The 112638-nt window shown below is 64.3% G+C and carries 111 protein-coding genes, 1 tRNA gene, 3 pseudogenes and 1 riboswitch (2 of these 116 running past the window's edge); of the genes and pseudogenes, 57 read left to right on the top strand and 58 right to left on the bottom strand.

Annotated elements, in window-relative coordinates:
• Positions 1-131 carry the beginning of a hypothetical protein gene (locus H6935_12260; GenBank protein MCP5279118.1) on the bottom strand. The gene continues 139 nt to the left of window position 1, outside the view, so only the first 131 of its 270 coding nucleotides appear in the window; the start codon lies at positions 129-131; its stop codon lies beyond the left edge, outside the window.
• Between the two features lie 132 nt (positions 132-263).
• Between H6935_12260 and H6935_12255 the strand changes: the two genes are divergently transcribed.
• Positions 264-707: a hypothetical protein gene (locus H6935_12255; GenBank protein MCP5279117.1), complete on the top strand. Its 444-nt coding sequence runs from the start codon at positions 264-266 to the stop codon at positions 705-707.
• A 59-nt stretch (positions 708-766) separates the two neighbouring features.
• Here the strand turns inward: H6935_12255 and H6935_12250 are convergent, their stop codons facing one another.
• Positions 767-1462 (bottom strand): PEP-CTERM sorting domain-containing protein, encoded by a 696-nt coding sequence (locus H6935_12250; GenBank protein ID MCP5279116.1) that lies wholly within the window; start codon positions 1460-1462, stop codon positions 767-769.
• Positions 1463-1653: 191 nt separating this feature from the next.
• Here H6935_12250 and H6935_12245 point away from each other — a divergent pair, with 191 nt between their 5' ends.
• The 3 genes from H6935_12245 to H6935_12235 all read left to right on the top strand — a co-directional run bounded on the left by H6935_12245 (position 1654) and on the right by H6935_12235 (position 4485).
• A complete protein-coding gene (locus tag H6935_12245) occupies positions 1654-2190 on the top strand; it encodes a DOMON-like domain-containing protein (protein MCP5279115.1) in 537 nt (178 codons plus the stop codon).
• The gene (locus tag H6935_12240) at positions 2187-3392 is read left to right on the top strand and encodes a DUF1343 domain-containing protein (GenBank protein MCP5279114.1); all 1206 of its coding nucleotides are present in this window, start codon (positions 2187-2189) and stop codon (positions 3390-3392) included. Before H6935_12245 ends, H6935_12240 begins: the two co-directional genes overlap by 4 nt.
• A 118-nt stretch (positions 3393-3510) precedes the next feature.
• Positions 3511-4485, top strand: coding sequence for a hypothetical protein (locus tag H6935_12235; GenBank protein MCP5279113.1), 975 nt, complete (start codon positions 3511-3513; stop codon positions 4483-4485).
• A gap of 37 nt (positions 4486-4522) precedes the next feature.
• On the opposite strand, the gene H6935_12230 is transcribed toward H6935_12235, so the two are convergent.
• Positions 4523-5584, bottom strand: coding sequence for an SDR family oxidoreductase (locus tag H6935_12230; GenBank protein MCP5279112.1), 1062 nt, complete (start codon positions 5582-5584; stop codon positions 4523-4525).
• Here H6935_12230 and H6935_12225 point away from each other — a divergent pair.
• Positions 5552-6433, top strand: coding sequence for a CDP-6-deoxy-delta-3,4-glucoseen reductase (locus H6935_12225; GenBank protein ID MCP5279111.1), 882 nt, complete (start codon positions 5552-5554; stop codon positions 6431-6433). The two genes, H6935_12230 and H6935_12225, sit on opposite strands and share 33 nt — an antisense overlap.
• Before the next feature lie 33 nt (positions 6434-6466).
• On the opposite strand, the gene H6935_12220 is transcribed toward H6935_12225, so the two are convergent.
• From H6935_12220 to hemC, 4 genes are read right to left on the bottom strand one after another with little or no spacing between them, the layout of a single operon-like run.
• The gene (locus tag H6935_12220) at positions 6467-6910 is read right to left on the bottom strand and encodes a heme biosynthesis protein HemY (GenBank protein MCP5279110.1); all 444 of its coding nucleotides are present in this window, start codon (positions 6908-6910) and stop codon (positions 6467-6469) included.
• Positions 6907-7947: a uroporphyrinogen-III C-methyltransferase gene (locus H6935_12215; protein MCP5279109.1), complete on the bottom strand. Its 1041-nt coding sequence runs from the start codon at positions 7945-7947 to the stop codon at positions 6907-6909. The genes H6935_12220 and H6935_12215 overlap by 4 nt, the downstream gene beginning before the upstream one ends.
• The gene (locus H6935_12210) at positions 7940-8791 is read right to left on the bottom strand and encodes a uroporphyrinogen-III synthase (protein ID MCP5279108.1); all 852 of its coding nucleotides are present in this window, start codon (positions 8789-8791) and stop codon (positions 7940-7942) included. Before H6935_12210 ends, H6935_12215 begins: the two co-directional genes overlap by 8 nt.
• Positions 8788-9720, bottom strand: a complete 933-nt coding sequence (hemC, locus tag H6935_12205) for a hydroxymethylbilane synthase (protein MCP5279107.1) — start codon at positions 9718-9720, stop codon at positions 8788-8790. Before hemC ends, H6935_12210 begins: the two co-directional genes overlap by 4 nt.
• 79 nt (positions 9721-9799) lie before the next feature.
• On the opposite strand from hemC, the gene H6935_12200 reads away from it, so the two are divergent.
• A complete protein-coding gene (locus H6935_12200; protein MCP5279106.1) occupies positions 9800-10300 on the top strand; it encodes a thioredoxin fold domain-containing protein in 501 nt (166 codons plus the stop codon).
• Here H6935_12200 and H6935_12195 read toward each other — a convergent pair.
• Positions 10297-11022 (bottom strand): response regulator transcription factor, encoded by a 726-nt coding sequence (locus tag H6935_12195; protein MCP5279105.1) that lies wholly within the window; start codon positions 11020-11022, stop codon positions 10297-10299. The genes H6935_12200 and H6935_12195 overlap by 4 nt on opposite strands.
• 94 nt (positions 11023-11116) lie before the next feature.
• Between H6935_12195 and argH the strand changes: the two genes are divergently transcribed.
• Positions 11117-12511 (top strand): argininosuccinate lyase, encoded by a 1395-nt coding sequence (argH, locus tag H6935_12190; protein ID MCP5279104.1) that lies wholly within the window; start codon positions 11117-11119, stop codon positions 12509-12511.
• Here the strand turns inward: argH and cyaY are convergent.
• Complete coding sequence (cyaY, locus tag H6935_12185; protein MCP5279103.1) at positions 12500-12820, bottom strand: iron donor protein CyaY; 321 nt, start codon at positions 12818-12820, stop codon at positions 12500-12502. The genes argH and cyaY overlap by 12 nt on opposite strands.
• 259 nt (positions 12821-13079) lie before the next feature.
• Here cyaY and lysA point away from each other — a divergent pair, with 259 nt between their 5' ends.
• The 3 genes and pseudogenes from lysA (at position 13080) to H6935_12170 (ending at position 15604) form a co-directional block, all read left to right on the top strand.
• Positions 13080-14324: a diaminopimelate decarboxylase gene (gene lysA / locus H6935_12180; GenBank protein ID MCP5279102.1), complete on the top strand. Its 1245-nt coding sequence runs from the start codon at positions 13080-13082 to the stop codon at positions 14322-14324.
• Positions 14325-14479: 155 nt separating this feature from the next.
• The gene (locus tag H6935_12175) at positions 14480-15055 is read left to right on the top strand and encodes a hypothetical protein (protein ID MCP5279101.1); all 576 of its coding nucleotides are present in this window, start codon (positions 14480-14482) and stop codon (positions 15053-15055) included.
• Positions 15056-15262: 207 nt separating this feature from the next.
• Positions 15263-15604, top strand: a pseudogene (locus H6935_12170) (transposase).
• Between the two features lie 506 nt (positions 15605-16110).
• On the opposite strand, the gene H6935_12165 reads toward H6935_12170, so the two are convergent.
• Positions 16111-17529, bottom strand: coding sequence for a deoxyribodipyrimidine photo-lyase (locus H6935_12165; GenBank protein MCP5279100.1), 1419 nt, complete (start codon positions 17527-17529; stop codon positions 16111-16113).
• A 60-nt stretch (positions 17530-17589) separates the two neighbouring features.
• On the opposite strand from H6935_12165, the gene H6935_12160 reads away from it, so the two are divergent.
• The 8 genes from H6935_12160 to H6935_12125 all read left to right on the top strand — a co-directional run bounded on the left by H6935_12160 (position 17590) and on the right by H6935_12125 (position 23915).
• The gene (locus H6935_12160) at positions 17590-18150 is read left to right on the top strand and encodes a YqgE/AlgH family protein (GenBank protein ID MCP5279099.1); all 561 of its coding nucleotides are present in this window, start codon (positions 17590-17592) and stop codon (positions 18148-18150) included.
• Positions 18151-18152: 2 nt separating this feature from the next.
• A complete protein-coding gene (ruvX, locus tag H6935_12155) occupies positions 18153-18668 on the top strand; it encodes a Holliday junction resolvase RuvX (protein MCP5279098.1) in 516 nt (171 codons plus the stop codon).
• The gene (gene pyrR / locus H6935_12150; protein MCP5279097.1) at positions 18665-19180 is read left to right on the top strand and encodes a bifunctional pyr operon transcriptional regulator/uracil phosphoribosyltransferase PyrR; all 516 of its coding nucleotides are present in this window, start codon (positions 18665-18667) and stop codon (positions 19178-19180) included. Before ruvX ends, pyrR begins: the two co-directional genes overlap by 4 nt.
• Positions 19177-20133, top strand: a complete 957-nt coding sequence (locus tag H6935_12145; GenBank protein ID MCP5279096.1) for an aspartate carbamoyltransferase catalytic subunit — start codon at positions 19177-19179, stop codon at positions 20131-20133. Before pyrR ends, H6935_12145 begins: the two co-directional genes overlap by 4 nt.
• Positions 20130-21416: a dihydroorotase gene (locus H6935_12140; GenBank protein ID MCP5279095.1), complete on the top strand. Its 1287-nt coding sequence runs from the start codon at positions 20130-20132 to the stop codon at positions 21414-21416. Before H6935_12145 ends, H6935_12140 begins: the two co-directional genes overlap by 4 nt.
• 94 nt (positions 21417-21510) lie before the next feature.
• Positions 21511-22365, top strand: coding sequence for a co-chaperone YbbN (locus H6935_12135; protein ID MCP5279094.1), 855 nt, complete (start codon positions 21511-21513; stop codon positions 22363-22365).
• A gap of 71 nt (positions 22366-22436) precedes the next feature.
• Positions 22437-23198: a GAF domain-containing protein gene (locus tag H6935_12130; GenBank protein MCP5279093.1), complete on the top strand. Its 762-nt coding sequence runs from the start codon at positions 22437-22439 to the stop codon at positions 23196-23198.
• Between the two features lie 15 nt (positions 23199-23213).
• Entirely contained in the window at positions 23214-23915 is a 702-nt protein-coding gene (locus H6935_12125) for a hypothetical protein (protein MCP5279092.1), read from the top strand.
• Here H6935_12125 and H6935_12120 read toward each other — a convergent pair.
• A complete protein-coding gene (locus H6935_12120) occupies positions 23912-24445 on the bottom strand; it encodes a gamma carbonic anhydrase family protein (GenBank protein ID MCP5279091.1) in 534 nt (177 codons plus the stop codon). The two genes, H6935_12125 and H6935_12120, sit on opposite strands and share 4 nt — an antisense overlap.
• Before the next feature lie 71 nt (positions 24446-24516).
• On the opposite strand from H6935_12120, the gene H6935_12115 reads away from it, so the two are divergent.
• The 3 genes from H6935_12115 (at position 24517) to H6935_12105 (ending at position 28922) form a co-directional block, all read left to right on the top strand.
• Positions 24517-26547: a M3 family metallopeptidase gene (locus H6935_12115; protein ID MCP5279090.1), complete on the top strand. Its 2031-nt coding sequence runs from the start codon at positions 24517-24519 to the stop codon at positions 26545-26547.
• Between the two features lie 91 nt (positions 26548-26638).
• Positions 26639-27118, top strand: coding sequence for a glutaredoxin family protein (locus H6935_12110; protein MCP5279089.1), 480 nt, complete (start codon positions 26639-26641; stop codon positions 27116-27118).
• 13 nt (positions 27119-27131) lie between these two features.
• Positions 27132-28922 carry an asparagine synthase gene (locus tag H6935_12105; protein ID MCP5279088.1) on the top strand — a complete coding sequence of 597 codons (1791 nt, stop codon included), beginning with the start codon at positions 27132-27134 and terminating at the stop codon, positions 28920-28922.
• An 84-nt stretch (positions 28923-29006) separates the two neighbouring features.
• Here the strand turns inward: H6935_12105 and H6935_12100 are convergent, their stop codons facing one another.
• The 10 genes from H6935_12100 to H6935_12055 all read right to left on the bottom strand — a co-directional run bounded on the left by H6935_12100 (position 29007) and on the right by H6935_12055 (position 38666).
• Entirely contained in the window at positions 29007-30200 is a 1194-nt protein-coding gene (locus tag H6935_12100; GenBank protein ID MCP5279087.1) for a TIGR03087 family PEP-CTERM/XrtA system glycosyltransferase, read from the bottom strand.
• Between the two features lie 8 nt (positions 30201-30208).
• The gene (locus tag H6935_12095) at positions 30209-31243 is read right to left on the bottom strand and encodes a FemAB family PEP-CTERM system-associated protein (GenBank protein ID MCP5279086.1); all 1035 of its coding nucleotides are present in this window, start codon (positions 31241-31243) and stop codon (positions 30209-30211) included.
• Entirely contained in the window at positions 31240-32094 is an 855-nt protein-coding gene (locus H6935_12090) for a DUF3473 domain-containing protein (protein ID MCP5279085.1), read from the bottom strand. The genes H6935_12095 and H6935_12090 overlap by 4 nt, the downstream gene beginning before the upstream one ends.
• A gap of 34 nt (positions 32095-32128) precedes the next feature.
• Positions 32129-33133, bottom strand: a complete 1005-nt coding sequence (locus tag H6935_12085) for an AAA family ATPase (protein MCP5279084.1) — start codon at positions 33131-33133, stop codon at positions 32129-32131.
• 2 nt (positions 33134-33135) lie between these two features.
• Positions 33136-34653 carry a TIGR03016 family PEP-CTERM system-associated outer membrane protein gene (locus tag H6935_12080; protein MCP5279083.1) on the bottom strand — a complete coding sequence of 506 codons (1518 nt, stop codon included), beginning with the start codon at positions 34651-34653 and terminating at the stop codon, positions 33136-33138.
• A 28-nt stretch (positions 34654-34681) separates the two neighbouring features.
• Complete coding sequence (locus H6935_12075; protein MCP5279082.1) at positions 34682-35671, bottom strand: tyrosine-protein kinase family protein; 990 nt, start codon at positions 35669-35671, stop codon at positions 34682-34684.
• Between the two features lie 12 nt (positions 35672-35683).
• The gene (locus H6935_12070; protein ID MCP5279081.1) at positions 35684-37225 is read right to left on the bottom strand and encodes a chain length-determining protein; all 1542 of its coding nucleotides are present in this window, start codon (positions 37223-37225) and stop codon (positions 35684-35686) included.
• 38 nt (positions 37226-37263) lie between these two features.
• A complete protein-coding gene (locus tag H6935_12065; GenBank protein ID MCP5279080.1) occupies positions 37264-37872 on the bottom strand; it encodes a polysaccharide biosynthesis/export family protein in 609 nt (202 codons plus the stop codon).
• A gap of 244 nt (positions 37873-38116) precedes the next feature.
• The gene (locus tag H6935_12060) at positions 38117-38368 is read right to left on the bottom strand and encodes a hypothetical protein (protein ID MCP5279079.1); all 252 of its coding nucleotides are present in this window, start codon (positions 38366-38368) and stop codon (positions 38117-38119) included.
• A 13-nt stretch (positions 38369-38381) separates the two neighbouring features.
• Entirely contained in the window at positions 38382-38666 is a 285-nt protein-coding gene (locus H6935_12055; GenBank protein ID MCP5279078.1) for a hypothetical protein, read from the bottom strand.
• Positions 38667-38865: 199 nt separating this feature from the next.
• Between H6935_12055 and H6935_12050 the strand changes: the two genes are divergently transcribed.
• The 10 genes from H6935_12050 (at position 38866) to H6935_12005 (ending at position 49754) form a co-directional block, all read left to right on the top strand.
• The gene (locus tag H6935_12050) at positions 38866-39561 is read left to right on the top strand and encodes a VacJ family lipoprotein (protein MCP5279077.1); all 696 of its coding nucleotides are present in this window, start codon (positions 38866-38868) and stop codon (positions 39559-39561) included.
• Complete coding sequence (gene greB, locus H6935_12045; GenBank protein MCP5279076.1) at positions 39561-40118, top strand: transcription elongation factor GreB; 558 nt, start codon at positions 39561-39563, stop codon at positions 40116-40118. Before H6935_12050 ends, greB begins: the two co-directional genes overlap by 1 nt.
• A gap of 60 nt (positions 40119-40178) precedes the next feature.
• The gene (locus H6935_12040) at positions 40179-40811 is read left to right on the top strand and encodes a response regulator transcription factor (protein ID MCP5279075.1); all 633 of its coding nucleotides are present in this window, start codon (positions 40179-40181) and stop codon (positions 40809-40811) included.
• A gap of 11 nt (positions 40812-40822) precedes the next feature.
• Positions 40823-41146, top strand: coding sequence for a hypothetical protein (locus H6935_12035; protein MCP5279074.1), 324 nt, complete (start codon positions 40823-40825; stop codon positions 41144-41146).
• Positions 41147-41206: 60 nt separating this feature from the next.
• Entirely contained in the window at positions 41207-42457 is a 1251-nt protein-coding gene (locus H6935_12030; GenBank protein ID MCP5279073.1) for a TolC family protein, read from the top strand.
• Positions 42458-42467: 10 nt separating this feature from the next.
• Positions 42468-44012, top strand: coding sequence for an efflux RND transporter periplasmic adaptor subunit (locus H6935_12025; protein MCP5279072.1), 1545 nt, complete (start codon positions 42468-42470; stop codon positions 44010-44012).
• A 10-nt stretch (positions 44013-44022) separates the two neighbouring features.
• The gene (locus H6935_12020; protein ID MCP5279071.1) at positions 44023-47157 is read left to right on the top strand and encodes an efflux RND transporter permease subunit; all 3135 of its coding nucleotides are present in this window, start codon (positions 44023-44025) and stop codon (positions 47155-47157) included.
• Positions 47158-47263: 106 nt separating this feature from the next.
• Positions 47264-48598: a Fic family protein gene (locus H6935_12015; GenBank protein ID MCP5279070.1), complete on the top strand. Its 1335-nt coding sequence runs from the start codon at positions 47264-47266 to the stop codon at positions 48596-48598.
• A gap of 4 nt (positions 48599-48602) precedes the next feature.
• Entirely contained in the window at positions 48603-48872 is a 270-nt protein-coding gene (locus H6935_12010; protein MCP5279069.1) for a YkgJ family cysteine cluster protein, read from the top strand.
• Between the two features lie 60 nt (positions 48873-48932).
• Complete coding sequence (locus H6935_12005; protein ID MCP5279068.1) at positions 48933-49754, top strand: undecaprenyl-diphosphate phosphatase; 822 nt, start codon at positions 48933-48935, stop codon at positions 49752-49754.
• 13 nt (positions 49755-49767) lie between these two features.
• On the opposite strand, the gene H6935_12000 is transcribed toward H6935_12005, so the two are convergent.
• From H6935_12000 to H6935_11970, 7 genes are all read right to left on the bottom strand, one after another.
• On the bottom strand, positions 49768-56007 hold the full coding sequence (locus tag H6935_12000; GenBank protein MCP5279067.1) for an Hpt domain-containing protein: 6240 nt from the start codon (positions 56005-56007) through the stop codon (positions 49768-49770).
• Between the two features lie 37 nt (positions 56008-56044).
• Positions 56045-58066, bottom strand: coding sequence for a type IV pili methyl-accepting chemotaxis transducer N-terminal domain-containing protein (locus H6935_11995; GenBank protein ID MCP5279066.1), 2022 nt, complete (start codon positions 58064-58066; stop codon positions 56045-56047).
• Between the two features lie 154 nt (positions 58067-58220).
• Positions 58221-58739, bottom strand: a complete 519-nt coding sequence (locus H6935_11990; GenBank protein MCP5279065.1) for a chemotaxis protein CheW — start codon at positions 58737-58739, stop codon at positions 58221-58223.
• A gap of 7 nt (positions 58740-58746) precedes the next feature.
• The gene (locus H6935_11985; protein MCP5279064.1) at positions 58747-59106 is read right to left on the bottom strand and encodes a response regulator; all 360 of its coding nucleotides are present in this window, start codon (positions 59104-59106) and stop codon (positions 58747-58749) included.
• A gap of 34 nt (positions 59107-59140) precedes the next feature.
• Positions 59141-59536 carry a response regulator gene (locus H6935_11980; GenBank protein ID MCP5279063.1) on the bottom strand — a complete coding sequence of 132 codons (396 nt, stop codon included), beginning with the start codon at positions 59534-59536 and terminating at the stop codon, positions 59141-59143.
• Between the two features lie 35 nt (positions 59537-59571).
• Complete coding sequence (locus tag H6935_11975; protein ID MCP5279062.1) at positions 59572-60759, bottom strand: PhnD/SsuA/transferrin family substrate-binding protein; 1188 nt, start codon at positions 60757-60759, stop codon at positions 59572-59574.
• Between the two features lie 95 nt (positions 60760-60854).
• Positions 60855-61025: a rubredoxin gene (locus H6935_11970; GenBank protein MCP5279061.1), complete on the bottom strand. Its 171-nt coding sequence runs from the start codon at positions 61023-61025 to the stop codon at positions 60855-60857.
• Positions 61026-61159: 134 nt separating this feature from the next.
• Here H6935_11970 and thiD point away from each other — a divergent pair, with 134 nt between their 5' ends.
• The 4 genes from thiD (at position 61160) to H6935_11950 (ending at position 65122) form a co-directional block, all read left to right on the top strand.
• Entirely contained in the window at positions 61160-62017 is an 858-nt protein-coding gene (gene thiD / locus H6935_11965; GenBank protein MCP5279060.1) for a bifunctional hydroxymethylpyrimidine kinase/phosphomethylpyrimidine kinase, read from the top strand.
• Positions 62010-62648, top strand: coding sequence for a thiamine phosphate synthase (locus tag H6935_11960; GenBank protein ID MCP5279059.1), 639 nt, complete (start codon positions 62010-62012; stop codon positions 62646-62648). Before thiD ends, H6935_11960 begins: the two co-directional genes overlap by 8 nt.
• A gap of 77 nt (positions 62649-62725) precedes the next feature.
• On the top strand, positions 62726-64012 hold the full coding sequence (gene hemL, locus H6935_11955; protein MCP5279058.1) for a glutamate-1-semialdehyde 2,1-aminomutase: 1287 nt from the start codon (positions 62726-62728) through the stop codon (positions 64010-64012).
• Positions 64013-64021: 9 nt separating this feature from the next.
• A complete protein-coding gene (locus tag H6935_11950) occupies positions 64022-65122 on the top strand; it encodes a hypothetical protein (protein ID MCP5279057.1) in 1101 nt (366 codons plus the stop codon).
• 6 nt (positions 65123-65128) lie between these two features.
• Here H6935_11950 and H6935_11945 read toward each other — a convergent pair whose 3' ends face one another.
• The 8 genes and pseudogenes from H6935_11945 to H6935_11910 all read right to left on the bottom strand — a co-directional run bounded on the left by H6935_11945 (position 65129) and on the right by H6935_11910 (position 70223).
• Positions 65129-66016 (bottom strand): hypothetical protein, encoded by an 888-nt coding sequence (locus H6935_11945; protein MCP5279056.1) that lies wholly within the window; start codon positions 66014-66016, stop codon positions 65129-65131.
• A gap of 85 nt (positions 66017-66101) precedes the next feature.
• The gene (locus H6935_11940; GenBank protein ID MCP5279055.1) at positions 66102-66677 is read right to left on the bottom strand and encodes a DUF302 domain-containing protein; all 576 of its coding nucleotides are present in this window, start codon (positions 66675-66677) and stop codon (positions 66102-66104) included.
• 163 nt (positions 66678-66840) lie between these two features.
• Positions 66841-67494 (bottom strand): rhodanese-like domain-containing protein, encoded by a 654-nt coding sequence (locus H6935_11935; GenBank protein MCP5279054.1) that lies wholly within the window; start codon positions 67492-67494, stop codon positions 66841-66843.
• Between the two features lie 75 nt (positions 67495-67569).
• Positions 67570-68154, bottom strand: a complete 585-nt coding sequence (locus tag H6935_11930; protein ID MCP5279053.1) for a BON domain-containing protein — start codon at positions 68152-68154, stop codon at positions 67570-67572.
• Between the two features lies 1 nt (position 68155).
• Positions 68156-68734 (bottom strand): SIS domain-containing protein, encoded by a 579-nt coding sequence (locus H6935_11925; protein ID MCP5279052.1) that lies wholly within the window; start codon positions 68732-68734, stop codon positions 68156-68158.
• A 36-nt stretch (positions 68735-68770) separates the two neighbouring features.
• The gene (locus H6935_11920; protein ID MCP5279051.1) at positions 68771-69118 is read right to left on the bottom strand and encodes a YraN family protein; all 348 of its coding nucleotides are present in this window, start codon (positions 69116-69118) and stop codon (positions 68771-68773) included.
• Positions 69111-69221: pseudogene (locus H6935_11915) on the bottom strand (tyrosine-type recombinase/integrase). The gene H6935_11920 and the pseudogene H6935_11915 overlap by 8 nt, the downstream one beginning before the upstream one ends.
• Positions 69222-69344: 123 nt before the next feature.
• Positions 69345-70223 (bottom strand): annotated as a pseudogene (locus tag H6935_11910) (integron integrase).
• A gap of 114 nt (positions 70224-70337) precedes the next feature.
• Between H6935_11910 and H6935_11905 the strand changes: the two are divergent.
• The 16 genes from H6935_11905 to H6935_11830 all read left to right on the top strand — a co-directional run bounded on the left by H6935_11905 (position 70338) and on the right by H6935_11830 (position 82170).
• Positions 70338-70709 (top strand): hypothetical protein, encoded by a 372-nt coding sequence (locus H6935_11905; GenBank protein ID MCP5279050.1) that lies wholly within the window; start codon positions 70338-70340, stop codon positions 70707-70709.
• A gap of 93 nt (positions 70710-70802) precedes the next feature.
• Positions 70803-71315: a hypothetical protein gene (locus H6935_11900; protein ID MCP5279049.1), complete on the top strand. Its 513-nt coding sequence runs from the start codon at positions 70803-70805 to the stop codon at positions 71313-71315.
• 146 nt (positions 71316-71461) lie between these two features.
• Positions 71462-71749: a BrnT family toxin gene (locus H6935_11895; protein MCP5279048.1), complete on the top strand. Its 288-nt coding sequence runs from the start codon at positions 71462-71464 to the stop codon at positions 71747-71749.
• A gap of 30 nt (positions 71750-71779) precedes the next feature.
• Positions 71780-72067 carry a BrnT family toxin gene (locus tag H6935_11890; protein MCP5279047.1) on the top strand — a complete coding sequence of 96 codons (288 nt, stop codon included), beginning with the start codon at positions 71780-71782 and terminating at the stop codon, positions 72065-72067.
• Positions 72064-72288 carry a BrnA antitoxin family protein gene (locus H6935_11885; GenBank protein ID MCP5279046.1) on the top strand — a complete coding sequence of 75 codons (225 nt, stop codon included), beginning with the start codon at positions 72064-72066 and terminating at the stop codon, positions 72286-72288. Before H6935_11890 ends, H6935_11885 begins: the two co-directional genes overlap by 4 nt.
• A 119-nt stretch (positions 72289-72407) precedes the next feature.
• The gene (locus H6935_11880) at positions 72408-72698 is read left to right on the top strand and encodes a BrnT family toxin (GenBank protein MCP5279045.1); all 291 of its coding nucleotides are present in this window, start codon (positions 72408-72410) and stop codon (positions 72696-72698) included.
• Positions 72670-72951 carry a hypothetical protein gene (locus H6935_11875; protein MCP5279044.1) on the top strand — a complete coding sequence of 94 codons (282 nt, stop codon included), beginning with the start codon at positions 72670-72672 and terminating at the stop codon, positions 72949-72951. Before H6935_11880 ends, H6935_11875 begins: the two co-directional genes overlap by 29 nt.
• A gap of 35 nt (positions 72952-72986) precedes the next feature.
• Positions 72987-73457, top strand: coding sequence for a CYTH domain-containing protein (locus H6935_11870; GenBank protein MCP5279043.1), 471 nt, complete (start codon positions 72987-72989; stop codon positions 73455-73457).
• A 221-nt stretch (positions 73458-73678) separates the two neighbouring features.
• Entirely contained in the window at positions 73679-74152 is a 474-nt protein-coding gene (locus H6935_11865) for a hypothetical protein (GenBank protein ID MCP5279042.1), read from the top strand.
• 110 nt (positions 74153-74262) lie between these two features.
• Positions 74263-74589, top strand: coding sequence for a hypothetical protein (locus H6935_11860; GenBank protein ID MCP5279041.1), 327 nt, complete (start codon positions 74263-74265; stop codon positions 74587-74589).
• Positions 74586-75137, top strand: a complete 552-nt coding sequence (locus tag H6935_11855; protein MCP5279040.1) for an N-acetyltransferase — start codon at positions 74586-74588, stop codon at positions 75135-75137. The genes H6935_11860 and H6935_11855 overlap by 4 nt, the downstream gene beginning before the upstream one ends.
• A gap of 180 nt (positions 75138-75317) precedes the next feature.
• Positions 75318-76322: a sodium:calcium antiporter gene (locus H6935_11850; GenBank protein MCP5279039.1), complete on the top strand. Its 1005-nt coding sequence runs from the start codon at positions 75318-75320 to the stop codon at positions 76320-76322.
• 3 nt (positions 76323-76325) lie between these two features.
• Positions 76326-78911 carry a cation-translocating P-type ATPase gene (locus H6935_11845; GenBank protein MCP5279038.1) on the top strand — a complete coding sequence of 862 codons (2586 nt, stop codon included), beginning with the start codon at positions 76326-76328 and terminating at the stop codon, positions 78909-78911.
• A 193-nt stretch (positions 78912-79104) separates the two neighbouring features.
• Entirely contained in the window at positions 79105-79971 is an 867-nt protein-coding gene (gene rsmI / locus H6935_11840) for a 16S rRNA (cytidine(1402)-2'-O)-methyltransferase (protein ID MCP5279037.1), read from the top strand.
• The gene (pyrC, locus tag H6935_11835) at positions 79968-80987 is read left to right on the top strand and encodes a dihydroorotase (protein MCP5279036.1); all 1020 of its coding nucleotides are present in this window, start codon (positions 79968-79970) and stop codon (positions 80985-80987) included. Before rsmI ends, pyrC begins: the two co-directional genes overlap by 4 nt.
• 79 nt (positions 80988-81066) lie before the next feature.
• Positions 81067-82170 (top strand): PilT/PilU family type 4a pilus ATPase, encoded by a 1104-nt coding sequence (locus H6935_11830; protein MCP5279035.1) that lies wholly within the window; start codon positions 81067-81069, stop codon positions 82168-82170.
• 91 nt (positions 82171-82261) lie between these two features.
• Here the strand turns inward: H6935_11830 and H6935_11825 are convergent, their stop codons facing one another.
• The 6 genes from H6935_11825 to H6935_11800 all read right to left on the bottom strand — a co-directional run bounded on the left by H6935_11825 (position 82262) and on the right by H6935_11800 (position 89820).
• Positions 82262-83542, bottom strand: coding sequence for a hypothetical protein (locus H6935_11825; protein ID MCP5279034.1), 1281 nt, complete (start codon positions 83540-83542; stop codon positions 82262-82264).
• Positions 83543-83550: 8 nt separating this feature from the next.
• On the bottom strand, positions 83551-85470 hold the full coding sequence (locus H6935_11820; protein MCP5279033.1) for a diguanylate cyclase: 1920 nt from the start codon (positions 85468-85470) through the stop codon (positions 83551-83553).
• 151 nt (positions 85471-85621) lie between these two features.
• Complete coding sequence (gene dksA, locus H6935_11815) at positions 85622-86728, bottom strand: RNA polymerase-binding protein DksA (protein MCP5279032.1); 1107 nt, start codon at positions 86726-86728, stop codon at positions 85622-85624.
• Positions 86729-86799: 71 nt separating this feature from the next.
• Positions 86800-87876 carry a homoserine O-succinyltransferase gene (locus H6935_11810; protein MCP5279031.1) on the bottom strand — a complete coding sequence of 359 codons (1077 nt, stop codon included), beginning with the start codon at positions 87874-87876 and terminating at the stop codon, positions 86800-86802.
• 4 nt (positions 87877-87880) lie between these two features.
• Positions 87881-88735, bottom strand: coding sequence for an ATPase (locus H6935_11805; protein MCP5279030.1), 855 nt, complete (start codon positions 88733-88735; stop codon positions 87881-87883).
• Positions 88732-89820 (bottom strand): GTP-binding protein, encoded by a 1089-nt coding sequence (locus H6935_11800; GenBank protein ID MCP5279029.1) that lies wholly within the window; start codon positions 89818-89820, stop codon positions 88732-88734. Before H6935_11800 ends, H6935_11805 begins: the two co-directional genes overlap by 4 nt.
• Before the next feature lie 87 nt (positions 89821-89907).
• Between H6935_11800 and H6935_11795 the strand changes: the two genes are divergently transcribed.
• Positions 89908-90408, top strand: coding sequence for a CZB domain-containing protein (locus tag H6935_11795; protein MCP5279028.1), 501 nt, complete (start codon positions 89908-89910; stop codon positions 90406-90408).
• A 26-nt stretch (positions 90409-90434) separates the two neighbouring features.
• Positions 90435-91373, top strand: coding sequence for a lipoyl synthase (gene lipA, locus H6935_11790; GenBank protein MCP5279027.1), 939 nt, complete (start codon positions 90435-90437; stop codon positions 91371-91373).
• Here lipA and H6935_11785 read toward each other — a convergent pair.
• On the bottom strand, positions 91370-91507 hold the full coding sequence (locus H6935_11785; GenBank protein ID MCP5279026.1) for a hypothetical protein: 138 nt from the start codon (positions 91505-91507) through the stop codon (positions 91370-91372). The two genes, lipA and H6935_11785, sit on opposite strands and share 4 nt — an antisense overlap.
• 201 nt (positions 91508-91708) lie before the next feature.
• Positions 91709-93673, bottom strand: coding sequence for a cytochrome C (locus H6935_11780; GenBank protein ID MCP5279025.1), 1965 nt, complete (start codon positions 93671-93673; stop codon positions 91709-91711).
• 341 nt (positions 93674-94014) lie between these two features.
• On the opposite strand from H6935_11780, the gene H6935_11775 reads away from it, so the two are divergent.
• Positions 94015-94587 carry a c-type cytochrome gene (locus H6935_11775; GenBank protein MCP5279024.1) on the top strand — a complete coding sequence of 191 codons (573 nt, stop codon included), beginning with the start codon at positions 94015-94017 and terminating at the stop codon, positions 94585-94587.
• A 13-nt stretch (positions 94588-94600) separates the two neighbouring features.
• Positions 94601-95950 (top strand): FAD-dependent oxidoreductase, encoded by a 1350-nt coding sequence (locus H6935_11770; protein MCP5279023.1) that lies wholly within the window; start codon positions 94601-94603, stop codon positions 95948-95950.
• 54 nt (positions 95951-96004) lie between these two features.
• On the opposite strand, the gene H6935_11765 is transcribed toward H6935_11770, so the two are convergent.
• Positions 96005-96081: transfer RNA gene (locus H6935_11765), tRNA-Met, on the bottom strand.
• A 218-nt stretch (positions 96082-96299) separates the two neighbouring features.
• Between H6935_11765 and H6935_11760 the strand changes: the two genes are divergently transcribed.
• A complete protein-coding gene (locus H6935_11760; GenBank protein ID MCP5279022.1) occupies positions 96300-96755 on the top strand; it encodes a ligand-binding protein SH3 in 456 nt (151 codons plus the stop codon).
• Positions 96756-96762: 7 nt separating this feature from the next.
• Here the strand turns inward: H6935_11760 and H6935_11755 are convergent, their stop codons facing one another.
• The 4 genes from H6935_11755 to H6935_11740 form a co-directional block, all read right to left on the bottom strand.
• On the bottom strand, positions 96763-97509 hold the full coding sequence (locus H6935_11755; GenBank protein ID MCP5279021.1) for an efflux RND transporter periplasmic adaptor subunit: 747 nt from the start codon (positions 97507-97509) through the stop codon (positions 96763-96765).
• Entirely contained in the window at positions 97506-98801 is a 1296-nt protein-coding gene (locus tag H6935_11750) for a TolC family protein (GenBank protein MCP5279020.1), read from the bottom strand. The genes H6935_11755 and H6935_11750 overlap by 4 nt, the downstream gene beginning before the upstream one ends.
• Positions 98798-99313: a thioredoxin fold domain-containing protein gene (locus H6935_11745; GenBank protein ID MCP5279019.1), complete on the bottom strand. Its 516-nt coding sequence runs from the start codon at positions 99311-99313 to the stop codon at positions 98798-98800. The genes H6935_11750 and H6935_11745 overlap by 4 nt, the downstream gene beginning before the upstream one ends.
• 72 nt (positions 99314-99385) lie before the next feature.
• Complete coding sequence (locus H6935_11740) at positions 99386-99835, bottom strand: TlpA family protein disulfide reductase (protein ID MCP5279018.1); 450 nt, start codon at positions 99833-99835, stop codon at positions 99386-99388.
• 393 nt (positions 99836-100228) lie between these two features.
• On the opposite strand from H6935_11740, the gene H6935_11735 reads away from it, so the two are divergent.
• A complete protein-coding gene (locus H6935_11735) occupies positions 100229-101800 on the top strand; it encodes a hypothetical protein (protein ID MCP5279017.1) in 1572 nt (523 codons plus the stop codon).
• On the opposite strand, the gene motD is transcribed toward H6935_11735, so the two are convergent.
• The 9 genes from motD to H6935_11690 all read right to left on the bottom strand — a co-directional run.
• On the bottom strand, positions 101797-102630 hold the full coding sequence (gene motD / locus H6935_11730; protein ID MCP5279016.1) for a flagellar motor protein MotD: 834 nt from the start codon (positions 102628-102630) through the stop codon (positions 101797-101799). The genes H6935_11735 and motD overlap by 4 nt on opposite strands.
• 177 nt (positions 102631-102807) lie before the next feature.
• Complete coding sequence (locus tag H6935_11725) at positions 102808-103548, bottom strand: flagellar motor protein (GenBank protein MCP5279015.1); 741 nt, start codon at positions 103546-103548, stop codon at positions 102808-102810.
• A 12-nt stretch (positions 103549-103560) separates the two neighbouring features.
• The gene (locus H6935_11720; GenBank protein MCP5279014.1) at positions 103561-104280 is read right to left on the bottom strand and encodes an RNA polymerase sigma factor FliA; all 720 of its coding nucleotides are present in this window, start codon (positions 104278-104280) and stop codon (positions 103561-103563) included.
• The gene (locus H6935_11715; protein ID MCP5279013.1) at positions 104258-105088 is read right to left on the bottom strand and encodes a hypothetical protein; all 831 of its coding nucleotides are present in this window, start codon (positions 105086-105088) and stop codon (positions 104258-104260) included. The genes H6935_11720 and H6935_11715 overlap by 23 nt, the downstream gene beginning before the upstream one ends.
• 4 nt (positions 105089-105092) lie before the next feature.
• Positions 105093-106550, bottom strand: coding sequence for a flagellar biosynthesis protein FlhF (gene flhF / locus H6935_11710; GenBank protein MCP5279012.1), 1458 nt, complete (start codon positions 106548-106550; stop codon positions 105093-105095).
• An 83-nt stretch (positions 106551-106633) separates the two neighbouring features.
• Positions 106634-108718, bottom strand: a complete 2085-nt coding sequence (gene flhA, locus H6935_11705; GenBank protein MCP5279011.1) for a flagellar biosynthesis protein FlhA — start codon at positions 108716-108718, stop codon at positions 106634-106636.
• Positions 108718-109872, bottom strand: coding sequence for a flagellar type III secretion system protein FlhB (flhB, locus tag H6935_11700; protein MCP5279010.1), 1155 nt, complete (start codon positions 109870-109872; stop codon positions 108718-108720). Before flhB ends, flhA begins: the two co-directional genes overlap by 1 nt.
• A gap of 228 nt (positions 109873-110100) precedes the next feature.
• Complete coding sequence (locus H6935_11695) at positions 110101-111501, bottom strand: adenosylhomocysteinase (GenBank protein MCP5279009.1); 1401 nt, start codon at positions 111499-111501, stop codon at positions 110101-110103.
• A gap of 12 nt (positions 111502-111513) precedes the next feature.
• A riboswitch (S-adenosyl-L-homocysteine riboswitch) is annotated at positions 111514-111591 on the bottom strand.
• A 366-nt stretch (positions 111592-111957) separates the two neighbouring features.
• Positions 111958-112638, bottom strand: the 3' portion of a protein-coding gene (locus H6935_11690; GenBank protein ID MCP5279008.1) for a methionine adenosyltransferase. It continues 501 nt past the right edge of the window; the window shows 681 of its 1182 coding nt (coding positions 502-1182); the start codon falls outside the window, past its right edge; the stop codon is at positions 111958-111960.

Below are 112638 nucleotides of genomic sequence, written 5' to 3'. Positions count from 1 at the left end.
AGAAAGTGGAAGGTGGTAATTGCATGGAGGACTGAAGATTGCCAGGCAAAGGCGATGTCCCGCCGGTTAATGAAATAACCCGCGCAACGAATTGGATGCCGGGTGAGCAGCCACTGAAGCAGGCGCTCCATGAAGCCTGGCGCCGCCAGGCGTACTCGGGAACTTATCCGGAGGAATGGCCCTGCGACGGGCACCCATGATCACAGGCCAGTGCGAGGCATGGTGTGAGGCCCCGCACCGGCTACCCCATCGTGGACGCAGCCATGCGCCAACTCAACCAGACGGGCTACATGCACAACCGCCTGCGCATGATCGCCGCCAGCTTCCTGGTGAAGGACCTGCATGTGGACTGGCGCTGGGGCGAGCGCTACTTCGCAGACAAATTATTGGACTACGACTTGGCGGCCAACGTGGGGGCGTGGCAGTGGAGTGCCGGGGTGGGCACGGATGCCCAGCCCTGGTTTCGCATCTTCAATCCGGTGACCCAGTCGGAGCGGTTCGATGCGGAGGGGCGGTTCATTCGGCGGTATGTGCCGGAGTTGGCGGGGGTGTCGGATCGGTTTTTGCATGCGCCCTGGAAGATGTCGGTGGCGGAGCAGGTGGGGTTTGGGGTGGTGATGGGGCGGGATTACCCGTTACCCATCGTGGACCATGCGCGGGCGCGGGAGGTGACCTTGGCGTTGTTCAAGGACATGCCCGCGGGCTGAGTCTGTCTCCTCCCTTTTTCACAAGGGGTCAGCGGGGCTCAACGTGGGTTCAGGCCAACCTACGCTTGCCTCTTGAAAAGGCGTCCTAGGAGGGCCAGCCCTAGCCCCATCATTATCCAGGTTCTCGGTTCCGGGACCGGAGCTGACAGCACGACATTGTCAAGGGCAATGGCTTCCATTTCGGGTGTGTAATGCTCGGCGTTGATCCACAGGGCATCCAGGTCGGAAAGCACGGCAAGCAACTGGGCGTTGGAGGCAGGGGCCCCCGAGAATATGTCGCCGACCCGCCAACCACCGCCGGAAAGGGTGATTTCGATGTGGCTCCAGCTGATGGGTGTGGTGTAAAGCAGACTGGATGTGGCGTCATAGACCAGCGTCATGCCTGCGCCCTTGAGAACCACCTCCGCTTCGTTGGCATAGCCGGTGCCAGGTGTGAATACGGAATAATCGAAAGACAGGGTGCCACCAAAAGCGGACGATTTGTCCCCCAGGAATGTTGCCGGAGCACTGAAATAAGTCCAATGGTTGTCGGGATCTATCAGCACGATCGAGCCGGAGAAGTCGGGGTTACCGTCCATGTCTGGCAATGGACCGACCGATGCCACGACGGACCAGTCGGGCGAGCCTGTGGTGGTCAGCCCGCCCCAGCCCTCCGCATCGGTTGCGAATGTGCTGCTGGCGAGGGGGATGCCGGCCAAGGCTGGCATGGAGAAGCCCCCGACGATGAGGGCGATGGCAACGGATTTGGTATGCATGGCACTCCCTGTCTGGATGGTTTTTATTTGATCGGAACCGTGCTCGATTTACACGTGAACCACGGCATTGATGTTACCGCGTCGAATGTTATGGACACCAGACCACCTTTGGGTGCGCCCAACGGAGGTTTCCAGGCTGAATTGCTGTACTGCGTGCATGTTCCCCGGGCAACCCTCTATCATCCCGGACCATGGATGCACACAAACTCATCCCCCACCCCGACACCCCCTGCGATGCCGTCCGTGGCATCGAGGTGAACGTGCACCTCGCCCCATCCGGAGACCTCATTCTTACCTACACCCTCAAGGCAGACCTGGCGGCCCTTCGCATCCCACCGGCCATGACTCCCGCCCGGGGGAAGGACCTGTGGAAACGTACCTGCCTCGAGGCCTTCCTCCAGGGCGAGGACGCCCCCGCCTACCGGGAATTCAACTTCTCCCCCTCCGGCCAATGGCAGGCCTATGCCTTCACCGACTACCGCCAGGGCGGCCCGCTGGCGCTGGCCCCCGCTCCAACTATGGGGCGCATCGACAAAGACGGCCGGATCACGCTGAAATGCAAGCTTCCCGCCGAGGCCCTGCCCAAGGGCACGCTGCTACGCTTGGGTATCACCGCCGTCATCGAGGACGTCGACGGCGGCTTGTCCTTCTGGTCCCCGCGGCATCCGCCGGGCGAGCCGGATTTCCACCATACCGACAACTTCGCCCTGACTTTCTCGCGTCCATGAAATTCGGCCTCGACCGCCTGCTGCGGGAACCTGAACTGCGTGCCCCCCTGAAGGGCAAACGCATGGCCCTGCTGGCCCACCCCGCCTCCGTCACGGAAGACCTGACCCATGCCCTGGATGCCCTGGCGGCCCTGCCGGAGATCAGGCTCACCGCCGCCTTCGGTCCCCAGCACGGCCTGCGGGGCGACAAGCAGGACAACATGATGGAGTCGCCGGATTTCCAGGACCCGGTGCACGGTATCCCCGTGTTCAGCCTGTACGGCACAGTGCGCCGGCCCACGGACGCCATGATGGACACCTTCGACGTGCTGCTGGTGGACCTCCAGGACCTGGGCTGCCGCATCTACACCTTCATCACCACCCTGCGCTACGTGCTGGAAGCCGCCGCGCAGCATGGCAAGAGCGTGTGGGTGCTGGACCGGCCCAACCCCGCCGGTCGTCCCGTGGAGGGCCTGACCCTGCGGGCCGGCTGGGAGAGTTTCGTCGGTGCCGGGCCCATGCCCATGCGCCACGGCCTGACCCTGGGGGAACTGGGCCATTGGTTCATCAATGAACTGAAGCTGGACGTGGACTACCGCGTCATAGAGATGCAGGGCTGGCAGCCGGACGCGGCACCGGGCTACGGCTGGCCCCTGGTTGAGAGGGAGTGGATCAACCCCAGTCCCAACGCACCCAACCTGTCCATGGCGCGCTGCTATGCGGGCACGGTGATGCTGGAAGGCGCCACCCTGTCGGAAGGGCGGGGCACCACCCGGCCCCTGGAGCTATTCGGCGCACCGGACATGGATGCCCGTGCCGTGATTGCCAGGATGCACGACCTGGCGCCCCAGTGGCTGCAGGGCTGCCGCCTTCGGGAATGCTGGTTCGAGCCCACCTTCCACAAGCACGCGGGCCGGTTGTGTTCTGGCGTGCAGATCCATGTGGAGGCGGGGCATTACAACCATGCCGCCTTCCGCCCCTGGCGGCTCCAGGCCCTGGCCTTCAAGGCACTGCGGTTGTTGCGGCCAGAATATCCCCTCTGGCGGGACTTCCACTACGAGTACGAGCACGACCGCCTGGCCATCGACCTCATCAACGGCAGCGAGTTGCTGCGCCGGTGGGTCGATGATCCATCGGCGCAACCCGTTGATCTGGATGCCTTGACTAAGAAAGATGAGGTTGCTTGGTTAAATATGCGGGAAGCAGTGCTTTTGTATAGCTGAGTGTGGACCCCAAGCGGACGTTGGTGTTGTAGAGCTAATACATTCCTACATTGACTTAAATGCCAAAGAGAATCAGGGAGCAAAAATGGCAATTTATCGATGCAACAAGTGTGGACACGTGGCTGAACTTGCCCAAGACAGCGTGGGTATGACAGTGGATTGCCGCCAATGCGGACAACCCAGCACTGTCCACGACACGGTGTTCTTTGTGCGCAAGGTTTTGGAAAAATACTTTTCGATGCAGGCCTCTCTTAAGCGGGCTGAGGCAGTGACGGATGCGGTGGAAGATAGAACCAAGGAGGAACCCCAGGAACAAGGTCGCTCTACCGCTCTGGAGGGTATCAACGTCTACAACACAGACCTGATCAGCTCTGATCTGCAGCACGGTCCGATCCATGACTGGTTCACGACCAAGAGCATCAAGATCCAGCCAAATCACAGAGCCGTCGACACCACAGGTTTTTTTGATGAGGTGGCTGTCGAGATCGGGAGGAATTACGAGTTGTTCAAGATGGTGGTGGACCAGATTCGATATGCCCAGACCAAGAACCACACCAGCGTAAATTTCAACTTGTCTAAGCGCGCCCAGAAGGAGGCCCAATCCATCGCGGCCTTTTGTCGACAGCTTTACGACTACTCCTTTGCCTCAAAATATTTTTATCAGAAGCCCGAAAAAATTGTCCGTCTGGGCGTGCAGGTGTCACCGCAGATCCAGAGTTTCTTTGCCGGAGAATGGTTGGAATGGTTTGCGTTGATGCAGGTGCTGGAACTGAGCCAGGAGTCACGTGCTCGTCTTTCCTGTACGCGAAATCTAACGCTTACGTTTTCCAATGAAGACGCCCATGAACTGGATGTGTTCTGCATCCTGAATGAAAAGATGCCGGTATGCATCGAATGCAAGTCAGGTGAATTCAGACCGCTCATCGACAAGTATGTCGGTCTGCGAAAAAGGTTGGGGCTTAACAAAGCCCAATTTGTTATCTGTGTTGCGGGTTTGCCTGACGATCAGGCTGCTGGTCTAGGCAGCATGTATGACCTTACCTTCGTAAATGAACAGGGGCTGAGAGCCCATCTGCAAAGCTTGGTGCGGTAGCATTTCCAAAGCTGGATGTCGCGCTGCTCAGCCCGACTTACCCCTGGTGTTTGAGCCCTTCCCGCACCGTGGGGTAGCGTAGTTGGAAGCTCAATTCTTTCTTGATGCGCCGGTTCGAGAGCTGGCGGGACTCTGTCAAAAACGTGCGCATGGCCGGGGTGACGGCGGCGATGACCTCCGCCCGGCTCAGGCGGGGTGGCCTTGGCAGGTCCAGGTGGTCCGCCACCACGTCGAACCAGTCGCCCATCTTCAGGCCGCTGTCGTCCACGGCGTTGTAGAGCCGGTTGGGACGGCCCCGGAACAGGGCGGTGACGGCCAGGCGCGCCAGGTCATCCGCGTGGATGTGGTTGGTGTACACATCGTCCTTGGCAAGGATGGCGGGGAGCCCTTTCTTGACCCGCTCTGCAGGCATGCGGTCCTGAGCGTAGATGCCGGGTGCCCGCAGGATGCTGACCCTGGGACCGCCACTGCCGAAACGGCGCAGGCGGGCCTCCGCGTCGGCCCGGCGTTTGGCGCGGGTGTTGTTGGGGCGGGAAGGCCAGGTCTCCGGCACCACCGCGCCGCTGCAGTCGCCGTAGACGCCGCTGGTGCTGATGTAGACCAACGACACTGATAAACTGGCTCGCCCCAGGGCAGCCAGCAGACGTTTGGTCCGAGGGTCGGTCTCGCCTTCTGTGGGGGGCGGCGCGAAGTGCAGGACCCGGTCCGCCAGGGCGGCGATGCGGGCCAGGCTCTTGCGGTCATCCAGGTCGCCCCCAATTGGAGTGACGCCAGCGGCGCGCAGTTCGTCATGGCGTTCCCTGGACCGGGCCAGGGCATACAGGCGGGCATGGCCCCGGAGTAGCCGGGCTGCCCTCAGGCCCACGTCGCCGCAGCCGACGATGAGAATTCGCATATGCAGTGTGTTCGAGAGGATTGTTTGATGTCTTACCAGGTCACGATACAGCCCAGCGGCCATCAGTTTACCGTCAACGAGGGCGAGACTCTGCTGGGCGCCGCCCTCAACGCCGGCTTTGCCCTGCCCTACGGTTGCCGCAACGGCGCCTGCGGGGCCTGCAAGGGCAAGGTGCTTTCCGGGGCGGTGGACTACGGCGTGCATCAGGAAGGCGCCCTGACGGCGGAGGACAAGGCCAAGGGCCTGGCCCTGTTCTGCTGTGCCCAGGCCCAGTCCGACCTGACCATCGAGGTGAAGGAAGTGGGGGCTGTGAAGGACATTCCCGTAAAGACCCTGCCCTGCCGCGTGGAGCGCATGGAGAATCTTGCGCCGGACGTGATGGCCCTATGGCTCAAGCTGCCCTCCAACGAGCGGCTCCAGTTCCTGCCAGGCCAGTACATCGATTTTCTGCTCAAGGACGGCACCAGGCGCAGTTTCTCCCTGGCCAACACGCCGGAGGCGGATGCCCTGCTGGAACTCCACATCCGCCATGTGCCCGGCGGCAAGTTCACGGACCACGTGTTCAACACCATGAAGGTGAAGGACATCATGCGCATCTCCGGTCCCCACGGCAGTTTCTTCCTGCGGGAGCCGGCGGACGGCCTGGCCAAGCCCGTTCTCTTCCTGGCAGGCGGCACGGGTTTCGCTCCCATCAAGAGCATCCTGGCCCATGCCTTCCACCATGAGGTGGATCGGGAGATGGTGCTTTACTGGGGCGCCAAGGCCCTGGTGGACCTGTATGAGCCTCAGGTGCCTGCCGGCTGGCAACAGGCCCACAAGAACTTCAGCTTCATCCCCGTGCTGTCCGCCCCGGCGGCGAGCGACAACTGGTCGGGCCGCACGGGCTACGTGCATGAGGCCGTGCTGGCGGATTTCGAGGATTTGTCGGGCTATGAAGCCTATGTGTGCGGTGCGCCGGCCATGGTGGATGCGGCCCGAAAGTCGTTCTCAGCCAGGGGGTTGCCCGAGGACGCCTTCTTTTCCGATTCCTTCGATTTCCAGCCGTCCACCTGAGGCCCGGCCCCCCATGCCGCGGGGCGGCCTGCGTCAACCGGGCGGGGGTGTAATGCCTTGCCCCGGGATTTCAGCGGTCTTGGGCTTGTCCTCGATGGACTGTGGGAGCTGGAGTTTCTCCAGCAGGTCCTGGGCGTGGCAGTCCCGGGCCTTCTTCAAGGCCTTGCGCAGCTTGCGCTCGTCGCCGGCGAAGTGGGCTCGAAGGGCATCCAGCAGGGCATGATCGGCGGCGGTCTGGTGGCGGTTCTGGCGCCAGGCGCGCAGGTCTTCCGGTAGACGCAGGGCGGTACGTGCAAGATGCAGCAGAAAACTCGCCAACACGAAGCCGCCCGCCAGCAAGGCCACCGTCAGCAGGAAAGACATCTCCAGGCGCCAGGGTGGAAACACGACGATGACATAGCCCTGGTCCAGCCGGGCAATGAGGGTGATGGCCACCGCGAGGGCGAACAGGGTCAGGATCCAGAAGGCCGTCCTCATTCCTTGCCTCCGCGCACCGCCTGCACGGCCTTCAGGCTGGCCTTGATCTGAGCGTCCTTCAGGGCCACGGGGGCCTGGAGCAGGTCGCCCACGCTGGCCAGGAAGGCCTGGGTAGCCGGGTCGTGGCGGCTGAAGTGCCGCTCCACCCAGGCGCGGGCTTGGCCAAGGTCGCCGCGGAAGGTGGCCTCATCCCGCTGGATCATGGCCAGGCGGGCGGAGAGCAGGCGCATCTTCAGGTTCTGGTGCAGGAAATAACTCTGCGCCGGGGTCAGCAAGGGCAGTTCCGGATGGTCCAGGCGGCGTATGCGCAACATGCCCTTGATCTCGTTCCAGGCGTCCCGGCTGAAGGCGCCCAGGGTGTCCAGGGTACCGCTTCGAGGGGGCGCGGCGGCGGGCGGCGCGGGCTCGCTGTCCGCCTCGGTCTTCAGGTTGTCCACGGCCTGCATGAGGGCCTCCAGGCGCGCGCTCACACCGTCTATGTCCGCTGCAGGCAACAGTTTCAGCCGTTCCATGTCCTGCAGGATGGTTTGGCGCAGGGGAGCGAACTGGGGCTTGGCCAGTTTCACCAGACGGTCGTTGGCCGCTTCCAGGCCGATCAGGGCGGCCTTGACGTTGCCGGCCATCTGCAACTGCTGCTGGGCCAACAGCAGGGTCTGCTCGATGTCTGCCACCACCCGCTCGTCGGCGCTGTCGGCCAGCTCCTGGTACATGGCGTTCAGGGCCACCTGCTGGTTCTGGGTTTCCTGGGCCAGGTTCTCCAAGGTCATGAGACGGTTCTGCAGGTCAGCCAGGGCCTCGTTGGCGGCCTTGGCCGCGGCCCGGGCGTCCCGGCTGGCGGTATCGAACTCGCCGATGCGCCGGGCCAGCTGCACCTCCAGGGAGCGCATCTGGGTGTAACCCTGCCAGCCCACCGCCACGGCGCCCGCCACGGCCACCAGGGCCAGCACCAAAGCGGTGGGGGCGATCCAGCCGTGACGGCTGGCGGGCTTTCCAGTGGGGGAAGTGGGCGGTGAGGTGAGGATGGGTTCTTCAGTCATGGGTGAAGTATTCCACAAGGCTGGCTGTGAGTTCTGCCCCGGGGGGCAGGGGGGCGATCGCCGTCAGAACTCCAAGCGCCTTGGCGTGGCTCGCGATGCGCGGATGAGGAACGAACAAGGGCGTCTTCATCAGGAAAGGCCGGCCGGCGTCGCCGAGGAGTTGCCACAGATTGTCCAGGGTCTCGCTGCTGTAGGCGGTGACTGCCTGTATATCGCCGGTCCTGAAGGACTCCAGGATGGAGGATGTGTTCGCCATTTCCGGCATACCCCTGCGGTAGCACTCGGCGTAGGCTACCTGGGCACCCCGCGCCCGCAGGGCCTCGGCCAGGGTCTCCCGGCCGCCCTCGCCGCGAAAGATGACGACATGCCGGCTGGATACCTGCTGCAACTCTGGCAGGGACAGCAGATGCTCGCTGTCGGCGCCGTCATCCGGTTCCAGGATTTGAGTGAAACCCAGGGCGCCCAGGGCCTGGGCCGTACCTTGCCCTATGGCGGCCATGGCCAGTCCCTTAGGCCAGGAGCAGCAAGTCTTGACAGCCGCCAAGCCCCGCTGGGCGGCAGTGGGGCTGATGAAGATGGCCAGGTCGAAGCGGTCCAGGCGGGCGAGGAGTTCCTGCAGCGGGGCCGGATCGCTGGGGGGCAGGATCGCCAGGGCGGGGAAGAGTATCGGGCGGGCCCCCAGTTGCTCAAGTCTTCGTACCAGGCCGGCAGCCTGTTCCCGGGGTCGTGTGACCAGGACGCCGAGACCCGCCAGAGGAACTTCGGAAGGGTCTGTCCCCGGGCCACCCCCCGTGGAGGCCAAGTCGTTCTTGGGGCGGCCCGGTGAACGACTCGAGGGGGTCATGGGTTGCGGTGGATGATTTCCGCCAGCAGGGTATCCGCGCCTTGGCTGATCAGGTCCTGAGCCGCGGCCAGGCCCACCGCCTCGGGGTCGTCCATGGCGCCCGAGGTTTCGCTGCGGTAGAAGCGGATGCCCTCCAGGTCGGCGACGAAGGATCGCAGATGAATCCGTCCATCCCTTATTTGCGCGAAGCCGCCGATGGGGGCCTGGCAGCCGCCCTGGAGCCGGCGGCTCATGGCGCGCTCGGCCCGCACGCAGGCTGCGGTCTCGGGGTCATTCAAGGGAGCCAGCAGGGCGGCGATATCCGGTCGGCCGCTGCGGATCTCAATGCCCAGGGCGCCCTGGCCCACCGCCGGCAGGCTTTCCTCTGGCGGGATCTCTGCACGGATGCGGTCCTGGAAGCCAAGGCGCTTGAGGCCTGCGGCGGCCAGGATGATGGCATCGTACTGGCCCTCGTCCAGCTTGCGCAGGCGGGTGTTCACGTTGCCCCGCAAGGTGTCGATCACCAGGTGGGGGAAGTGGGCGCGAAGCTGGGCCTGGCGACGCAGGCTGGAGGTGCCCACCCTGGCGCCGTCGGGCAGGTCGGCCAGGCGGGCGTAGGCGTTGGAGACAAAGGCGTCCCGTGGATCTTCCCGCTGGGAGATGGCGGTAAGCTCGAAGCCCTCTGGCAGGTCCATGGGCACGTCCTTGATGGAGTGCACGGCCAGGTCGGCACGGCCTTCCGCCATGGCTACTTCCAGTTCCTTCACGAACAGCCCCTTGCCGCCGATGCGGGACAGGGGGGAGTCCAGGATCTGGTCCCCCTGGGTGGTCATGCCCAGCAGTTCCACCTCCAGGCCGGGGTGCAGGGCCATGAGGCGGGCTTTGACGTGTTCCGCTTGCCAGAGGGCGAGTTGGCTCTCCCGGGTGGCGATGACGATCTTATTGTTCATATATGTGACCTAGGGCAGACGAACTATTGGGCTTGTACGAAAGCCTGACTAGAATGTTTATGAATCTTGGAAAACGGCGATGAAACAAAGACTTGTATTTCTGTCGGCGATTGTAGCATGGGCCTTGGCCACCCCCTTCCAGCCCGCATGGGCTGAGGAAGGCGTGCCCTATGCGCGCAACCTGCAGAAGGACGGCAGGCTGGCGGACAGGAAGAACGGCGTCGTGCTGGTGATGTTCTCCGGCGAATACTGCGGCTACTGCGAGCAGGTGCTGAACGAGTTCCTCATCCCCATGAGCCGCAACCCGGACTACCAGAACAAGCTGGTGATGCGCCGGGTGGACAACACGGGCTTCACCACGGTGAAGGACTTTGACGGTACGGTGGACGACCACCGCAAGTTCAGCAGCGAGCAGGGCATCCGCATGGTGCCCACCGTGGTGCTGTTCGACAAGAACGGCAGGCAGTTGGGCAAGCCCCTGGTGGGGCTTACCACCGTGGATTACTACGGCTACTACCTGGACCAGGCCATCGACGCCGCCCTGGCCAAGGTCAGGGGCGGCAGCACCACCTTGCGCTAACCCGGGTCGAAGTCCTTGACCACGTGGGCCTGGCGCCGGGAGACGGGCAGTTGTTCAGGCCAGTCCCGCAGCAGAGTGACCCAGTGCCCCCCTTCGGCATCATGGATGCGCTTGAAGCCCAGCACGTGCTGGCGGGCCACAAGGCAGTTACGGTGGATGCGCAGGAAGGCCTCGGAAAACTCTTCTTCCAGCTTGACCAGGGACTCGTCCAGCAGGTATTCCCGCTCCCGAGTGCGGGCCGTGACGTAGCGCTGCTCGGCCCGCAGATAGAGCACGTCCGCCACTGGGATCTGCCACACGCGGCCCCGTTCCTGGGCAGTCATGTGGCTGCGGCTGGCTGCGGGGGCACGGCGTGGCACCCGGGATAGCGCCTCCTTCAGACGATTCAGCCGCACGGGCTTCAACAGATAGTCCACCGCCCGCAGATCAAAAGCCCGCAGGGCGTGTTCCTCATGGGCCGTGACGAAGATGACGGCGGGAGGATGGGGCAGGGCGGCTATGTGCCGGGCCGCGTCCAGGCCGGTGATGCCTGGCATGTTGATGTCCATCAGGATGACATCGGCCAGCACCGTGGCGCACTTGGCCAGGGCGGCTTCCCCGGTGGCGGCTTCTGCCACCACCTCCACGGGAAGTTCACCCGCCAGGTCCGCCAGCAGGGCCTTGAGGCGCTCCCGGGCAACGGGCTCGTCATCCGCCAGGATGAGGCGCAGGGGATCACTCACGCCCGGACCCCGGGGGTGAAATCAGAACGAAGGCGGAAGTCTCCTTTGTCATAATCCATCCCTGTCATGATTTTCCGGCGAACGCTACCACCCCATGAGCCAAAACGAAAAGCAGCACGATGCGAAAACCTGGTCCGGACGCTTCACCGAGCCGGTGTCGGAACGGGTGAAGCGCTATACCGCGTCCATCCCCTTCGACTGGCGCCTGGCCCCCTTCGACATCCAGGGCTCCCTGGCCCACGCGGCCATGCTGCACAAGGCGGGAGTGCTGACGGGCCAGGACCTGGAAGACATCCGCCGGGGCCTGGGCGAGATTCTGGCAGCCTTCGAGGCGGGCGACTTTCCCTGGACCCTGGACGACGAGGATGTGCACTTCACCATCGAGCGGGCCCTGACCCGCAAGGTGGGGGATGCGGGCAAGCGCCTGCATACGGGGCGTTCCCGCAACGACCAGGTGGCCACGGACATCCGCCTGTGGCTGAGGGACGCCATCGACCGCATCCTGACCTTGCTGAGGAATGCGCGCACGGCCCTGCTGGATCAGGCGGAGCAGCATGCGGACACGGTGATGCCCGGTTTCACCCACCTCCAGGCCGCCCAGCCGGTGACCTTCGGCCACCACCTCATGGCCTGGCACGAGATGCTGGTGCGGGACAGCGAACGCCTCGCGGATTGCCGTCGCCGCGTTAACCGCCTGCCCTTGGGTGCCGCTGCCTTGGCGGGCACCAGCTTTCCCATTGACCGGGGGTTCGTGGCGCATCAACTGGGTTTCGAGGCGGTGTGCGAGAACTCCCTGGACGCTGTGTCGGACCGGGATTTCGCCATCGAATTCCTTGCCGCGGCCGCCCTCGTCATGACCCATCTGTCGCGCATGTCCGAGGAACTGGTGCTGTGGATGACGCCCCGCTTCGGCTTCATCGACCTGCCAGACCGCTTCTGCACCGGTTCATCCATCATGCCCCAGAAAAAGAACCCGGACGTGCCCGAGCTCATGCGCGGCAAGACGGGGCGCATGAACGGTCACCTGGTGGCCCTGCTGACTTTGATGAAGGGCCAGCCCCTGGCCTACAACAAGGACAACCAGGAGGACAAGGAGCCCCTGTTCGACGCCGTGGACACCCTGGTGGATTCCCTGGCCATATTCGCCGAGATGGTGCCGGGCATCCGCGTGAAGGCGGAGGCCATGCGGCGCGCCGCCATTGAAGGCTTCGCCACCGCCACGGACCTGGCGGACTATCTGGTGAAGAAGGGGCTGCCCTTCCGCGAGGCCCACGAGGCCGTGGCCCGGGCCGTGCGGGCGGCGGAGGAACGGGGCTGCGACCTGGCGGATCTGCCCCTGTCCGAGTTGCAGTCTTTTTCGCCCCTGGTGGGTGAGGACGTGTACGGCGTGTTGACCCTGGAGGGATCGCTGGCGGCGCGAGACCACATCGGCGGTACCGCCCCCAACCAGGTCAGGGCCGCCGTGGTCCGCGCCCGCTCACGCCTGTAGCTGGATGTCCCTGCCCGCCTGTGCAGAGGCGAAGGCAGACAGGGCGGCGAACAGTTCCTCTCCGCTGCGCGTATCCCGCCAGGCGCTGCCGTCCCAGCGGTAGTGGTAGCCGCCGCTCTTGGCGGCCACCCAGATTTCCTGGGTGGCAGACTGCTTGTTGATGATGATCTTGCTGCCATTTTCGAACTCCACCTCCAGGATGCCGCCGGGAGCCAGTTCGAAATCCAGGTCGTCATCCACCGCCTCCAGGGCGTGTTCGACCCCGCGCAGGGTATTGTCGGCCAAGCGGGTGTATTCACTCTCGGTCATAGGTGCTCACAAGTAATTCGCCGGGCCGCCCCGGTTCTTTCCTGGCCCCCACGGGGGGCGGCTACGACCATGGGGGCGGAGCCGGGGCCATTCACAACATGCTAGACTCTGGGCCGGATTTTAACGGTGCCGCCATGCGCTTTCCGAGCCGATATCTCATCTTGTCGTGCGTTCTACTCGCCCTTGCCGCCTGCGGCAAAAAGGGCGATCTCTACCTGCCCGACACTCCCGCCAAACCCCAGCAAACCCAAGCCGCGAAATGAATCACCTCACCCGTCGGAGCGGCCTGCTCCACGTGGAGGATGTGCCTCTGGATGCCATCGCCAGCCAGTTCGGCACGCCCTGCTACGTCTATTCCCGCGCAGCCCTGGAAGAGGCCTACCGGGCCTACGACCAAGCCCTGACGGCCCATCCCCACCTCATCTGCTACGCAGTGAAGGCCAACTCCAGCCTGGCGATCCTGAACGTGTTCGCCCGCCTGGGGGCAGGCTTCGACATCGTCTCCGGCGGTGAACTCGCCCGGGTGCTGGCGGCGGGAGGCGACGCCGGCAAGGTGGTGTTCTCCGGCGTGGGCAAGAAGGAGGAGGAGATGCGTGTCGCCCTGGAGGCGGGCATCCACTGCTTTAACGTGGAATCGGAAAGCGAACTGGCACGGCTCAACCGCGTGGCGGGAGAGATGGGACGAGTCGCTCCCATCAGCCTGCGCGTGAATCCCAACGTGGACGCCAAGACCCATCCCTACATCTCCACCGGCCTCAAGGAGAACAAGTTCGGCATTGCCCACGAACAGGCTCAGCGGGTCTACCAGGAAGCCGCGGCCATGGCCCACCTGAGCCTGGTCGGCATCGACTGCCACATCGGTTCTCAACTGGTGGACGTGTCGCCCTTCGGCGAAGCCCTGGACAAGGTGCTGGAACTGGTGGCCGCGCTGAGCGCGAAGGGCATCCGGCTGGAGCACATCGACATCGGCGGTGGTGTAGGCATCCGCTATCGGGATGAGTCACCCATCGCCAGGGATGCCTACGCTGAGGTGTTGCTGTCGCGCATGGCGGGACGCAACGAAACACTCGTCATCGAACCAGGTCGCTCGCTGGTGGGCAACGCGGGATGGCTGCTGACCAAGGTGGAATATCTCAAACACGGCGAGGCCAGGGACTTCGCCATCGTCGATGCCGCGATGAATGATCTCATGCGGCCCTCCCTGTATGACGCGTGGCATGACATCGTGCCCGTGCAGGAGCGGCAGGGCACCCCGCGCAACTACAGCATCGTCGGGCCAGTGTGCGAGAGCGGTGATTTTCTCGGCCATGATCGCGACATGATCCTCGCGGAAGGAGACCTGCTCGCTGTCTGCTCCGCGGGGGCTTATGGCATGACCATGAGCTCCAACTACAACACTAGGCCACGTGCCGCGGAAGTCATGGTGTTGGGCTGCAAGGCGCATGAAATCAGGGCTCGCGAAAAGGTGACAGATTTATTCGAACAGGAACGTGTGGTGCCCTAGTGCATGCCGGCAACAAATATATTTACAAAAGCGCGTAGCCCCTTGCGGAGCGCGCTTTTTTTTGTTCTACAATCGAAGCGCGCCTCATAAACTTGTGGAAATGCTTGAGGCACAAGGCTTTCCGGCCGATTACCTTTCTAACAGAGGAGTCACATATGCCTGCTGCTAAGTCTGCTAAGAGCACCACGACAGCGAAGAGCACCACCAAGAAATCCACTGCTACTGCGGCCGCGAAAGCGGCCGCACCTGTAAAGAAAGCCGCCGCGCCCAAGGCTGCTGCCGCCAAGCCCGCTGCCAAGAAAGCCGTAGCGCCCAAGGCTGCTGCCGCCAAGCCCGCTGCCAAGAAAGCCGCCGCGCCCAAGGCTGCTGCCGCCAAGCCCGCTGCCAAGAAAGCCGCCGCGCCCAAGGCTGCTGCCGCCAAGCCCGCTGCCAAGAAAGCCGCCGCGCCCAAGGCTGCTGCCGCCAAGCCCGCTGCCAAGAAAGCCGCCGCCCCCAAGGCTGCTGCCGCCAAGCCCGCTGCCAAGAAAGCCGCCGCCCCCAAGGCTGCTGCCGCCAAGCCCGCTGCCAAGAAAGCCGCCGCGCCCAAGGCTGCTGCCGCCAAGCCCGCTGCCAAGAAGGCCACCGCCCCCAAGGCTGCTGCCGCCAAGCCCGCTGCCAAGAAAGCCGCCGCGCCCAAGGCTGCTGCCGCCAAGCCCGCTGCCAAGAAGGCCACCGCCCCCAAGGCTGCCTGAGTTTTTCATTCGTACTCAAAAGGCGGGCTTGTCCCGCCTTTTTCTTTTGGCTCAATTCGCGTTAATTAGTGACGGGCTCATCTCCTGAGCCCCTGGTTTGCCAGACTGGCCCCATCGGCACGGTGAACAGGAGGGCGAAATGAAGCCAAGGGAACTGAAGAAGCTCAAGGAGCTGTTGGCCAGACTGACCTACGGGCAGCGCCAAGAGCTGATGAAAGAATGGGCGAATTCGAGGCCAAGTGGGATGACGCCTACTTGCCGATTGGCCAGTCCTGGCGCCGGAATTGGTCACGGATCGTCCCGTTCTTCGACTACCCGCCGGAGATCAGGAAGGTGATCTACACGACCAACGCCATCGAGTCGGTGAACATGAGCCTGCGCAAGATCACCAAGAACCGCGGCTCGTTCCCGAGCGACGAGGCCTTGCTGAAACTGTTCTACCTGGTGCTGCGCAATATCAGCCAGAAATGGACCATCCCCATCCGAGATTGGAAAGCCGCATTGACCCGCTTTACCATCCAATTCGAGGACCGGATGACCAACCTCTAACCAAAACCCCGTTTACACAAAATTCGGGACACCCTCACATGGCCAGAATCAACCAAGGCACATAACTCCTTCAACATTCTCCCCCTCTACCCACTTTTTGCGTTTGTCTGGAAAAGCGATTATTAGATACACCACATGTGTCCCATGCATCCTATCCCAGCCTAAGCGTTGGCCCCCATTCCCCTCTGAGCCGCCTCGCCAGGGCGGAAAACTCGGGGGTTTTCGGCGAGTATGTTTGAGCCCCAAAGGGGCGAGTTACGCAGCCGCCCGAGTTTTTTGTTCTGGCGAGGGGACCCGAAGGGCGGCGAAGCGGGGCGGCCTTCTTCTGGTTACACTTCTGGTTACTCTTCTTGGCCGCTCAAGAAGAGTAACGCGCTGCCGGGCGCCCCCGGCCAAACACCCTGGCCTTACGTGGTGCCGGCAGAGCAACGCACTCATCAACGCTCCCGCAAACGCAACCGACGCTGGAATCCCCCCTCCCCCCCTTTGGGAAAGGGGGGAAAGACTCAGCCTGCGGGCATGTCCTTGAACAACGCCAACGTCACCTCCCGCGCCCGGGCGTGATCGACGATGGGCAGCGGGTAATCCCGCCCCACAACCACCCCACACCCCACCTGCTCCGCCGCCGGCATCTTCCAGGGCGCATGCACATACTTGTCCGGCACGCCAGCCAGCTCCGGCACATACCGCCGAATGAACCGCCCCTCCGCATCGAACCGTTCCGACTGGGTCACCGGATTGAAGATGCGGAACCAGGGCTGGGCATCCGTCCCCACCCCCGCGCTCCACTGCCACCCCCCCACGTTGGCCGCCAGGTCGTAGTCCAATAATTTGTCTGCGAAGTAGCGCTCGCCCCAGCGCCAGTCCACATGCAGGTCCTTCACCAGGAAGCTGGCGGCGATCATGCGCAGGCGGTTGTGCATGTAGCCCGTCTGGTTGAGTTGGCGCATGGCTGCGTCCACGATGGGGTAGCCGGTGCGGGCCTCACACCATGCCCCGAAGTGTCCGGGCGGGTTGGGCCAGGGCAGGGCGTCGAACTTGGCCTGGAACGCGTGTGCCGTGGTCTCCGGGTAGTGCCACAGCAACATCTGGTAGAACTCCCGCCAGACGAGTTCCGAAAGCCAGGTATCAGCGCCCTCCCCGCCTTGCTCCAGGACGAAACGGGCCAGATCACGGACTGAAATGGTGCCAAAGCGCAGGTGCACGGAAAGGTAGGACGGCCCCTTGACGGCGGGGTGGTCCCGGGTCTCCCGGTAGCTGTCCATGCGGCCCTGGAAGTCCTGCCAGCGGGCCTGGGCGCCGGACTCGCCAGGGACAATGCCAAGGTCATTCAAATTGGTGGCCTCAAAGCCCAGCTCAGCCAAGCTGGGCATGGCCTCACCACCACCCGGCGCCAGCTTGTGCAGCCACTCCTCCACCGGATGAGGCGCCAGGGCGGCGGCATCCAGCCGCCCCAGCCAGGCCCGTTTGTAAGGGGTAAAGACGTGGAAGGGCTTGCCGGCGGCGGTGAGGATGTCGTCGGTATCGAGGACCACCTGATCCTTCACCAGATGGAGATCGCGGCCGTCCGCCGCCAGGCTTCGGGCCACGGCCGCGTCACGTTCCCGGGCAAAAGGCTCGTAGTCCCGTGCGGCGAACACGGCCTCCACCCCCAGGCGGGCGGCCAGACCCGGGATGGCCTGGCGGGCGGACCCGTGCAGCACATGGAGTACGCCGCCCCGGGCCTCCAAAGCCGCCTTCAGGGCGGCCACGCTGGCGTGGATGAACTCCACCCGCCGATCGGCCCGGTCCGGCAGGGCATCCAGGATGTCCGCATCGAACACGAAGACGCAGTGCACCCGGCCGGCCGCTTGGAGGGCGGCGCTGAGGGCGGCATTGTCGTTGAGGCGCAGGTCGCGCCGGAACCAGATGAGGGCGGAATGCATCGGTGCATTTTGAGGTCGCGAAGGGAGGGTTACAATGAATCATCCTTTGTGGAACCCACCATGGAAAACGCCAACTTCACCGACCACTTCCTCATCGCCATGCCCAACATGCTGGACCCCAATTTCGCCGGCACGTTGACCTATGTGTGCGACCACGGGGAACAGGGAGCTCTGGGTGTGGTGGTGAACCGACCCATCGAACTGGACATGGAAACCCTGTTCACCCAGATCGGCCTGGACCTGACGGATGATCTTCTCAAGAAAGCCACGGTCTACTACGGCGGCCCGGTGCAGGTGGAGCGGGGCTTCGTGCTGCACCGGCCCGTGGGGGACTGGGGATCCACCCTGTCGGTGAACGACAAGGTAGGGCTCACCACCTCCAAGGACATCCTGGAGGCCACGGCCCGCCAGGAAGGGCCCAAGGAGATCATGGTGACACTGGGCTACGCTGGCTGGGGCCCCGGCCAACTGGAGGACGAGATCAAGCAGAACGCCTGGCTCACGGTTCAGGCGGACCCGGAGGTGATCTTCGCCCTGCCGCCGGAGGAACGCTTCTCCGCCGCCATGCACCTGCTGGGCATCGACCTGTCCATGCTCTCCGAGGAAGCCGGCCACGCATGACCATGACCACCCCCGGCTCCCCTGAGTCATCGGAGCCGCCCCCCCAGGGGGCCAGGAAACACTTGGGACGGCCCGACGTGTTCCCTGAGAAGGGAGCATTGCTGGCCTTCGACTTCGGCCTCCGCCGCATCGGCCTTGCCGTCGGCGACTGGGAAAGCCGCCTGGCCCACCCCCTGGAGGTCATCGACGCGGAAGACAACGAAACCCGTTTCGGTCGCATTGCCGCCCTCATCGCGGAATGGCGTCCCTCGGACCTGGTGGTGGGCCTGCCCCTTTCCATGGACGGGGGGGAGCATGAACTCACCCGCCGGGCCCGTCGCTTCGCCAACCAGCTCCACGGCCGCTTCGGCCTGCCCGTGATCCTTGTGGACGAGCGCCTGACCTCCTTCGACGCAGACCTGCGGCTGCGGGAGGCCGGTGTAAAGGGCAGGGCACGCAAGGGCCTGGACGATACCCTGGCGGCCCAGCAAATCCTGCAAGACCTATTGGACCAACCCCCGGGATCAAGCCGACAATGAACCTGCCCACTCCTGAACAACTCATCGATAAGCTCGTCGAGCAAATCTCGCCCGCCATTGGCCCGGAGGGTTGGCAAGACCAGGCCCTGGTGGGCATGCACACCGGCGGCGTCTGGGTCATGGAGGCCCTCATGGAACGACTGGGCCTCCAGGAAGTGGCCACCGGCACCCTGGACACCTCCTTCTACCGGGATGACTACACCCGTCGGGGCCTCCACGATGACGTGAAGCCGTCCCGCATCCCCTTCGACGTGGAGGGTCGGCGCATCCTGCTCATCGACGACGTGCTCAACACGGGCCGCAGTGTACGGGCCGCCATGAACCTGCTGTTCGACTACGGCCGCCCTGCCAGCATCCGCCTGGCCGTGCTGGTGGACCGGGGCGGCCGGGAACTGCCCGTCTGCGCGGACTACATCGGCCTGCGCCTGGACCTGCCCTCAAATTCTCACGTCAACCTGGCCCGCGACGAAGGAGGCCAGCTCTCCCTGGTTGTTTCCGAAAGGACGCCATGAGCCCTAACCTGCAGCTGACCGAAGACGGACGCCTGCGCCACCTGCTCACCCTGGATGGCCTGCCCGCCCGCATCCTGACCCAGATCCTGGACACCGCCGAATCCTTCATCTCCGTGGGGGACCGGGAAGTGAAGAAGGTGCCCCTGCTGCGGGGCAAGGCCATCTTCAACATCTTCTTCGAGAACTCCACCCGGACCCGCACCACCTTCGAGATCGCGGCCAAGCGCCTCTCTGCCGATGTGGTGAACCTGAACATCGGCGCCTCTTCCCAGAGTAAGGGCGAGACACTGCTGGATACGGTGGCCAACCTCTCCGCCATGCAGGCGGACATGTTCGTGGTGCGCCACTCCGCCGCCGGTGCCGCCCACCTCATCGCCCGCCACGTGGCGCCCCACATTTCCGTGGTCAACGCCGGCGACGGCCGCGCCGCCCACCCCACCCAGGGCCTGCTGGACATGTACACCCTGCGCCACTTCAAGGGCCCGTTCCACAACCTGCGGGTGGCCATCGTCGGCGACATCCTCCATTCCCGAGTGGCCCGCTCCCAGATCCATGCGCTCACCACCCTGGGCTGCCCCGAGGTGCGGGTAGTGGCCCCCCGCACCCTGCTGCCCCGGGACGTGGAAAGCATGGGGGTGCACGTATACGAGCGCATCGAGGAAGGCATCAGGGACGTGGACGCGGTGCTCATGTTGCGCCTGCAGAACGAACGCATGCAGGGCGCCCGCCTGCCCAGTTCCGGAGAGTTCTACAAGCGCTGGGGCCTGACGCCGGAGAAGCTCAAGTACGCGAAACCCGATGCCATCGTCATGCATCCGGGCCCCATGAACCGGGGGGTGGAGATCGACTCTGACGTGGCCGACGGCAAGCAGGCGGTGATCCTGCCCCAGGTCACCTTCGGCATCGCGGTCCGCATGGCGGTCATGAGTCTGCTGGGGGGAGGCCAGGCATGAAAGTTCATATCAGGAATGGTCGCGTCATCGACCCGGCCAGCGGCCTGGACCAGGTTCAGGACGTGTTCGTGGCGGCGGGCCACATCGTGGGCATGGGAAACGGTCCCGATGCAGGCCCAGCAGATTTCCACCCCAACCAGGTCATCGACGCCAGCGGCCTGGTGGTGTGCCCCGGCCTGGTGGACCTGGCGGTGCGCCTGCGGGAGCCCGGGGGCGAACACATGGCCACCCTGGAGTCCGAGATGCATGCCGCCGCCGCCGGGGGCATCACCTCCCTGGCCTGCCCGCCGGACACGGACCCGCCCCTGGACGAGCCCGGCCTCATCGACATGCTCAAGTTCCGCGCCAAGCACATGCCCGGCCCCCGGGTGTACCCCGTGGGCGCCCTCACCTGGAAGCTCCAGGGGGAACGCCTGACGGAGATGGCGGAACTGAACGAGGCGGGCTGCGTCGCCTTCACCCAGGCCAACGCCCGCATGGAAAACACCGAGGTCCTGCTGCGGGCCCTGGAATACGCCAAGACCTTCGATCTGCCCGTATGGCTGCGCCCCCAGGACGCCTTCATCGGCCGTGGCGGCGTGGCCCACGACGGCATCGTCTCGGCCCGCCTGGGCCTGCCCGCCATTCCCGTGCCGGCGGAGACCGTGGCTCTGTCCACCATCATCCTGCTGGTGCGCGAGACCAAGGCCCGGGTACACCTGTGCCGACTCTCCAGCCGGGCCGGCGTGGAAATGGTGCGCCGGGCCAAGCACGACGGCCTGCCCATCACCTGCGACGTGGGCATCCATCACGTGCACCTGTCGGAAATGGACACGGCGGACTTCAATTCCAACTGCCACCTGATCCCGCCCCTGCGCAGCCTGCGGGACCGGGACGCCCTGCGCCAGGGCCTGGCGGACGGCACCATCGACGCCATCTGCTCGGACCACGCCCCGGTGGACGAGGACAACAAGCAACTGCCCTTTCAGGAGAGCGAGGCGGGGGCCACGGGTGTGGAACTGCTGCTGCCCCTGACCCTGAAATGGGCTCGGGAGGCCGGCCTGCCCCTCAGCCAGGCCCTGGGCTACATCACCCACCGGTCGGCGGCCATCCTGGGGGTCCCCGGCGGCCACCTGGGTACCGGCGGACCGGCGGACCTGTGCCTGTTCGACCCGGAAGCCTGCTGGACCGTCACCATGAACAGCCTCACCAGCCTGGGCAAGAACAGCCCCTACCTGGGCCTGGAGGTCCAGGGCCGGGTGCGCTACACCCTCATCGACGGCCACCTGGACTACAAGCGGTAGCCCCGCGCTTGCCCCTCAACCGGCCCGCTTGAACTCCGGCGGGCCGGCTTCATATGATCCGTAATTGAACCCCTAGAAAGACCAAAGGATTCCCATGGGACAGTTTGCATACGACGTGGACGCCGGCAATTTCCAGAGCATCGTCATGGATGGCTCGCAACAGGTGCCGGTGGTGGTGGATTTCTGGGCCCCCTGGTGCGGCCCCTGCAAGTCCCTGAAGCCCATCCTGGAAAAGCTGGCGGAGGAATTCCAGGGCAGGTTCATCCTGGCCAAGGTGAACGCCGACGACAACCAGGAACTGGCGGCCCAGTTCGGCGTACGGGGCATTCCCGACGTGAAGGCCGTTTACCAGGGACGCATCGTGGACCAGTTCTCAGGTGCCCAGCCCGAGTCCGCCGTGCGGGAATTCCTGGCCCGCATCCTCCCCTCCCCCGCCGACGAGCTGCGGGCCAAGGCGGCAGAACTGCGGGCGGGGGGAGACCTGGCTGGCGCTCTGCAAATCCTGGGGGAAGCCTCCAAGCTGGACATGCAGAACGAGCATATCCGCATCGACGCCGCCGAGATTCTGCTGGAGCTGAACCAGTTGGACGAAGCGAAACGCCTCCTGGACAGCCTGGCCTCCGTGACCCAGATGGACGAGCGGGTGCAGCAGCTCCTGGCCCGCCTGAGCTTTGCCCACGGCGGCCAGGAGGGTGGCAACGAGCAGGAACTGCGGGACCGCATCGCCGCCCAGCCGGACGACATGGAGGCCCGCCTTGACCTGGCCAACCTGCTGGTGGCCCGGGGCCGCCACGGAGAAGGCCTGGACGAATTGCTGGAAATGGTGCGCCTGGACCGCGCCTGGAACGAGGAGGCGGCCCGCAAGCAGATTCTGGCCGTATTCAATCTGCTGGGTGGCCACCCCCTGGTCTCCGAATACCGCCGCAAGCTGGCCAGTGCACTGAACTGAGCCCCGGGGAAGGGTGGCGCAACCCCCCGTCACGGCCTAAGCTTCAGCGGTCGTCTGCGCGGGAGTCCAGGGTGCCCAGTTCCACATTGCGGCTAGACAAGCTGACCGAGCTGGCCGGTTTCGAGGTGACCGGCCAGTTCACCGACAACCTCTATCGCCTCACCTGCATCGTGGGCGACCTGATGTCCGCCCGGCGGGTATCCCTCATGTTGCTGGACACCGGCCCGGAAAAAACTACCCGCCTGCGCCTGGCGGCCCTTTATGGCGAACTGCCGGAGATGGCCTGGAAGGAGGAAGTGGCGCCGGGTCAGGGCATTGCCGGCCAGGTACTGGCCAGCGGCAAGTCCCTGCGGGTGACGCGCATCGAGCGCTCCGCCTGGAAACAGGCGGCCCGCCACGCCCAGGAAGGCGGCAGTTTCATGGCCTGCCCCGTACCCGTGGCCAGTGCCCCGGCAGGCGTGCTCAACATCAGTGGTCCCGTGGGGAGGTCCACCTTCAGCACCGCGGACCTGGCTTATGCCGAGCTCGCCGCCCTGCTGGTGGGGCGTGCCATCCAGATGGGACGCCTGGACCGGCTGCTGGATTCCCGCCTGGCCCAGATGGCCTTCACCCTGGAAGGCAGCCAGGACGCCTTCAACGTGGTCTCCCTGTCGGCCCACGAGCCGGACCGGGTGGCGGGCATGCTGGCCCGGGCCTTCTACCGGGAGATGCGTCATTGCGGCTTCTCGCCCAATCAGGTCATCCACGCGGCGGGGGAAATCCTTTCGGAACTTACCTCCAGCCTGAACCGTCACAAGCGGCGTATCCATCAAGGCAGCGAGCCTTCGGGCTAGGCCGGAAAGCCACTCATGAAACCTCATATCCTCGTTATTTGCCTGGCCTTGCTGGGGCCTGCCACCTGGGCTGCCGCGGATGCCCCCATCGACACTCCTGCCAACACCGCCGCCTCCCCCGGCGATGAAGTCCCGGGTCCGTCGCCCCAGGTGCAACGCTGGGCCGATCGATGCACGGATTTCACCACCAATGGCTGGGCCTTCAAGGCGCCCGCCAACTTCCTGCCCTGGCTGGAGGTGTTCAGCGAGCCAGGCATCTGGCTGGAATTCGCCCATCGGGGCCTGGACCCCCAAACCTATGTCCGGACTGCCGACAGCCTGCTGGAACCAGACATGGTGAAGAACTACCTGGAATGGACCGACCCCATCATCTACGAAAAGTGGGCCAACGCCCTGGCAGAGCCCCAGTTCGTCACGGCGATCAATGCAACCCTGTTCGACCCCGGGAAATTCATGCGCTGGGTGATGCTGCCCCTGGACCCCAAGCCCTGGAACATCCTGCTCACTGCCGCCAATCCGGAAACCTGGGGCAAATGGCTTACTGCCCCCCTGGACCCCAGGACCCAGGCCCTGTTCAACAAGGCGGCGGACCCCAACACACTGCTAAGACTCATCCAGGCATGGGAAGACCCGAACAACTTCCCGGGCCTGACCGTGTTCCAACCGGCATCCGCCTCGTCCTACGGCACGACGTCCCCCGCCACCCTTCGCAACTAGGGTCTGGCGAGATAGTCCCCCGCCAGTTTCACGTAGCCGTCCGCCAGATAGGCGAAGTAGTCCAGCTCTTCAGGCGTCAGGAGGCGCACCTGCTGGACCGGCCGGCCCAGATACAGCCAGCCGGATTGCAGCACCCGCCCCTCGGGCACCAGGCTGCCGGCTCCCAGCAATACCCGGGGCTCCAGCACCGCTTTGTCCATCACCAGGGCACCCATGCCGATGAGGCATTCGTCATGGATGGTGCAGCCATGCAGGATGACGCCGTGGCCCACGCTCACGTCCCGCCCTAGCACCAAAGACGCGCCATCAGGGTCGCTGGCTCTGCGGTGGCTGACATGGAGGATAGAGCCATCCTGGATGTTGCTGCGCGGACCGATGCGGATGCTGTTCACATCCCCCCGCACCACCACGTTGGGCCAGAGGGAGGCCTGGTCGCCGATCGCCACGTCGCCAATGACCGTGGCCGTGGGGTGGATGAACACCTCCCTGCCCAGTTGGGGAGTAAAGTCGCGGTAGCTTTCAATGGCCATGCAGACAGGCTCTGGAAAATTTGCGTAATGGCCGCAAGTATAGAAGCCAACCCCCTCACACCATGAAAACCATGAATCCCTTGCTCGACTTCTCCGGCCTGCCCCGTTACGCCGAAATCAAACCCGAACACGTCACACCCGCAGTGGATGAGTTGCTGACCGAGAACCGTGCCCTGGTGGCCCGCCTGACGGCTGGGGATGTGGCCCCCGCCTGGGCCAGTTTCGTGCAACCCCTGGAGGACGCCAACGAACGCCTGTCCCGGGCCTGGGGCCAGGTTTCCCACCTGCACTCGGTGCTGGACAGCCCGGAACTGCGGGAGGTGTACAACGCCAACCTGCCCAAGATCACCCAGTACTACGCCGAACTTGGCCAGCACGAGGGCCTGTTCCGCCAGTTCAAGGCCCTGGCCGCCAGTGCGGAAGCCACCAGCCTGAACACAGCGAGAAAGAAGATCCTGGACAACGAACTGCGGGATTTCCGCCTGGGCGGCGCTGAACTGCCGGAGGACAAGAAACCCCGCTTCATGGAAATCCAGGAGGAACTGGCCAAGCTGTCCGCCAAGTTCGAGGAGAACCTGCTGGATGCCACCAAGGCCTGGTCCAAGCTCATCGAGGACGAGGCGGAACTGGAAGGCTTGCCGGCGGATGCCAAGGCCATGTTCGCCGAAATGGCCGAGGCGGACGGCAAGGCCGGCTGGAAACTGAACCTCCAGGCCCCCTCATTCCTGCCCGTCATGCAGTTCTGTTCCAACCGGGCATTGCGGGAAGAGATGTACCGGGCCTATGTCACCCGGGCCTCGGAATTCGGCCCGCCAGAACTGGACAACACGGACCTCATCCGCCGCATCCTGGAACTGCGCCAGGAAGCCGCCAGGATGCTGGGTTTCCACACCTACGCCCAGGTATCCCTGGAACCCAAGATGGCGGAAACCCCCCAGGAGGTCTTGGCCTTCCTGGAAAACCTGGCCACCCGGGCCAAGCCCTACGGCGAGAAGGACATGGCCGAGCTACGGGCCTTTGCCGCTGCCGAGCTGGGCCTGGCGGACCTCCAGGCCTGGGACACGGCCTACGCCAGCGAGAAGCTGCGGGAGGCCCGTTACGCCTATTCCGAAACCGAGGTGAAGCAGTACTTCCAGGAACCCAAGGTGCTGGCGGGCCTGTTCCGGGTCATCGAGACCCTGTACGGCCTGGAAATCCGCGAAGACCAGGCGCCCGTGTGGCATGAGGACGTGCAGTTCTTTGCCCTGAAAGACAAGCAGGGACAACTCATCGGCCAGTTTTACCTGGACCTCCACGCCCGGGACACCAAGCGGGGCGGCGCCTGGATGGACGATGCCATCACCCGTAGGCGAAAGGAAACTGGCATCCAGACCCCGGTGGCCTATCTGAACTGCAACAACAGCCGCAGCGTGGGCGGCAAGCCGGCCCTGCTCACCCATGACGACGTCATCACCCTGTTCCACGAGTTCGGCCACGGCCTGCACCACCTCCTCACCAAAGTGGAGGATCTGGGCGTGTCCGGCATCAACGGGGTGGAATGGGACGCGGTGGAACTGCCCAGCCAGTTCATGGAGAACTTCTGCTGGGAGTGGGACGTGGTGCGCCACATGACCGCCCACATCGACACCGGCGAGCAGATGCCCAAGGCTCTGTTCGACAAGCTGCTTGCCGCCAAGAACTTCCAGGCGGGCATGCAGACCCTGCGCCAGATCGAGTTCGCCCTGTTCGACATGCACCTCCACCACGACCTGCCCCCGGGCAAGACCGCCCTGGAGTTGCTGAACGAGATCCGCGCCCGGGTGGCCGTGGTGATCCCGCCGGCCTACAACCGCTTCCCCAACAACTTCTCCCACATCTTCGCCGGCGGCTACGCAGCGGGCTATTACAGCTACAAGTGGGCGGAGGTGCTTTCTGCGGACGCCTACAGCCTGTTCGAGGAGAATGGCCAGGTCGGCGGCGTGCTGAACCCGGAGATCGGCCACCGCTTCTGGAGCGAGATCCTGGCCCAGGGCGGCGCCCGGCCGGCCATCGAGTCCTTCAAGGCTTTCCGGGGCCGGGAGCCCACCATAGACGCCCTGCTGCGGCACAACGGCATGAGCTGACCCCCCGTCGCCAGGAGCGATGGCCCCCCCGCGCTTGTGCGTTGAGTAACGCGGCTTCTAGAATCTGGAACAAACACTCGGGAGAACCGTGATGATCAGGGCCGCATCAATACTGTTTTTTGCTGTCACAAGCATCGCCCAGGCCGCCGAGGTCTACCGCTGGGTGGACCCTGCCGGTGGCGTGCATTACACCGATCGCCCCCCTGCATCTACCGTGAAGCAGGTAAAGACCCTGTCCGGCAAGGGCAACGTCGTGGAGGTGGACAAGGAGTCCTTCGAGACCAAGATGGCCCGGGAGAAGAGCCCCGTGATCCTCTACGGCGGCGAATGCGGCATCCTGTGCGACGAAGCGCGGTCATTCCTGAACCAGCGTGGCATTCCCTACCAGCACAAGGACCCCTCCAAGGAGCCCGAATATGCCGTGGAGGTCAAGAAGCTGACGGGCGCCCTGCATGTGCCGGTGCTGGTTGTGGGCAAGGCCCACCAGAAGGGATTCGAAGCCTCTTCCTGGGGCAGCATGCTGGACGCCGCGGGCTACCCCAAGGCGCCATTGATCCCACCCAAACCGTGACACTGGAGTTCTAATGCATCGCCTCGCCGGCTGGCTGGGGCATGGCGGCCATGAGGCCGCCCTCGCCCTGGAGGACATGCTTGCCCCGTGCAGCGTCGCCCGTCCCCGACATGTATTGACCGACAACGGCCTGGGCCTGGCCGCCAGCCTTTCCGTGGCCAGGGAGGGCAGCCTGGTGGCGGCCATCAGCGGCCGTCCGTTCATGGTAGGCGAAGCGCCCTCCCCCGCCGGGAACCTGCTGCGGCTTTGGCGCCAGCATGGCAAGGAAACGCCGAAGCACGTCCACGGCAATTTCAGCCTGGCCATCCTGGACCTGGCGGACCAGAGTGCATTCCTGGCCCTGGACCGCATCGGCGCGGAAAAGCTGGCCTATGCAGCCACCCCGGAGGGCCTGGTGTTCGCCAGCCAGGCGGACATGGTGGCCAGCCACCCGGCAGCGGGCAGGGATCTGGACCCCCAAGGCCTGTTCAATTTCATCTATTTCTTCCAGGTGCCAGCGCCGGGCAGCGTGTTCAAGGGCGTGAGGAAACTGCTGCCGGCCCAATGGATGCAATGGCGCAAAGGCCAGGTCAGCACGGGCTACTACTGGGCCCTGGAGTACCAGGATGAGCCACGAGATGATTTTGATGCCCAGTCCAAGCGGTTCCACACCCTGCTGCGGCAGGGCGTGGAACGCGCCTGGGGCCAGGACAACGTGGCGGCCTTCCTCTCGGGCGGTACCGACAGTTCCACCGTCAGCGGCGTACTCAAGGAAATATCCGGCCAGGGACGCACCTATTCCATCGGCTTCGATGCCGGCGGCTTCGACGAGATGGAATACGCCCGCATCGCTGCCAAGCGCTTCGGCCTGGACTCCAGGGAGTACTACCTGCAGCAGGCGGATGTGCTGGATGCCATTCCCCTCATAGCCCGGCATTACGACGAACCCTTCGCCAACGAATCGGCCGTACCCACATATTTCTGTGCCCGACTGGCCGCCGCGGACGGGTACAGGGTCATGCTGGCCGGGGACGGGGGCGACGAAATCTTCGGCGGCAACGAACGCTATGCCAAGCAAAAGGTGTTCGAGGCTTACCACCTGCTGCCCACACCCCTGCGCAAGACCCTCATCGAGCCCCTGGCCCATTTTCCGGGCCTGTCTGCCCTGGCACCCTTCCGCAAGGCCCAGAGCTATATCCGCCAGGCCAACGTCCCCCTGCCGGAACGCATGGAGTCCTACAACTTCATCTACCGGCAGCCCCTGGGTGAAATGTTCGCGCCGGACTTCCTCGCCAGCGTCGACACGGGGCAGCCCGCAGCCTGGCTGAAGGAGGTTTATGACCGTGCGGACAGCGATTCCTTCATCAACCGCATGCTGCACCTGGACCTGAAGTTCACCCTGGCGGACAACGACCTGCGCAAGGTGGGGGGCATGACCGAGGCGGCCGGCATCGAGGTGCGCTACCCCTTGCTGGACGATGCCATGGTGGACTTCTCCGGCGAAGTCCCCCCGGACTGGAAGGTCAAGGGACAATACCTGCGCTGGTTCTTCAAGAAGGCCCTGACGGGCTTCCTGCCCGACGAGATCATCAACAAGAGCAAGCACGGCTTCGGCCTGCCCTTCGGCCTGTGGGCAAAGGACTATGCCCCCCTGCGGGAACGGGTTGAGGCCCGCTTCGATGCCTTCAAGGGTCGGGGCATCCTGCAACCCGCGTATGTGGACCATATTCGCCGGGAACACATGTCAGGCCACGCCACCTATTTCGGGCGCATGGTATGGCAGATCCTGATCCTGGAAGAGTGGCTGGAAGCCCGCGGCATTTAGTCCTCCCCAGGCCCGGGCTGCACAAAGCCTGCCCCCAGAGGGGTCAAGTAAACTCGGGACGACCCTTCGTTTTCTTGAGTAGCCTCAAGGACTCAGCAAGGACTCCAGGCGAGCCAGGTTGGGCGCCCAGGTGTAACTGGTGGCCACCAGTTTTCTTGCCGCTGAACCGATATCGCGGGATTCGGCGGAGTCACGAATCAGGCGCAGCACCAAGTCTGCCTGGGCCTGGGCATCCTCCGCAACGCAAACCTCCTGGCCGGGCTGGGCTGCGATGCCTTCCAGGGCCTGGGGCGTGGCCACCACCGCCTTGCCCATGGCCATGCCCTCCAGGACCTTGTTCTGGATGCCCCGGGCGATGCGCAGGGGGGCCACCACGACGACTGCGTGGGCCAGGTAGGGCCGCACGTCCGGCACCCTGCCCGTGACGACGACGTCCTCTCCAGCCAGGGCCTGGACGGCATTGCCGGGGCGGCTGCCCACAACATAGAAGCGTGCCCGGGGAACCTCCTTGCGCACCCGGGGCAGCACTTCCCTGGCAAACCAGGTTACCGCATCCACATTGGGCCAGTAGTCCATGGCGCCAGTGAATACCAGTGGGATGCAATCCGCTGGAAACGGGCTTTCGTAGGGACGCTCCGCCGAAAAAAAGTCCGTATCGACGCCATTGTTGAAGTGCCCCACCTTCGTGGCCGACTCCGGGGCCATGGCGCTAAAGTCCCGGGCCTCGGCCTGGGACACGAACAGGCAGGCATCGAAGGCCGAGGCCACCGCACGTTCCCACTCCAGCAGCTTGCGCCCTTCCCGGGCATACAGCCAGGACATGGGCCAGGACTTGGTGGGGGCGTACTGGCGCCATTTGTCCGAGTCGATGTCGACGAAGTCCATGACTCGCTTGACTCCCTGGACGTCCATGACGAACTGGGCCATGGCCGAGGAATACACGACGATGGCGTCGATGCCGTCCTTGAGCTTGGCCTGCACCCAGCGCTCCAGCACAGCGTCGCGGTAATAGGGTAGGGTCAGGGCCTCGCCGGACACGAGCCCCGCCAGGGAACGTAGCTTGCCGGAACGGGGGTGAAGGGGTCGCAGGCAGGTGTCCGCGCAAGCGCCCCGTAGCACCTCCACATGGGACCAGTCGGCCGGGTCGTCCACGAAGGCCCCCAGATGCACCCGCCAGTGCGTGGCCAGGTGGCGCAGCATGTGCCAGGAACGGATCTTGTCGCCCTTGTCGGGCGGATAGGGGATGCGGTGGACCAGGAAGAGCAGATCGCCACACATGGCCATGGCTAACCCAGGTTGCGGACGATGTAGGGTCCCAGGAAATTGGCCACTGGCCGGGGCAGGCGCTGCCAGGCCTGGATGAACAACTGGTACTTGGGATTGTTGGGATTGTTCTCTGGCAGCTTGCGGGCCGTGACCAGCTTGTAGCCGTAGTGCAGGGCCTGAGGTTCAAAGCCCCAGTTGCGCTTGAAATCGTAGGGCCCGGTATCCAGCTTGCTGCGGCCGTAATCGAATACCCGGATGCCCCGCTCGCAGGCGCGCCGCATCAGTTCCCAGTACTTGAAATCGTTGGCCGCTAGCCCCCGGGCGGACTCGGTATCGCCGGCATAGTAGGGAAGCACTTCGTCGCGGAAGTAGAAGGACAGGACGCCGCTGATCACCTCCCCGCCGGGACCACGTACGAGTTGCACCTCGCAGTCTGGTCCGAACACTTCCCGCAACAGCAGGAAGAAGCGCTTGGGCAGCACCGGGGTGCCATGGCGATGCACGTTGTCGGAGAAAACGCTGTAGAAGGCGTCCACGCCCTCCTCCAGTTCCGAGGTCAGGCCGTTCTTGATGCCTTTTCTCACCATGGCCCTTTGCTTGCGTGGAATGGCCAGCATGTTTTTTTCCACTTCCGGGTCCAGGACCTTGCGGAAAGTGACATAGAGGTCTGTGCCAGGCCAGTCAGGATGGGCGCGGGCATCCCGGTCCCGGTATTCCAGATGCCCCACCCCCAGGTCCTGGGCCAGCGCCTGTGCATGTTGGTCCAGGGCCTCCCTGGCTTCAGGCGTGGCAGCGATGATCCCGCCATAGACACAGAAGGGCGTGGAGATGAGGCTGTGGCCAAAAAGGCGGCTATCGATCTCCGCCAAAGGCAGGACGCCTTCCACCTTTCCATCCCGCTCTGCCAGGAGAAAATGGGTGCGATGGCCGAAGGCTCGCTCCAGCACCTTTTTCCAACCGATGCGGTGGAAGAAGGTGGCGTCGGGTTCCGCCAGGACAAAGGCGTCCCAGGCAGCGGCATCCTCCGGCCTGGCGACACGTACGCCCATGCTCATCGGGAAAGCTCTGCTGCGTATACCTGATCGGCCCGGCCCCAGCGAAAATCCCTACACAGGCGCGCCAGCTTGGCCTCCATGCGAGACAGGTTCACATAGTGCCGGAAGCGGCTTTTAAGGGGGGCCCCCGGTATGCGGGGCTGGCCGGGATCCACTTCCCAGGGATGAAAATAGAACATGGCGGATCTGTTGTCCTGTTCGTTCACCCGATTGATGAGCCAGCGGGACAGGGCATAGGGCATGAGCCGGAAGTAGCCTCCCCCGGCCGCAGGCAGGTTACGCCCTCTCCAGTCCACCGTGGTGGGGGGGACCTCCAACAGGCTTGGGCAGCGTTCGGGGCGGTAAGGAAACCGGGGGGCGTCCGGCATGCCGTAGTGGTCGTGGGCGATGGGGTAGATGCTGGAACTGTATTGGTGCCCCGTGTCAGCCAGCACATCCAGGGCCCACATATTGCGATGGCTGATGGAAAAGCTCGGGGCCCGATAGCCCCGCACCTGGACACCGCCGATGTCCTCCAGCAGGCCCTTGGCCCGGGTCACGTCATGTCGGAACTCGGCTTCGCTGAGGTGGCTCGCACGCTGGTGGCCATACCCATGGCTGGCCAGTTCATGGCCACTGCTGACGATGTCCCGCACGACCTTGGGATAACGCTCGGCGACCCAGCCCAGGGTAAAAAATGTGGCCTTCACGCCATGGCGGTCGAACAGGGTCAGGATGCGTTCCACATTGGCTTCCGCGCGGCATGGCCATTTGTCCCAGTCGTCCCGGGCGATGGTGTGCTCGAAGGCGCCGACCTGGAAGTAATCCTCCACGTCCACGCTCATGACATTGGTGATCTGCTTGGCTTCCATGCCGTGGGTCAGCAGGCCTGCAGGGGCGCGTGCGTCAATCGCTTTCCTGGCCGGATGTGACGGTGTAGAGCACCTTGCGGACCATGGGTACCAGTCGGTTCAGGGTCCGTTCCATGGCCTCCAGACGCAGATCGATCTCCTCTGAAACTGGCCCATGCCCAGGGACCAGCGCCACCGTGTCACTCGATCTGGTGCGGGGTTCCGCATGGTGCACAGGAAACTGATGATGGACTTCCTGCTGCAGGTCTCCGATTACTTCCTGGACGGCCGAGGAATCCAGGTGTTTCCTTTCTTCCAGGTAACCGAACAGCATGAGCCGGTCACACAGGGTGTTTACGCGGCGGGGCACGCCACCCGTGAACTGGAAGATGCTGTCGAAGGCATCTTCCGAGAAGGAGGGCTCACCCTGCCACCCCACCGTGGTCAGTCGGTGCATGATGTATTGCACCGTTTCGGCCCGGTCCAGGGGTCCCAGGTGGTAGGAAGCGATGACGCGTTGCCGCAGCTGCAACATCTCCGGACTCTGGATGGTGTCACGGAACTCGGGCTGGCCCAGGAGGAAGCTCTGTAGCAGCGGCTTGTCGCCCTCGTGGAAGTTGGACAGCATGCGCAGTTCCTCCACGGCGCGAGGGTCCAGGTTCTGGGCTTCGTCCACGATCAGGAGCGGGCGCCGGTTCTGGCGCACGGCCAGGCGCAGGTAGTCCTCCAATGCCTTCAACAGCGATGACTTGGAAATCCCCTCCGCCTGCAAGCCGAAGGCCAGGGCCACGCTGCGCAGGGTATCGTCTGCACCCAGCTGGGTGCTCACCAGTTCGGCAATCAGGAAATTTCCGTTTTCCAGCTTGCGCAACAGGCTCTTGACCAGCATGGTCTTGCCTGCACCCACGTCCCCGGTAATGACGATGAAACCTTCCCCCAGTGAAAGGCCATATTCGAGATAGGCAAAGGCCCGCTTGTGTCCCCGGCTGGCGAAGAAGAAGCGCGGGTCAGGGTTTAGCTGGAAAGGCTTGTCGCGGAGGTGGTAGTAGCTCTCGTACATGGTCAGAAGCTCATGTTAAGTCGGGCAGCCACAGAATTTTCCGCATAGTCGCCAGCAGGCTGGTTGGATTGGCGTTCCTGGTGGCGAACTTCCAGGCTGCCGGTGAGTTTCTTCTGGAACTGATGGCTCGCCACCAGGCCGATGTTCCACAGGTCGTCCTGTCGATTGCCCAGCGTGGCCCCGCTCGACTCCACCTGAGTGAGGCCGGTTGTCAGGGTGTACGTGGTCCTGGGCACAGGCTTGTAGGACCAGGAAGCCTGCAGGCCGTGGGTGGTGTCACCACCGCCAGTACCCTGCAATTCCCTTTCATTGCTATAAACGCTCAACGTCCAGGTGTTCCTGCGCAGGTTATAGCTCACCGCGCCCGCCAGGTTCTTGGACAGGTAAGTCTGGTTGACCTGCACCTGGCCAACGAGGGCCACCGTGCGGATGTAGGTACAACCTGCGGCGGCGGGCGGCTGCTCACCCGGCAGGTAGTACTCCAGGCCCGTGGCGCAGGAATATTCGTCCAGGTTGCCGAAGTAGCCGAGGTATTGCTGCTGGGAGGTGGTCAGGTCATCCTGATATCGCAGGGTCCAGTTCGATTGCCGTGTACGGTGGGCAAGGCCCAGGGAATAACTCCGTCCGTAAGCCCTCTTGCCGGCGGAGGCGTTGACGGTGGTCCGCAGGGTGGGCCTGGCAGTGACGTTGCCACTCAGGAAATTGCCATTGTCGGAGGCGTTGTAATACACGTCCGCCGAGAATCGCCGGCTTGGGCTGTAGGACACGCCCAAGCCGTAATAGGAATAGTCCCGCACAGACGCTGCCGCGCCGGTGTAGTCGTTCTTTTCCACGCCTGCCTGGGCCAGCACGCTGTATTTCCTGCTCAACTGATATCGCGCAGTCAGCGCACCACGCTCACTGCTGCTGTCCGCCGCCAAAGCCGAGTTGCTGTTAGTGTTATCCGTCATGCTGTAGCTGGCGCTCCAACTCAGCGGATAGAACTTGTTTCCGCTGACCGCATTGAGCACATAGCGGGTCGTTTCCGTATCCGTCACTCCAGCATCGCCGACAAACACCCCATCCCGGGCCACCCGCGCCTCGACGGTGGCGATGGACCCGAACCTGTGTTTCATGTAGGGGCTCAGGGAATAAGCTCCCACTGCAGTGGTATTGCCTATGCCCACGGGATCTCCCAATCCCACGCCACCCCCCAGGCTGTTGAGTTCATGGGATATGCGCGCCGTGGCATCCAGGAAAAACCACTCCTCCACCAATTCAGCGTTAGCTCTCCCGTTCAGGTTGTGCCGCAGTTTGTTCCTGCTGGTGTCGTCCGCATACAGCAGCCCCTGCAGGCTGTAGTCCGCGTTGACCTTGAGACGGGCTCCGTTCCGCTGGGCTGAAATACGGGGAGCCACTTCCGTGATCCATTCATCCCGTTCCAGGCCCGCGGCACTCAACTGGACGTTGTCCGAGTAGCGTTCCGAGAGTGAAATCCCGGAGGAAAATTTCCAGTCCGCCGCCCAAGCCGTGACAGGCAAAAGGAGGCAAAGCAGGAATATGGAGCCTCTACTGCTTGCCGTACTCGCCATAACTTCCGTATCCGTAGCCGTAGCCGTAGCCATAGCCGTAACCGTAATAGTCACCCCCCATGGAACGCACAGGTGCCTTGTTCAGTATCAGACCGACGGAGGGGTGCTCCGCGATATGGGAAAGGGCCTCGCGAATCGCTTCCTGGGGGGTACGCTCCGCCTCCACCACGAAAACCACCTGCCCCATGTAGCTAGCCAGAACCGAGGCCTCGCTGGTGGACAGCAGCGGGGGGGTGTCAAAGATCACGATACGGTCCGGGTAGCGTGTGGAAATGTCATGCACAAAGGAACGCATGGCGGAACTGGCCAGCAATTCCGTGCCGTGGGCGATGCCCCGGCCTGATGGCAGGACTGTCAGCTTGGCGACGTCGGTTTTGATGAGCACGTCCGACAAGGGAATGGACGGGTCCAGGAGCACGTCGATCAGCCCCCTGTCCCCCTGCAATCCCAGGTATTTCATGATCGCGGTCTTGGTCACGTCCGCATCCACCAGCAGCACCGTGTTTTCCATCTCGGTCGCCATGCTGATCGCCAGGTTGATGGCCGTGAAAGACTTGCCCTCGCCGGGAACGGAACTGGTCACCATGATCATGTTGCCGTTGGGCAGCGGGGGGGTATCGCCCTGCCCGAAGGCATTGACCAGGATGGGGCGCTTGATGAGCCGATATTCCTCGGCAATCTTGCTGCGGCCGCCCTCCGGCGTGAGCACCCCCATCTGTTTCAAACGTGCGAGGTTGACCGAACCCTGCTGGCTGAGAATGGTCGGCGGACCGTCTTCATCTGCGCGATGGTGCGGCACGCGGGGCATAGCCGCATCCCGGGGAAGATCACCAAATGACGCCTCCACCTTGTCAATGGACGACTCGATCAGATTGCGGTCGACCGCTTCCCGTGGATGGGCCGGTGGCGGCTGGGTGGCGCCGGGGGATTGGGGAATTTTCCCAGCCGCACGCTCGATAATGCTCATGTCATCTCCTTGTCAGGCGGCCTGAGAGACAAACAGGTAATAGACCATCTGTGCCAGATAGGCGCCAAACAACCCTGCTGCAGCAATTGCGTAGAGCAGGTTCGCGCGCCGCGCCCGTTGGCGTAACGCCCCCGTCTCCACGCGGGTCACCATACCCAGCAACGGGTACTCGGTAAGTTCCCTGAGTTGGCGGCGGCTTTCCACGGTAGGCCTTAACTGCCCCAGCAGGAAAGCGAGGGCAATCCCCACTCCAAAACCGCCGAGGGGGACCACGGACACCAGCAATGGCCGGTTCGGCGAGGCCGGCTTGTTCGGTACCCGGGGGGGGTCCACGACACGGAACTCGACAGTGTCCGTCTTGCTTTCGACTTCGCTGGAGATGGCCACTGTTTCACGGCGTGCCAGCAATTGGGCATAGTTGCTCTTGAGCACCCCGTAATCCCGGGTCAGCTGGGTGAATTCGTTCTCGATCTGGGGAATACGATCCACCGCCTGCAGCAAGCCAGCCCGTTTCTTCTGCATTTGCGCCACGCGTGCCTTCAGGGACGCCGCGTTGGCGTCCGCTTCCGCGATGGCGATGGTCAACTGCTGGTAGATCGGATTCTGGGCCTTCAGCGCGGCCTGACTCTGGCCTTGGGCAGGCTTCTGTTCCTGCTCCTTCTGCTCCTGGATGCGCGCAATCAACTGCTTGGTACGCGCGATTTCCGGATGCAGATCAGTGTAACGCAGACGCAGATTGTCCAACTGGTTCTGCAGTGCGGTGATCCTGCCATCCAGGGCGGAGGTCGTTGGCGTCACCACCTGGTTCGGGGCAGTCACGGTTTCCTCCTGGTCCTGCAACTGGGACTCCAACTGGTTCTTGCGGTTCAGCGCCTCATCCAAGGCCAGATTGGCCTGTTCCAGGGCCAGGTTTATTTCACCCACCTTGGAATAGTAGTCCCCCCCTTGGCCAGGCATGGTGCCCACGTTGCGGCGCTTGAATTCCTCGATCGCCTTTTCTTTCTCCAGCAACTTGGCCTCGTAGCTTTTTAGCTGATCGTCGATGAACTTCTGGCTGCTGGACAAATCCTTGCGCGTACCGCCCAGGCTGCTTTCGGTGAAGATGGTCAACAACGATTGCACAACCCGCTTGGCCAAGTCCGGACTGGCATGCAGATAGCCGATGGTGTAAAGGTTTTCGTTGCCAGCGCCCTGTAACGAAATACGAGATTCCATATCCCGGTAGAGGGCTTCCTGTTCCTTTGGAGTTTTTGCGCGCAGGTCCAGGTCCGTCATGCGAGCCACTTTTTCCAGATTGGGCCGGCTCATCAAGGTTCTGGTCATCATGGATACCTGCTGGCCCACATTGGGCTGGACCGCCAGGCCTGACAGTAGAGGCCTGAGCAAGGACTGGGTGTCCACGTACACGCGTGCCCGGGCTTGGTACTGGTTCTCCAGGAAGTAAACCCACACCCAGCCAGTGATCGCCACCAGCCACGCCACAACCAACACCAGCAAGCGCCTGCGCCATATCCCGCGCAAGTAGCCCAGGATTTGTTCGATGGCCTCGTTCATCCCGCGTCTTCCCTCTTCTGAAATTGTTTAACGCGAGGCTAGAAGAAGCTTTCCGGGATGATGAGCAGATCGCCGGGACGCATTTCCACGTTGGCGGAAATGTCGCCATCCTTGACCAGGTCTTCCAGGCGCACTGAGAACTGCTGGGGTTTGCCGTCCACTATGCGCAGAATGCTGGCCCGGTTGCCGGCGGCGAAATCGGAAATCCCGCCTACGGAGATCATCACGTCCACCAAAGACATGTTTTCACGATACACCAGGGTCTGGGGCTTGGCCGCCTGGCCGAGCACGCGGATCTGCTGGCTATAGGGGCCGGAACCGCCCGCCACGATCACGGTCACGATGGGATCCTGGATATAGCGCGCCAGGATCTTCTCTATCTCCCTGGCCAGTTGTGTCGGCGTCTTGCCGCTGGCGGGCAAATCCTCCACCAGGTTCATGGTCATCTTGCCATCCGGTCGGATAGGGAAGCTACCCGACACTTCGGGATTGCCCCAGACGAATACGTTTACTGAATCACCCGGTCCCAACAGGTACAACCACTCCTCGGCACTGGAGGTCTTGGCAGGAGCAGGCGGATAAATGGGATCCTTCGCGCAAGCGGAAAGCATGGCTGCAAGCACAAGAAGCCACAGATAGCGTTTCATTTGAGTTCCCTCACCAGAAATAAGCCGTTGGATTATGCCACAGGGCCTTTTACGGATTTTTAAGAAGAATCTTTAATTGAGACAACACCCGGCTGACGCCCTCAAGGCATAAACAGGCTGACTCAGCCCTGTATTGGGGTCGCCGCCATCTCCCTGCGAGGTTTAGCTTGTATTCTCGGGACCAGACACCTGCAACGCTTCTTGGGCAATGGCCAAAGACTTCTCTTGGCCGCAACCCACAGTCTCAGTCCAGCCAACGCACCAGGTAATAGAGCTTGTAGCCCTCGGAAGAACGGGAAGGCCCCGAGGCCACGGCCGCACAATAACCATCATGGGGCCTGGCTGCAGCGCGTGCCTCTTCTTCACTGGCATGCACGGTCACGCACCCTTCCGGGAAACGCTTGCGCCCTCGCTTGGGCGCATAGATCACCACATGCCTTGTCCGGACAACGGTGGACTCGGTATCCGAGATCAAGCTGGCGATGGCTTCCGCCATGGCGGCACAATCCTCAGTTCAGCTTTGTTCCCGAGGACGGGTTGAACTGGATCGGCTGGGAACTGGGTGTTTCATCCGTGTAGTGGGGACGCTCGTTCCGGGAAAGCCCAAGCGCCTCGGCCAGTTCCGCTTCACGGGCCGAGATTAATCCCAGGCACATGCGGATGTTTTCCACGGTATCCGGGGAAAGGGGACTGGGATTTCCGTCCCTGGGGGCCGTATCCCGCACGATGGAAGTCAGCGTCTTGCGCATTGCCCGCATGATTTGCTGTTCCTTGCTCAAATCCATGTCGCTCATGACCAGTCCTTGCATATATACACATGGGACCATTGTCTGCGCCAAACCTGGCATCAGCAACCACAAGCTCACCAAGGGCAGCCAATTTCCAAGCTTGAACAACAGGAGCACCCCACTCCCCATAGGTATCAACAAGCCCAGACTCAAGTAAACTAGCAGACAGCCGATAATAAAAAACCGACCCCTTGTCCATGGCATCATGAAACAACAATTCACACTACTCGCCGCAGCCTTGGCCCTGGGCCTGAATGGCTGCGCTACCCATGGTGACCCCAACGATCCGCTGGAGCCCATGAACCGTGGCATACACAGTTTCAACGAAACCGTCGACAAGGCGGTGATCAAGCCCGTGGCCCAGGGCTATGACGTTGTGATGCCAGGCCCCGTAAAAACTGGCGTAAGGAACTTCTTCTCCAACCTGAACGATGTCACAGTCCTGGCCAACGACATACTCCAACTGAAACTGGAACAGGGCGCTTCCGACTTCCTGCGCATTGCCTTCAACAGCACCCTGGGCTTCTTTGGCCTACTGGACGTCGCCTCGGAAATGGGGCTGCGCAAGCACGAAGAAGACTTCGGCCAGACCCTGGGTCGATGGGGCATCGGCACTGGTCCCTACCTGGTATTGCCTTTCATAGGCCCCAGCGACTTCCGCGACACCGTGGGCTATGTGTTGGACACGGAGTACACAGACCTGGTCCGACTCCATAATCACGTACCCACCCGCAACCCCGCCCTGGCCCTGCGTGTCGTGAGTCGCCGCACCGACTTGTTGGAGGCCAAGGACGCCGTGGACAGAGCCGCTCTGGACGGCTACGAATTCATGCGTGACTTCTACCTGGAGCGCCGCAGGAGCCTGGTCCACGACGGCAAGCCCCCCGAAGATAAATATTGATGAACAAGGCCTTCATTCGGGAAGATACCCCGGAGGAAGATGACGAAGAGGCGGGCATGCCCCCGCTTCCCGCGGGCACAAAAAACTACATGACCCCCGGGGGTCATGCCCGCATGCACGCGGAACTGCTTCACCTGGTCAAGACGGAACGTCCCGAGGTGGTCAACGTCGTGTCCTGGGCAGCGGGCAACGGCGACCGCTCCGAAAACGGCGACTACATCTACGGCAAGAAGCGCCTGCGGGAAATCGACCGGCGCATCCGCTTCCTCACCAAGCGCCTGGAAAACAGTGTGGTGGTGGACCCCCGCCAGCAGGAGAACACGGACCGCGTATTCTTTGGCGCCACCGTCACCATCATTGACGCAGAGGGCATCGAGGCCTCCTACAGCATCGTGGGCATGGACGAAGCCGACCCCGGCCGAGGCCGCATCTCCTGGATCTCGCCCCTGGCACGGGCCCTGACCAAATCCCGCCTGGGCGACACGGTCCGCTTCCAGGCCCCTGGCGGCACCAGGGAATTGGAAATCGTCGCCATCGATTACGCCGACCTGGAATAAGGCCCAAGAATCGGCGCCTTCCGTTAATATGCCAAAAATACTAGAGGAGACCGCCTGACCATGACCGCCATCCGTGTGCTGCTGGTGGATGACCACCCCCTCCTGCGCCTGGGCGTGCGCCGTTCCATCGAAAACGAAGAAGGCTTTATCGTGGCTGGCGAATGCGAAAATCTGGCCTCCACCCGCACGTGGCTGACGGCCGGTGGCAAGGCGGACGTGGCCATCCTGGACCGTAGCCTGCCTGACGGCGACGGTCTGGAAGTCATGCCCGAACTGAAGGCGGCCGGCATGAAGGTCATCATCCTTACCGTGGAAGACGGGGACGAGGAGATTCGCGCCGCCATCGACGCCGGTGTGGACGGCTACCTGCTCAAGTCCTCCGACACCGAACAGATCACCCATGCCATTGGCATCGTGCTCCAGGACGCCGGTGCCTTCCCGCCCCAGGTGGTGCAGAAACTCACCCGCAGCACCGGCGAGGACCCCCTGGCCAAGCTTTCGGTGCGTGAGTTGGAAATCGCGGAATACGTGGCCCAGGGCTACAGCAACAAGGTTATCGGCGCCAAGCTCAACCTGTCCGACAACACAGTGCGCAACCACCTGGCCAACATCATGCAGAAACTGAACTTCCACAACCGGGTACAGGTCGCAACCCTGGTGCTGCAACACTTGAAGAAGACCAAGCGGATCTGACCTGCGCGTCCATGCAAACATTCCTGGCCATCCTGTTTCGCTGCGTCCTGGCATTCGGCCTGGGGTTCACCCCCGTGGCCAACGCCCTGGACATGGCGGCCATGAGCGCCCCCCAGGAAGACGTGCCGCCCTGCCACGCACCCAGCCAGGATTCCCAGCAGTCCGCCGACAAGTGCTGTGGTGCTGCCCATTGCCACTGCGCCATGGCCACCGCCCTGCCGGCGGAATTGCCTGTCGTTGCCCACCCCATCATGCCGTCGGACCATCCCCAGACCGTGCGGCAACTCACCCTCCAGCAGTCCGTCGTCCCAGACACCCCCCCTCCGCGCGCCTGACCCACTCGTTCTTTCTGGGTCATTCCGGCTGCCTGGCAGCCACATTGCGCGGAGCGTTCCATGAACCGTCATTTCCATTGCCGAGGCGTGCTGCCTCGGATCGCCCTCATTGGGCTTTCCGCCCTGTCCGGCGCCAGCCTGGCGGACACCTCCCATCTCGGCCTGGATGAGGCCGCTGCCCTGGCCGTCCGGCAGCAGCCCCAGCTGCTGGCCCAGGAGGCGGCCGTATCCGCCCTGAACGAGAGCGCGCCGGCGGCGGGTGAACTGCCCGACCCCAAGCTGCGTGTGGGCGTGGTGAGCCTGCCCCTGGACACCTTCGACTTCGCCCAGGAACCCATGACCCAGGCCGTCATCGGCGTCAGCCAGCTCATCCCCGGCGGCGACAAGCGCCGGCTGTCCACAGCCCGGGTGGAACGGGAAGCGGCCCAGGGCAACCAGGCCCTGTCCGCCACTGCCCGGCGCATCGCCCGGGACGCCCAGGTGGCCTGGCTGGATGTGTACTTTCCCAGCGTGGCCCAGGGCCTGGTGAAACAGGTGGAGGCCGAGTACCAGCGCCAGGTGGAATGGAGCGAGGTGGCCTACAAGACCGGCAAGCTCACCCAGGAGGAAACCCTGGCCCTGCGGGGCATGCTGGAAACCACCCGGGACCGCCTCTCGGAACTGCAAAGGCAGCAGGCCAAGGCCCAGGCCGGACTGGCCCGCTGGGTAGGCCGTGACGCGGCGAGGCCCCTGGAGGCCCTGCCGCCAGCCAGCCCACCTCCCCCTTTGACCACGGTCATCGAGCAACTGGAGCAACACCCGGAACTCACCGTCCTCAACGAGGCCGTCAGCGTGGCCCAGGCCGACGTCAACCTGGCCCGGGAGGGCTACAAGCCCGACTGGTCCGTGGACCTGAGCTACGGCCTGCGGGGCGGCGACCGGCCGGATTTCGTCTCCGTGGTGGTGGGCGTGGACCTGCCCCTGTTCCCCAAGAACCGCCAGGACAAGCGCCTGGCCGCCCGCCTCGCCAGCGTGGAACGGGCCGCGCAGATGCGTGCCGACCGGCACCTGGCCCTGAAGGCCGAACTGGAAGCCGCCTATGCCGACTGGCAGGCGGCGGACGCCCGTATCAAGCGCTTCGAGCAGGACATCCTGCCCCTGGCTGCCCGCCGTGCGGAAAGCGCCCTGGCCGCCTACGGCAGCGACCGGGCCAGCTACGCCCGCGTCCTGGAGGCCCGCCGCGCCGAGACCGAGGCCCGTTTGCAATGGTTGGCCCAGCAGGTGGCCCGGGCCCGGGCCCAGGTGCGGATCGGCTATTTCACGGCGCAATGAGGAGAACACCATGAACACGAACATGAAACTGATCGCCGCCCTCATTGCCGGCCTGGCCCTGGGCGGGGGGGCCACCTGGTACGTCCTGAAGCATCAGGGCGCCAAGGCCACGGAAACGGCCCAGGACGGCATGCCGGCCACCCAGGGCGAAAAGGCGGTCCTCTACTGGTACGACCCCATGGTGCCGGACCAGCACTTCGACAAGCCGGGCAAGTCCCCCTTCATGGACATGGACCTGGTACCCAAGTACGCCGGCGAGGACGAGGCCGGCACGGTCAGCATCGACCCCCGGGTGGTGCAGAACCTGGGCATCCGCACCGCCCAGGCGGAGCGGGGCCGCCTGTGGCGGCGCATCGACACCGTGGGCTACGTGCGGGCCGACGACAACCGGGTCCAGTTCCTCCAGGCCCGGGTGAACGGCTGGATCGAGGGCCTCCACGTCCACACCCTGAACGACCCGGTGAAACGTGGCCAGCTCATCGCCGAGGTCTACAGCCCGGACCTGTACACGGCCCAGGAGGAATTCCTCCTGGCCCTGAAGCACCCGGAGGATGCGGGCTGGATTGCCGCCGCGAAGCAGAAGCTCGCCTTCCTGGGTCTGTCCCAAGGCCAGATCGCCAATCTGGAGAAGAACGGCAAGCCCCTGCGCCGGGTGAACTACTACGCCCCCACCGGCGGCATCGTCACAAAGATCGCCGTGCACGAAGGCGCCCAGGTCACCGCCGGCATGCCCATCCTGGAGATCACCGACCTGTCCCGGGTCTGGGTCACGGCGGAGGTCATGGAAAGCCAGGCCGCCTGGATCACCCCCGGCAAGAGCGTGGAGATCAGCGTGGAAAGCCTGCCGGGGGAGGTCTTCGAAGGCACGGTGGACTACCTCTATCCCACGGTGAACACCGCCACCCGCACCCACCCGGTGCGCATCGTCCTGGCCAACAAGGGGCTGAAGCTCAAGCCCGGCATGTTCGCCCAGGTCACCCTCTATGGCGGCAAGGGCGAGGACGCCGTGCTGGTGCCCAGCGAGGCGGTCATCACCACGGGCAAGCGCAGCATCGTCCTGGTGTCCGCGGGCGAAGGAAAGTTTCAACCCGTGGAGGTCACGACCGGCATGTCCAGTGACGGCCGGACCGCCATCCTGGAAGGCCTGTCCGGCGGCGAGCAGGTGGTCACCTCCGGCCAGTTCCTCATCGAGTCCGAGGCCAACCTGAAGGGCGCCCTGGAGAAACTCAAGCCCCTCTCCAGCGCCGTCCACACGGGCACCGGCGTCATCACCAAGGTGGATGCCAAGTCCGGCGAGCTGGAGATGGCGCACGACCCCATCCCCAGCCTGGACTGGCCTTCCATGACCATGGAATTCGACGTGAAGGACAAGGCCGCCCTCCAAGGCCTGAAGGCCGGCGACAAGGTGGAGTTCGACATGGTGAAGGAGGACGGTGGCTTCCCGGTGACGGCCATCCGCCTCAGGGATGTGGGCAAATCGGCGGGCAAGGCAATAGACCAGCCCGCCGCCAAGCCCATGGACCACGGCAGCCATAGCAACCACAGCGGCCACTGAGGGGACCATCATGATCGCCAAACTCATCCACTGGTCCGTGGCCAACCGGCTGCTGGTGTTGCTGGCCACGGTCATGGCCACGGCCTGGGGCGTGGTCTCCGTGCTGAAGACCCCCCTGGACGCCATCCCCGACCTGTCCGACGTGCAGGTCATCATCCGCACGCCCTTCCCGGGCCAGGCGCCCCAGGTGGTGGAAGACCAGGTCACCTACCCCCTGGCCACCACCATGATGGCCGTGCCCGGCGCCCGGGTGGTGCGTGGCTATTCCATGTTCGGGGATTCCTACGTCTACATCCTGTTCGAGGACGGCACCGACCTCTACTGGGCCCGTTCCCGGGTGCTGGAATACCTGAACACGGCGGCCGGCAAGCTGCCGGCGGCGGCCAAGCCGGCCATCGGCCCGGACGCCACGGGGGTGGGCTGGATCTACGAATACGCCCTCACCGACAGGACCGGCAGGCACGACCTGGCCCAGCTGCGCGGGCTCCAGGACTGGTTCCTCAAGTTCGAGCTCCAGGGCCTGCCCAACGTGGCGGAGGTGGCCACCATCGGCGGCATGGTGAAGCAGTACCAGATCCTCATCGACCCGGAGCGCATGCGGGCCCTCAACGTGCCCCTGGCCCGCATCGTCGCCGCCGTGCGCCGCGCCAACCAGGAGGCCGGCGGCTCCATCCTGGAGCTGGGGGAGGCGGAATACATGGTGCGGGCCAGCGGCTACCTCCAGTCCCTGGCGGACTTCCAGGCCATCCCCGTGGGCCTGGGCCCCAATGGTACCCCCATCCTGCTCAGGGACGTGGCCCGCATCCAGACCGGCCCCCAGATGCGCCGGGGCATCGCCGAGCTGGACGGGGAAGGCGAAGTGGTGGGCGGCGTCATCGTCATGCGTTCCGGCGCCAATGCCCTGGACACCATCGCCGCCGTGAAGGCCCGGCTGGAGGAACTGAAGTCCAGCCTGCCCGAGGGGGTGGAGATCGTGCCCACCTACGACCGCTCCGGCCTCATCAAGCGCTCGGTGGAGACCCTGACCCACAAGCTGGCGGAGGAATTCATCGTCGTGGCCCTGGTGTGCGCGGCCTTCCTGTTCCACCTGCGCTCCGCCTTCGTGGCCATCGTCTCCCTGCCCCTGGGGGTGCTCATCGCCTTCATCGTCATGCGCCACCAGGGCATCAACGCCAACATCATGTCCCTGGGGGGCATCGCCATCGCCATCGGCGCCATGGTGGACGCCGCCATCGTCATGATCGAGAACGCCCACAAGCACCTGGAGGCCTGGCGCCACGCCCATCCTGATGAAAAGCCTACGGGCCAGGACTATTTCCGTCTCTCCGCCGAGGCCGCCGCCGAGGTGGGGCCGGCCCTGTTCTTCAGCCTGCTCATCATCACCGTGAGCTTCCTGCCGGTGTTCACCCTGGAGGCCCAGGAAGGCCGGCTGTTCGCCCCCCTGGCCTTCACCAAGACCTACGCCATGGCTGCCGCCGCCGGCCTGTCCGTGACCCTGATCCCCGTGCTCATGGGTTTCTTCATCCGCGGCAAGGTGCCGGACGAGCACAGGAACCCCCTCAACCGCTTCCTCATCGCCCTGTACCGACCCCTCATCGGCATGGCCCTGCGCTTCCCCAAGCTGAACCTGCTGGCGGCGGCGGTGGTGCTGGCCATCACCTGGTATCCACTTTCCAAGGTGGGTTCGGAGTTCATCCCGCCCCTGGACGAAGGCGACCTGCTGGCCATGCCCACCACCCTGCCGGGCCTGTCGCCCTCCAAGGCGGCGGAACTGCTCCAGCTTTCCGACCGCATGACCAGGACCGTGCCGGAGGTGAAGAGCGTGTTCGGCAAGATCGGCCGCGCCGACACCGCCACGGACCCGGCGCCCCTGACCATGATCGAGACCACCATCCAGCTCAAGGACCCGTCGGAATGGCGCCCGGGCATGACCCTGCAGGGCATCATGGCGGAGCTGGACCGCAACGTGCGCATTCCCGGCCTGGCCAACCTGTGGGTGCAGCCCATCCGCACCCGCATCGACATGCTGGCCACGGGCATCCGCAGCCCGGTGGGGGTGAAGATCGCCGGACCGGACCTGGCCGTCATCGAGCAGATCGGCGCCGAGGTTGAAACGGCGTTGAAGACCGTGCCCGGCACCGCCAGCGCCTTCGCCGAGCGGGTGGCGGCGGGCCGTTACCTGAACGTGGACATCGACCGGGAGGCGGCGGCCCGCTACGGCCTCAACATCGCCGACGTGCAGGAACTCATCAGCGTGGCCGTGGGCGGTGCCACGGTGGCGGAGACCGTGGAAGGCCTGGAGCGCTATCCCGTGCAGATCCGCTTCCCCCGGGAATTGCGGGACAGCGTGGAGGCCCTGGGCAATCTGCCCCTGCTCACCGCCCAGGGGGCCAGCGTGCCCCTGAACGCCGTGGCGCGCCTGTCCATCGGCGACGGCCCCCCCATGCTGAAGAGCGAGAACGCCCGCCCCAATGGCTGGATCTACGTGGACATCAAGGACCGGGACCTGGGCAGCTACGTGCAGGACGCCCAGAAGGCCGTGATCGAACAGGTCACCCTGCCCCCGGGCTACTCCATCGCCTGGTCCGGCCAGTACGAGTACCTGGAGCGGGCCGAAGCGCGGCTCAAGCTGGTGCTACCCCTCACCCTGGGCATCATCTTCCTGTTGCTGTTCCTCACCTTCCGCAACCTGTGGCAACCCCTGCTCATCATGGCCACCCTGCCCTTCGCCCTCATCGGCGGCTACTGGCTGCTCTACCTGCTGGGCTACAACATGTCCGTGGCCGTGGCCGTGGGCTTCATCGCCCTGGCCGGCGTGGCGGCGGAATTCGGCGTCATCATGCTCATCTACCTGGACCAGGCGGTGAAGGCCCGCCAGGCGGCAGGACGCTTCAACACCCGGGCCGACCTCATGGACGCCATCGTCGACGGCGCCGTGCTGCGGGTGCGGCCCAAGGCCATGACCGTGGCCGTGATCCTGGCGGGCCTGCTGCCCATCATGCTGGGCACGGGTACCGGCAGCGAGGTCATGCAGCGCATCGCCGCGCCCATGGTGGGGGGCATGGTCACCGCGCCCATGCTGTCCATGTTCGTCATCCCGGTGGTGTACCTGCTGTGGCGGGGGCGGAAACTCGCACCTTCATGACCCACGGGATTTCTCTATCAAAACATATCAATTTATATCAAATTGATAGAAATCCGGCCGCCATGTACTATCAATAACTATCAATTACTATTTTTTTGATAGTTAGATGAAGCTGCCACTTGCCCCACCACCCCTGAACAAGCTGTTCGAGTCACTTTCGCCGGAGGCCTTGTCGGCTTGGCACGCGCAGCCACAACCCGCCCTTCCCGAAGGGCGTTACCTACATTGGGACGAACTGCGCCATCGCACACCGCCTCATGGCATTACCCATGAACAATGGTGGTTGGCCATAAAAATAGCCCGTCAAGTACAAGCCCAGCCTTTGCCGCTTAAGGACAAGAATGGGCAACCCTTCATCTACACCATGCCGGCGCCCGTCATCCAGGCCCTGCATTTCATTGACCGTGATGCATCGGGCCAGATATTGATGGATGGCCCAGTGGCCTCGCCCCAGGACCGGGACCGTTATCTGGTGAGTTCCCTCATCGAGGAAGCCATCACCTCCAGCCAGTTGGAAGGTGCTTCCACCACCCGCCGGGTGGCGGAGGACATGCTGCGGGCAGGGCGGCGTCCGCGCACGACGAGCGAACGCATGATCTTCAACAACTACCAGGCCATGCGGCATATCCGCGCCATCCAGGACCAGGCGCTAACGCCCGCCGCGGTATTGGAACTACACCGGATGCTCACCCTGGATACCCTGGATGACCCGGCTGACGCAGGCCGCTTGCGTCAGGCCGATGACATCCACGTCGTGGACCCTCGTGACGGCCAGACGTTGCATATCCCGCCCTCCGCCGTCCACTTGCCCGAACGCCTGGAGAAGCTCTGCGCCTTCGCCAATGGCACAGAGAAGGACGTGCCCTACATTCACCCGGTGGTGCGCGCCATCCTGCTGCATTTCATGCTGGGCTACGACCACCCCTTCGTGGACGGCAACGGACGCACGGCCCGGGCCCTGTTCTACTGGGCCATGTCACGGCAGGGCTACTGGCTCATGGAATACCTGTCCATTTCCAACATCCTGCGCCAGGCCCCCGGCCAGTACGCGCGCGCCTACCTGCACACCGAGACGGACGGGGCCGACACCACCTATTTCCTGCTGCACCAGCTGGACGTCATCCATCAGGCCATCGATGCGCTGAAAACCTATCTCGCGGAAAAATCCCATGAGCTGCGTGCCACGGAGAAACTGCTGCGCAGCGTGGAATTGCGCGCGCGCTGCAACCATCGCCAGATCGCCCTGCTGGGACATGCGCTGAAACATGAAGACGCGATCTATACGGTGGAAAGCCACCGCGCCTCCCACGCCATTGCCTACGCGACAGCGCGCAGCGATTTGCTGGCCCTCGTGGACATGGGCCTGCTCCATGAATCCAAACAGGGGAACCGCTGGGTATTCACCGTGCCGGACGATCTTCACCGCAAGCTGAAAAAATAATCCCATGGAAACCTCAAGGTCCGATTGCCGTCCCGGTTGCGGCGCCTGCTGCATCGCCCCCTCCATCACCAGCCCCCTGCCCGGCATGCCTGACGGCAAACCCGCAGGGATGCGCTGCGTGAACCTGGATGCCGAAAATCGGTGCAGGGTATTCGGCAGGCCGGAGCGACCCGCCTTCTGCGTCGGCCTGCAAGCTTCCGAGGAGATGTGCGGCGACAACCGGGAAGCTGCCCTGGCCTGGCTGGCAAACCTGGAGCTGCGAACCAGGCCTTAACAAACCCTCTCGCGGGCCGCTGTTAGAATCCCCCGGCCCCCATTTCCCTGAGATCTTCCCGTGGATTCCATGCTGCTGTTCAAGGCCCTCATACTCGGCATCGTCGAGGGCCTCACCGAATTCCTGCCCATCTCCAGCACCGGCCACCTGATCATCGTCGGCAGCCTGCTGGATTTCACCGATGAGCGCAGCAAGGTATTCAAGATCGTCATCCAGCTGGCCGCCATCCTGGCGGTGTGCTGGGACTACCGGGCGCGTATCGAACAGGTGGCCACCGGACTGAAGAGCGACCCGGTGCAGCGCCGATTCGTCGGCCACCTTCTGGTGGCCTTCATGCCCGCGGCGGTGCTGGGAGTGATGTTCCACAGCACCATCAAGGCCTATCTGTTCAACCCACTGACCGTGGCGGGGGCCCTCATCGTCGGCGGTCTGGTGATCCTCTTTATCGAGAAACGGGCCTATCACCCGCGCCTGCAAAGCGTGGACGAGATGGACTGGAAAGTGGCGCTGAAGGTGGGGTTTGCCCAGGCCATGGCCATGTTCCCGGGCGTCTCCCGGGCCGGTGCCACCATCATGGGAGGGCTGGTGTTTGGCCTGTCCCGCAAGGCAGCCACGGAATTTTCATTTTTCCTGGCCATTCCCACCATGCTGGCCGCCACGGTATACGACCTCTATAAAAACTGGTCCCTGCTGGACATGGGAGACCTGCCGGTATTCGCGGTAGGCTTCGTGGCCTCCTTCCTTGCCGCCATGGTGGCAGTAAAGGCCTTCCTGGGCTTCGTCTCCAATCACACCTTCGTCGGCTTCGCGTGGTATCGCATCGTATTCGGCGTCGTGGTGCTATTGTCCGCCTACAACGGCTGGGTGGATTGGACCGTATGATCCAGCCCCTGTTTCAGGCCTCGCTCATCACTCCAGAACCCGCCAGGCTTGCGATCTCCGCCAGCAGTTCATCCTCCTGGAACGGCTTGCCCAGATAGGTATTCACGCCCAGCTCCTGGGCGTGGGCCCGGTGCTTTTCCGCGGTGCGGGACGTGATCATGATGATGGGCAAACCGGCCAGCCGGGGATTGCCACGAACGCTCTGGGTCACCTCGAAGCCATCCATGCGTGGCATCTCGATGTCCAGCAGCATGACCGCCGGCAACTCGTGTTCCAGCAGTTCCATGGCCTCCACGCCGTCCTTGGCGGTGATGACCCGGTAGCCTTCCCGCAGCAGCAAGCGGCTGGTGATCTTGCGCACGGTGAGGGAGTCGTCCACCACCATGACCAGGGGGCCCTGCTCGCCTTCGGCCTCTTCCTCTTCCACGGTGAGCTGGGGGGCCCGCTCGGCCAGGAGGAAGGGGTTCAGAATGAGGGCCACGCGGCCGTCGCCCAGCACCGTGGCGCCGCTGATGCCGGAAATCCGGGCCAGTTGGGGCCCGATGGGCTTCACCACGGCTTCCAGGTTGCCTTCCAGGGCATCGATGCGCAGGGCCAGGCGGGATTCGCCCGCCTTGAGCAGCAGCACCGTGCGTGTCTTGCCCTCCCCGGGCTGAGGCTTGCGCTCCACCAGTTCCGCCAGGGTGCGCAGGGGGTAGAGCTCGGCATCCAGCTCAAGGTAACCCCGCTCGTGCAGTCTGTGCACTTCGTCCGCCTTCACCTCCTTCACCATGGTGACCAGGTTGGCGGGCAGGGCCCAGGTCTGGTCGCCGGCCCCAGCCAGCACCACCTGGGTCAGGGCCAGGGTCAGCGGCAGGCGGATGGTGAAGCGGGTGCCCTGGCCGGGCGTGCTTTCCATGCGCACCCGGCCGCCGATGCCGGCGATCTCGTTCTTTACCACGTCCAGGCCCACGCCCCGACCGGCCAGTTCAGTCACCACCTGGGCAGTGGAGAAGCCGGAACGGAACAGGAATGCCTCCACCTGGTCCGGCGTGATGGCCTGGTCCTGGGCCAGCCAGCCGTGCTCCACGGCCCGTGCACGCACCGCCTCCGCGTTCACCCCGCCGCCGTCGTCGGACAGGGTGAGCACGATCTCGTTACCCTCCTGGCGCGCAGCCAGGCGGATTTCGCCGTAGTCCTGCTTGCCTGCGGCCGCACGCACCGAGGGGGGCTCCACACCGTGGGCAACGGCGTTGCGCACCAGGTGCTCCAGGGGAGCGGCGATCTTGTCCAGCACCACCCGGTCCAGCTCGGTCTGGCCACCCTCCAATTCCAGCTGGGCCCGGCGGCCGGTTTCCTTGGCCGACTGGCGCACGATGCGGTAAAGCCGTTCACCCAGGGTATTCAGGGGCACCATGCGCATGTGCATGAGTTCCTGCTGCAGGGTGCGGGCCATGCGCCCCTGCTGGATGAGGGCGGTATCCGCCTCGTTCAGGCCCGCCAGCAGGTTGTCCTGGGCGGTGGATACGTCGTTCACGCTTTCCGCCAGTTGCCGGGTCAGTTCCTGGAGACGGGAAAAACGGTCGAACTCCAGGGGATCGAACTGGTTGGCCTCCATCTGGGACAGGCGGGAATGCATCTGGGTCTCGGCCTGGATCTCCAGTTCCCGCAACTGGGCGCGCAGGCGCTCCACGTTGGCGGCCAGCTCCTGGGCCGTCTGCCGGTAGCCCTTCAGCACGTTCTCGATCCGCGCCCGGGCGATGGCCACTTCCCCCGCCTCGTTGAGCAGGGTGTCCAGCACGTCGGACTTCAGGCGCAGGGCCTGGCGCAGGCGCAGGTCCTCCTCCAGGCTGGCCTTAGCGGCAGCCGGGGCAGGCTGGGCTGCGGGGGTTGGGACGGGGGCGGCCCGCTGGGCTTCCGCCTGGGGCGCGGTGGATACCGCAGGTGTTACCGCCGTGCCCGTCCTGAGGCCCTCCACCACATCGTGGATCTGGTCGTACGCTCCTTCCAGGTGATCAAGCAGTGCGGCCTCGACGGTCCCACCCGACGCTCCCAGGACCTGGGTTTCCATGCCGTGGATCTTCTCGCCGAGAGTCATGGCACCAGCCATGCGGGCTGAGCCCTTGAGGGTGTGCAACACCCGCTTGAGGGCATCCCCCGCGCCGGCACTATCCGGCTGGGCCCGCCAGTCGCGCAGTGCCTCCCCTATTCGAGGCAGAAGTTCGTCGGCCTCTTCCAGGAAGACCGGCAGCAATTGCTCGTCGATCTCGTCCCGGGCAGGAGGCAATTCCTCGGCCACCGGCGCCTTGGCCGCCGTGGAAACAGGCGGCATATGGTCCAGCACCGCCCTGACCTCCCGCGCCATCTCCGCCTCCTGGGCGGCGATGGCCTCCGGGGTCATGGCCCGCGCCTCGGCCTGCCAGGCGTGGTGTACCAAGGGCTCACCAGACTCCGGCAACTGGGGACCGCCCCGCAGGTGCTCCACCATGTCGTAGATCTGGTCGTATTCCCCTTCCAGGCCGTCCAGGTAGGTGGACGTGGCTATCCCGTCCGCATGCTCCATGACCCGGCTTTCCATGCCGTGCACCTGCTCGCCCAGGCGCATGGCCCCGGCCATGCGGGCCGAGCCCTTGAGCGTGTGCAGGACGCGCTTGAGGTCATCGCCGGCTGCGCCGCCCACCGGCTGGGCGCGCCAGTGGCGCAGGGCCTCACCGATGCGCGGCAGCAGCTCGTCAGCCTCTTCAAGAAAGATGGGCAGCAACTGGGCTTCGATTTCATCCCGCAACGGGGGCGGTGGCTCGGGCGCGGGCAGTGGAGGTGAAACCTGAATGGCCGCTTCTTCCCCTGCCGATTCCGTTTCCTCGGGTTCGACCTCCCGCGATAGCGGGCCAGGCACGTCCGCATCCCCAGAACCCCGGGGAACTGGAACAGCCTCGGCAGTCCACGCCTCCAGGCCGGACTTGAGGCGCTCCACCATGTCATAGACCTGGTCGAACACCTCTTCCAGAGAATCCAGCAAGCCGTCCAGGGGGCCGTCGCCCGACTGTTCCATGACTTGGGTTTCCATGCCGTGGACCCGCTCTCCCAGGCTCATGACGCCGGCCATGCGGGCCGAACCCTTGAGGGTGTGCAGCACGCGCTTCAGATCGTCCGCCAATCCTTCATCGTCCGGCTGGGCACGCCAATGGCGGAGGGCCTCGCCTATGCGGGGCAGCAACTCTTCCGCCTCTTCCAGGAAGACCGGTAGTAGTTGTTCGTCCAGTTCGTCCCGGACTGAAGATACCTCGGGCATGTCTGGGACAGGCATGGGGGAAGGTGCGACAGGCACCTCCACCGGGGCTTCCTCTGCGGCAGGCCCAGTCTGAGTTGAACGCACGGCGGCAGGGGCCTGCAATTCCGCCAACATCTGCTCCACGTGGGCCAGGGAGGAGGGAAAATGCCGTGCACGGACTTGCTCGTAAGCGCCCGAGAGTTCATTCAGCACATTTTCAAGGCCAGCCACCACTTCCGGCGGCAGCACCCGGGTCTTGTCCGGCCAGCCGCCACTCCAGATTTCCACCGCATGGGCCGCCTCGGCCAGGGGCGTCAGGCCCGTGGTGCGGGAGATACCCGCCAGGGTATGGGCACCCCGGATGAAAGCCTCCCAGGGGGCGGGGCGAGGTGCCCGGGACATCTCTGCCAGGGCGATGGCCATGTCCTGGAGCCGTTGGGCAGCTTCTTCGGTGTATATCTCGAAAAGTTCGGCGGGCAGCACATGCCCGTCCAGGTCCACGTCCTGCTCGACCATGGCTTCACTCCTGGGGATTTCGCGCTCGCCGGCGGCCGCGGAAGAATCCGCCGGCGCGCCGGCATCAGGCTTTGGGGGTGGGTCTGCCTCGATATCCGGGGCTTGCGGCACACCCTCTCCACGAAGGAGCCTGGCATGCTCCACCAGGTGGCCGGACTCCACCTGGGCCTGTCCTTGCTCTTCCAGTTCCATCACCCAGACCTGGAATGCGTTGCCGGCCTCTTCCAGAAAGGCCAGCAGGCCCGGGGTGGGCGTGCGCTCGTCGCGCAGCCAGAGATTCAGGGTCTGTTCCACTTCCCAGGCGGGTTCCGCCAGGTCGGTGAGCCCCACCATGCGGCCACTGCCCTTGAGTGTGTGGAATCCGCGCCTGACCACGGCGAAGGCCTCGTGGTCGTAGGGGCTGACATGGAGACGCGAGACCTGCACGGCGATGGTGGACAGCACCTCGTTGGCCTCCTCGATGTAGGTCTCCATCAGTTCCCGGTCCACCACGTCGCTGGAGGCCTGTGCCAGGCGCTGGATTTCGGCGCTGGGAGCCACCTTGGCCTTGGCCATGGCGGCTGCGGCCGCGCCAGCCTGCTCCGCTGTGCCTTCCAGGGCCTGCCTGAGGCTCTCGGCCTGGTCACGCAGGTTGCCGTCCCCCACCAGTTCCGCGTCCCGCATCAGGGCGGCCAGGTCTGCCTTGAGCTGGGACTTGGCTGCCTCGCTTCCGCCTACGGCCAGCCACTGGTTCACGGCCTCCGCCAAGCGCTGGGTCTCGGCACGGGCCTGGGCCTCCACCGAGAGTTCCTTGGGCTGGGGCTTGGCCTCGGGCGTGGCCAGGAGCCGCTTCATTTCCGCGGGATCATTCCGGCCGTAGCGCAAGGCATCCACGTAGAGACCCAGGGTGGAGAGGGCCTCGGCCACCCAGTTCAGGTTCGCGGGCGGAACCTGAACGTCCATCTCGTCGAAGTGGCCGATGCGGGTGATGGCCTCCGCCACCAGGGCGCTGGCCACGTCCAGTTGCAGGATGTTGAGAGCGCCCTGGATCTGCTTGAGGAGGACTGGCACCTTGGGCAGCGCACCCCGTTCCTGCTCGTTGCGGAAGAACTTGTCCAGTATCTCTTCCACCAGGTGCAGGTTGGCCTGGATCTCGTGGTTGACCTGGGCCAGCAACAACTTTTCCTGGGCCGCCTTGGAGAACTCGTCCAGCAGGTCCACATGAGGGATGTTCTCGGTCTTGAAGGTGGGGTCGATGGCCGCCTGGACCCGCATGGCCTGGGCTTCGGCCTGGAGTTTGAACTCCTCTCCCAGGGACTCGAAATGGTCTGCCGCGTTCAGGCCCAGCAGCAGGGCGGTGGCCATCTCCACCTGCAGGGCTTCGTTGTGGCTGGCATCACCCACCCCGGGCATGCGCTTGGCCACGGCCTGGACAATGCGGGTCAGGTCCTTCATGGCCTGGTTCGGCAGGCGCACCGCCGCTTCGAACAGGCCGGTGGCCGAATCCTGGAAGGCTTCAAGGCTGTCCGCCCGGCCGCCGCAGTATCGTATCCAGTGGTCCTTGGCGCTGTTCAGGTTGTCCTTGAGGCTGGCGATGAATGGCAACATCTCTTCCGGCAGCCCGGAGGAGATGGACGGGAAATAGCGGCGCAGCTGATAGAGGTCGTTCACCTCGGCCGTGCGGCCGCTGGGCACCGGATCCTGGGCCACGTAGTAGAGCACGTCGTTGAAAAGGCGCTCCGCCAACTGGCGGGAACCTTCCATCAGACGGCGCATCTGCAGATCGATGCGCCCACACAGGCGCTTGAGCCAAATATCCGCGGGCACGGCTTCCCGACGCATGGCATCGATGAGACCCACCGCGGACCACCAGAAACCGTATTGGGTCGCCCCGGGCGCCAGTTCCTCCACCTTGCGCACCGCCAGCTCCATTGCGTTCAGACCAGCCAGGGGGTCCTTGTTCTGCAACAGCTGCAGCAGGCCACGCTGGTAGCTGGCCCGCACTGCGCGGAGGGTAGAGGCCCGGGCCGTATCGTCCAGCAAGGGTTCGGCGGCCCGTTTGGGCGGTCTTGCATCGGTATTGGGGAAAAACAGCTCGCTTGGAGGCGGCGCGTCTCCGCCCCGTTGCGACACCACAGCCCGATAGACAGGCGTCAGCTTGATTTCGGCGGGGGGTGCGCCCGCCATGAGCCCGTCCAGATAGCCCTTGATGCCATCGATGCCCGCCAGGGCCGCGTCCAGGGAAGCCTGGGTACGCAAGGGCGGCTGCTTGGTCATCTCCTCCAGCAATTGCTCCGTGGCCGCGGTGAGCAAGGAAACTCCGCGCAGGTCCACGATCTGCAGGGCGCCGTAGACCTGGTGCAAATGGGCGGCGGCGGCCTTGAGAGGATTGGTGTCCTCGCCATTCCACCCGCCCAGGGCCTCCAGGGCCGCCAGGAGGGCGTTGTCCAACTCCGGCTTCACCCAGGTCAGGGGGCCGATGTCGAAGTCATCCAGCTGCATGTTCATTGCTGATTCCCCATGTGGATGGATTCCGTTCCTCGCCTCAAAGCTTGAAGCCGGATACGGAAACCTTCAGCTCGTCCGACAGCATGGCCAGCTGAGTCACGGATTCCACGCTGCGACGTGTACGGTCTGTGGCCTGTTCGGTCACGTCCAGGATCTGTTGCATGGTCATCATCACCTGCTCGGCGGTGCGGGCCTGGCTGCGGGTGGCATCGGAAATGTTCTGGATGAGGCGGGCCAACTGGTCCGACACCGACTCGATCTCCGCCAGGGAGACGCCCACGGCATCGGACCGGGCCGCACCCTGGACCACGCCCTGGGTGGAGGCCTCCATGGCGTTCACCGCATCCTGGGTGTCGCTCTGGATGGTCTTGACGATGGCGCCGATGCGGCGCGTGGCCTGGGCGGAGCGTTCCGCCAGGCGCTGCACTTCCTCCGCCACGACGCTGAAGCCCCGGCCCGCTTCGCCGGCCGCCGCCGCCTGGATAGCCGCGTTCAGGGCCAGCACATTGGTCTGCTCCGTAATGTCGGAGATCAGGTCCACGATCTCGCCGATCTCCTGGGAGGACTCGCCCAGGCGCTTGATTCGCTTGGAGGTCTCCTGGATCTGGTCGCGGATGACGTTCATGCCGGCGATGGCGTCCCGAACAGCGTCACCGCCCCGACGGGCGGTGACGAGGGATTGTTCCGCCACGGCAGTGGATTCGGCGGCGTTCTCGGACACCTGCACGATGGAGCGGGACATCTGGTTCACCGCCTGGGTGGTTTCGGCGATCTGCCTGGCCTGGACATCCGAGGCCTTGAGCAGTTCTTCGGCGTTGCCCCGGGCATCGCTGGAAGACCCCGCCACCTGTTCCGCCGCGCGGTTGATGCCCTGCACCAGCATGCGCAACTCCTCGATGGCGAAGTTCACCGAGTCGGCGATGGCACCGGTGATGTCCTCCGTCACCGTGGCCTGCACCGTCAGGTCGCCCTCGGCCAGGTCACCCATTTCGTTCAGCAGCCGCAGGATGGCGTCCTGGTTGCGGCGGTTTTCCTCGGCGGCCTCCTGGGCGCGGCGCTGGGCCTCCTGCACGTTGAGCATGGCCAGGGCCAGCATGGCCGTCAGGGCGATCAGGGCGAAGACGACAGCGAACAGCAAGGTGATGCCGGTCCCAGTGGCCTGGTAGCGCTGGGTAAGGGCGTAGGTCATGGCCAGCAGTTGGTCGGATTCGTCGAACAGTTCCCGGGCGGCCCGCTTGGCCTCCACCAGGGGGGCCATGTTCTTCAGCACGTTGTTCACCTGGGACTCGAAGCCGGCGAATACTTCCTGCAACTCCAGGACCTTGTCGCGGGCATTGGCGTCCGCCACCGCGCCCAAACCCAGTGAATCGCTGCCCTTGAGCAGGCCATCCAGCACATCTCGGAAGGTGCGGGCGTCCTGGGCCAGCTGGAAGGCCGTTTCCGGGTTGATCACGTCGGAGGAAAGCAGCGCGTTGGCGTTCTTGGCCATGCGCTGGGTCCACAGGGACTGCTGGTTGGCGAAGGCCCATTGCCTGGAACCGTTGGGCAGCAGGGCCGCCACCTGTTCCGTCAGATCCAGCAACTCGGTGTTGCGCTGGTTGATCTCCGCCAGGGCCCTGCCCAGGCTCACCAGGGTTTTCTGCTGACCGCTCAGGGCCTCGATATCCTTCTTCGAGGTGTCCCAGCGTTTTTTCAGGGTCGCCAGATCGTCCTGCAGTGCACCGGGGGAAGCGGGAACGCTTGCACCGCCCGAGATGAGGGTATTGAGGCCATCGGCAAAGGCCTGGCGCGCCTCATCCAGCTGGGCGAAGGCCTTGGCGTTGCCCAGCACCGCCTGCTGGGCGGTCTTGGTGTAGCGCTGTGACAGCATCTGCAAGCGGGTGGAGATCTCGATGTACTCGGCGCGGTTGCCCACCTGGATGATGTTCCAGACCAGGAAGGCGGCGGCCAGCAGCACGGACACCAGCAACACCGCCACCAGCGCGGGCTGGCGCTGGTCCTGGGACAAACGGTTCAGCAAGGGCACACGGTCCGGGTCCACCGTGCCCAGACGGGCCATGGTGGCACTTACGCCAGGCCCGATACGCTCGGCCAGGCGCGTGAAGACATTGCCTTGGGTCGATTTCCTTTTTACTGACTTCCTATCTGTCGCCATCCATATCTCCCATTGGAGCCTTGTTCCTTACAGGGACGCCGCGACGCGCACCTGGATTTCAGACGCCTGCCTCAAGAAAGGCCGGCAAGCCCACCAGTTTTTCCACGCTGATCTCAGTCCACAACTCTCCGGCCCGATCCCGCCAGCGGCCCAGTCTCCAATCCGGCTCATCCGCCTCCGAAGGTTCGGGCGTCAACTCCGCCAGGGGACGCAGACCCAGGGCCCGCTCCACCCGCAAGGCGGCATTCATGCCGAAGCGGGGATGAGCCAGCAACAACCGAGCCTCGCCCCAGGGCAGAGGCTCCGCCACACCGGCGAAAGCGGCCAGGTCCACGCACCCGTAGATCACGCCCCGCACACTGGCCACGCCAGCGAACCAGGGCTTGGACCAGGGCACTTCCGCCAACTGGGGTACGGTGACCACTTCGTTGACCTGATCCAGGTTCAGCAGCCAGTGGCGCCCCCCCGCCAGCACGCCCAGCTTGGACGTGGCGCCGGTGGTGGCTTCCGCCGCCTTCAGTTTCTCCGCCAGGCGGGTCTGGAAATCCCGCAGCGGTTCCCGTGCTTCGCCCGTCACCTTGCGCCTACCCCAGGGCCACGATCTTGCCGAGCAACTCTTCGGCCAGAACGGGCTTCACCACGTATTCCACCGCACCCTGGCGCATGCCCCACACCCGGTCCGTCTCCTGGTCCTTGGTGGTGCACATGATGACGGGAATCTTCTGGGTGGTCGGATCGCGGGACAACTGGCGGGTGGCCTGGAAGCCGTTCAGCCCGGGCATCACCACGTCCATCAGCACCAGATCCGGCAACTCGCTCTTGGCCAGGGCCACGCCCTGTTCGCCGTTCTCGGCTGTCAGCACCTCGTAGCCGTTCTTGCGCAACAGGTCGGAGAGGAAAAACCGCTCGGTAGGGGAATCATCCACCACCAGGACTCGTTTCACAGTCATGTTCGGGATTCCTTGTACGACTCGATGTTCAATTGCCCTGGCCACGATGGCGCCGCACCGCGTCCAGCAGCCCATCCTTGCTGAAGGGCTTGGTGAGGTATTCGTCGGAGCCCACCAGGCGCCCCCGGGCCCGGTCAAACAGGCCGTCCTTGCTGGACAGCATGATCACGGGCGTATCCCGGAAACGGGGGTTCTTCTTGATCAGCGCACAGGTCTGGTAGCCGTCCAGCCGGGGCATCATGATGTCCACGAAAACCACCTCCGGGTGGTGATCCGTGATCTTGGCCAGGGCATCGAAGCCGTCCTCCGCCAGGATGACCTCACAGCCTGCCTGGACCAGAAAGATTTCCGCGCTTCGGCGGATGGTGTTGCTGTCGTCGATCACCATCACCTTGGCGCCTTTCAAGCTAGCGGCGGCCTCCATATTCATGCCTCCCTCCACATGCGTTTCTCCATGAATCAGCTGCCGCGCTGCACGGGGTAGCCCGCGGCCTTCCAGGCAGGCAGCCCGGTCCTGAACCAGTACACTTTCCTGAATCCCCGCTTCACCATGTAGCGCGCCGCCTTGTAGCTGTACCAGCACTCGGCACCGTTGCACTGGAAGATCATGGGTGCGTTCTTGTCCTTGGGCAGCCTGGACAGGTCAAAGCCATCCACGGCGTCGTCGTAGTCCACTTCCTTGGGGCTGTTCATCTTGTAGGGCAAATTCACCGCACCGGGGATGTGGGCCTCGCGGAAGTGGGCCACGGGGCGCACGTCGAACAAGGGCACCTTCTGGGCCATGAGCTGCTTAACCTGCTCGGCCGTGGCGATGGAAGCGCCGGGCAACACCTCGGGCGAGAAGAAGCCCCGGGTTGAGACGAATTCGAAATCAGGCCTGTCCGCGGGCTCGAAGGCGCCGATCTGGGCCTGCTTCAGCCGGGACGCCAGACCCTTGTCCAATTGGGTGAAGGCCACGCGGATCCTGTCCTTCAGGGCGGCGTCCAGCTTGTCGTTCACCACCACGCCGGCCACGGGCACCGGGGGCAGGGACTTCACCACCCTGGCGCCCGGATTTCGGCGCAGCCAATTGTCCGCCAGTTCCGACTTCACCGCCACCAGCTCTGCCTGGCCGATATCCATGGCGTAAAGCACGGCACCGTACTTGTTCATGTACATGACCTGGCCGAAGAAGCTGTCGGGCGACAGGCCCAGGGCATTCATCTCGCCTTTGACCATGTAACTCACCAGGGACTCCCGGTGTGGCAGGGCGATGCGCTTGCCCCGGGACGTCTCGAGGGAGCTGGCGCCGGACCCCTTGCTGGCCACCAGCACCACCTTGGCTTCCTCCTCGGTCCTGGCCACCGGGGTATATCCGTTGCGCATGGCCGCCCCCACCAGCTGGGCCGGGGCCAGGAGCAGGGAATAGGTCCCGGTGCGGATGCGCTCCCCCACCCGCTCGGCGTTCTGGGTCATGATGAGTTGCACCGGCTGGCCCACGGCCCTGGAAAGATAGCCGGCCAGATCCTTGAAGACGGTCTGCACGGCCACATGGTCCCGTTCCTGGTCATAGTCCAGGGTCACGTTGAGCAGCAAGCCACTGCCGGCATGGGCAAGCTGCGCCAGGGGCGCCAGCACCGCCAGCAAAGCAACCGCGATAAACCGCATACCTGTCTCCTTCCATGCACGAGCCTCCTGGGGCCATGCAGAGATATCGGCGCGAATCCTGGGTTCTTGAGTTTTCGTCGCGAAAACCGCAGACCCTAGACCGCCAGCATCTCGAAATCCTCCTTGCGGGCGCCGCATTCGGGACAGGTCCAGTTCACGGGCACCTCTTCCCAGCGGGTTCCCGGGGGGATACCCTCTTCCGGCCGGCCTTTGGCCTCGTCGTAGATGAAACCGCACACAACGCACATCCAGGTTCGGTTACTCATGGCGACGGGATAAAGCACTTGTATAGAATCTGAACCCGCCGGATTTTGCCCACTCTTGCCCCCCGCGCCAAGCGCCAATTCCCTTTGACCTGGGGCTGAGGCCCCAAGCCTCGCCCGTTCCCTATCCTGCCGCCATGCCCGTTTCCGACACTCCCTTGCCCCCGCTGCCCGCCGTCCTGGTATTCGCCGGCACCGACCCCACGGGGGGCGCCGGCCTCCAGGCCGACATCCTCACCCTGGCCAGCCTGGGCTGCCACCCCCTCTCCGTGGTCACCGCCGTGACCGTGCAGGACACCGTGGGCGTGGACGACTTCCTGCCCATGGAAGCGGACTGGATCGCCGACCAGGCCCGGGGCGTGCTGGAGGACATCCCCGTGGCCGCCATCAAGATCGGCATGCTGGGCAGCGTCGAGGCCGTGGCCGCCATCGCCGAAGTGGTGGCCGACTACCCGGACATCCCCCTGATCCTTGATCCGGTACTGGCCTCGGGCCGAGGCGACAGCCTTTCCAGCGAGGACATGGTGGCAGCCCTTCGTGACCTGCTATTGCCCCAGACCACCGTGGTCACCCCCAACAGCCTCGAAGCCCGCCGCCTGGCGGAACTGGTGGAGGAAGAGGAAGGAGACGAGGAGGACGAGGCTGAAGAGAAGACCCTGGAATTGCAGGAATGCGCCCGGCGCATCCTGGACCTGGGCAGCGAGTATGTCCTCATAACCGGAGCCCACGAGCAGGGCGCCCAGGTGACCAACACCCTCTACAACACCCGGGGCGTGGTGCAGCGGCTTCATTGGGACCGACTGCCCGGCTCCTACCACGGCTCGGGCTGCACCCTGGCCTCGGCCGTGGCCGCCTTCCTGGCCCAGGGCGTGGACGTGACCGAGGCCGTGAAGGAAGCCCAGGAATACACGTACCAGGCCCTGAAGGCCGCGTTCCGTCCCGGCATGGGCCAGTTCATCCCGGATCGCTTGTTCTGGGCGAGGGACGATGAGTAATGGGCTGAGGGGACTTTACGCCATCACCCCGGACTGGTCCGACAGCAAGCGCCTGGTGGCCGTGTCGGAGGCCATCCTGGCGGCTGGCTGCCGCCTTCTGCAGTACCGCAACAAGGCCGCCAGCCCATGCCACCGCCAGGAACAGGCCGTAGCCCTGCGGGGCCTCACCCGCCGGTTCGATGCCCTGCTCATCGTCAACGACGACCTGGACCTGGCCCTGTTTTGCGAAGCGGACGGCGTGCACCTGGGAGAAGACGATGGCGAACTGGCTCAGGCCCGCGCCCTGCTGGGAGCGGATAAAATTCTGGGCGCCTCCTGCTATCAGGACCCGGGCCTGGCGGAAAAGGCAGCCAGGGCGGGGGCGGATTACGTGGCCTTCGGCAGCTTCTTCCCCTCCCCCACCAAGCCCCATGCACGCCGCGCCCACCCGGAGCTGCTGGCTGCGGGCAAGGCGGTCTCGGGCAAGCCCGTATGCGTCATCGGCGGCATCACGGTGGAGAATTCCCTGCCCCTGATCAAGGCCGGAGCGGACATGGTGGCGGTAATCTCCGCCCTTTACGACGCGCCCGACCCGGCGGTGGCCGCCAAGCGATTCATCTCGCTTTTTAACAACCCCCAGGAACTCGCTTAGCGAGTTCCGCCCCCCGAGGGGGACAAATATTCTCGGGGTGGCACTTCTTTATTTTTGATCGAGATCGAGGAATTCGAATGACCTCCCGCAACGACCAACTCTTCGAACAGTCCCAGCACCGCATTCCTGGCGGCGTGAACTCACCCGTGCGTGCCTTCCGCTCCGTGGGCGGCACCCCCCGCTTCTTCACCAAGGGCCAGGGGTCACGAGTATGGGACGCGGACGGCAAGGCCTACATCGACTACGTGGGCTCCTGGGGCCCCATGATCCTGGGTCACGCGGACCCGGACGTGGTGAGGGCCGTGCAGGACACCGCCGCCAATGGCCTGTCCTTCGGCGCCCCCACGGAGATGGAACTGGTCATGGCGGAACGGATCGCCAGCCTGCTGCCCAGCATCGAGAAGGTGCGCCTGGTCTCCTCCGGCACCGAGGCCACCATGAGCGCCATCCGCCTGGCCCGGGGTTTCACCGGCCGGGACCTGCTCATCAAGTTCGAGGGCTGCTACCACGGCCACGCCGACAGCCTGCTGGTGAAGGCCGGCTCCGGCCTGCTCACCTTCGGCGCCCCCAGCTCCGCCGGCGTGCCCGCCGACACCTCCAAGCACACCCTGGTGCTGGACTACAACGACATCGACCAGGTGAACCGCCTGTTCGCCGAGAAGGGCGACGAGATCGCCTGTGTCATCGTCGAGGCGGTGGCGGGCAACATGAACCTCATCAAGCCCAAGGCCGGCTTCCTGGAGGCCCTGCGGGAGAACTGCACCAAACACGGCGCCGTGCTGATCTTCGACGAGGTCATGACCGGCTTCCGCGTGGGCCTGGGCTGCGTCCAGGGCCTGTACGGGATCACCCCGGACCTCACCACCCTGGGCAAGGTCATCGGCGGTGGCATGCCCGTGGGCGCCTTCGGCGGCCGGGCCGAGATCATGGACAAGCTGGCGCCCCTGGGCCCCGTGTACCAGGCCGGCACCCTGTCCGGCAACCCGGTGGCCGTGGCGGCGGGCCTGAAGACCCTGGAGAAGATCAGCGCACCCGGTTTCTTCGACGCCCTCACGGCCCAGACCAGGCGCCTGGTGGATGGCCTCACCGCCGCCGCCAAGGACGCGGGCATCCTGGCCTGCGCCGACAGCGTGGGCGGCATGTTCGGCCTGTACTTCAGCCCCAGGCCCCCCACCTCCTACGCCGAGGTCATGGCCAGCGACAAGGAGGCCTTCAACCGCTTCTTCCACCTCATGCTGCACGAGGGCGTGTACCTGGCTCCCTCCGCCTTCGAGGCCGGTTTCGTCTCCGCCGCCCACACGGACGAGGACATCGACGCCACCATCGACGCAGCCGCCAAGTGCTTCGCCAGGCTGGCGGGATGATTTCGCCTGATGAGTGACGAGCTTTCCCCGGAAGACAGCTTCCGTCTCCAGGTGCTCCTGGCCCAGGATCTTAAAGCGGTGCGCCTGGACGAGGGCGCCATGACCCTCCATGCCCTCACCAACGAAGGCGAGGCCAGCATTCCCCTTGCACCCACCTGCCGGGCGGACAGATACGCCCGCCTGATACGGGAACAGCTATCAGGCCACGCCCTGGGCTCCCCCGGCGGCTATCCCGTGTACCTGTCCCGCTGGACCCGTCATGGCCAGATGGAAGGCCTGAACCTGGGCAAGCTGCTGCTCACCGGCGAGCCCGAAGCGGTGGTTGCCGTAGTGCATTCCCCCGCCCTCACGGATGAGCTGGCGAAATACGCCTGGTGGACCCAGCCCACCATCGAAAACGCCCGCCTCATGCTGCGGCGGGAGGCCGTGGCCCGGGGCGGGATGGGCCCCATCCTGGCGGAGTTCCTGGCGGAACACCTGCCCTTCCTCCAGGAAGACCCATTGGCCATCATGGACACGGTGGCGGTGCTCATCTACTCCCGCGCCCTCACTCCGGAACGGCTGGAAGCCACCTGGAACAAGGGCAAGCGCGGCAACAGTCATTACGTGGCCTTCCTGGAGATGGCCGCCATCGACGAGCCCTACCCCCTGCCCTGCACCCTGCCCCCCCACCCCGACAGCGAGGACACCGTAGCCGCGCTCTCTGAGCTGCTGTCCCAGAGCGATCCCGCCGCCCGTGCCCTGGAAAAGGCCCTCTCGGCCCAGGGCCAGACCTTCCTGTCCGCCGCCGCAGAAATCATGGAGCGGCCCGAAACCCAGGAGGTGGTAAGCCGCACCCTCAACGCCATCGGCAGCTACTTCAGGTTTGAAGGCCCTCCCGCCGCAGCGCCGCCAGCCGACGAGCGACTGGCGGCGCAACTGGCCGCCGCCACCCGCCTGGCGGGCATGAGCGACGCCACGGTAAAACCCATTTTCACCCGCTCCACCGCCATCGGTTCCCTCATGCGCCGCAAGATAGAACCCGTCACCGGCCCCCTGGCGGCGGACATCCAATCCCTGCTGAGCCAAAACAAAACGGGCGCCCGCGGACGCCCGTTCAAACCCCAGTAAGCCTTCTTACTTAATTGCGGGAGCCACCGGGGTCTCGGCAGGCGGCTTCATGAACATCTGCATGAAGGTGGCCGGGTCCAGGGGCGTGGTGGCCGCGGCTTCCGGTGCGGGGGCAGGCTGGGCCGGCGCGCTTTCCGCCAGGGGCATGGGCACCATCATCATCAAGGGATTCCACATGGGCTGTGCGCCAGCCTGGGATTGAGGTTGAGGCTGGGCCGGCGCCTGGGACCAGGGATTGGACTGACCGGGTGGTGGCGAGGAGGGCGCCATGGGCACCAGCCCCGGAATCATTCCCGCCGGCAGCATGGGGGTCGGGGATGCCATGAACGGCAGAGACGGCAACATCGACTGGGAAGGTGTGCCGAAAGGCAGGGACGGCATCGACGCCTGGGACGGCGCGCCGAAAGGCAACGGCAGGGTGCCCTGGGCCGGGGAGAAAGGCATGGTGGGCATGGAAGGCGAGAAGGCCGGTGGCGCCATGGGATTCGGCAGGCTGCGCTGCATGTACGGATTGCCGCCGAAGGGACCGCCACCGTACTGGCCATAATGGCCATAGGACATCATGTTGGGCGCCATCTGCATGGCCGGATAGCCCATCTGGCCCATGGGATTGAACAGATTGGGCGCCAGGGGGGCGATGACGGGCGCGGCAATCATGCCCAGGGAAGCCAGGGCACTGAGGGTATTCAAGGTATTCAGATTACCCATGGGGCTGCCGTAGCCGCCCCCGAAACCGCCACCGAGGGGATTGCCAAAGGGGTTGCCGTAACCGCCGAAGGGCGAGCCGTAGCCGGCCATGGGGTTCATCATGGCCAGGGGGTTCAACATGCTTTCCGGACCAGCCTGGGCGGTACCTGCAACGACGGCGAGGAGCAGCGGGGTGATGCGCTTCATGACGGTCTCCAAGGTAAAAACCGGCCCACGAGAGGGCCGGTCCGAACGTCCGCCCTCGGGGCGGACGGGTAGGTGGCTTGCCTGCTTACAGGTCGCCGGCGGCGGCAGCCCGCATGATGTTGTCCATCTTGTCACGGATGTCCGTGGCGTACTTCGTCAGCTCGGTGGGCGCGCCCATCTTGCCGGAGATGGAATCCAGCCAGGAGGTGTTCCAGTCCAGGGTCAGCACCCAGATCTTCTTGTGGGCGTCTTCCATGACGGCAATGCGGCAGGGCAGGAAGACGATGGACTCGGGGGCGTACTTCAACACCTCGCGGCCGGCGGCGATGTCGCAGTAGTGGAACACCTCCATGCGCGGTGCTTCCATATCGCCCAGTACAACCTGGATGTCCTTCCACATGGGGGAGTGGCCCACCATCTTGAAGTTGAGCTGGTTGGCGCGCAGCTTCATGGACTCCACCACATCGTCGAAGCTCAGGCCCTCCTTGGCCTGGTACTTGATGGTCATGAGGTTCATGACGTCCTTCACGTCCATGCGCGTGACCAGGTTCATCATGGGCATCATCTGCTTCATCAGCTTTTCTTTTTCTTCCGGCGGGATGACGCGGGACATCTCGTAGGGCAGGGCGCCACGACCGCCGGGGCTGATGGGCAGCACCATGGGACCGGCGGAAATGGGTACGTTGGAGAGGTAAGGATTGGCGGCAGGGGCGGCCTGCTGGGCCACGGTGACGGCGGGTACGGCCAGGGTCAGGGACAGGGCGGCGATCAGGGAACGTTTCATTCTTTATCTTTCCTTCTTCAAGAGTGCTTCCGAACTTCAGTTATTGGTTGGGTGCGACGGTGGTCAGGCCGAGTACTTTCCAGTCCTGCATACCGCCACGGTACCACTTGAGCTTGTGGGCAGGGTAGCCCATGGACAGCAATTGCTTGATGTTGGTGGGAGATTGCCCGCACCAGGGGCCGTTGCAGTAGAGCACCAGGGTCCTGGCGTTCTCGAAGTTCCAGACGCTGCCCAGGCGGGTAGCGCCAAAGCGGAACATCATGGTCTCGGCGATCTTTTCCGGATCCGTGTGGCCCGGGTGCAGATCCTGCCAGGGCAACAGCACGGCGCCGGGGATGATGCCGGAGCGCTGGGGCCAGTCCCCGTCCCGGGAATCGATCACCAGCACGTTGCCATCCCTGCCAGCCTTCTTCAGGTATTCCAGCATCTCCAGCTCGCCGATGGTCTCCACCCCCGGGCCCAGCACCATGGGCTGGATACAGAAAGGCGGGCAGGGCCGTGAGGTGAGGGAATAGTCCGGATCCAGCATGTTGTCCGTATCCGGGTGGCGCTCGATGCGCACCTTCTTGCCGTTGTGGAGCACCTCCACCGCCTTCAGGGTGTGAGTGATGCCGACCTCCTTGTCGGCGGCCGGGGCCCCGGCCCAGAACAGGCAGGCCACTACGCCCAGCAGAAGGCCACGTCTCGTACTCATGTCCTCTCTCCTCGCAAGGTTAGGCCTGGCGGCACCGGGGTCAAGCGCCAATGGCCCGTGCCGCGTCCAGCGGGCTTACTCCATGTATTCGAACACCTTGACCACCTTGTTCACGCCCTTGGTCCGGGCCGCCACTTCGGCGGCGGCATCACCCTCGTCACGCTTCACCAGGCCCATGAGGAAGGTCGTGCCGGCCTCGGTCACCACCTTCACGTGGTTGCCGTTGAAGCGCTTGTCGTCGAACAGGCGGGTCTTCACCTTGGCCGTCAGGTAGGCGTCGTTGCTGCGGGCACCGAAACTGCTGGTACCGCCGATGACGGACTCGTTGATCACTTCCCGCACGTTGGGCACCGCCGCCACGGTTTCCCTCACCTTGCCGCGGATCTCGTCGTTGGGCACTTCGCCGGTAAGCATGACGCGGCGGTTGAAGCTGGTCACGTTGACGTGCACCTCCTTGCCGAAGGACTCGCGGATGCGGCCTATCGCCTTGAGCTCGATCTCCTCGTCCATGAGATACGTACCGGAGGTGCGGCGATCCTCCGCCATCATGATGCCCGCGCCGGCACCCACGGCCACCACGGGCACGCAGCCGGACAACTGGACAGCCCCCAGGCCCAGCAGGGCGGTAAGGATCAATTCACGCACGGGCAACTTGCTCATTTCAGGCTCCTAACAAAAAGTAATCGATGCCATCGCACAGGCAATGGATAACCAGAAACTGGGTCTCTATGACCCGGGGGGCGGATGAGGTAGGGACACAGATCAGCACGTCCTGTTCCGCCAGCATCTCGGCCAGGCTGCCCCCATCGCCACCGGTGACCGCCACCACCCGCATGTCCCGATCCCGGGCCACGCGCAGCGCATGCTTCACCAGATCCGTCTCGCCGAATATGGACAAAGCCACCAGGGCATCGCCGGGGTGGCCCAGGGCCGCCACCTGCCGGGCCAGGCCCCGCACCGGGTCCGCGTCGTCCATCATGGCGGCCCCGTCCCGTTCCAGGGCAATGGCCGCCAGGCCGGGCCGGTCCTGCTCGAAACGGTCCGCCAGGATGGCCGCCATGTGCCGCGCCGCCAAGCCCGCAGCCCCCTGGCCGCAGACCAGTATCTTGCCCGCCCCCATGAGGCACTCGGTCAACACCTGCACCGCCTGCTCGATGGGCTCCTCCAGGGACTCCATGCCATCCTGCGTGGCCTGGACGCTGGCCTGGAACTGGTCTTGGATGCGAAGGCTGAGGGACATGGGCGGGTCAGGAAGGAATGCGGGGGCATTATAGCCCTAGGCTTCGAAAGCCCCCTTCAGCCATTCCAGCCTCCCCCCCTGCACCAGCACCGCGTCGAAGCGGCAGGGGGCGTCCACCCCATTCACCATCAGGTAATGCCGTGCCGCCAGGATCACCCGGGCCTGCTTGGCGGCCGTGATGCTGGCCGCCGCCCCGCCAAAGCCCATGCCGCCCCGGGCCCGCACCTCCACGAACACCAGGGTGGGCCCATCCCGCATCACCAGGTCGATCTCCCCACCCTTGCAGCGCCAGTTGCGCGCCACCAGTCGCAGGCCCCGCGACACCAGATAATCCGCTGCCGCCTGTTCCGCGGCCTGGCCCTTGCCAGCCGCCACTTCAGACATCCAGGGGGCTCACCACACCTCGCCCGCCCTTGTTCAGCACATGGGTGTAGATCATGGTGGTAGATACATCGGAATGGCCCAGCAGCTCCTGCACGGTGCGGATGTGAAGCACCCCGCGTAAATACCGGGTGCTCCCCACGATACAGAGCGAGGCCTGCCGGCCCCCGAGTCTTACGCTTGCCTCGCTCAGCCCGCCATGAATGGCAGGCATTGCACTCGACGCGTGGTCATAGCCGGACTGCAACAGGTGGGTAGCGAAGGAATGCCGCAATGTATGAGTACTGGCCGGCTTGCTGATGCCCGACATGCTCACCGCTCGCTTGATGGCGCGCTGCAGGGTCTGCTCATAGATGTGATGGCGACGGCGCACCCCACTCCTGGGGTCCACGGACAATTCGCCTGCCGGAAACACCCAGTACCAGGGCCAACTGGTGGCAGCATTCGGGTACTTTCGTGACAGGGCGTCGGGCATCTGCACGCCCGGAAGATTCTGGGCACGATCGCCATCAAAAAGCGCCCGCACTTTCACAAAATGGGCCCTGAGCGGCTCGACCAATGCAGTGGGCAGCATGGTCACCCTGTCCTTGCCCCCCTTGCCTTCCCGCACGGTGATTTCCATGCGCTCGAAATCCACGTCCTTGACCCGCAGACGCACACACTCCATCAGTCGCAAACCGCCCCCATAGATAATCCGCGCCATCAGGCCATGGGTACCCTCCATCAAATCCAAAACGCGCATAACCTCGGCCCTGGTTAGAACCACAGGGATTCGCTGCCGTTGCTTGGCCCGGGTCAGGCCATCCAGCCAGGGGAGTTCAACCCGCAACACCTCCCGGTAAAGAAACAACAAAGCAGACAATGCCTGTTTTTGTGTGGAGGCGGAAACTTGGCGTTCCACAGCCAAGGAGGACAGGAAGGACTCCACCTCCGCACCCCCCATTTCTGCTGGATGCCGAAGGCCGTGAAAATGGATGAAACGCTTGATCCAGTGGGTATAGGATTGCTCTGTGCGAAGGCTGTAATGCAATGTGCGGATACGCGCACGCACCTGCTCCATCAAACGGGGCTTGGGTTGCGCGCCACCTTCGCCAAGTTCTTGCGCCATGAGTTATCAAAGCAGCACATTACAAAACAGGAGGTTATGGTGACACTGCCAAGTTATACGTCATATATGTCTGACGATATATGTCAGTTTTGCCTTTGAATTTACGTTAGAGCGATGGAATCAACTGTTTTCAATCCAATACTCAAGTTCTGGCGTGTGCCGGTTATTGTTGGCCTCGCGGGTTTCTTGGGGATATCCACCGCGTCCGGTTGCAGCGATATGCTAATTTTTTTCGGTGTGCTTTTTCTCGGGGCACTTGGGTTCCCGTTTGTCATTTGGAAAACAGAGAAAAGCTCTTTGTCTTTGGCCGAGCTGATTGATAGATTCATGAGCACTGCTGCCCTGTTGTTTCTCATAGGTATTCTTGTTGCAGGAGTAATTGGCATGTATCAGGGCGAGTCATTCATGACTGCTGCTTGTGCTGGTGCAGTAACTGCAGCGCGCTTTACATCCACAATGCTGAAGTTCGTTGCATATGCGCTCTAACAATCGCTTCGAGAGGGACGCTCCAACAGCCGGCTTTGCCGCCTGTTTACGCGCCCCTCAAGCTAAACGTTGGGCATCAGAGTAAAACATCGAATGAAAATGAAGTCTTGGAATTTGCTCAAATTACTTTTAGCCGCCGTGAGTATCTCGCTCACCGGCTGTTCCACAACAGCAGAGGTTCAATCCACCCAGAATGAGCGACAAGCAATATTTCCCTTTCCTCAGCAGCCCGCCGAAAGCATTAGGCTCATCATTTACCGGCCGCAGGTACTGGTGGGTATGTGGGGGAAGCCGGTCATCATCGTAAATGGTCAGCGAATGGGCAATCCAGGATCGCCTGTAACGGAAAACCATCTACAGCCTGGCTCAGTCTTCGTAGTCGACGCACCCGCATCGCTTACAAGGATATGGTGGTCACAGCCTAGCCAGGGCGAAGCCAATGACAAGGCAATCTCATACATTGGGTTGGCGGGCGCCAGGCGCTACCTTCGCTGGACGATGAAGCCGACTTACGGCTACTTGCAAGAAGTCGATGAAGCCAGTGCGGTGGAGGATATTGCGCCCCTTCGCTTCAGCGCATATGTGAACCTGCTTGCCCAGAACTAGCTGTGGCCCGACTCCAGATGCCCAACCTTAAAGTCGATTGCCTGTTGGCTGAGTGTTCAGACCACGATTACAGCCGGCCCGCCTGCGCCGACTTTTGCGCATGCAGCCAGCCTTGACACGCTCAACTTTTTCAATACACTGTATGTATGATTAAGTTCGAGTGGGACGCAACCAAGGCTGAGGCCAACGCCAGAAAGCACGGGGTTTCCTTCGAGGAAGCCCAATCCGTTTTCTATGACGAGTTTGCCGTTCAGTTCTTCGATGAAGATCACTCGGGTGACGAGGAGCGCTTCTTGTTGCTGGGCATGAGCACGGGAGCACGACTGCTTCTTGTTTGTCACTGCGAACGCAAAACAGGGGACACAAAACAGGGGACAGACCACGATTATATCCGTCCCGCCTGCGCCGACTTTTGCGCATGCAGCCAGCCTTGACATGCTCAACTTCTTCAATACACTGTATGTATGATTAAGTTCGAGTGGGACGCAACCAAGGCTGAGGCCAACGCCAGAAAGCACGGGGTTTCCTTCGAGGAAGCCCAATCCGTTTTCTATGACGAGTTTGCCGTTCAGTTCTTCGATGAAGATCACTCGGGTGACGAAGAGCGCTTCTTGTTGCTGGGCATGAGCACGGGAGCACGACTGCTTCTTGTTTGTCACTGCGAACGGGATGCAGGGAACACCATCCGCATCATTTCCGCTCGCAAGGCCACCAAGCGTGAAAGTACTTTTTATGGAAGCGAAACGCCATGAAAGCCGAATACGATCTTTCCAAGATGAAATCGCGCAGGAACCCCTACGCATCCAAGCTCAAGAAGCCTGTGACGATGCGTCTGTCCGAAGACGTTGTTGCCTACTTCAAAGGCATGGCGGCTGATGCCGGGGTTCCTTACCAGAGCCTGATCAATCTTTACCTCCGCGACTGCGTTATGCAGCATCGGCAGGTAGAGATTGCCTGGCCAGCCAAGACCTGACTTTTCGCTCCAGACGGATGCTTCGCCGGCAAGCCGGCTGTGTGCGCCTGAGCATGAACGTTATGGATTTTCCATATCTCCGTATGGCGTTTTGTATGGTCTAGTACTACTCTGTGCCCATGGTAAAAACTCGCTTTGAATGGGACCCTGCCAAGGACACCGAGAATCAGGGAAAGCACGGCGTCTCCTTCTTCAGTGCTCAATACGTCTTCGCGGACCCTCAGCGCGTGATTGCCAAGGACGAGACACACAGCCAGGCCGAAGAGCGGTTCTACTGTTTCGGCGAAGTTGATGGCGGTGTGCTCACGGTGCGGTTCACTTACCGCGCTTCGGTTATTCGGATCATCGGCGCCGGTTATTGGCGCAAAGGAAAGGCCATCTATGAGCGCGAAAATCAAATACACGGATGAACCCCTCGGCAAGGTTCAGGTGGTTGCAGACTTTCTCCCCTCGCCAGCCGAATTGGCATTTCGCGAAGAGGGTGTGAAAGTAACTTTGGCACTGAGCAAGAAGAGCATTGAGTTCTTCAAGTCCGAGGCCACAAAACACCACACCCACTACCAACGCATGATTCGCCGGCTCATCGACGCCTATGTTGACGCACAAGCCCCAACCCGCCGCTCCAAGGGTCGCTCCGCCGTCAAGCCGGCTTCGCGCCCCTGAGCTTGAACGTTGAGCATCTCACACGGGGGAATTTGATGTCGGAAGAAATCGAACGCAAGTTCCTCGTTTTGGGGTCAGACTGGCATACAGGGGATCCGCTTCGCATCAGCCAAGGCTACCTCAATCGGGACAAGCACAGGACTGTACGGGTGCGAATCACCGGTACCCAGGCCTTCCTCACCGTCAAGGGCATCACGACAGGCGCGACCCGGTCTGAATTCGAGTACCAGATCCCGCTCGCGGACGCCGAGGCGCTGCTTGGCATGTGTGACGGTCCCCTCGTGAAGAAGCTTCGCCACAGGATTCAACATGGCGACCATAGTTGGGAGATCGATGAGTTTCTCGGCGAGAACCGCGGCCTTGTGGTTGCTGAAATTGAACTAGGCAGTGAGGCCGAGCCGTTTGCACGACCGCCTTGGCTGGGTGGCGAGGTAACCCATGACGCGAGGTACTTCAATTCCAACCTTGCAATCCATCCGTTCGCCCGTTGGGGGTCGCAGCAGTGACGCCCAACCCGCTTGCCTGCCTCCGTGGCCCGGTCATGACTTACGTTCGGCGCCATGGTGCAGAAGGTTGATCCATCACCTGACAGGAAGGCCATGGTCACGTTGCCAAGTCGCCCCAAGGACAATCCGTGGAAGCTGAAGACGCCGCCTGGCGCCTCCGAATTCACGATGCATAAGGACGAGAAGGACGGCAAACAGACCCGGCACCTCAAGCAGACTCGATGACCAGCCTGTCCGTCGAACGTCAAATCGCGGTGCTTCGGCCCACTTTGGGGTATGCGGCCCACATGCATACGGGTTTTCTTGTCGCCGCGGCAGTGGGCTTGATCGCCGCCCTTGTTTTCTGGCACCCCGTGCCGTTGATGCTTGCCGCCTTCCTGGCCGTCGTCGGGTTTTCGGAACAACGGGCCGGCCCGAATATCGTGGCGGCGATCAGCGCCTACGATGCCGGCACGCCGACCCACGGCGAGGTCTTCGTGACCATCACCTGCTGGGATACCGACAACCACTACCATGCCACGGTTAGCGAGCCAGGCCATTCCAACTGGTTATTCGAGTTTGTTCCCCAGGGCTGGCAGCCAGCCTCCCAGCTTTATCCGGCAAGGATCTGGCGATGCGGCGAGTCAGGATCCCCGACCCTCGTCGTTGTCGAGGAAGGGATACTGATCCCGCGTTACGACCCGAAACCGGTCTAGATTCAAAGGGAGGAAAAGCCCTTATCCCCGATGGCTCCGGCAGGGATCCAGCGCTCACTTCGACGTTGGGTTTCTGAGAAGGGGGAATCGTGAAAAACTTGGCGTCTGCATTGTCGCCCCGCCTTCTGATCCTGCTATCGGGGTGCGCCACCGTGCCCATGGCCCCCGCCGACCTGGACGCCAGGGCGATGATGTCCGGGGACAGCGAAGCGCAGCGGAAAGGCACCGATCAACTGGTGGGCGTCGAGACCGCCTCCCTGCCGGGTTTTGTCCTGCACCGCCTGCCGGCCAAGCCGAGTATGACCTGCGGCAGGTTTGACGCCGAGGCGCGGCAGACCCTCATGGAGCAGATGACTACAGACACGGTGTTCGGCCGGGACAGAGCCATGCGTGAAAGAGCCCAAGCCGGGTGCCGGGGCCAGAGAGGTATTCCATGAACGAGCAGATACGCAAGGCCATCCATTCAGACCTCCAGGCGATCTCCGAACTGGTGCTGGCGGCCTTCGGCGTTGAAGAAGGCCCGGAGATCGTCCAGCTGATTGCCGATCTGCTGGCGGACAGGACGGCCAGTCCCACCCTGTCCCTGGTGGCGGAGGTGGACGGGGAACTGGTAGGGCATATCCTGTTCAGCAAGGTCCTTGTGGAATCGTCCGACCGTGAGGTTTCCGCGGCGCTCCTGGCCCCCCTCGCCGTCCACCCGGACCAGCAGGCCCGGGGAATCGGCGGCCGCCTCATCAGGGAGGGGCTTGCCCAGCTTGCGGCGGCCGGCGTGGACCTGATCTTCGTGCTGGGCCATCCCGGCTATTACCCCCGGTTCGGTTTTTCCGAGGCCGGCATCAGGGGCTTCGCGGCGCCCTACCCCATTGCCCCCCGGAACGCGGGGGCCTGGATGGTCCAGGCACTTCGACCGGAGATCATTGGCATGGTAAGCGGGCGGGTGGCCTGCGCCGAGGCGCTGGCCGATCCCAAGTACTGGCATGAGTGAAATGGTCCGCTGAATAACGGCGGAGCAGGGGCGCAGGCTGCGGCTTCCCGGGCACTGGCTACAATGAAGTAAATATCCGCAACTCGCTCAGTCCTCCCTGAATTTACCGGGCATGGGGCATAGAGATCCTCCCGGGCGAGGCCGGGGCGACGAGCCGGGGCAAGCCGAAAAGGGAATAGCGTGATCATCTGGCTGCAATTCGCCCTTTGCCTGGTGGCCATTGGCGTGGCCGGCTACCGGCTCTCCCTGTATGGCGACATGATCGCCGAGAAGCTGGAACTGTCTCGCACCTGGATCGGGGTGGTGATGGTGGCCTCGGTGACATCCCTGCCGGAACTGGTGACCGGGGTGAGTTCAGTGAGCATGGCCCAGACACCCGATATCGCCGCCGGCGACGTGTTCGGCTCCTGCGTGTTCAACCTGCTGCTGATCGTCATCCTGGACTTCCTGCACCGCCAGGAGTCGGTCTACACCCGGGCCCATGTGGGCCACACCCTGTCGGCGGGCTTCGGCGTGGTCATGATCGGCTTCATGGGCATGAACCTGCTGCTGGGCCGGCAGGGCATGGCGCCGGCCATCGGCCACGTGGGCCTGTACAGCCCGGCCATCCTGCTGCTCTATGCCCTGGCCATGCGGACCGTGTACCGCTACGAGCAAATGCGGGAACTGCCCACGGCGGACGTGGCGGACAAACGCTACCAGGACATCACCCTGCGCCAGGCGGCACTGGGCTACTCCACGGCGGGCCTGGTGGTGGTGGCGGCGGGCATCTGGCTGCCCTTCGTGGGCAAGGCCTTGGCGGCCCAGTCGGGTTGGGGCGAAGGCTTCGTGGGCACCCTGTTCGTGGCCGCCGTCACCTCCCTGCCGGAGGCGGCGGTGTCCATCGCCGCCGTGCGCCTGGGGGCCCTGGACATGGCCCTGGGGAACCTGTTCGGCAGCAACCTGTTCAACATGGCCATCCTGGCCATCGACGACCTTTTCTACCTGCCAGGGCCCCTGCTTTCCGGGGTGTCGCCGGCCCATGCGGTGTCCGCCCTGTCGGCCATGATGATGAGCGGCATCGCCATCGTGGGCCTGTTCTACCGGCCCAGGAAACGCCTGTTCAAGACCGTGGGCTGGGCCAGCCTGTTCCTGCTTTCCGTCTATCTGTTCAACGCCTTCGCCATGTACCTCCATGGCGCCTGATCCATGACCCATGACTGGCACACCCTGAGCCCAGCCGAGGCCGCCGACCGCCTGGAGGTCCGGACGGAGACGGGGCTGTCCGCCGAGGCGGCGGAGAAGCGCCTGGCCGAGCACGGCCCCAACACCCTGCCAGAGGGCAGGCAACGGGGCCCCCTGGCCATGCTGCTTGCCCAGTTCGCCGACTTCATGATCCTGGTGCTCATCGCTGCCGCCGTGGTCTCCGGCCTGGTGGGCGAGGCCTCGGACAGCATCGCCATCGTGGTCATCGTGCTGCTCAACGCGGTGATCGGCTTCGTGCAGGAATACCGGGCGGAGCGGGCCATGGCGGCCCTGAAGAAGCTTTCCGCCCCCAGCGCCCAGGTGTTGCGGGACGGGGAATGGCACGAACTGGAGGCCGGCGCCCTGGTGCCGGGGGACGTGGTGGCCCTGGAAGCCGGCGCCCTGGTGCCCGCCGACCTGCGCCTGACGGAGGTGGCGGGGCTGCGCACCGACGAAGCGGCCCTCACCGGCGAGTCCCACCCCATGGACAAGCGCCTGGAGGCGGCGGGGGACGCGGACACGCCCCTGGCGGAGCGCCACAACATGGCCTACAAGGGCACGGTGACGGTGCACGGCCGGGGCCTGGGCCTGGTGGTGGGCACCGGCGCGGGCACGGAGCTGGGAAAGATCGCGGGGTTGCTTGCCGGCCAGGGCGACAACCAGACGCCCCTGCAGAAGCGCCTGGCGGCTTTCGGCAAGCGCCTGGCCTGGGTGGTGCTGGCCATCTGCGCCATCCTGTTCGCGGCCGGCGTGCTGCGGGGCGAGGACATCACCCTCATGTTCCTCACCGCCGTGAGCCTGGCGGTGGCCGCCATCCCCGAGGCCCTGCCGGCGGTGGTGACCATCTCCCTGGCCCTGGGGGCGCGGCGCATGGTGAAGCAGCATGCCCTCATCCGCCGCCTGCCGGCGGTGGAGACCCTGGGCTCGGTGACCTACATCTGCTCCGACAAGACCGGCACCCTCACCCAGAACCGCATGCACGTGCGGGACGTGTGGCTGGGGGAAGGCGGCCAGGCCACGGCGTCCGAGGACCTCTACACCGCCCTTGCCCTGAACAACGACTGCGTCTTCACCCGGGGCGGCCACCCCAAGGGGGACCCCACGGAGGTGGCCCTGTTCCTGGCGGCCCACGAGGCGGGCTACGACAAGCGGCAACTGGAAAGCGCCAACCCCCGGGTGGCGGAGCTGCCCTTCGATTCCGAACGCAAGCGCATGAGCACGGTGCATGCGCCGACGGAGGCCGAGGACTATCTGGTACTGGTGAAGGGCGCGCCGGAATCCCTGCTGCCCCGTTGCGAGGGTGTGCCGGAGGCCGTGGCGGCCCAGGCGGAGCGGATGGCGGCCGAGGGCCTGCGGGTCATGGCCTTCGCCCGCCGCCGCCTGGCCGAACTGCCCGCCGAACCGACCCCGGCAAACCTGGAGACGGGCCTGGAATTCCTGGGTCTGGCGGGCCTCATGGACCCGCCCCGGCGGGAGGCCAAGAGGGCCGTGGCCGAGTGCCGGGCGGCGGGCATCACCCCGGTGATGATCACCGGCGACCACCCGGCCACCGCCGCCGCCATCGCCAGGGAACTGGACATCCTGGGCGAGGGCCGGGTGCTCACCGGGCCGGAACTGAAGCGCCTGTCCGACGCGGAATTCGAACGGGTGGTGGAAGAGATACGGGTCTACGCCCGGGTGGATCCGGAGCAGAAGATCCGCATCGTCCAGGCCCTGCAGAAGAAGGGCGAGTTCGTGGCCATGACCGGCGACGGGGTGAACGACGCCCCCGCCCTGAAACGGGCGGACATCGGCGTGGCCATGGGCAAGATCGGCACCGACGTGGCGCGGGAGGCCAGCAGCCTGATCCTGCTGGACGACAACTTCGCCACCATCGTCGGCGCGGTGAAGGAAGGCCGGCGCATCTTCGACAACATCCGCAAGTTCGTGAAGTACACCATGACCAGCAACTCGGGGGAGATCTGGACCCTGTTCCTGGCGCCCTTCCTGGGCCTGCCCATTCCCCTGCTGCCCATCCACATCCTGTGGGTCAACCTGGTCACCGATGGCCTGCCGGGCCTGGCCCTGGCGGTGGAGCCCGCCGAGAAGGGCGTCATGCAGCGCCCGCCCCGGCCGCCCAGGGAAAGCATCTTCGCCCACGGCATGTGGCAGCACATGCTGTGGGTGGGCCTGCTCATGGGGGGCGCTTCCATCTTCACCCAGGCCTGGGCCTGGCACACGGGCAGCGGCCACTGGCAGACCATGGTGTTCACCGTGCTGACCCTGTCCCAGATGGGCCACGCCCTGGCCATCCGCTCCGAGCGCCGTTCCCTGTTCGAGATGGGCCTGCGCTCCAACATGCCCCTGCTGGGGGCGGTACTGCTCACCTTCGCCCTGCAGATGGCGGTGATCTACGTGCCGGCCCTGAACCCCATCTTCAAGACCGCGCCCCTGTCGGCGGGGGAACTGGCCTTCTGCCTGGTGCTGTCCAGCGTGGTGTTCCTGGCGGTGGAAGCCGAGAAATGGCTGCTGCGCCGGGGCCGGCTGTACGGGGAGCCTGCGGACCGCTAAGGAAACGCTGATTCTTTTGTCACCCCGGCCTTCGCCGGGGTGACAAACCCGCATTTGTTCAGCTTCTCGCCAGGGGCCGAAGATTGCCCTTGGCACCGTCGTGCCAGGGATGTCGAAACGGTCGGCGGTTTCCGGGGCAGGCGATGCAGCGCCGCCATTGGGTAAACTGGTGGCCTACTCTTCCCGCACCCCCATGCAAGACGCCCCCCAGCCCTCCCCTCCCGGCACCCTGGCCATCGTCGCCACCCCCATCGGCAACCTGCGGGACATCACCCTGCGGGCCCTGGACGTGCTGCGAGCGGCGGACGTGATCGCGGCGGAGGACACCCGCAACAGCCAGCACCTGCTTTCCGCCTACGGCATCCAGGCCAGGCTGGTGGCGGTGCACGAGCACAACGAGGCCGCCGCCGCCGGGCGCATCGTGGAAGACCTGCAAGCCGGCAAGCGGGTGGCCTACATCTCCGACGCCGGCACGCCGGGCCTGTCCGACCCGGGTGCCCGTCTGGTGCGGGCGGTACGGGAGGCCGGCCTGCCGGTGCTGCCCGTGCCCGGGGCCAGCGCCCTGGCGGCGGCCGTGTCGGTCTCCGGCCTGGAGGGCGGCTTTCTGTTCCAGGGCTTCCTGCCCCCCAAGGCCACGGCCCGGCGCAAGGCGCTGGAAGGCCTGCGGGACCTGCCCGTTGCCCTGGTGTTCTACGAGGCGCCCCACCGCATCGAGGAGACCGTGGCAGACCTGGCTGCGGTGCTGGGGGGCGAGCGGGAAATCCTCTTCGGCCGGGAGATCACGAAGAAGTTCGAGCAGATCCACGCCTGCCCCCTGGCCGAGGCGACAGCCTGGCTGGCGGCGGACGATAATCACCGCCGCGGTGAGTTCGTGCTGGTGGTGTGGCCCCCGGCTGAACAGGTGGATAAGGCGGATGGGGAGGGCCGGCGGGTGCTGGAGATCCTGCTGGCGGAGCTTCCCCTGAAGCAGGCGGCCCACCTGGCGGCCCGGCTCACCGGCGGCCGCAAGAACGAACTGTATGACCTGGCCCTGGGCCTGAAAAAAGAGACCGAGAAATGAAACTGACCCTTACCCGCCCCGACGACTGGCACGTGCACCTGCGGGATGGCGACATGCTGGCGGCCGTGCTGCCGGACACCGCCCGCCGCTTCGCCCGGGCCATCGTCATGCCCAACCTGAAGCCGCCGGTGCGCACCGTGGCCGAGGCCGCCGCCTACCGGGACCGCATCCTGGCGGCCCTGCCGGCGGGCCTGGCCTTCGAGCCCCTCATGACCCTGTACCTGACGGACAACACCTCGCCGGAGGAAATCCTCAAGGCCAGGGCCAGCGGCTTTGTCCATGCGGTGAAGTACTACCCCGCCGGGGCCACCACCAACTCTGATTCCGGCGTCACCGACATCCGCCGGGTGGACGCCGCGCTGGAGGCCATGCAGGAGGCGGGCCTGCCGCTGCTGCTGCACGGCGAGGTGACCGATCCCGAAGTGGATGTATTCGACCGGGAGGCGGTGTTCATCGACCGCATCCTGGTGCCCCTGCTGCAGCGCCTGCCCCGGCTCAGGGTGGTGCTGGAACACATCACCACCCGCCAGGCGGCGGAATTCGTGGCCGCCGCTCCGGCCAGCGTAGGCGCCACCGTCACCGCGCACCACCTGCTCTACAACCGCAACGCCATGTTCCAGGGCGGCATCCGGCCCCACTACTACTGCCTGCCGGTGCTGAAGCGGGAGTCCCACCGGGAAGCCCTGGTGGCGGCCGCCGTGAGCGGCAATCCCAAGTTCTTCCTGGGCACCGACAGCGCCCCCCACGCGACCCCCACCAAGGAGGCGGCCTGCGGCTGCGCCGGCATCTACACCGCCCACGCCGCCATCGAGCTCTACGCCGAGGCCTTCGAGGCGGCGGGGGCGCTGGACAAACTGGAGGCCTTTGCCAGCCACTTCGGCCCGGACTTCTACGGCCTGAAACGCAATGCCGATACCCTCACCCTGGTGAAGGAAAGCCATGCCGTGCCCTCCACCCACCCGGCGGGCATAACCCCCCTGCGGGCGGGCGAGAACCTGGCCTGGCGCCTGGCATGAACCCCTGCCGGTCGCGGACATGACCCAATAAAACCTGGAGGAAAACACCGTGCAAATCGACAGTCCCTATTTCAAATACATGCTGGAACTGCTCAAGGCCATGCTGGAGAAGGGGGCCTCGGACCTGTTCGTCACCGTGGGGGCGCCCCCGGGCCTGAAGCTCAGCGGCGAGCTGACCCTGTTCAACGCCAAGCCCGTCACCCGGGAACAGGCCGTGGAGATCGTGCGCTCGGTGATGAACGACAAGCAGTGGGCCGAGTTCGAGAAGACCAACGAGTGCAACTTCGCCCTGAGCCTGGACGGCATCGGCCGCTTCCGCGTGAACTGCTACGTGCAGCGGGGCTCCGTGGGCCTGGTGGCGCGCCACATCGTCACCGAGGTGCCCACCATGGACGGCCTGGGCCTGCCCCCGTCCCTCAAGTCCCTGATGATGGAGAAACGGGGCCTGGTGCTGATGGTGGGCGCCACGGGCTCGGGCAAGTCCACCAGCCTGGCGGCCATGCTGAACCATCGCAACGAGAACACCCGGGGCCACATCATCACCATCGAGGATCCCATCGAGTTCGTGCATCCCCACAAGAAATGCCTGGTGATGCAGCGGGAGGTGGGCATCGACACGGACAACTGGTTCGCAGCCCTGAAGAACACCCTGCGCCAGGCCCCGGACGTGATCCTCATCGGCGAGATCCGGGACATGAACACCATGGACTACGCCATCGCCTTCGCCGAGACGGGCCACCTGTGCCTGGCCACCCTCCATGCCAACAACGCCAACCAGGCTCTGGACCGCATCATCAACTTCTTCCCCAGCGAGCGGCGGGACCAGCTGCTCATGGACCTGTCCCTGAACCTCAAGGGCATGGTGTCCCAGCGCCTGATACCCAAGAAGGGCGGCGGCCGCACCCCCGCCATCGAGATCATGCTGGCCAGCCCCCTCATCTCCGACCTGATCCACAAGGGCGCGGTGCACGAGATCAAGCCCATCATGGCCAGATCCCGGGACCTGGGCATGTGCACCTTCGATCAGGCCTTGTACGACCTGTGCGCGGCGGACCAGGTGGAACCGGAAGTGGCGCTGCGCTACGCCGACTCCCAGAACGAACTGCGCCTCCAGCTCAAGGATCTGGCGCGCCAGAGGGGCATCACGGACCTGGACGACAACAAGGGCCTTTCCATCGTCTGACCATCCGTGGGGCGCTCCTCCAGCCTGAAGGAGCGTAACGGCTCCAGGGGCTGTGTGTATCCTTGTCCCGGACTCGCGACGCTCCTCCGGGCTACATAAGCCGCTTGTCGCGGGTCAGGCGGGCCGCCAGCCAGGTGAGCCCGCCCGCCCCGGCCATCAGGCCCAGGGCCAACCAGAGGTTTCCAAGACGTTCCGGCGCCGCCAGCAGGAGCAAGCCCAGGCCCAGCATCATCAGGCCGGACAACAGCTTCAGCAGCCGGCCCTCCCACTCGCTGAGCTTGCGCGCCCCCATGGTGCCGACGAAGGCCAGGACGATGGCCAGCAGGGGCAGCACGTAGACCAGGTTGTACAAAGCCAGGTACAGGAAATGGCCCGCTCCGGAAGGCGCGTGCAGGGTCAGCAGGCGGGCGTAGACCATGGGGAAGCCGGCCGTGCACAACAGTTCGTAGAAGTTGGCAGCCACGGCCAGCAGCACCGTGGCCACCAGCATGGCGGGGAAATTGCCGGCGGCCAGGATGGCGCGCCCACGCCGGAAGATGTCCGCCTTGCGGGACTCGGGAATGGACAGGGTGACGCCCTGGCGGAAGGCGAAGAAATCCTTGACGTTGACGACCCCCATGACGGCCGCCAGCGCCCCCGCGCCGGCAGTCACCCAGGGCAGGCTGCCCATGACCCGGAACAGCCCCAGCCAGGCGGCCATGAAGGCGAAATACATGAGGCCCGAGAACAGCACGAACACGCCGCCGATGACCAGCATGCGGCGCCGGTCCTGCTGGTGCGCCAGCAGGGAAAGCAGGAACAGCAGCACGAAGAAGGCGCAGGGGTTGAAGGCGTCCATGGCGGCGATGAGCACCGTGAGCACGGGCAGGGACAGCTTGGCGGTGTCCAGCTCACCCAGCAGGGGCAGGCGCAGGGGGGGCTCCGCCAGTCCGGGCCCGGTGACCAGCCGACCCTGGGCTGCCTGTTCCCGGCAGGCCCCAAGGCCCGCCACCAGGTCGGCGCCCGAGGTCTCCACTGCGTGCCAGCCCGTATGCATGTGGCCGCAGTAGATGAAGGCCGGCACGGAGCGGGCCTCCTGGCCCAGGCTCGCGGCCATGTCCACATAGCGACGCAGGTTTGCCTGGGAAGTGCTGATCTCCAGGGAATGGACCCGGATCCAGGGATGCTGGCCGGACAGGGCCTCCACGTGGGGCCTGGCCTCAAGACAGTGGGGACAGCGGGCCGACCAGAAGAAATAGAGGTGCACGTCGGGGCGACCCGAGGCGCCCGGTTCCACCCAGGCATGGGGGACCTGGGCGTCGGCCTGGGCGGGCCACCATGCCGCCAGGGCGAACAGCCAGGCGAGGAACAAGGCGCCCCAGGGTCGAGCCACCCCCATGTTCAGGCCCCGGCCTCCCGGCGCCAGGCGGCCATGACCTGGTCCCGCCCGGCCTTCTTGGCTGCGTACAGGGCCTGGTCGGCCTGGGCCACCAGGCTGTCCACGTCGGTGGCGTGCCCCGGTACCCGGGATGCCACGCCCACGCTGATGGTGACCTGGAAGGGATCGGAGTCCTTGCCGAAGCGGGCGTGGCGGATGGCGCCGACGATGCGTTCCGCCAGCTGCAGGGCCTCCCGGGGCGGGGTGCCCGGGCTGACGATGCAGAATTCCTCGCCGCCGTAGCGGAACACCACGTCGTTCTTGCGGCAGCTGCCCTCGATGAGGCGTGCCACCTGGGCCAGCACCACGTCCCCGGCATCGTGGCCGCGCTGGTCATTGATGCGCTTGAAATGGTCGATGTCCAGCATGAGGCAGGACAGGGGGGCATCGCTGTGCAGGGCAAAGGACCATTCCTGGCGCAGCCGGTCCAGTCCATAGCGACGGTTGTGCAGGCCGGTGAGGGGATCGGTGAGGGCCTCCTGGAGCAGGCGCCGGTTGCTGCGGGCCCATTCCCCGGAGGATCGGATCACCGTCTCCCGCTCGGCTCGCACCGCCCCCTGGAGGGAGACCACCCGCTGGGCGGCATTGAGGCGGGCCAGCAGGGCGGCCTCAGTGTAGTTGAAAAGGAGGTAGTCGGCGGCGCCCACCAGCATGAGCTTGGCCACGTCCCCCTCAGCTTCCGGCGGGATCAGGGCGATGCAGTAGGCCTGGCGCCCCCCATCCGTGGCGCGTAGTTCCTGCAGGGCCCTGGAGGAGCGGTCGCCGCAGTCCGGCAGTTCCACCAACATCACGTCGGTCTGGCCGTGGTTCAGCAGGTGCAGGGCGGATTCCCTGTCCGTGGCCAGTTCCACCGCCAGGCCCATGGCATCCAGGGTTTCCGCCAGGCCCCGCAGCAGGTCCGGGCTGTGCACGATGAGGGCCATGCGCATGGGCAGCACCAGCAGGGCGGACAGGCTGGCCTCGTCCCCGCCGGGGGGAGGCGCGGTGAGCAACTGGCGGATGTCGTTGAATTCCCGCGTGGGCAGGCGCAGCTCCCGGCCCCAGGCCTGCCACTGGGACACCACGCTTTCCACCAGGGGCGGCACGTAGGTGTCCTCCAGCCCCACCTGGGCGGCGGCGTGGTACAGGGAGGGCAAACGCTCCCAGCGCTGGGCGTCGTCCAGGGTCAGGAGCTGGCCCACCCGGGCGGCGAAGTGCAGGGTGTTGGTGAGGGCCTGGGTGCGGGAGCCCGCCGGGAACGGAGACTCCCCTGGAGACTCGTGGAAGCGCACGGCCTGGTGGAATATCTCCGGCAGGCCCCAATCTTCCAGCAGTTCCGCCGACAGGGCGGCATGATCCAGGCCGAAGTCATCCGCCTCCGCCTGCCGCAGGGCCTGGTTCCCCAGGTTCCTGGCCAGCACCTCGCCGTACTCCGCTGGAAACACCGTCGCCAGGGCCAGGCGGCCGATGCCGGACAGCAGGCCGCAGGTGAAGCTCTCGTCCGGGGGGCACTGGGCCTGGGCCGCCAGTTGCTGGGCGGTGATGCCCGTGGCCAGGGAGGCGGTCCAGTAGCCCAGGTAGTCGAAGGCCTTGCAGGCGCCGCTGCGGTAGTGGTCCACCAGGGAGAAGCCCAGGGCGATCTGGCGCACCCGGAACAGGCCCAGGAAGACGATGGCGTGGGAGAGGGAGGCGATGTGGCGGAGGCTGCCGCCATGCACCGCGTTGGCATAGCGCAGGATGCGCCCCGCCATGGCCGGGTCCGTCTGCACCAGGTGGGTCAGGTCCTGGATGCTGGCATCCTGGCGCTGGGTCAACTCCAGCACCGCCAGGGCCACGCCCTGGGGCGATGGCAGCATGCCGCTGGCCTTCAACCTGTTGAACCGTGTCTTGGCGTCGTCGATCATCCCCGCTCCCTGGGGGCCATTGCATCAGGAACCCTGCCGGGAGCAGGCACGCATCCCACCAAGGCATCGGCCCACATTATGGGCACGCCTTTTCAACCAAAGCAAAACGGCCGCGCGAAGGCGGCCGTCCCGGGCAAGGCCGAACGAGGGTTCAGTCAGCGTAGAGCTTTTCCAGGCGCTCGTGCTTTTCCTGGGCCTCGATGGAAAGCTCGGCGGTGGGCCGGGCCAACAGGCGAGGCAGGCCGATGGGCTCGCCTGTTTCCAGGCAGAAGCCGTATTCGCCCTCCTCGATGCGCTGCAGGGAGGCGTTGATCTTCTTGAGCAGCTTGCGTTCCCGGTCCCGCACCCGCTGTTCCAGCATGTTCTCCTCTTCCACCGTGGCACGGTCGTTGGGATCGGCGAAGACCTCATTCTCCTTCAGGTGCTCTCCGGTCTCCCGGGCGTTCTCCAGGATTTCCTCCCGCATCTGCAAGAGCTTGTTCTTGAAATAGGCCTGTTGGACCTCGTTCATGTAGTCGTCCTCGGGCATGGCGAGGAGTTCGGCATCGTTGGCAGGCATGCCTGCGTCGGATTTGGCGGCGGGTTTCTTGCTGGGTTTGCTGGGTACGGCTTTCATGGCTGGCACACTGGGTTTGCTGACCTCCGCGGGGGCAGCGTGGGACGCGGCCTTGAGCGGAGTGGCGGGCATCGCGGCAGCCTTGGCCACAGGCTTGGCCTTGGCGGGCGCCGCGCTGGTCGCCTTGGATTGAACGGGGGCAGCCTTGGCTGCGGGCTTCTTGGCCATTGCCGGCTTGGCGGCGGCCTGGGTGGTCTTGCTGGCGGCCGTCTTTGTAGCAGGTTTCGCGGCCGCTTTGGTTACAGGTTTCGCGGCGGGCTTCTTGGCCACGGGCTTGCTTGCCGCCTTTGCGACAGGCTTGGCGGCGGGTGTCCTGGCGGCCACGACCTTGGCGGCTGCGTTGGCGGCTGCCTTGGCGACGGGCTTCACGGCGGACTTCTTGGTCGCGGACGGGGCCTTGGCCGGTGTGGCCTTCTTCGCCACGGGCTTGGCTGCGGGCTTGGTCACAGGCTTGGCGGGTGTTTTCTTGGGCGACGGCTTGGCATCTGGCTTTGCGGCGGGCTTCGCAGTTTTAATCGCTGCCTTGGGGAGGGCCGCCTTCTTGGCCACGGATTTCGCGCTCACGGCCTTCCCTGCCTTGGCCACAGGTTTGACGGGAGATTGCTTGGTCTTGCCGGCTGATTTCTTTGCTGCGGTAGCCACGTCGCCTCCTCTATCCAAATGTCGATTGCGCGTGAAATTTAGCGGCGGATTATGCCATGTTCGGGGCAGTGTCAAATCCCATATAGGCCCAACGGGTCGTCGGGGTCGATGCCATCCATGAAGGGCTTGCGCCTGTCCCGGTGGGTCACCTGATACATGCAGCCCATCCAGTTGCCCAGCACCGCCTCCCCCGTATCGTGCCACGTATTGTCCAGATGTGGTGACACCAGGTCTTCCGGGAAGTCAGGCAGGGGCTGGCCCCGGTCCATGGCATGGAGCAGCCGGTCCCGCCACTCCAGCAGTATGGCCTGCTCCAGGGGGGGCACGTAATTCTCCGGGAATGGCGGGAAGGCCGGCAGCCTGCCCTGGGCAAAAAGCAGGGCATCCCGCTTGAATTCCTTCAGCAGGGAGATGGTGTCGTACTCGGGATGGCCCTGAAAGAACACCATGCGCAGGCCGTCGTGGCTGGTGGCCAGGTGCACGCCCACCTCCTCGCTTTCAACCAGCACCCGCAGGCCCGCCGCCTCGAACTGGGCACGGGACACGTCGTTCCAGCGGGAATGGGGTACGTCGAAGCGGGTGTTCACGTCCGCCACCAGGGGGTGCCGGGAATCCACCAACCGATGGGGAAAAACGCCCCAGCGCTTGCTGATCTGCTTCACCCGGGGCTGCTGGTAGCGGAAATGAAGCACGGCGTGGGTGGCCAGGCATGACAGGAGAGTGGTGGTGACATTGTCCCAGGCCCAGTCGATGACCTCGCCAAGGGGGCCCCAGAAGGGCTCCTGGGACAAGTCCTCGCCAGTGACGTTGGCGCCGGTGATGATGAGGGCGTCCAGGCCCTCGGCGCGGATCTTTTCGAAGGGCTCGTAGTAGCGGGCAATGTGGGCTGCCGCCTTCTCGCCCCGGGGGATGGCGTCCAGGGTGAAGGGGTGCACGTAGAACTGGGCGATGGGGTTGCTTTCCCCCACCAGGCGGAAGAACTGGCGCTCCGTGGCCTCCAGGGCCGCGTCCGGCATCATGTTCAGCAGGCCGATGTGCAGTTCGCGGATGTACTGTTCACTGGCCCGAGCCTCGGGCAGGACGATGGTGGTACCCGATGCCTTCAGGCGCTGCAGGGTGGGCAGGTCGTTGTGGGCGACTAGCGGCATAGGCTCAGATCCCTTGCTTGCGGGCGATGGCTGTTTCCACCAATGCCAGGAAGTCCGCCTCGCTCTTCACCTGGGCCACTTCCTGGGAAGTGACAGTGTATCCATGGGGTCCGGCAATGGCCTCGTAGCGGGGCACCCGGGAATGGAACAGGCGGGGGAATACCCAGCGGGTGAAGTCGTTGGGCTCGATCTGGGCGACGAACTCCAGGCCCTTCTCCTCCATGTACACCGGCAGGTGCTCCGCCAGGAAGGCGGGGCGGTAGTAGAGGGGCTTGGGGTCGCTCTGGGCGCGGCGGATGAGGGTGTCCTCCTCCTCCCTGGTCGTTACCTGGATGTAGAGGATGAGGGTGTGTTCCGCCAGGAGGTCGATGACGGAGTCGTCCTCCAGCTCGCACAGGCTGCCGCCCACGTCATTGACGAAATGCTCGTAGCCGTAGATCTCCTGGGCCTTGCGGATGAACTCGGGCACGTCCTTCATGGCGGCGATCTCGCCTTCCCGGTACAGGGCCTGGCGGCGGCTGAACTCCGGCAGGGACAGTCCGGCGAAATCCGGGCTGCCCAGCTTGCCCACGAAGGACAGGACGGGCCCCAGGTCCTGGATCTTGATGTTGTTGCGGATGTCGATCCAGTCGTTGCGCAGCAGTTCCTTGAGGAAGGGCACCTGCATGGCCTGCTGCTTGATGAGGTCCAGGATGGGCTCGTCCAGGTAGCGGGTGCCGATGCGATAGTCACCCGAGTAATGGAACCAGTCGTGGCGGCGCAACAGGCCGGATATGTAGGTCTTGCCCACGCCGGACATGCCCAGGAGGGTTATGCGCTTGGTATCCCAGGCGCGGAAGGATTCGGGGGTGAATTTCATGCTCGATGGGGTGTCTGCGTTTCGGGATTGGCCGCCAGTGTGCCTGCCGCGGCGGCGTGGGTGAAGTCCTCCAGCAGTTTCCGCACGAATTCCTCCTCCAGGCCGTCGGTGATGAACACGAAGCGGCTGCGGCGATCCGGGCCGTCTTCACCCTCGGGCCAGGCCGCCAGTTCCGCCGGCGGATAGAACACGTGCTGCACGGCATGGAGCACCACGGGCCTGTCGCGCCCATGGACGTCGACGATGGCCTTCATGCGCAACAGTTGCTTGGCACGGAAGGCGGACAGCATCTCCAGGGCGGCGCTGACGCCTTCCCACTCCAGGGGCACGTCGAAGGTGAGGCCGAAGCTCCTGATGTGGTCATCATGCGGGGGAGGCTTGGCCTTGCCGCCCAGCAGGCCGCCGGCCACGGGCTTGTAGCGCTGGTGGGCCAGCCACCTGGCCACGTCCGGGTGCTTGTCCGCGGGATTGAAGAGGCCCAGGTTGAGCAGGGCGTCGTAGTCCGTCTCGCCCCGGACGGCGACGACCTGGGGGGCGGCGGGATTGAGAACCTTAAGGCGTGCCCGCAGTGCCTCCAGATCCCTGGCAGCAGCCAGGTCGGTCTTGGTGAGCACCAGCCGGTCCGCCACTGCCACCTGGCGCAGGGCTTCCGGGTAGCTGTCCAGCTGTTGCCCGCCCAGCACCGTGTCCACGGTGGTGACCACACCATCCATGCGGAAGCGGGCGGCGATCCAGCGGTCGTTGAGCAGGGTGTCCAGGATGGGGGCCGGGTCGGCGATGCCCGTGGTCTCGATGATGACCCGCTCGAAGGGAGGCAGTTTGCCGTCGGCCCGGCCCATGGCCAGGTTCTTGAGGGTGGGGGCCAGTGAGCCCACCACCTGGCAGCACACGCAGCCGCCGGAGAGCAGGGCCAGGGGGCCCTGGGTCTCTTCCAGGAGCTGGTGGTCCAGGCCGATCTCGCCGAACTCGTTCATCACCACTGCGGTGAGGGGCACATGGCGAAGCAGGTGGTTCAACAGAGTGGTTTTCCCGCTGCCGAGAAAACCGGTCAGCAATGTCACCGGCAATGTCGCTTGGGGCTGCATTAAAGTAAGGCTCTGGTAAAGCCGTCATTATAAAAACCGGCGCCGGGTTGGCGTGACCCGTTACAACGAGTTGGAAGGAGAGAGATCATGGGATTGCTCAACTGGTTCAAGGCCCTGGCCAGCGGCAAGGATACCGCCGCCCCGGAAAGCGCGGCATCCGAACAGGCCACTCCGAGCGTGCTTCCCGAGGACGCCGACTCGGGCAAGATCGCCGGCCTGGACTTCAAGGGTGCCATCGACGCCCACATGGCCTGGAAGGTCCGCCTGGAGAAATGCATGGCCGGCGACAACGAGGAAGGCCTGAAGGTGGACGTGGTCTGCCGCGACGACCAGTGCGTGCTGGGCAAGTGGATCCATGGGGTAGGCGGGGAAAAATTCGGCAACCTGCGTGAATTCCAGGAAATGAAGATGGAGCACATGCGCTTTCACCTGGCGGCGGGGGATGTCCTGGCCTGCTGCGTGGCCGGCGACAAGGATGGAGCCGCGGACAAGCTCAAGGCAGGTGAATATCCCCGGGCCTCTTCCCGGGTCAAGCTGCACCTTTCCCGGCTTTATGTGCAGCTGACGGACCAACCCGGAGGCACCTGAAAGCCTGCCGGGTAGAATCCCGGCCCATGGCTGACAGAGAACTGCACAAGGGCCAGGCCAAGACCGCCCGCATACCGATCAAGATCGTGCCCAGGCCCCGGGCACGCCTGCCCGCATGGATCAAGGCTCAGGCCCCCACCTCTCCGGAGGTGGTCCAGCTCAAGGCCATCCTGCGCCAGGCCAAGCTGCACACCGTTTGCGAGGAAGCGTCCTGTCCCAACCTGGGGGAATGCTTCCGTCACGGCAGCGCCACCTTCATGATTCTGGGGGACCTGTGCACCCGCCGCTGCCCCTTCTGTGACGTGGGCCACGGCAAGCCCCTGCCGCCCGACCCGGAGGAACCCGGCAACCTGGCCGAGACCGTGGCCACCATGGGCCTCAAATACGTGGTCATCACCAGCGTGGACCGGGATGACCTGAAGGACGGTGGTGCCGCCCACTTCGCCGCCTGCATCCGTGCCGTGCGGGAAGCTTCACCCGCCACACGCATCGAAATTCTCACCCCGGATTTCCGCGGCCGTCTGGAATCGGCCCTGGACATCCTTGCCAACGAGCCGCCGGACGTGATGAACCACAACCTGGAAACCGTGCCCCGTCTGTACAAGGCCTGCCGGCCCGGCGCGGACTACGCCCATTCCCTCCGGCTGCTGCAGGCGCTCAAGGAGAGGGTACCGGGCGTGCCCACCAAGTCCGGCATCATGCTGGGCCTGGGGGAAACGGATGAGGAGGCGTTGGCGGTCATGGCCGACCTGCGTGCCCATGACGTGGACATGATCACCATCGGCCAATATCTCCAGCCTTCAGCCCATCATTTGCCAGTGGAGCGGTTCGTCACCCCGGGAGGTTTTGCCGAATTCGAGCGCCTGGCCATGGAAATGGGATTCCGCAACGTGGCCAGCGGCCCCATGGTGCGCTCCAGCTACCATGCCGACCGTCAGGCGGTGGGGGTGGCGACGCTGGATTAGCGCGTTTTAAGTGCCCTGAAGGCGAGGACCAGGGCCTCGCCGAGCACCACGACCGCCACGGCGATAAAGGCGAGCGCCGTCAGGCTGAAGGCCACAACCACCAGGCCGACAAAGAAAGTAGATAGCCAACCCATCGCTTGCTCCTTTGCAAGTCAGGTCTCTCTCCAGCCGCCTTGGTGTATTAGCGTTTACTTATTCAGCCAATCTTGTGGGACCCCGTGCGCGATTGCAATGCAGTTTTTCCGCCATAGCCATCGCCCTTGCCGATTGATGCGCAAACGCCATAAAAAAGCCCAGGTGGTTTTCCACCCGGGCCTTGAGGGCTATTCACCGCCTCAGTGCATGGTCGTCACACCGATCAGCACCAGGGTGAGCAGCAGGAAGCCCGCCAGGATGAGCAGCGCCGAGAGGATGGTGGCCAGGCTTTCCACCGTGCGGGTGGGCCGCTTGACCAGGTACTTCTCCAGTTCGCCCGAGGCCACCAGGCGGTCGTATTCCTGGGTGTGCTCGTACTTGAATTCCTCCAGGGGCACGGCACCGGTGAAAATGGTGGTGGAGAGGGGGAATTTCTCCGGCCTGAAGTGCACGTTGAAGAAGTGCACCGAGAACAGGAACACGGTGGCCAGCAGGGCCTCCTCGGCGTGCACGATGGTGGCGATGTTGAACACCCAGCCCGGCAGGAACTGGGACGTCAGCGTGGGCTTGAACATCATGGCGCCAGACAGGCCGATGATGGTGGCACCCCAGAACGGCGCCCAGTAGTCGAACTTCTGCCAGTAGGTCCAGCGCTCGAACTTGGGCCTGGAGGTGAAGCCCAGGAACCACTTGTACATGCGCACGATGTCCTTCAGGTCCTGCCAGTTGGGGATCATGGAGGTGGGCCCGAACCAGCGGAAAGTCTTGCGGGTCACCCAGATGTTGCGCAGGGCGAAACCGATGTGCCCCAGGAACACCGTGACCCAGATGACGGCCGCCGTGCGGTGGATGACGCCCTCCCAGACCGGGCCGCCCAGCAGGGTCATGACCGCCTTGGCCCAGTCGGCATGGGAGAACAGCAGGGTGGTGCCGGTGATGACCAGGACCATGGTGCTCATGGCGAAGAGCACGTGGATCCAGCGCCAGACCTTGCTGAAGCGGCGGAAGAACACGGCGTCCGGATGCTCCACGTCCTCCCGGTGGCCGCAGCCCGCCAGGTGGTCCTTCAGCTCCCTGTAGAACCACAGAATCACGTGGGTCCAGAAGAAGATCATGACGCCGTAGATCAGGTATTTCATGAACTCGTTGACCACGAATATGCCCGGGTACTTCTCGAAGTTCGTTGGATCGCCGTGGGCATGGAAGGTGAGGAAGCCTTCCTTGGCGTCCTTGTGGCAGGTGTTGCAGGTCTTCAGGCGGTTGTTGGTGTGGATGGTGGAGGTGGGGTCATCCACGTTCTTGATGTTGTGGGCGCCGTGGCAGTCGTAGCACTTGGCGGTATTGGTATAGCCCAGCTTGTTCACCTGGCCGTGGTAGGACCTGAAATAGGTCTCCCGGGCCTTCTCGTGGCAGTCGCCGCAGTTGCGGGTGATCTCCAGCTTCATGGGATCGCCGCTGGCTGAACTGATGTTGTGGGTGCTGTGGCAATCGGAGCAGACAGCGCTCTTGGTGTCTTTCTTCTCCAGCACAGCCTTGCCGTGCATGGAGGCCTTGTACTCGACCAATTCCTCCTTATGGCAGCGGCCGCACACCTCGGGGTTCTTCAGCCGATGCTCGGCCCGCTGCAGGCTGCCCAGAGTGCCGATGTTGTGAGCGTCGTGGCAGTCGTAGCAGGTGGCGTTGATCTTGGAGATGTCCCGCTTGCTGGGCTGGGCGTGGACGGAATGGAGGTAGCTCTCCATCTGCTCCACGACGATGCCCAGGCGTTTGTATTGAGGGCTATCGCTGCCCTTCTGGGCCTCGTATTTCTGCTTGTGGCACTCGATGCATCCCACGCTCTTGGGCAGCGGCTTGGGGTGGGGCAGCTTGTCCACATTGTTGTGACATCCGGAGCAGGGCTGCTTGCCATGCACGCTGTGCTTGAAGACGCCTGGATCGATGTAGATGAAGTTCCTGCTGCCGTCCCGGCGTACCTTCACCTTTTCATCCGGGTCCGCATGGCAGCGCAGGCAGCGGTGGTTGGCGATGGCGGGTTGCGCCGCATCGGCACTGGCAGCCTCCGCCCCGGCCATGGCAGGGGCCGTGGCAAACGCCATTTGCGTAAGCAACACGCCCATGACGGCCGCGATGACCCCAAGCAGCGACTTCCAGGCATTTCTTGTCATTTCTGTCTCCTCGATTTTGAGGCAGTGGCGCGCCCCCATCTCCATGGGCAAAGCATGCCGAGCCGGGGAAAACCCTTGAGCCGCTAGAACATTCCTACCAAGGTGGGGCCATAGACTACGAGGTAGATAGGGGTATTAGCAATGGACTTGTCAGGAAAAATACATCAATTAATCAATATATTACGGATGTCTAATAAGCGAATTGAGCTTGCTAATTCAGCGTGCAAGGTCACATAGTTCGACAAATCAACACGGCCGGTGTGGTTGCTTCAGAGGGCCTCAAAGGAGGTACCGGCCGCCTTGACTCCCCGTTATCTGTCCTTGAGCAAATGGAGGAAACTATGCGCAAGGGATTCTCGGCCGCCATCCTGTTTTGGGTCGCCGGCACGGCATTGGCGGCGGGACCGGATATTTCCATCCTGGCCCGCACCTGCAACAACTGCCATGGCGTCAATGGCGTCAGCGCGGGCATGTCCATGCCCTCCATAGGCGGCCTGCCCAGACACTACCTGGCCGATGTCATGAAGCAGTGGAAGTACGACGAACGCGGTGCGGCCACCATGAACCGTATCGTCAAGGGCCTCACCGACGACGAAATCAACGGCCTGGCCGACTACTTCTCCCGCCAGCCCTGGGTGCCTTCGCACCAGCCCGTGGGATCGGCCCTGATGAAGAAGGGCAAGGCGGTCATCTTCGAAAACTGCGAGGACTGCCATGGCGCCACCGGCAACGACCCGGACGAGGACGCCCCTCGCATCAACGGCCAATGGGCAAAGTACATGGAACTGGAACTGGAGAAGTACCGCGAAGAGGAGTTCTCCATGCCCCACCGCAAGATGAAGAAAACCGTGCGCAGGATGAAGCCCGCGGAACTGCCTGCAGCCGCCCACTATTTCGGCGCCCAAGGCAAATAAGGAGGAATGCAGCATGTACAACTTCGATCGCCGCGCCTTCCTCAAGGCCCTCAGTGCCGCGTCGGGCGCTTCCCTCCTGCAAATCCCCCACGCCCACGCGGCAAAGGGCAAGACGAAGGCCCGGGTGGTGGTCGTGGGTGGCGGCTATGGCGGAGCCACCGCCGCGAAATATCTTCGCTTGATGGACCCTGGCATTGAAGTAACGCTGCTGGAGCGGGAACCCCTGTACACATCATGCCCCCTTTCCAACGAAGTCATCTCCGGGGAGCGCGACATCAAGACCCTGCAGGTGGGCTACAAGGGTCTGCAAAGACATGGCATCAAGGTGGTCCACGAAGAGGTCACCCAGATTGATCCGGTCAAGAAAACCGTGACCACGTCCACAGGCAGGGTTTTTGCCTATGATTTCCTGGTTCTGTCGCCAGGCATTGATTTCAATTACGGCGCCATCCAGGGCTACAGCAAGGAGCTGGCCGAGACGAGCCTGCCCCATGCCTGGAAGGCGGGTCCCCAGACCCTGATGCTGAAGAAACAACTGGAAGCCATGCCGGACGGCGGCAAGTTCGTCATCGTCGTCCCGCCCGGTCCATTCCGCTGCCCGCCCGGTCCCTATGAACGCGCCGCCCAGGTGGCCAACCATTGCATGCACCACGGCAAGAAGAAGTCCAAGGTGTTGATCCTGGACGCCAACGATTCCTTTTCCAAGCGGCCCTTGTTCGAACAGGCCTGGAAGGAACTTTACGGCTACGGCCAGGGCGGCATGATCGAATGGATTTCCGGTGCCAACGACGGCAAGGTTGAGCGCATCGACCCCAAGACCCTGACCTGCCACACGGGCTTTTCAGAGCATCATGGCGACGTGGTCAACATCATCCCGCCCCACCACGCCGGCAAGGTGGCCAAGGACCTGGGGCTCGCCACTTTCAAGGACAAATGGTGCGAGGTGAAGCCGGAGAACATGGAGTCCACCAGGCTGAAGGATGTCTTCGTGGTGGGCGATGCCTGCGTGGGGGGCGAACTGGCCACCAACAACGCCTTCCCCAAGTCTGCCCACATGGCCATCACCCAGGCCAAGGTAGTGGTGGCCAGCATCGTTGCCAAGGTCAACGGCCTGCCACCGCCCGTGCCCATCTACACCAACACCTGCTACAGCGTGGTGGCCCACGACTGGGGCTTCTCGGTGGTGCACCTCTACAGGGTGCAGAACGGCCAGTGGGTCTACATAAAGGATGGCAGCGGCATCTCACCGGTGGCCTTCGGCTCCAGGGAAGCCCCCAAGGCCGTGCCTCGCCTTTACCGAAAACTGGAGGCCGAATACGCGGATGGTTGGCTCAGGAACGTCCTGAAGGACGCATTCGCATAAGAAGATGCCATGCCAAAACAAAAGCGGCTTGCAAGATTGCAAGCCGCTTTTCATTGGTGGTGATGGGCGGAATCGAACCGCCGACCTGTGGGTTATGAATCCACCGCTCTAACCGTCTGAGCTACATCACCGGGAAGACAAAGAGCCGTGGATTATCCGTAGCGGCCCAATCTATGTCAATGATTGCAAGAGGGAAACGGTATCCTCGGGCGCGCCATAAAAAAACCATATCGATACAACAGTTGTATTTATCCGAGTAAATCACTATGGTATTAACCAGGCGCACGACACGGCGCCTTTTCTTGAAACCGATATATAAGTATTTGCTTATTTAATGAAGGAGAGTGCGATGTCTGCCTTGATCAATGGATTCAACAGCGACGGCGTAGTGACCATCAACAGGGTGATCCTCAAGCCCGAATACAGCACCGATGACCTGGAGATGCGGGTTGCGGAGCTGTGCGAGAACGTGAAGACCTATCATTCCGATACCGGCTTCGTGGGAGGGTTCGTGGCGCTGAACTCGGGTCAGGTGTCCAACGAGGGCTCTACCGTGGGCCAGGCGGTCGGCAGCCCGCTGCAGGGCAAGGAGGCGCTGATCGTGACCTTCTGGCAAACCTTCGAGGACCATGAGCGCAGCCACCGCTCAGATACCTTCCAGCCCCTGTTCCAGAAAGTGTTGGAACTGTGCGAAAACGGAAACGAGGAGATCGCCTACAGCATGTTGTGGTCCGGCAAGGCCTACAACACCGAGGAAGCCCAGCAGGCCAGGGCCGCCAAGGAGCGCTACCTCAAGGCGGCCTGATGCCGGGTCAGTGCAGCCGGATCGTCGCCGGCTGCCCGGGTCCGAGTCCCTTGACCTGGGGCAGGGCCACTTCCAGCCGGTATTTCCCGTCTGGACGCAGGCTCAGCCCCCGGGTTTCCCCCATGAAAGCCTTGCCGCCCAACAGTACGTCCGCCTTGCGGCCGGGAACCACATGGCGGGCCTGGTCGGCCTGCAATACGGCCTGGGCCACCATTTCGTCCGAGCGGGCCACGATGAAGAGGGGATTGGGCTGGCAGGGGGTCGCCGCCACCAGTCCGGGCTCGGCCAGCCGTTCCAGGACGATGGCGTCGAAGGGGGCGCGCAACTCCGACTGCTCCAACTGGTGGCGAGCCTTGTCCAGGCGTGCCTGGGCTCCGGCCAGAGCCGCTGTGGCCCTGTCGAACCGTAGCTGGGCAGCATCCAGCTCCGTGGTGGCTGATACGGTGCGGGCGTAGAGTTCCTTCACACGGTCCAGGTCACGCTGGGCGTCGGCCTGCTCCAGGGCGAGGCGATCCACATCGGCCTTGGCCTCTGCCACACCCGCCTTGAACAGGACCGGGTTGAGGGCGGCCATGAGCTCGCCCTTCTTCAGCCATTGGCCTGCCTGGGCCTGCACAGTTTCCACCACGCCGGTCACGGGCATGGCCAGGGAAACCCGTCCGGCCCAAGCCAGTTCGGCGGTATATTCGGCGGCCTGGACCGCCATGGCGGTGAGGCCCAGGGCAAGGCTGCCCAGAAATCGGGTGGGTTTCATGACTTGTCCTTCGTCTTCACTTCCGCAAGGGGGGTCCCCAACAAGGCTTCGAGCCTGGCCCAGGCCAGGGCCAGGCGGTATTCCACGGCCCGACGCAGGAGTTGGGCCAACTGGGTCTCGGCCATGCTGGTGCCCAAGTTGGTCTTGAGTTCCATCTCATACTCGGCCCGGGCCTTCTCCAGAGCCATGTCGCGATACAGGGAATTCGTCCGGGTGCTCTGGCGCTCGCTGTCCAGCAGGTACTGGATTTCCTCCCAAACGGACAGCAGGGACTCCCGCAATTGCATGGTCAGCTTTTCATGCTGCAGCTGGATTTCGGTGATGCGGGCCTGTTCCCGGGCCAGGCCCGCATCGATGCGGTCACCCTGCCACAGGGGCATGACGAAGTTCAGCCCGCCGCGCACGTCATCCCGGGTACTGGTGTTCCTGCTCCAGGTGGCGGCTTCCGCCTCGAACTCCAGGGTGGGACGATAGCCTGCCCGCACCGCTTCACGGCGGTTCTGCGCTGCGGCCAGCAGTTTCGCCTGGGCCTGTATTCCAGGGTTGTGGGCCAGGGCATGGGATACGAGGACATCCAGGGGGGGCAGCGTTCGGTCGTTGTCCTTCAGGGGCGGATCGATCAGGTCTTCCAGCACCTGTTCCTGCCGGTTCATGGCCTGGGCCAGTTGCATGCGCTTTTCCCGCAGCTTGCGACGGGTGTCATTGCGTTTGGTCCGGGCATTCTGATTGCGGGATTCCAGTTCCACCAGCTTCCACTGGGGTATCTGGCCCAGGGCGTGGCGGTCCCTGTTGTTGTCCCAGTCCACGTAGGCCACGGCGAGGAACTCCGTGTCGGCGTTGTACTGCATGTCAGCCAGCAGCACGTCGAAATAACGGGCCATGAGGGTAAGGCGCCGCTGGGTCCTGGCATCCATCACCTGCAGTGTGCGGGCGTCTGCTTCCGCCGCCGCGGCGTTCACGCTGATGTCGCCAAGGCCGCCGTCATAGAGGCTCTTGCGGGCCAGCAGGCGAGCCTGGTGGTCGGGGTGGAAGCGGTCGTTGTAGAACTCGTTGCGGCCCGTGCGCAGTGCCCCCTCCAGGGACACCCGGAAATCGTCAAGGCTGTCGGCCAGGCGGGCCTCGGCCCGGGCGCCCGTCTCCCTGGCCTTCGCCAGGTCGAGATCGGGATGGGGCGCATCCGCCAGGGCCAGGACGGACTCCAGGGTGAGCTTGGGAGCTTCCGCTGCCCGGGCACTGCCCAGGCAGCATGCGAGGGCGGCAACCCATAGCCAGGCAGAACCGGCCCGCCTCATTTGGCGGACGCTTGGCGCTTGTAGACGTTGAACGGCATGGTCTTGTACACGCCATCCACAACGTATTTGCCCAGCAACAGGAACTCGTCCACCGTCCGGGTCGCTCCGGTGAAGCGGGTCACCGCGTTGCCCTCCAGGTCAAAGAATACGAAGGTGGGGGTGGCCCGGGCTCGGTTTTCCAGGGCGAACGCCTTTTCGGTGGTATTCCTGCCCTTGAAGTCGGTCATGGAGGTATCCCCCTTCACGTCCATGGCGTAGATGAGGAAATGTTTGCGATACCAGTCCTGCACCTGGGACTGGTTCAGGACCGTGCCTTTCATGCGATAGCAGAAGGGACACTCCTCCATTTCGAACATGATGAGCACACCCTGTTTGCCTTCGCTCCTGGCCACGTCCAATTCTTCCTTGAAATCCCCCAGCTTGGGCATGAAGAAATGGGAATGGGGATCCCGCACCTCGGCTTGGGCGTTGAAGACCCACAGGGAGAAGAACAGCAGCAGCAGCCAACGCATCACGACTCCTCTTTCAATAAAAGGACAGGCGGCCCAGGCTCATCGGAACGTTCTCAAGGAAACGCGGGGCGCTCACTTCTTCTTGCTGATGTAGCTTTCCACGGTCTGCCGGGTCAAAGCCCCGACGTTGTAGGCCACCATCTTGCCCTGGGGATTGTAAAGATACGTGGTGGGCAGTCCAGTGAGGGCGCCAATCTGGGCCGCGGTCTTGCTGTTCCCCAGGATGATGGGGTAGCTCACCATCATCTGGTCGGCGAACTGGAGCACGGTCTTGGGGTCCTGGTAATCCATGGCGATACCCAGGACCACGAGGTTGTTCTTCTTGTTCTCGTGCAGGGCGTTGAGGTCGGGAATCTCTTCCAGGCAGGGGGGGCACCAGGTCGCCCAGAAATTCACCAGCACCCATTTGCCCTTGTACTTGGTCAGGGTGTGCGTCTTGCCGTCGCTATCCACCAGGGTAAAGGCATGGACCGGGAATACCCATACAAAGGCGGCAAGGAAAATTGTGATCAGACGAGTCATTGGCGTTATCTCTTAGCAATGGAAAGCACACGAATGGCGGATATGACAGGACAACCTCCCCAGGGTTCAGTATGCGATCTCACGGGTCCCTTGCCTGGCATGCACCTCGGAGGCGCGGAAAGCGGTGCAGGCCAGCCCGATGATGGAAAGGGCCGGGAGCCAGCAGGTAGCTGTCCACCATGGGCTTGCAGAGTATCTCGCAGATGACAGCCCTGAGTGAAACCCCCGCCAGCAACTCAAAATTCCGGCCATGCCTCCGCAGTCCCTCGAAAATCTTTTCATTCAGATTCATGTTCAAACAAGGTTAGCTGCGACAAGAAATTTCGCGGTGTGGAAAGGTGTGATTAAAATCACGAGGAGAATGAATGGAGCAGGAGCGGATTCAGACCAGCCATGCAGCCAAGATATGCCTTACCCACCAGGGAGCCGGCGCGCAATATAAACCTGGAGACAAAGCCCAAGCAAGTTGAGGTCTGGCTGGCCAACCTGCCTCTTTCCAGCCCTGCGGAGGCAGCCGAGGAACTGGCTGACTACTTGACCGCGCTCAACAGTGCTGAATTGGCCTACGACAGCCGGGTCAAGGTAGTGGACCGCGTCGGTACGGTGCTGGAAGACCTCGTGGCGAGCTTGTATGAACTCTACAGCGCCGTACCTCTCCCCTTGCCGCCCAAGCAGCAGCGCAATGCAGAACTGGCCCAGCGGCTCCTGCTGGAAATGGCCATGGCCTACAAGACGCTAATGCTCGAGTGGCTGAAGCGCCGTTTCCACCTGTTCGGCGGCAATCCCGTTCCCCTGTATCTACAGCGCATCCTCCTCTCCCTTCAGGCGGTGGCCGAGGTGAGCTTCGAAACCCATCAGCCCACTCCCCCGGGCATCTGGTTCGACCTGCACCAGACCTACAACTATGCCCTGCGCAGCGGCCTGAAGGACGTCATCCCCGAGGGTGGCACCAAGATGCTGTCCCTTGAGCAAATCTACAAGGCCACCCTGCTCATGGCCCTGGCGGACCCCTACCATTTTCCCCAGGTGGAACTGCCCTGGGCCAAGGACATCATCGCCCGCTTTTCCAACCTGGCCACCATCTTCCCCGCCGAGGAGACGACCAAGGGCCAGTCCGGCCTCTTCATAGTTGACATCGGCGTCGATGCCACGCCCAAGCCCCTGGCCAGGGAAGGCCATCCAGTGAACCCCCGTTGGGACCTTATCCTTAACACCACTGGACTGGCCAAGCACCTGGCCCTGGTGGCCAACAACCTGCGCAGCGCGGAAGACCGGGCAAAGATGGGTCTTCCAGAGGCTGCCATCGATCCGGCCTATGCCTCCATGCTCAAGCGGCTGCGCCTGAACTGGGGCGCCTCGGTGCAGCGCCAGTCCCAGCGTCGTCGGCACCAGCAGGGCAAGGAAGTGGAAGTCTGCATTGGCTTCAAAGCCATGCACCGACTGCTTTCGCCCGCCGGCAAGTCGGACACCATTCACTACGGCATCGTCGAGAACGACCCGCCACCAGTGGTGGTCAAGTGCAAGACCATCAACGACAGCATGGGTGGCCTGGCCCTGGGCCTGACCCAGGCCAGCGCCATGCAGATCCGCGTAGGCGACATTGCCGGGGTGCGCCAGGGCAACGGCAACTGGGGCCTGGGCATCGTGCGCTGGTTCCGCATCCCCCAGAGGGGCGAGGTCACCTTCGGTGTCCAATTGCTGGCGCCCCAGGCCCTGGCGGTGCAGATTCGGCGCAAGGATACCGGCCGGCAATGGCCCGGGCTCCTGTTGCAACCCAGCGCCGTCAGCAAGCAACCCCCCATGCTGGCTGCGCTTCCAGGATGTTTTGCGCCCAGTCTGGAAGTGGATGTGGGCTTCACCAAAGGCACGAAAACACTGCACTTGGACAAACGCCTGGAATCATCCCCCAACCTGGACCTGTTGCGCTTTCACGCAGAGACCGAAGTGCCAGCTCCCCTGGCCTAACGGGCAGCGGGCGGGGCCACGGTGCTGGGAGAGGGAGCCGTCGGCTCCTGCAGGGTGATTTCCCTGACCGGCCCTTCCACTTCATTGAGGATGAGCACGTTTACCCGCCGGTTGCGCATCCGGCCTTCCGGCGTGGTATTGGCGTCCAGTGGACGGTTGTCGGCATAGCCGATGGCCACCATGCGCCCGGCCGGCACCCCCATTTCCGCGAACAGGCGTACCACACTGCCCGCCCGGGCGGAGGACAGTTCCCAGTTGGAGGGAAAGGCCGGGCTGTAGATGGGCACATTGTCGGTATGGCCCTCAACCTGGATGGGGTTGTCCGTGGTGGCCAGCACCTGGGCCACGGCGGAGAGGGTGTCGATGGATTTGGGCTGCAGCACCGCGTCGCCGCTGTTGAACAGGGTACTGGCGTTGATCTCCACGGTCACTCCGCGGGGCGATTGTGTCACCTGCACCTGGCCAGTCTTGATGAGGGGCTGCATGGCATCCAGCACGTTCTTGGCCACCTTCTTCATCTTTTCCGCCGCCGCCTTGCGCTCCGGTGTCTCCCCACCGGGAGGTCGAACCACGGCCTTGCCGACCGGGCTTCCCGTACCCTCCAGCACCTCCGGATACTTGGAGCTCATCTCGATCAGCTTTTCCGACGAGGGCGGTTGCTGGAAGGCGCTCACCAGGGAATCGGACAGGACCCGGTACTTGCCTTCGTTGATGGATGAGATGGCATACATCACCACGAAGAACGCAAACAGCAGGGTGATGAAGTCCGCGTAGGACACCAGCCAGCGTTCGTGGTTTTCGTGCTCCTCCGCGGGTTTCTTTCGAGCCATGGCACTCAGCCCTGGGCGCCCCAAAGCCCGCTCAAGCCAAACCCCCCTGCAGCCTGGCATCGAAGATGCGGGGACATTGGCCGGGGCCGGCGCGAAGCGCCTTGACCCTTGCTGCGCGAGTATCCGCCTGTGCCGAAACCAGCTCGGCGCCATTTCCTCGGCCAAAAGGCCAGGTGCTCATGCCAAGTACCCCTGCAGTTTGGCGTCGATGATGCGGGGATTTTCACCATTGGCGATGGCGATGATGCCCTGGATGAACATCTCCTTGTTGGCCACCTGGCGACCGATGAGGTAACGCAGCTTGTTGGCGATGGGAATGAAGAGCAGGTTGGCGCCACCCACGCCGTAGATGGTGGCGACGAAGGCCACGGCGATACCCGCACCCAGCTTGGAGGGATCCGACAGGTTCTCCATGACGTGGATGAGCCCCATGACCGCACCCAGGATGCCGATGGTCGGTGAGTAGCCCCCGGCCGCCATCCATATCTTGGAGGCCTCGATGTGGTGCTGTTCATAGGCCTGGAGATCCAGTTCGAGGGTATCCCGCAGCACCTCCGGCTCCGCACCGTCCACCAACATCTGCAGGCCCCGGCGATGGAACAGGTCAGGCTGCTGCTCGATGAAGGGTTCCAAAGCCAGCAGACCGCCACGACGGGCATGCTGGCTCCAGTCCAACAGCATCCTCAGGGTCTCCTGGGGCAGGATGCGAGGCGGCTTGAACACCCACTTAAGCAGGTTCAGGCCATCCAGGAACACCCTCATGCTGGACTGCAGCATGACTGCGCCCACGGTTCCGCCCACCACGATCATGAATGCCGTGAGCTGCAGCAGGGAGCCGATATGCCCCCCCTCGAGGAACTGTCCCAGCAGGATGGCGGATAGCCCGATTACGATGCCGACGATGCTGACGATATCCACTGGGATAGGCTCTTATTTCTGTTCGCTGGACCAGTCCCGCAACTTGCTCCGAAGGCGCGAGATGGCCTGGCTGTGCAGCTGGCACACCCGGGACTCGGAAACCCCCAGTACGGCGCCGATCTCCTTGAAGTTCATCTCCTGCTCGTAATACATGCCCATGAGCATCTTCTCCCGGTCCGGCAGGATGCTCACCGCCTGGGCCAGGGCTCCCTTGAAGTGGCGGGAGGCCAGGACGTCGAAGGGGCCGTGGGTACCGTCGTCGGCGAAACGGTCGAGGAAATCCTCCCCGTCCGACTCGTGCAGGTCCTCGTAGTAGACCAGGTGGGCGCCCCGGGCATCGTTGAGCAATTCGAAATAGGCGTGGATGCCCAGCCCCATCTCGTCCGCGATTTCCTGCTCCGAAGGGGGGCGCTGGTGGCGCTGCTGCAAGGCATGGATGGCGCTCTCGATCTGGCGCCCGGCGCGGCGCACGTTGCGTGAGACCCAGTCCGCCTCCCGCAACTCGTCCAGCATGGCGCCCCGCACCCGCTGGGTGGCGTAGGTTTCGAAATGGGCACCCTGCTCGTCATCGAAACGATCCACCGCATCCATGAGGCCCATGAGTCCTGCCTGAATGAGGTCATCAACCTCCACGCTGGCGGGCAGGCGGGTCATCATGTGGTAGGCGATGCGCTTGACTAGGGGCAGGTATTCCCGCACCAAGGCGTCCTTATCCTGGGCGACGGTCAGCATTCCTGCGTTTTCCTCCGGTCGAATCCAATGTCATGCGGCTGAACAGCCACATGCGCTGCCAATATTGCTCGAAGTTGAGGGGTTGCTCGGCCTGCCAGGCCAGGAGGGATTCGGCCATGAGGGCACCATGCGTCCCTTCCGTCGAACTCCCGATATGCCTGGGCTTTGGCAGGCACCCCAGATAGCCGGGCTCCACCCCCAGGAAACGTTGGGCCGTTTCCCTCAGGGAATTGTAAAGTGGCTGGGCACGTTCCAGGTCCGCCCCCTCCACCAGAACCATCCATGCCCCCCCGGACCATGCGGAGTGGGCGGACTTGAGCGTCGCGTAGGTGTCCGCCAGCAAGTTCTTGTCCCCGGGCAGGACGAGGAGACGCAACTCGGCGGTGGTGGCCAAACCCGTGCCCGCCTGGGCTCCCCCCTGGCCGCTCAGCAGCATCCAGTCGGGGGCCTCGCCCCAATGCTCGGCCAGCCCCATGAGGGCGCGCTCGTTGAGGGCGGCCAGGGCATGCATGCCCTCCGGGGCCGCCAGCAGGTGAATGCCCGGACCAGCTTCCAGCACGGCCGCGGCCAGGCCGCGCCCGGGTATGTCCGCCAGGGTGTGGCGCGGCATCAGGCCCCACATACCACCCACGTTGTAGGGCGCGCGGCCTTCGTCCAGCACCAGCACCTGCTTGCCACAGCGGCTGAGGCCCAGGGCCAACTCCGCACAGGCGTGCGCATTGCGGCGCGGGTCCGGTCCCATCACCCCCACGGCATGGAATACCTGGCTGCCCGCGAACAGCCGCCGCAGGCCGGTGGCTTGGTCCATGGGCTCAGCCAGCCGCACCGACAACTCCTCCCGCCAGTTCTTCCACGGTCATGCTGGCCTGGCTGGCCGCCATGAGGATAGGGTAATCCCCATCAGCCTGGGTGAACGGGGACTCGGGCTTCTGGTTGCCACGGAAAGCCCGGTCAGCAAGGTAGGTGGCATTGGCCAGATGCAGGTCCTCGGGCACCCGTTGTCCGTTGGTGACAAAATGCACAGGCAGTTCGTGGCGGATGGCCACGTCCAGCACAGGCCCGAAGGTCAGCGCCTCGTCGATCTTGGTCAGCACACAGCCCATCAGACCTGGCCCGGCGTAGGCCCGGGCCACCTCCTCCAGGGTAATGCCCTGGCTGGGTGCCCCAAGCAAGAGCAGACGGTTCACCTCCCGGCCTTCGCCACACAGCAGGGCCACCTGCTCCGCCACCCGCTTGTCCCGCTGGCTCATGCCCACGGTGTCGATGAGCACCAGGTGGCGGCTGTGCAGGTCGGAAAGGGTGAGCTCCAGGTCGTTCTCGTCCCGCACCGCGAACACGGGCGTGCCCAGGATGCGGCCGTAGATGCGCAACTGGTCCTGGGCACCGATACGGTAGGTGTCGGTGGTCACCAGGGCCACCTTGTCGGCGCCATGGCGCAGGACGGCCCGGGCGGCCAGCTTGGCCACGGTGGTCGTCTTGCCCACGCCGGTAGGCCCCACCAGGGCATAGACGCCGCCTTTTTCGATGATGTCGTCCTCGGGACGAGCCACCTTGATGTTGTGAGCGATGGTGCCCTTGAGCCACTTCAGGGCCTGGTTCAGGTCTTCTTCCTTGGCCGGCAGCATGTCCAGCAACTGCCGTGAAAATCCGGCGGAAAACCCCGCCGCCAGCAGGCGCTTCATGGCCTCCACCCGCATGGGGTCCCGCTGGGTCACGTCGTTCCAGGCAAACCCGGCCAGCTGGCCTTCAACCATGCCCCGCAACAGGCGCATCTCCCGGGCCAGTTCGTCGACACCCGCGGCAATGGCAATGGTGGATGGCTGAGGTGCGGCCTCCGCGGGCTGGGCGGCAGTCTCGACAACCGGGGACGCGACCTGTTGCCGGATCGGGGAGGGTCGGATGGTGGTGCCGCCTTGCTGGGCCGTGCCCTGGCCTTCCCGTTCCGCCAGGTAGTCGGCCAGAGTGGTGAGCTGGGGCGCCACCTCCTCCAGGCTGATGCCGGACCTGGGTCGCTGGGGCTGGGGCTGGGAATGGGGCTGGGGCTGCGTATTTCGCGGCGCAGCCGCTGCGGCTTTGCTCTGGCTGGTGGCCGCCCACAGGGCAGGCTCAGCCTGGGAAGTCAGCGCAGCCATGTCCAGATCCGCCACGGCGATGATCTCGACTCCGCCGGCCACCTGCCGATTGGACAGGATGATGGCACTGGCACCGAGGGCATCGCGGACCTGGCGCAGGGCATCACGGGTGGTTTGCGCGTGGAATTTTTTGATCATGTCAGTACTGACAGCCCGCTCCAGGGAACTGATTCGCCCTCCGGGAGAGCGGTGAGCGCTGAGAGCATGGGGTCTGCTTCATTTCAACCGCCACCAATGAGGCTGACGATGCGTATGGACTTTCCGTCCGGCACTTCAGCGTGGGAGAGCACCTTCAGGGAGGCGGCGGAACGGCGGAGGAAGCGGGCCAGTACGGGACGGATGGCGGGCGGGGACAGCAAGACGGCGGGTTGGCCCGCATTCTCCTGGCGTTCCACGGCCTGGACCGTTTCCCGCACCAGCCGCTCAGCCAGTCCGGGCTCCAATCCGGCGCCCGCTTCGCCACGGGCCGCCATGGCCTGCATCAGGATGTGCTCGAGGTTTGGCTCCAACGCCATCACCTGCAATTCCTGCGCTCCTCCAAAGGTTTCGTGGATGATAGCACGGCCCAAAGCCACGCGAACCGCCGCCGTGAGGTCGTCCACATCCTGGGATTTCGGGGCATGCTCCGCCAGGGTTTCCAGGATGGTGCGCATGTCGCGGATATGGACCTGCTCCTCCAGCAGGTTCTGCAGGACCTTCTGCACCGTGCCCACGGGCAGGGCCTTGGGCACCAGATCCTCCACCAGCTTGGGGAACTGCTTGGCGATGTGGTCCAGCAACTGCTGGGTCTCCTCCCGACCCAACAGTTCCGGCGCGTGCTCGTTGATGATCTTGGTGAGGTGGGTGGCCACCACGGTGCCCGTGTCCACCACCGTGTAGCCATAGGTCTGGGCCAGGTCACGCTGGCCGGCGTCGATCCACACGGCAGGCAGGCCGTAGGCCGGATCCGTGGTACTCTGACCATTGATGGTGCCCATGACACGGCCGGGGTTGATGGCCAGGTACTTGCCCGCCACGGCTTCACCCTCGGCCACGCTCACCCCCTTCAGGGTGACCCGGTAGCCGTTGGGCTTGAGCTGGAGGTTGTCGCGGATGTGCACGGCAGGCACCAGGTACCCCAGGTCCTGGGCGATCTTCTTGCGGATGCCCCGGATGCGGCGCAGCAGTTCGCCGTCCTGGTTCCGGTCCACCAAGGGCACCAGGCGATACCCCACCTCCAGTCCCAGGCGGTCCACCGCAGCCACGTCGTGCCAGCCCACCTCCAATGGCTCTTCCTGGGCGGGCGGCGGCAATTCCTCCACCTGGGCCTGAGCCGCCTCCCGGTTCTGCTGGGTCATCCAGTAGCCCGCCCCGGCCAGCACGCCCCCCATGAGCAGGAACGCCACGTGAGGCATACCGGGCACCAGGCCCAGGATGGAAAGGATTCCGCTGGTGAGGAACAGGGCCTGGGGCCGGCCGAACACCTGGCCCACCACCTGCTGGTTGAGGTCCTGCTCGCTGGAAACCCGTGTGACGACGATGCCCGCCGCGGTGGAAATCACCAGAGCCGGGATCTGGGCCACCAGGCCGTCGCCGATGGTGAGGAGGGTGTACTTGCTGGCGGCGGTGGCCAGGTCCAGGTCGTGCTGGGCCACGCCGATGATGAGGCCGCCGAAGACGTTGATGACCATGATGATGATGCCCGCCACGGCATCGCCCCGCACGAACTTGGAGGCACCGTCCATGGAGCCGTAGAAATCCGCCTCCTGGGCAATTTCAGAACGGCGTCGGCGGGCCTCGTCCTCGCCGATGAGGCCCGCGTTCAGGTCCGCGTCGATGGCCATCTGCTTGCCGGGCATGGCGTCCAGGGTGAAGCGGGCGCTCACCTCGGCGATACGGCCGGCACCCTTGGTGATGACCACGAAATTGATGAGCACCAGGATAAGAAATACCACCAGGCCCACGGCATAGTTCCCCCCTACCAGGAAGTGGCCGAAGGCCTCGATCACCTTGCCGGCGGCATCGGCGCTGCCGTGGCCTTCTAGCAGCACGATGCGGGTGGAGGCCACGTTGAGGGACAGGCGCAGCAGGGTGGTCAGCAGCAGCACCGTGGGAAACACCGAGAACTCCAGGGGCTTCAGGGTGTAGAGGCTGATGAGCAACACGATCATCGACAGGGCGATGTTGAAGGTGAACAGGATGTCCAGCATGAAGGGCGGCAGCGGAAGAATCATCATCGCCAGGATCATGATCACCAGCAGCGGCGCCGCCAGCTTCTGCCATTGCAGGCCGGGCGTGACTCCGAGATTGGGCACAGCCTGGGCCATCAGGCAGCCTCCGCGGGAACAGGCTCAGCCACCAGCCGGCTGGCCGGGTCCAGGTTTGGCGGCACCTGCCATTCCTTGGGCAACACCGGGTTCATGGACTGGTTGAGCTGATACACGTAGGCCAGCACCTGGGCCACGGCGGTGAACAGGGTGCCCGGAATGGTGTCGCCCACTTCCACGTGGCGATGCAACGCCCGGGCCAGGGGCGGTGCCTCCACGATGGGCACGCGGTGCTCCCGAGCGATCTCCTTGATGCGCTCCGCCACCAGCTGGGAACCCTTGGCAATGACCTGGGGAGCGGCCATGTGCTTCTCGTCGTACTTCATGGCCACGGCGAAGTGCAGGGGGTTGGTCACCACCACGTCGGCCTTGGGCACTTCCTGCATCATGCGGCGGCGGGCCACTTCCCGCTGCATGGAACGGATCCGGGCCTTGATCTGGGGATCCCCCTCCATTTCCTTGTGCTCCTGGCGCACCTCATCCTTGGTCATGCGCATCTGGCGCTGGTAATTCCAGAGCTGGAACGGCACGTCCAGTATGACGATGAGGGCATAGGCGGCCGCGGCAGCCAGGAAGGTCAGGATCGTGATCTGGGCGAAATGGGTCATGGCCGAGTCCAGGGGCTCGGCTGCCAGGCTCAGGATGCCATCCCGCTGGCGCCAGATCATCCACCCCGCCACCCCGGCGATGAGCGCCCCCTTGAGCAGGGCCTTGACCAGTTCCACCAGGGACTGCCAGGAAAACATCCGCACCAGCCCGGCGATGGGATCGAGTTTGCTGAATTTGGGGGCCAGGGCCTTGGTGGTGAACAGCCAGCCGGAAACCATCACGTTGGCGGCGATGGCGGACACCATTACGGCGGCGGCCAGGGGCAGCAACAGCAGGATGCCCTCCTGGCCGGCCTCCATGAGGCTTCGCCCCATCATGGCGGGACTGGCCAGGTCGGCGCGGTCGAAGCTCATGGCGCCGCGCATCACGTTGCCCAGCCCCTGGAACATGAACAAACCCAGGAAGGCAATCACCCCGGTGCTGGCCAGCAGCACGGCAAAGGTGGCCAGTTCGCGGGAGCGAGGCACATTGCCTTCATCCCTGGCTTGTTCCAGCCGTCTTGCCGACGCTGGTTCCGTGCGTTCGAGATCACTGTCTTCCGCCATCCTCGGGTCCGGTATCGGGCCGGCTCAAGGTTATAAAATGCCCAGGATAGTAGCACGTGAGCCCCCCTGCGCCGCGCCGGAAAAGTCTCCGATTCCCGGGTTTTTCTCTGTCGCAAGCAGAGCCAGGAACCCCTGAGCGCCCCCAGGGCCGGGTCTTGTCCGGCCCCCCATGGGCAACCCCAATGCAAAAGGCCGCCCGAGGGCGGCCTTCCCTTGGCGCCGGGGCCGTCAATAGCGATAGTGCTCCGCCTTGTAAGGCCCTTGCACGGGTACGCCAATGTAGGCGGCCTGCTGTTCGGTCAGCACTGTCAACTGGGCGTTCAGCTTCTTCAACTGCAGGCGTGCCACCTTCTCGTCCAGGTGCTTGGGCAGGGTGTAGACCCCCACCGGATAGCGCTCGGTATGCTGGAACAGCTCGATCTGGGCGATGGTCTGGTTGGCGAAGCTGGAGGACATCACGTAGCTGGGATGGCCCGTGGCGCAGCCCAGGTTCACCAGTCGGCCCTTGGCCAAGAGGATGATGCGCTTGCCATCAGGGAAGATGATGTGGTCCACCTGGGGCTTGATCTCCTCCCATTGGTACTTCTCCACGCTGGCGACATCGATCTCGTTGTCGAAGTGGCCGATGTTGCAGACGATGGCCTGGTCCTTCATGGCGGCCATGTGGTCGTGGGTGATGACGTGGTAGTTGCCGGTGGCGGTGACGAAGATATCAGCCTTGTCGGCGGCGTATTCCATGGTCACCACACGGTAGCCTTCCATGGCGGCCTGGAGGGCGCAGATGGGGTCCACCTCGGTGACCCAGACCTGGGCGGAGAGAGCACGCAGGGCCTGGGCCGAGCCCTTGCCCACGTCGCCGTAGCCGCACACCAGGGCCACCTTGCCCGCCACCATCACGTCCGTGGCGCGCTTGATGCCGTCCACCAGGGATTCGCGGCAGCCATACAGGTTGTCGAACTTGGACTTGGTGACGGAGTCGTTCACGTTGATGCCCGGAAACTTCAGTTCGCCCCGCTCGTGCATCTGGTACAGGCGGTGCACGCCGGTGGTGGTCTCCTCGGTCACGCCCTTGATTTTGGCCAGGCGGGTGGAATACCAGGTGGGGTCGGTGGCAAGCCGGGCCTTGATGGCGGCGAACAGCACGGTCTCCTCCTCGCTGGTGGGCTTGCTGATCACAGAGGCATCCTTCTCGGCCCGGGCACCGATGTGGAGCAGCAAGGTGGCGTCGCCGCCGTCGTCAAGGATCATGTTGCTGTAGCCGCCGTCCGGCCACTCGAAGATCTTGTGGGTGTAATCCCAGTAGTCGGTGAGCGTTTCCCCCTTCACCGCATAGACGGGGATGTTCTCGGCGGCTATGGCGGCAGCGGCGTGGTCCTGGGTGGAGAATATGTTGCAGGATGCCCAGCGCACTTCGGCGCCCAGGGCGGTGAGGGTCTCGATGAGCACCGCCGTCTGGATGGTCATGTGCAGGGAACCGGTGATGCGGGCGCCCTTCAGGGGCTGGCTCTTGGCGTATTCCTCGCGGATGGCCATCAAGCCGGGCATCTCGGTCTCGGCAATGGCGATTTCCTTGCGGCCCCAGTCGGCCAGGGCCATGTCGGCCACTTTGAAGTCGGTGAACGCGTTCATTGATACTCCTTGCATGAACGGGCGCGGTTCCATCGATGGTCCCAGCCCGAGCCTGGCCCAAATGCATGGGTCGCAGCGCCCCTCGGGCGGGGCCTTGAATTCATATAACTGCCAGGCCGTTGCCACAGCCGGTTCCCGGCCGGCTCCTGGTGCCTCGGCATCAGCAGGCTGATGTTAGCTGCGGCAGGGCCTTACAGGCCAGCCTCCGAACGCAGTGCTACGGCCTACCCAGTCAACTGTCTCCGGCCGGCGCATTGCGCCTTAACCTTGGCAAGCCAAGGTTAGCCTGCGACGAAACACGGACAAGTCGCCTGCGGCAGGGCCTTACAGGCCCGCCTCCGCGCGCAGCGCTTCGGAAATCCAGTGACCTGTCTCCGGCCGGCGCATTGCGCCTTAACCTTGGCAAGCCAAGGTTAGCCTGCGACGAAACACGGACAAGTCGCCTGCGGCAGGGCCTTACAGGCCCGCCTCCGCGCGCAGCGCTTCGGCCTTGTCCGTGTTTTCCCAACTGAATTCAGGCTCGTCCCTACCGAAATGGCCATAGGCAGCGGTCTTTTTATAGATGGGACGCAGCAGGTCCAGCATGTTGACGATGCCCTTGGGACGCAGATCGAAGTGCCGCTTCACCAGTTCTATGAGTTTTTCGTCGCTGACCTTGCCGGTGCCGTAGGTTTCCACCATGACACTGGTGGGATGGGCCACGCCGATGGCATAGGAAATCTGTACCAGACACCTGCTGGCCAACCCGGCGGCAACGATGTTCTTGGCCACGTAGCGGCCGGCATAGGCGGCGGAGCGATCCACCTTGGAGGGGTCCTTGCCGGAGAAGGCGCCGCCGCCGTGGGGCGCCGCGCCGCCGTAGGTGTCGACGATGATCTTGCGCCCGGTGAGGCCGCAGTCCCCCTGGGGGCCTCCCACCACGAAGCGGCCGGTGGGGTTCACCAGGTACTTGATGTCACCCTTGATGAGTTCCGCAGGCAGCACGGGCTTGATGATGTCCTCGATGACCGCATCGACGAACTCCTTCTTCATCTTGGGTCCTTCGGACATCTCCGGGGCATGCTGGCTGGAGAGCACCACGGTATCGATGGCTGCGGGCCTGCCGTCCACATACTTCAGGGTGACCTGGGACTTGGC

It is taken from the genome of Thiobacillus sp. (assembly GCA_024235835.1).
Lineage (GTDB): Bacteria > Pseudomonadota > Gammaproteobacteria > Burkholderiales > Thiobacillaceae > PFJX01.
The sequence above is the reverse complement of the archived record's forward strand: the minus strand, read 5'-3'. Positions and strand labels throughout refer to the sequence as shown.

Bases quoted from the DNA above. Each gene is read 5' to 3' on its own strand.
- H6935_12135 (MCP5279094.1), top strand. From the start codon at position 21,511: ATGGGACAGTTTGCATACGACGTGGACGCCGGCAATTTCCAGAGCATC.
- motD (MCP5279016.1), bottom strand. From the start codon at position 102,630: ATGGCTCGAAAGAAACCCGCGGAGGAGCACGAAAACCACGAACGCTGG.
- rsmI (MCP5279037.1), top strand. From the start codon at position 79,105: ATGCAAGACGCCCCCCAGCCCTCCCCTCCCGGCACCCTGGCCATCGTC.
- H6935_11940 (MCP5279055.1), bottom strand. From the start codon at position 66,677: ATGGTGCTGCCCATCAGCCCCGGCGGTCGTGGCGCCCTGCCCTACGAG.
- H6935_11930 (MCP5279053.1), bottom strand. From the start codon at position 68,154: ATGAGCAAGTTGCCCGTGCGTGAATTGATCCTTACCGCCCTGCTGGGC.
- H6935_12090 (MCP5279085.1), bottom strand. From the start codon at position 32,094: ATGGAAGCCAAGCAGATCACCAATGTCATGAGCGTGGACGTGGAGGAT.
- H6935_11885 (MCP5279046.1), top strand. From the start codon at position 72,064: ATGAAAGCCGAATACGATCTTTCCAAGATGAAATCGCGCAGGAACCCC.
- H6935_11855 (MCP5279040.1), top strand. From the start codon at position 74,586: ATGAACGAGCAGATACGCAAGGCCATCCATTCAGACCTCCAGGCGATC.
- H6935_12085 (MCP5279084.1), bottom strand. From the start codon at position 33,133: ATGTACGAGAGCTACTACCACCTCCGCGACAAGCCTTTCCAGCTAAAC.
- H6935_12100 (MCP5279087.1), bottom strand. From the start codon at position 30,200: ATGTGTGGCGATCTGCTCTTCCTGGTCCACCGCATCCCCTATCCGCCC.
- H6935_12140 (MCP5279095.1), top strand. From the start codon at position 20,130: ATGAAAGTTCATATCAGGAATGGTCGCGTCATCGACCCGGCCAGCGGC.
- lipA (MCP5279027.1), top strand. From the start codon at position 90,435: ATGGCTGACAGAGAACTGCACAAGGGCCAGGCCAAGACCGCCCGCATA.
- H6935_12105 (MCP5279088.1), top strand. From the start codon at position 27,132: ATGCATCGCCTCGCCGGCTGGCTGGGGCATGGCGGCCATGAGGCCGCC.
- H6935_12035 (MCP5279074.1), top strand. From the start codon at position 40,823: ATGCAAACATTCCTGGCCATCCTGTTTCGCTGCGTCCTGGCATTCGGC.
- H6935_12245 (MCP5279115.1), top strand. From the start codon at position 1,654: ATGGATGCACACAAACTCATCCCCCACCCCGACACCCCCTGCGATGCC.
- H6935_11880 (MCP5279045.1), top strand. From the start codon at position 72,408: ATGGTAAAAACTCGCTTTGAATGGGACCCTGCCAAGGACACCGAGAAT.
- H6935_11970 (MCP5279061.1), bottom strand. From the start codon at position 61,025: ATGAGTAACCGAACCTGGATGTGCGTTGTGTGCGGTTTCATCTACGAC.
- H6935_11785 (MCP5279026.1), bottom strand. From the start codon at position 91,507: ATGGGTTGGCTATCTACTTTCTTTGTCGGCCTGGTGGTTGTGGCCTTC.
- H6935_11745 (MCP5279019.1), bottom strand. From the start codon at position 99,313: ATGCGTTGGCTGCTGCTGCTGTTCTTCTCCCTGTGGGTCTTCAACGCC.
- H6935_11695 (MCP5279009.1), bottom strand. From the start codon at position 111,501: ATGAACGCGTTCACCGACTTCAAAGTGGCCGACATGGCCCTGGCCGAC.
- H6935_12015 (MCP5279070.1), top strand. From the start codon at position 47,264: ATGAAGCTGCCACTTGCCCCACCACCCCTGAACAAGCTGTTCGAGTCA.
- H6935_11845 (MCP5279038.1), top strand. From the start codon at position 76,326: ATGACCCATGACTGGCACACCCTGAGCCCAGCCGAGGCCGCCGACCGC.
- H6935_11890 (MCP5279047.1), top strand. From the start codon at position 71,780: ATGATTAAGTTCGAGTGGGACGCAACCAAGGCTGAGGCCAACGCCAGA.
- H6935_11945 (MCP5279056.1), bottom strand. From the start codon at position 66,016: ATGAAGCGCATCACCCCGCTGCTCCTCGCCGTCGTTGCAGGTACCGCC.
- H6935_12110 (MCP5279089.1), top strand. From the start codon at position 26,639: ATGATCAGGGCCGCATCAATACTGTTTTTTGCTGTCACAAGCATCGCC.
- H6935_11895 (MCP5279048.1), top strand. From the start codon at position 71,462: ATGATTAAGTTCGAGTGGGACGCAACCAAGGCTGAGGCCAACGCCAGA.
- flhF (MCP5279012.1), bottom strand. From the start codon at position 106,550: ATGATCAAAAAATTCCACGCGCAAACCACCCGTGATGCCCTGCGCCAG.
- flhB (MCP5279010.1), bottom strand. From the start codon at position 109,872: ATGGCGGAAGACAGTGATCTCGAACGCACGGAACCAGCGTCGGCAAGA.
- H6935_11900 (MCP5279049.1), top strand. From the start codon at position 70,803: ATGAAAATGAAGTCTTGGAATTTGCTCAAATTACTTTTAGCCGCCGTG.
- H6935_12165 (MCP5279100.1), bottom strand. From the start codon at position 17,529: ATGCATTCCGCCCTCATCTGGTTCCGGCGCGACCTGCGCCTCAACGAC.
- H6935_12025 (MCP5279072.1), top strand. From the start codon at position 42,468: ATGAACACGAACATGAAACTGATCGCCGCCCTCATTGCCGGCCTGGCC.
- H6935_12020 (MCP5279071.1), top strand. From the start codon at position 44,023: ATGATCGCCAAACTCATCCACTGGTCCGTGGCCAACCGGCTGCTGGTG.
- H6935_11735 (MCP5279017.1), top strand. From the start codon at position 100,229: ATGCAGCCAAGATATGCCTTACCCACCAGGGAGCCGGCGCGCAATATA.
- H6935_12200 (MCP5279106.1), top strand. From the start codon at position 9,800: ATGAAACAAAGACTTGTATTTCTGTCGGCGATTGTAGCATGGGCCTTG.
- H6935_12175 (MCP5279101.1), top strand. From the start codon at position 14,480: ATGCCTGCTGCTAAGTCTGCTAAGAGCACCACGACAGCGAAGAGCACC.
- H6935_12255 (MCP5279117.1), top strand. From the start codon at position 264: ATGCGCCAACTCAACCAGACGGGCTACATGCACAACCGCCTGCGCATG.
- H6935_11800 (MCP5279029.1), bottom strand. From the start codon at position 89,820: ATGCAGCCCCAAGCGACATTGCCGGTGACATTGCTGACCGGTTTTCTC.
- H6935_12210 (MCP5279108.1), bottom strand. From the start codon at position 8,791: ATGACCCCCTCGAGTCGTTCACCGGGCCGCCCCAAGAACGACTTGGCC.
- cyaY (MCP5279103.1), bottom strand. From the start codon at position 12,820: ATGACCGAGAGTGAATACACCCGCTTGGCCGACAATACCCTGCGCGGG.
- H6935_12220 (MCP5279110.1), bottom strand. From the start codon at position 6,910: ATGAGGACGGCCTTCTGGATCCTGACCCTGTTCGCCCTCGCGGTGGCC.
- H6935_12250 (MCP5279116.1), bottom strand. From the start codon at position 1,462: ATGCATACCAAATCCGTTGCCATCGCCCTCATCGTCGGGGGCTTCTCC.
- H6935_11760 (MCP5279022.1), top strand. From the start codon at position 96,300: ATGTCTGCCTTGATCAATGGATTCAACAGCGACGGCGTAGTGACCATC.
- H6935_11720 (MCP5279014.1), bottom strand. From the start codon at position 104,280: ATGCTGACCGTCGCCCAGGATAAGGACGCCTTGGTGCGGGAATACCTG.
- H6935_11770 (MCP5279023.1), top strand. From the start codon at position 94,601: ATGTACAACTTCGATCGCCGCGCCTTCCTCAAGGCCCTCAGTGCCGCG.
- H6935_11805 (MCP5279030.1), bottom strand. From the start codon at position 88,735: ATGAAATTCACCCCCGAATCCTTCCGCGCCTGGGATACCAAGCGCATA.
- H6935_11950 (MCP5279057.1), top strand. From the start codon at position 64,022: ATGAGTGACGAGCTTTCCCCGGAAGACAGCTTCCGTCTCCAGGTGCTC.
- H6935_12095 (MCP5279086.1), bottom strand. From the start codon at position 31,243: ATGAGCATGGGCGTACGTGTCGCCAGGCCGGAGGATGCCGCTGCCTGG.
- H6935_12230 (MCP5279112.1), bottom strand. From the start codon at position 5,584: ATGCACGCCGTAGTCCACCGCCCCGGAAAGCACCTTGCCCTTGCAGGC.
- lysA (MCP5279102.1), top strand. From the start codon at position 13,080: ATGAATCACCTCACCCGTCGGAGCGGCCTGCTCCACGTGGAGGATGTG.
- H6935_11975 (MCP5279062.1), bottom strand. From the start codon at position 60,759: ATGCGGTTTATCGCGGTTGCTTTGCTGGCGGTGCTGGCGCCCCTGGCG.
- flhA (MCP5279011.1), bottom strand. From the start codon at position 108,718: ATGGCCCAGGCTGTGCCCAATCTCGGAGTCACGCCCGGCCTGCAATGG.
- H6935_12125 (MCP5279092.1), top strand. From the start codon at position 23,214: ATGAAACCTCATATCCTCGTTATTTGCCTGGCCTTGCTGGGGCCTGCC.
- H6935_11905 (MCP5279050.1), top strand. From the start codon at position 70,338: ATGGAATCAACTGTTTTCAATCCAATACTCAAGTTCTGGCGTGTGCCG.
- H6935_11935 (MCP5279054.1), bottom strand. From the start codon at position 67,494: ATGAGTACGAGACGTGGCCTTCTGCTGGGCGTAGTGGCCTGCCTGTTC.
- H6935_11925 (MCP5279052.1), bottom strand. From the start codon at position 68,734: ATGTCCCTCAGCCTTCGCATCCAAGACCAGTTCCAGGCCAGCGTCCAG.
- H6935_12120 (MCP5279091.1), bottom strand. From the start codon at position 24,445: ATGGCCATTGAAAGCTACCGCGACTTTACTCCCCAACTGGGCAGGGAG.
- H6935_12115 (MCP5279090.1), top strand. From the start codon at position 24,517: ATGAATCCCTTGCTCGACTTCTCCGGCCTGCCCCGTTACGCCGAAATC.
- H6935_11870 (MCP5279043.1), top strand. From the start codon at position 72,987: ATGTCGGAAGAAATCGAACGCAAGTTCCTCGTTTTGGGGTCAGACTGG.
- hemC (MCP5279107.1), bottom strand. From the start codon at position 9,720: ATGAACAATAAGATCGTCATCGCCACCCGGGAGAGCCAACTCGCCCTC.
- H6935_11830 (MCP5279035.1), top strand. From the start codon at position 81,067: ATGCTGGAACTGCTCAAGGCCATGCTGGAGAAGGGGGCCTCGGACCTG.
- H6935_12160 (MCP5279099.1), top strand. From the start codon at position 17,590: ATGGAAAACGCCAACTTCACCGACCACTTCCTCATCGCCATGCCCAAC.
- H6935_12060 (MCP5279079.1), bottom strand. From the start codon at position 38,368: ATGGCGGAAGCCATCGCCAGCTTGATCTCGGATACCGAGTCCACCGTT.
- H6935_11715 (MCP5279013.1), bottom strand. From the start codon at position 105,088: ATGGACCAAGCCACCGGCCTGCGGCGGCTGTTCGCGGGCAGCCAGGTA.
- H6935_11795 (MCP5279028.1), top strand. From the start codon at position 89,908: ATGGGATTGCTCAACTGGTTCAAGGCCCTGGCCAGCGGCAAGGATACC.
- H6935_12030 (MCP5279073.1), top strand. From the start codon at position 41,207: ATGAACCGTCATTTCCATTGCCGAGGCGTGCTGCCTCGGATCGCCCTC.
- H6935_12040 (MCP5279075.1), top strand. From the start codon at position 40,179: ATGACCGCCATCCGTGTGCTGCTGGTGGATGACCACCCCCTCCTGCGC.
- argH (MCP5279104.1), top strand. From the start codon at position 11,117: ATGAGCCAAAACGAAAAGCAGCACGATGCGAAAACCTGGTCCGGACGC.
- H6935_11820 (MCP5279033.1), bottom strand. From the start codon at position 85,470: ATGATCGACGACGCCAAGACACGGTTCAACAGGTTGAAGGCCAGCGGC.
- H6935_12240 (MCP5279114.1), top strand. From the start codon at position 2,187: ATGAAATTCGGCCTCGACCGCCTGCTGCGGGAACCTGAACTGCGTGCC.
- H6935_11810 (MCP5279031.1), bottom strand. From the start codon at position 87,876: ATGCCGCTAGTCGCCCACAACGACCTGCCCACCCTGCAGCGCCTGAAG.
- H6935_11865 (MCP5279042.1), top strand. From the start codon at position 73,679: ATGACCAGCCTGTCCGTCGAACGTCAAATCGCGGTGCTTCGGCCCACT.
- H6935_11740 (MCP5279018.1), bottom strand. From the start codon at position 99,835: ATGACTCGTCTGATCACAATTTTCCTTGCCGCCTTTGTATGGGTATTC.
- H6935_12055 (MCP5279078.1), bottom strand. From the start codon at position 38,666: ATGAGCGACATGGATTTGAGCAAGGAACAGCAAATCATGCGGGCAATG.
- H6935_11750 (MCP5279020.1), bottom strand. From the start codon at position 98,801: ATGAGGCGGGCCGGTTCTGCCTGGCTATGGGTTGCCGCCCTCGCATGC.
- H6935_11780 (MCP5279025.1), bottom strand. From the start codon at position 93,673: ATGACAAGAAATGCCTGGAAGTCGCTGCTTGGGGTCATCGCGGCCGTC.
- thiD (MCP5279060.1), top strand. From the start codon at position 61,160: ATGCCCGTTTCCGACACTCCCTTGCCCCCGCTGCCCGCCGTCCTGGTA.
- H6935_12145 (MCP5279096.1), top strand. From the start codon at position 19,177: ATGAGCCCTAACCTGCAGCTGACCGAAGACGGACGCCTGCGCCACCTG.
- H6935_11920 (MCP5279051.1), bottom strand. From the start codon at position 69,118: ATGTCTGAAGTGGCGGCTGGCAAGGGCCAGGCCGCGGAACAGGCGGCA.
- H6935_11960 (MCP5279059.1), top strand. From the start codon at position 62,010: ATGAGTAATGGGCTGAGGGGACTTTACGCCATCACCCCGGACTGGTCC.
- greB (MCP5279076.1), top strand. From the start codon at position 39,561: ATGAACAAGGCCTTCATTCGGGAAGATACCCCGGAGGAAGATGACGAA.
- pyrR (MCP5279097.1), top strand. From the start codon at position 18,665: ATGAACCTGCCCACTCCTGAACAACTCATCGATAAGCTCGTCGAGCAA.
- ruvX (MCP5279098.1), top strand. From the start codon at position 18,153: ATGACCACCCCCGGCTCCCCTGAGTCATCGGAGCCGCCCCCCCAGGGG.
- H6935_12075 (MCP5279082.1), bottom strand. From the start codon at position 35,671: ATGAGCATTATCGAGCGTGCGGCTGGGAAAATTCCCCAATCCCCCGGC.
- pyrC (MCP5279036.1), top strand. From the start codon at position 79,968: ATGAAACTGACCCTTACCCGCCCCGACGACTGGCACGTGCACCTGCGG.
- H6935_12070 (MCP5279081.1), bottom strand. From the start codon at position 37,225: ATGAACGAGGCCATCGAACAAATCCTGGGCTACTTGCGCGGGATATGG.
- hemL (MCP5279058.1), top strand. From the start codon at position 62,726: ATGACCTCCCGCAACGACCAACTCTTCGAACAGTCCCAGCACCGCATT.
- H6935_11755 (MCP5279021.1), bottom strand. From the start codon at position 97,509: ATGAAACCCACCCGATTTCTGGGCAGCCTTGCCCTGGGCCTCACCGCC.
- H6935_12000 (MCP5279067.1), bottom strand. From the start codon at position 56,007: ATGAACATGCAGCTGGATGACTTCGACATCGGCCCCCTGACCTGGGTG.
- H6935_12050 (MCP5279077.1), top strand. From the start codon at position 38,866: ATGAAACAACAATTCACACTACTCGCCGCAGCCTTGGCCCTGGGCCTG.
- H6935_11875 (MCP5279044.1), top strand. From the start codon at position 72,670: ATGAGCGCGAAAATCAAATACACGGATGAACCCCTCGGCAAGGTTCAG.
- H6935_12065 (MCP5279080.1), bottom strand. From the start codon at position 37,872: ATGAAACGCTATCTGTGGCTTCTTGTGCTTGCAGCCATGCTTTCCGCT.
- H6935_11995 (MCP5279066.1), bottom strand. From the start codon at position 58,066: ATGGCCCGTCTGGGCACGGTGGACCCGGACCGTGTGCCCTTGCTGAAC.
- H6935_12215 (MCP5279109.1), bottom strand. From the start codon at position 7,947: ATGACTGAAGAACCCATCCTCACCTCACCGCCCACTTCCCCCACTGGA.
- H6935_12010 (MCP5279069.1), top strand. From the start codon at position 48,603: ATGGAAACCTCAAGGTCCGATTGCCGTCCCGGTTGCGGCGCCTGCTGC.
- H6935_11775 (MCP5279024.1), top strand. From the start codon at position 94,015: ATGCGCAAGGGATTCTCGGCCGCCATCCTGTTTTGGGTCGCCGGCACG.
- H6935_11980 (MCP5279063.1), bottom strand. From the start codon at position 59,536: ATGGAGGCCGCCGCTAGCTTGAAAGGCGCCAAGGTGATGGTGATCGAC.